General features: G+C 62.5%; 115 protein-coding genes and 1 pseudogene (2 of these 116 running past the window's edge). 62 read left to right on the forward strand and 54 right to left on the reverse strand.

The window, feature by feature from the left end; genetic code table 11:
- The 8 genes and pseudogenes from KI612_RS19975 to KI612_RS19060 all read left to right on the forward strand — a co-directional run.
- A pseudogene (locus KI612_RS19975) lies at positions 1–423 on the forward strand (TonB-dependent receptor) (its annotated part extends 21 nt beyond the left edge of the window); the annotation flags it as partial.
- Between the two features lie 126 nt (positions 424–549).
- Entirely contained in the window at positions 550–1,926 is a 1,377-nt protein-coding gene (locus KI612_RS19030; RefSeq protein WP_404818105.1) for a TonB-dependent receptor domain-containing protein, read from the forward strand.
- A gap of 10 nt (positions 1,927–1,936) precedes the next feature.
- Complete coding sequence (locus KI612_RS19035) at positions 1,937–2,914, forward strand: FecCD family ABC transporter permease (RefSeq protein WP_226441627.1); 978 nt, start codon at positions 1,937–1,939, stop codon at positions 2,912–2,914.
- Positions 2,911–3,684: an ABC transporter ATP-binding protein gene (locus KI612_RS19040; RefSeq protein ID WP_226441628.1), complete on the forward strand. Its 774-nt coding sequence runs from the start codon at positions 2,911–2,913 to the stop codon at positions 3,682–3,684. The genes KI612_RS19035 and KI612_RS19040 overlap by 4 nt, the downstream gene beginning before the upstream one ends.
- A 3-nt stretch (positions 3,685–3,687) precedes the next feature.
- Positions 3,688–4,275: a cob(I)yrinic acid a,c-diamide adenosyltransferase gene (cobO, locus tag KI612_RS19045; RefSeq protein WP_226441629.1), complete on the forward strand. Its 588-nt coding sequence runs from the start codon at positions 3,688–3,690 to the stop codon at positions 4,273–4,275.
- Positions 4,276–4,329: 54 nt separating this feature from the next.
- Complete coding sequence (locus tag KI612_RS19050; protein WP_226441630.1) at positions 4,330–5,613, forward strand: cobyrinate a,c-diamide synthase; 1,284 nt, start codon at positions 4,330–4,332, stop codon at positions 5,611–5,613.
- 105 nt (positions 5,614–5,718) lie between these two features.
- On the forward strand, positions 5,719–6,588 hold the full coding sequence (locus KI612_RS19055) for a Tim44 domain-containing protein (protein WP_226441631.1): 870 nt from the start codon (positions 5,719–5,721) through the stop codon (positions 6,586–6,588).
- Between the two features lie 66 nt (positions 6,589–6,654).
- On the forward strand, positions 6,655–6,936 hold the full coding sequence (locus KI612_RS19060; protein ID WP_226441632.1) for a hypothetical protein: 282 nt from the start codon (positions 6,655–6,657) through the stop codon (positions 6,934–6,936).
- On the opposite strand, the gene hybE is transcribed toward KI612_RS19060, so the two are convergent.
- Together hybE and KI612_RS19070 are read right to left on the reverse strand one after the other, a co-directional pair.
- Complete coding sequence (hybE, locus tag KI612_RS19065; protein ID WP_226441633.1) at positions 6,933–7,445, reverse strand: [NiFe]-hydrogenase assembly chaperone HybE; 513 nt, start codon at positions 7,443–7,445, stop codon at positions 6,933–6,935. The two genes, KI612_RS19060 and hybE, sit on opposite strands and share 4 nt — an antisense overlap.
- Before the next feature lie 59 nt (positions 7,446–7,504).
- On the reverse strand, positions 7,505–8,989 hold the full coding sequence (locus KI612_RS19070; RefSeq protein WP_226441634.1) for a protein adenylyltransferase SelO: 1,485 nt from the start codon (positions 8,987–8,989) through the stop codon (positions 7,505–7,507).
- 109 nt (positions 8,990–9,098) lie between these two features.
- Here KI612_RS19070 and KI612_RS19075 point away from each other — a divergent pair, with 109 nt between their 5' ends.
- Together KI612_RS19075 and KI612_RS19080 are read left to right on the forward strand one after the other, a co-directional pair.
- Positions 9,099–10,304: an EAL domain-containing protein gene (locus tag KI612_RS19075; protein WP_226441635.1), complete on the forward strand. Its 1,206-nt coding sequence runs from the start codon at positions 9,099–9,101 to the stop codon at positions 10,302–10,304.
- Positions 10,305–10,404: 100 nt separating this feature from the next.
- Positions 10,405–10,623, forward strand: a complete 219-nt coding sequence (locus KI612_RS19080) for a hypothetical protein (protein WP_226441636.1) — start codon at positions 10,405–10,407, stop codon at positions 10,621–10,623.
- Between the two features lie 28 nt (positions 10,624–10,651).
- On the opposite strand, the gene KI612_RS19085 is transcribed toward KI612_RS19080, so the two are convergent.
- The 13 genes from KI612_RS19085 to ybgC all read right to left on the reverse strand — a co-directional run bounded on the left by KI612_RS19085 (position 10,652) and on the right by ybgC (position 21,090).
- On the reverse strand, positions 10,652–11,758 hold the full coding sequence (locus KI612_RS19085; protein ID WP_226441637.1) for a YeeE/YedE family protein: 1,107 nt from the start codon (positions 11,756–11,758) through the stop codon (positions 10,652–10,654).
- Positions 11,759–11,760: 2 nt separating this feature from the next.
- Positions 11,761–12,435 carry a 7-cyano-7-deazaguanine synthase QueC gene (gene queC / locus KI612_RS19090; protein WP_226441638.1) on the reverse strand — a complete coding sequence of 225 codons (675 nt, stop codon included), beginning with the start codon at positions 12,433–12,435 and terminating at the stop codon, positions 11,761–11,763.
- Between the two features lie 92 nt (positions 12,436–12,527).
- Positions 12,528–13,955 (reverse strand): putative bifunctional diguanylate cyclase/phosphodiesterase, encoded by a 1,428-nt coding sequence (locus tag KI612_RS19095; RefSeq protein ID WP_226441639.1) that lies wholly within the window; start codon positions 13,953–13,955, stop codon positions 12,528–12,530.
- 51 nt (positions 13,956–14,006) lie between these two features.
- Positions 14,007–14,729, reverse strand: coding sequence for a PAS domain-containing protein (locus KI612_RS19100; RefSeq protein WP_226441640.1), 723 nt, complete (start codon positions 14,727–14,729; stop codon positions 14,007–14,009).
- Between the two features lie 230 nt (positions 14,730–14,959).
- Positions 14,960–15,322, reverse strand: coding sequence for a PilZ domain-containing protein (locus tag KI612_RS19105; RefSeq protein ID WP_226441641.1), 363 nt, complete (start codon positions 15,320–15,322; stop codon positions 14,960–14,962).
- A gap of 12 nt (positions 15,323–15,334) precedes the next feature.
- Positions 15,335–15,973: a 7-carboxy-7-deazaguanine synthase QueE gene (gene queE, locus KI612_RS19110; RefSeq protein WP_226441642.1), complete on the reverse strand. Its 639-nt coding sequence runs from the start codon at positions 15,971–15,973 to the stop codon at positions 15,335–15,337.
- 75 nt (positions 15,974–16,048) lie between these two features.
- Entirely contained in the window at positions 16,049–16,789 is a 741-nt protein-coding gene (ybgF, locus tag KI612_RS19115; RefSeq protein ID WP_226441643.1) for a tol-pal system protein YbgF, read from the reverse strand.
- Between the two features lie 2 nt (positions 16,790–16,791).
- The gene (gene pal / locus KI612_RS19120) at positions 16,792–17,343 is read right to left on the reverse strand and encodes a peptidoglycan-associated lipoprotein Pal (RefSeq protein ID WP_226441644.1); all 552 of its coding nucleotides are present in this window, start codon (positions 17,341–17,343) and stop codon (positions 16,792–16,794) included.
- A gap of 18 nt (positions 17,344–17,361) precedes the next feature.
- Positions 17,362–18,633 carry a Tol-Pal system beta propeller repeat protein TolB gene (gene tolB, locus KI612_RS19125; protein ID WP_226441645.1) on the reverse strand — a complete coding sequence of 424 codons (1,272 nt, stop codon included), beginning with the start codon at positions 18,631–18,633 and terminating at the stop codon, positions 17,362–17,364.
- 31 nt (positions 18,634–18,664) lie between these two features.
- Positions 18,665–19,477, reverse strand: coding sequence for an energy transducer TonB (locus KI612_RS19130; RefSeq protein WP_226441646.1), 813 nt, complete (start codon positions 19,475–19,477; stop codon positions 18,665–18,667).
- Between the two features lie 5 nt (positions 19,478–19,482).
- A complete protein-coding gene (locus KI612_RS19135) occupies positions 19,483–19,884 on the reverse strand; it encodes an ExbD/TolR family protein (RefSeq protein ID WP_226441647.1) in 402 nt (133 codons plus the stop codon).
- A 109-nt stretch (positions 19,885–19,993) separates the two neighbouring features.
- Complete coding sequence (tolQ, locus tag KI612_RS19140) at positions 19,994–20,671, reverse strand: protein TolQ (protein ID WP_226441648.1); 678 nt, start codon at positions 20,669–20,671, stop codon at positions 19,994–19,996.
- Positions 20,668–21,090, reverse strand: a complete 423-nt coding sequence (gene ybgC / locus KI612_RS19145) for a tol-pal system-associated acyl-CoA thioesterase (protein ID WP_226441649.1) — start codon at positions 21,088–21,090, stop codon at positions 20,668–20,670. The genes tolQ and ybgC overlap by 4 nt, the downstream gene beginning before the upstream one ends.
- A gap of 228 nt (positions 21,091–21,318) precedes the next feature.
- Here ybgC and KI612_RS19150 point away from each other — a divergent pair, with 228 nt between their 5' ends.
- The gene (locus KI612_RS19150) at positions 21,319–21,639 is read left to right on the forward strand and encodes a hypothetical protein (protein ID WP_226441650.1); all 321 of its coding nucleotides are present in this window, start codon (positions 21,319–21,321) and stop codon (positions 21,637–21,639) included.
- A gap of 69 nt (positions 21,640–21,708) precedes the next feature.
- Here the strand turns inward: KI612_RS19150 and ruvB are convergent, their stop codons facing one another.
- The 7 genes from ruvB to KI612_RS19185 all read right to left on the reverse strand — a co-directional run bounded on the left by ruvB (position 21,709) and on the right by KI612_RS19185 (position 27,342).
- Positions 21,709–22,767 (reverse strand): Holliday junction branch migration DNA helicase RuvB, encoded by a 1,059-nt coding sequence (gene ruvB / locus KI612_RS19155; RefSeq protein WP_226441651.1) that lies wholly within the window; start codon positions 22,765–22,767, stop codon positions 21,709–21,711.
- Positions 22,764–23,819: an AI-2E family transporter gene (locus tag KI612_RS19160; protein WP_226441652.1), complete on the reverse strand. Its 1,056-nt coding sequence runs from the start codon at positions 23,817–23,819 to the stop codon at positions 22,764–22,766. Before KI612_RS19160 ends, ruvB begins: the two co-directional genes overlap by 4 nt.
- A complete protein-coding gene (ruvA, locus tag KI612_RS19165) occupies positions 23,819–24,397 on the reverse strand; it encodes a Holliday junction branch migration protein RuvA (protein WP_226441653.1) in 579 nt (192 codons plus the stop codon). Before ruvA ends, KI612_RS19160 begins: the two co-directional genes overlap by 1 nt.
- Positions 24,398–24,446: 49 nt before the next feature.
- Positions 24,447–24,980, reverse strand: coding sequence for a crossover junction endodeoxyribonuclease RuvC (ruvC, locus tag KI612_RS19170; protein ID WP_226441654.1), 534 nt, complete (start codon positions 24,978–24,980; stop codon positions 24,447–24,449).
- Positions 24,981–25,238: 258 nt separating this feature from the next.
- Entirely contained in the window at positions 25,239–26,093 is an 855-nt protein-coding gene (locus KI612_RS19175) for a DMT family transporter (RefSeq protein ID WP_226441655.1), read from the reverse strand.
- A gap of 5 nt (positions 26,094–26,098) precedes the next feature.
- Entirely contained in the window at positions 26,099–26,605 is a 507-nt protein-coding gene (locus KI612_RS19180) for a 3'-5' exonuclease (protein WP_226441656.1), read from the reverse strand.
- Between the two features lie 11 nt (positions 26,606–26,616).
- On the reverse strand, positions 26,617–27,342 hold the full coding sequence (locus tag KI612_RS19185; protein WP_226441657.1) for a YebC/PmpR family DNA-binding transcriptional regulator: 726 nt from the start codon (positions 27,340–27,342) through the stop codon (positions 26,617–26,619).
- Positions 27,343–27,497: 155 nt separating this feature from the next.
- Between KI612_RS19185 and KI612_RS19190 the strand changes: the two genes are divergently transcribed.
- The 3 genes from KI612_RS19190 (at position 27,498) to KI612_RS19200 (ending at position 30,723) form a co-directional block, all read left to right on the forward strand.
- On the forward strand, positions 27,498–29,105 hold the full coding sequence (locus tag KI612_RS19190; RefSeq protein ID WP_226441658.1) for a helicase HerA-like domain-containing protein: 1,608 nt from the start codon (positions 27,498–27,500) through the stop codon (positions 29,103–29,105).
- Positions 29,106–29,227: 122 nt separating this feature from the next.
- Positions 29,228–30,037, forward strand: coding sequence for a peptidoglycan recognition protein family protein (locus KI612_RS19195; protein WP_226441659.1), 810 nt, complete (start codon positions 29,228–29,230; stop codon positions 30,035–30,037).
- Between the two features lie 119 nt (positions 30,038–30,156).
- Positions 30,157–30,723, forward strand: coding sequence for a Tll0287-like domain-containing protein (locus KI612_RS19200; RefSeq protein ID WP_226441660.1), 567 nt, complete (start codon positions 30,157–30,159; stop codon positions 30,721–30,723).
- Between the two features lie 10 nt (positions 30,724–30,733).
- Here the strand turns inward: KI612_RS19200 and KI612_RS19205 are convergent, their stop codons facing one another.
- Positions 30,734–31,108: a bacteriohemerythrin gene (locus KI612_RS19205; protein ID WP_404818067.1), complete on the reverse strand. Its 375-nt coding sequence runs from the start codon at positions 31,106–31,108 to the stop codon at positions 30,734–30,736.
- Between the two features lie 140 nt (positions 31,109–31,248).
- Positions 31,249–32,142: a LysR family transcriptional regulator gene (locus KI612_RS19210; protein WP_226441662.1), complete on the reverse strand. Its 894-nt coding sequence runs from the start codon at positions 32,140–32,142 to the stop codon at positions 31,249–31,251.
- Between the two features lie 100 nt (positions 32,143–32,242).
- Between KI612_RS19210 and KI612_RS19215 the strand changes: the two genes are divergently transcribed.
- The 6 genes from KI612_RS19215 to KI612_RS19240 are packed head-to-tail and all read left to right on the forward strand — an operon-like array spanning position 32,243 to position 38,322.
- Positions 32,243–33,142, forward strand: coding sequence for a DMT family transporter (locus KI612_RS19215; RefSeq protein ID WP_226441663.1), 900 nt, complete (start codon positions 32,243–32,245; stop codon positions 33,140–33,142).
- Positions 33,143–33,165: 23 nt separating this feature from the next.
- On the forward strand, positions 33,166–33,555 hold the full coding sequence (locus tag KI612_RS19220) for a PTS sugar transporter subunit IIA (protein WP_226441664.1): 390 nt from the start codon (positions 33,166–33,168) through the stop codon (positions 33,553–33,555).
- Between the two features lies 1 nt (position 33,556).
- Positions 33,557–33,826, forward strand: a complete 270-nt coding sequence (locus KI612_RS19225) for an HPr family phosphocarrier protein (RefSeq protein ID WP_226441665.1) — start codon at positions 33,557–33,559, stop codon at positions 33,824–33,826.
- A 6-nt stretch (positions 33,827–33,832) separates the two neighbouring features.
- A complete protein-coding gene (gene ptsP / locus KI612_RS19230) occupies positions 33,833–35,575 on the forward strand; it encodes a phosphoenolpyruvate--protein phosphotransferase (RefSeq protein ID WP_226441666.1) in 1,743 nt (580 codons plus the stop codon).
- Between the two features lie 9 nt (positions 35,576–35,584).
- Positions 35,585–36,412, forward strand: coding sequence for a phosphate/phosphite/phosphonate ABC transporter substrate-binding protein (locus KI612_RS19235; RefSeq protein WP_226441667.1), 828 nt, complete (start codon positions 35,585–35,587; stop codon positions 36,410–36,412).
- Positions 36,409–38,322, forward strand: coding sequence for an ATP-binding protein (locus KI612_RS19240; protein ID WP_226441668.1), 1,914 nt, complete (start codon positions 36,409–36,411; stop codon positions 38,320–38,322). The genes KI612_RS19235 and KI612_RS19240 overlap by 4 nt, the downstream gene beginning before the upstream one ends.
- Before the next feature lie 17 nt (positions 38,323–38,339).
- Here KI612_RS19240 and KI612_RS19245 read toward each other — a convergent pair whose 3' ends face one another.
- From KI612_RS19245 to KI612_RS19255, 3 genes are read right to left on the reverse strand one after another with little or no spacing between them, the layout of a single operon-like run.
- On the reverse strand, positions 38,340–38,750 hold the full coding sequence (locus tag KI612_RS19245; RefSeq protein ID WP_226441669.1) for an ExbD/TolR family protein: 411 nt from the start codon (positions 38,748–38,750) through the stop codon (positions 38,340–38,342).
- Positions 38,751–38,753: 3 nt separating this feature from the next.
- Positions 38,754–39,488, reverse strand: a complete 735-nt coding sequence (locus KI612_RS19250; RefSeq protein WP_226441670.1) for a MotA/TolQ/ExbB proton channel family protein — start codon at positions 39,486–39,488, stop codon at positions 38,754–38,756.
- A 13-nt stretch (positions 39,489–39,501) separates the two neighbouring features.
- Entirely contained in the window at positions 39,502–40,170 is a 669-nt protein-coding gene (locus KI612_RS19255) for an energy transducer TonB (protein WP_226441671.1), read from the reverse strand.
- A gap of 272 nt (positions 40,171–40,442) precedes the next feature.
- On the opposite strand from KI612_RS19255, the gene KI612_RS19260 reads away from it, so the two are divergent.
- A complete protein-coding gene (locus KI612_RS19260; protein WP_226441672.1) occupies positions 40,443–41,735 on the forward strand; it encodes an HD-GYP domain-containing protein in 1,293 nt (430 codons plus the stop codon).
- Between the two features lie 10 nt (positions 41,736–41,745).
- Here the strand turns inward: KI612_RS19260 and KI612_RS19265 are convergent, their stop codons facing one another.
- The gene (locus KI612_RS19265; protein WP_226441673.1) at positions 41,746–42,342 is read right to left on the reverse strand and encodes a riboflavin synthase; all 597 of its coding nucleotides are present in this window, start codon (positions 42,340–42,342) and stop codon (positions 41,746–41,748) included.
- Between the two features lie 125 nt (positions 42,343–42,467).
- On the opposite strand from KI612_RS19265, the gene KI612_RS19270 reads away from it, so the two are divergent.
- The 5 genes from KI612_RS19270 to KI612_RS19290 all read left to right on the forward strand — a co-directional run bounded on the left by KI612_RS19270 (position 42,468) and on the right by KI612_RS19290 (position 48,610).
- Complete coding sequence (locus KI612_RS19270) at positions 42,468–43,607, forward strand: ABC transporter substrate-binding protein (protein ID WP_226441674.1); 1,140 nt, start codon at positions 42,468–42,470, stop codon at positions 43,605–43,607.
- Between the two features lie 94 nt (positions 43,608–43,701).
- Positions 43,702–44,841, forward strand: a complete 1,140-nt coding sequence (locus tag KI612_RS19275; protein ID WP_226441675.1) for an ABC transporter substrate-binding protein — start codon at positions 43,702–43,704, stop codon at positions 44,839–44,841.
- A 97-nt stretch (positions 44,842–44,938) separates the two neighbouring features.
- Positions 44,939–45,979, forward strand: a complete 1,041-nt coding sequence (locus tag KI612_RS19280; protein ID WP_226441676.1) for a branched-chain amino acid ABC transporter permease — start codon at positions 44,939–44,941, stop codon at positions 45,977–45,979.
- 112 nt (positions 45,980–46,091) lie between these two features.
- Positions 46,092–47,849, forward strand: coding sequence for a branched-chain amino acid ABC transporter ATP-binding protein/permease (locus tag KI612_RS19285; protein WP_226444318.1), 1,758 nt, complete (start codon positions 46,092–46,094; stop codon positions 47,847–47,849).
- The gene (locus KI612_RS19290; protein WP_226441677.1) at positions 47,849–48,610 is read left to right on the forward strand and encodes an ABC transporter ATP-binding protein; all 762 of its coding nucleotides are present in this window, start codon (positions 47,849–47,851) and stop codon (positions 48,608–48,610) included. The genes KI612_RS19285 and KI612_RS19290 overlap by 1 nt, the downstream gene beginning before the upstream one ends.
- Before the next feature lie 56 nt (positions 48,611–48,666).
- Here KI612_RS19290 and KI612_RS19295 read toward each other — a convergent pair whose 3' ends face one another.
- Together KI612_RS19295 and KI612_RS19300 are read right to left on the reverse strand one after the other, a co-directional pair.
- A complete protein-coding gene (locus tag KI612_RS19295; RefSeq protein WP_226441678.1) occupies positions 48,667–50,904 on the reverse strand; it encodes a DUF6600 domain-containing protein in 2,238 nt (745 codons plus the stop codon).
- A gap of 115 nt (positions 50,905–51,019) precedes the next feature.
- The gene (locus KI612_RS19300) at positions 51,020–52,708 is read right to left on the reverse strand and encodes a tetratricopeptide repeat protein (RefSeq protein WP_226441679.1); all 1,689 of its coding nucleotides are present in this window, start codon (positions 52,706–52,708) and stop codon (positions 51,020–51,022) included.
- Positions 52,709–52,909: 201 nt separating this feature from the next.
- Here KI612_RS19300 and mnmG point away from each other — a divergent pair, with 201 nt between their 5' ends.
- From mnmG to KI612_RS19365, 13 genes are all read left to right on the forward strand, one after another.
- Positions 52,910–54,796 carry a tRNA uridine-5-carboxymethylaminomethyl(34) synthesis enzyme MnmG gene (gene mnmG / locus KI612_RS19305; RefSeq protein WP_226441680.1) on the forward strand — a complete coding sequence of 629 codons (1,887 nt, stop codon included), beginning with the start codon at positions 52,910–52,912 and terminating at the stop codon, positions 54,794–54,796.
- Positions 54,793–55,410, forward strand: a complete 618-nt coding sequence (rsmG, locus tag KI612_RS19310) for a 16S rRNA (guanine(527)-N(7))-methyltransferase RsmG (RefSeq protein WP_226441681.1) — start codon at positions 54,793–54,795, stop codon at positions 55,408–55,410. Before mnmG ends, rsmG begins: the two co-directional genes overlap by 4 nt.
- Positions 55,407–56,168 (forward strand): ParA family protein, encoded by a 762-nt coding sequence (locus KI612_RS19315; protein WP_226441682.1) that lies wholly within the window; start codon positions 55,407–55,409, stop codon positions 56,166–56,168. Before rsmG ends, KI612_RS19315 begins: the two co-directional genes overlap by 4 nt.
- Positions 56,165–57,016: a ParB/RepB/Spo0J family partition protein gene (locus KI612_RS19320; RefSeq protein WP_226441683.1), complete on the forward strand. Its 852-nt coding sequence runs from the start codon at positions 56,165–56,167 to the stop codon at positions 57,014–57,016. The genes KI612_RS19315 and KI612_RS19320 overlap by 4 nt, the downstream gene beginning before the upstream one ends.
- A 127-nt stretch (positions 57,017–57,143) precedes the next feature.
- On the forward strand, positions 57,144–57,485 hold the full coding sequence (locus KI612_RS19325) for an ATP synthase subunit I (RefSeq protein WP_226441684.1): 342 nt from the start codon (positions 57,144–57,146) through the stop codon (positions 57,483–57,485).
- A gap of 2 nt (positions 57,486–57,487) precedes the next feature.
- A complete protein-coding gene (gene atpB / locus KI612_RS19330) occupies positions 57,488–58,357 on the forward strand; it encodes a F0F1 ATP synthase subunit A (RefSeq protein ID WP_226441685.1) in 870 nt (289 codons plus the stop codon).
- A 51-nt stretch (positions 58,358–58,408) separates the two neighbouring features.
- Positions 58,409–58,657, forward strand: a complete 249-nt coding sequence (atpE, locus tag KI612_RS19335) for a F0F1 ATP synthase subunit C (RefSeq protein WP_027457100.1) — start codon at positions 58,409–58,411, stop codon at positions 58,655–58,657.
- Between the two features lie 39 nt (positions 58,658–58,696).
- Complete coding sequence (locus KI612_RS19340) at positions 58,697–59,167, forward strand: F0F1 ATP synthase subunit B (RefSeq protein ID WP_226441686.1); 471 nt, start codon at positions 58,697–58,699, stop codon at positions 59,165–59,167.
- 5 nt (positions 59,168–59,172) lie between these two features.
- Positions 59,173–59,706: a F0F1 ATP synthase subunit delta gene (locus KI612_RS19345; protein WP_226441687.1), complete on the forward strand. Its 534-nt coding sequence runs from the start codon at positions 59,173–59,175 to the stop codon at positions 59,704–59,706.
- 9 nt (positions 59,707–59,715) lie between these two features.
- Positions 59,716–61,254, forward strand: a complete 1,539-nt coding sequence (gene atpA, locus KI612_RS19350; RefSeq protein WP_226441688.1) for a F0F1 ATP synthase subunit alpha — start codon at positions 59,716–59,718, stop codon at positions 61,252–61,254.
- Positions 61,255–61,271: 17 nt separating this feature from the next.
- Positions 61,272–62,132: a F0F1 ATP synthase subunit gamma gene (atpG, locus tag KI612_RS19355; protein ID WP_226441689.1), complete on the forward strand. Its 861-nt coding sequence runs from the start codon at positions 61,272–61,274 to the stop codon at positions 62,130–62,132.
- A gap of 31 nt (positions 62,133–62,163) precedes the next feature.
- Entirely contained in the window at positions 62,164–63,567 is a 1,404-nt protein-coding gene (gene atpD, locus KI612_RS19360) for a F0F1 ATP synthase subunit beta (RefSeq protein WP_226441690.1), read from the forward strand.
- A 25-nt stretch (positions 63,568–63,592) separates the two neighbouring features.
- Positions 63,593–64,018: a F0F1 ATP synthase subunit epsilon gene (locus tag KI612_RS19365; protein ID WP_226441691.1), complete on the forward strand. Its 426-nt coding sequence runs from the start codon at positions 63,593–63,595 to the stop codon at positions 64,016–64,018.
- 71 nt (positions 64,019–64,089) lie between these two features.
- Here the strand turns inward: KI612_RS19365 and KI612_RS19370 are convergent, their stop codons facing one another.
- From KI612_RS19370 to KI612_RS19395, 6 genes are all read right to left on the reverse strand, one after another.
- On the reverse strand, positions 64,090–64,659 hold the full coding sequence (locus tag KI612_RS19370) for a ubiquinone biosynthesis accessory factor UbiJ (RefSeq protein ID WP_226441692.1): 570 nt from the start codon (positions 64,657–64,659) through the stop codon (positions 64,090–64,092).
- Between the two features lie 63 nt (positions 64,660–64,722).
- A complete protein-coding gene (ubiE, locus tag KI612_RS19375; protein ID WP_226441693.1) occupies positions 64,723–65,460 on the reverse strand; it encodes a bifunctional demethylmenaquinone methyltransferase/2-methoxy-6-polyprenyl-1,4-benzoquinol methylase UbiE in 738 nt (245 codons plus the stop codon).
- Positions 65,461–65,464: 4 nt separating this feature from the next.
- Positions 65,465–65,887 carry a gamma-butyrobetaine hydroxylase-like domain-containing protein gene (locus KI612_RS19380; RefSeq protein ID WP_226441694.1) on the reverse strand — a complete coding sequence of 141 codons (423 nt, stop codon included), beginning with the start codon at positions 65,885–65,887 and terminating at the stop codon, positions 65,465–65,467.
- Positions 65,888–65,946: 59 nt separating this feature from the next.
- A complete protein-coding gene (locus KI612_RS19385) occupies positions 65,947–67,554 on the reverse strand; it encodes a hypothetical protein (protein ID WP_226441695.1) in 1,608 nt (535 codons plus the stop codon).
- Between the two features lie 12 nt (positions 67,555–67,566).
- On the reverse strand, positions 67,567–68,001 hold the full coding sequence (locus KI612_RS19390) for an HIT family protein (protein WP_226441696.1): 435 nt from the start codon (positions 67,999–68,001) through the stop codon (positions 67,567–67,569).
- Between the two features lie 110 nt (positions 68,002–68,111).
- Positions 68,112–71,987, reverse strand: coding sequence for a DUF3683 domain-containing protein (locus KI612_RS19395; RefSeq protein ID WP_226441697.1), 3,876 nt, complete (start codon positions 71,985–71,987; stop codon positions 68,112–68,114).
- 140 nt (positions 71,988–72,127) lie between these two features.
- Between KI612_RS19395 and KI612_RS19400 the strand changes: the two genes are divergently transcribed.
- Positions 72,128–72,589, forward strand: coding sequence for a MazG nucleotide pyrophosphohydrolase domain-containing protein (locus KI612_RS19400; RefSeq protein ID WP_226441698.1), 462 nt, complete (start codon positions 72,128–72,130; stop codon positions 72,587–72,589).
- A gap of 5 nt (positions 72,590–72,594) precedes the next feature.
- Here KI612_RS19400 and KI612_RS19405 read toward each other — a convergent pair whose 3' ends face one another.
- Together KI612_RS19405 and KI612_RS19410 are read right to left on the reverse strand one after the other, a co-directional pair.
- The gene (locus KI612_RS19405; protein WP_226441699.1) at positions 72,595–73,020 is read right to left on the reverse strand and encodes a YqaA family protein; all 426 of its coding nucleotides are present in this window, start codon (positions 73,018–73,020) and stop codon (positions 72,595–72,597) included.
- A complete protein-coding gene (locus KI612_RS19410; RefSeq protein ID WP_226441700.1) occupies positions 73,017–75,032 on the reverse strand; it encodes a methyl-accepting chemotaxis protein in 2,016 nt (671 codons plus the stop codon). Before KI612_RS19410 ends, KI612_RS19405 begins: the two co-directional genes overlap by 4 nt.
- Positions 75,033–75,162: 130 nt before the next feature.
- On the opposite strand from KI612_RS19410, the gene ilvA reads away from it, so the two are divergent.
- The 6 genes from ilvA (at position 75,163) to KI612_RS19440 (ending at position 80,964) form a co-directional block, all read left to right on the forward strand.
- A complete protein-coding gene (gene ilvA, locus KI612_RS19415; RefSeq protein ID WP_226441701.1) occupies positions 75,163–76,701 on the forward strand; it encodes a threonine ammonia-lyase, biosynthetic in 1,539 nt (512 codons plus the stop codon).
- 109 nt (positions 76,702–76,810) lie between these two features.
- Positions 76,811–77,806 (forward strand): sulfate ABC transporter substrate-binding protein, encoded by a 996-nt coding sequence (locus KI612_RS19420; protein ID WP_226441702.1) that lies wholly within the window; start codon positions 76,811–76,813, stop codon positions 77,804–77,806.
- A gap of 14 nt (positions 77,807–77,820) precedes the next feature.
- Positions 77,821–78,627 (forward strand): EAL domain-containing protein, encoded by an 807-nt coding sequence (locus KI612_RS19425; RefSeq protein WP_226441703.1) that lies wholly within the window; start codon positions 77,821–77,823, stop codon positions 78,625–78,627.
- A complete protein-coding gene (gene cysK / locus KI612_RS19430) occupies positions 78,624–79,556 on the forward strand; it encodes a cysteine synthase A (RefSeq protein WP_226441704.1) in 933 nt (310 codons plus the stop codon). Before KI612_RS19425 ends, cysK begins: the two co-directional genes overlap by 4 nt.
- Positions 79,553–80,680: a MalY/PatB family protein gene (locus KI612_RS19435; RefSeq protein WP_226441705.1), complete on the forward strand. Its 1,128-nt coding sequence runs from the start codon at positions 79,553–79,555 to the stop codon at positions 80,678–80,680. Before cysK ends, KI612_RS19435 begins: the two co-directional genes overlap by 4 nt.
- Entirely contained in the window at positions 80,677–80,964 is a 288-nt protein-coding gene (locus tag KI612_RS19440; RefSeq protein ID WP_226441706.1) for a hypothetical protein, read from the forward strand. Before KI612_RS19435 ends, KI612_RS19440 begins: the two co-directional genes overlap by 4 nt.
- Here KI612_RS19440 and KI612_RS19445 read toward each other — a convergent pair.
- Positions 80,948–81,526 carry a 5-formyltetrahydrofolate cyclo-ligase gene (locus KI612_RS19445; RefSeq protein WP_226441707.1) on the reverse strand — a complete coding sequence of 193 codons (579 nt, stop codon included), beginning with the start codon at positions 81,524–81,526 and terminating at the stop codon, positions 80,948–80,950. The two genes, KI612_RS19440 and KI612_RS19445, sit on opposite strands and share 17 nt — an antisense overlap.
- A 21-nt stretch (positions 81,527–81,547) precedes the next feature.
- Between KI612_RS19445 and KI612_RS19450 the strand changes: the two genes are divergently transcribed.
- The 4 genes from KI612_RS19450 (at position 81,548) to KI612_RS19465 (ending at position 87,865) form a co-directional block, all read left to right on the forward strand.
- Entirely contained in the window at positions 81,548–83,479 is a 1,932-nt protein-coding gene (locus KI612_RS19450) for a lytic transglycosylase domain-containing protein (protein WP_226441708.1), read from the forward strand.
- Between the two features lie 36 nt (positions 83,480–83,515).
- Positions 83,516–85,579 carry a DUF1631 family protein gene (locus KI612_RS19455; protein WP_226441709.1) on the forward strand — a complete coding sequence of 688 codons (2,064 nt, stop codon included), beginning with the start codon at positions 83,516–83,518 and terminating at the stop codon, positions 85,577–85,579.
- Between the two features lie 81 nt (positions 85,580–85,660).
- Positions 85,661–86,623 carry a complex I NDUFA9 subunit family protein gene (locus KI612_RS19460; RefSeq protein WP_226441710.1) on the forward strand — a complete coding sequence of 321 codons (963 nt, stop codon included), beginning with the start codon at positions 85,661–85,663 and terminating at the stop codon, positions 86,621–86,623.
- A gap of 18 nt (positions 86,624–86,641) precedes the next feature.
- Entirely contained in the window at positions 86,642–87,865 is a 1,224-nt protein-coding gene (locus KI612_RS19465) for a multifunctional CCA addition/repair protein (RefSeq protein ID WP_226441711.1), read from the forward strand.
- On the opposite strand, the gene KI612_RS19980 is transcribed toward KI612_RS19465, so the two are convergent.
- On the reverse strand, positions 87,845–88,042 hold the full coding sequence (locus KI612_RS19980; protein ID WP_226441712.1) for a DUF2905 domain-containing protein: 198 nt from the start codon (positions 88,040–88,042) through the stop codon (positions 87,845–87,847). The genes KI612_RS19465 and KI612_RS19980 overlap by 21 nt on opposite strands.
- 75 nt (positions 88,043–88,117) lie before the next feature.
- On the opposite strand from KI612_RS19980, the gene KI612_RS19475 reads away from it, so the two are divergent.
- A complete protein-coding gene (locus KI612_RS19475) occupies positions 88,118–88,909 on the forward strand; it encodes an alpha/beta hydrolase (protein ID WP_226441713.1) in 792 nt (263 codons plus the stop codon).
- Here the strand turns inward: KI612_RS19475 and KI612_RS19480 are convergent.
- Positions 88,899–89,090, reverse strand: coding sequence for a YjfB family protein (locus tag KI612_RS19480; RefSeq protein ID WP_226441714.1), 192 nt, complete (start codon positions 89,088–89,090; stop codon positions 88,899–88,901). The genes KI612_RS19475 and KI612_RS19480 overlap by 11 nt on opposite strands.
- A gap of 103 nt (positions 89,091–89,193) precedes the next feature.
- Positions 89,194–90,363, reverse strand: a complete 1,170-nt coding sequence (locus tag KI612_RS19485) for a class I SAM-dependent methyltransferase (RefSeq protein ID WP_226441715.1) — start codon at positions 90,361–90,363, stop codon at positions 89,194–89,196.
- A 189-nt stretch (positions 90,364–90,552) separates the two neighbouring features.
- Between KI612_RS19485 and ttcA the strand changes: the two genes are divergently transcribed.
- Positions 90,553–91,416 (forward strand): tRNA 2-thiocytidine(32) synthetase TtcA, encoded by an 864-nt coding sequence (gene ttcA / locus KI612_RS19490; protein WP_226441716.1) that lies wholly within the window; start codon positions 90,553–90,555, stop codon positions 91,414–91,416.
- Between the two features lie 63 nt (positions 91,417–91,479).
- Positions 91,480–92,364, forward strand: coding sequence for an adenylate/guanylate cyclase domain-containing protein (locus KI612_RS19495; RefSeq protein ID WP_226441717.1), 885 nt, complete (start codon positions 91,480–91,482; stop codon positions 92,362–92,364).
- A gap of 51 nt (positions 92,365–92,415) precedes the next feature.
- Here KI612_RS19495 and KI612_RS19500 read toward each other — a convergent pair whose 3' ends face one another.
- Genes KI612_RS19500 through recA form a run of 8 tightly spaced genes read right to left on the reverse strand, consistent with a single transcriptional unit; the run spans position 92,416 to position 98,202 of the window.
- Positions 92,416–92,676, reverse strand: a complete 261-nt coding sequence (locus KI612_RS19500) for a hypothetical protein (protein WP_226441718.1) — start codon at positions 92,674–92,676, stop codon at positions 92,416–92,418.
- A 48-nt stretch (positions 92,677–92,724) separates the two neighbouring features.
- A complete protein-coding gene (gene hprK, locus KI612_RS19505) occupies positions 92,725–93,660 on the reverse strand; it encodes an HPr(Ser) kinase/phosphatase (RefSeq protein ID WP_226441719.1) in 936 nt (311 codons plus the stop codon).
- A 9-nt stretch (positions 93,661–93,669) separates the two neighbouring features.
- Positions 93,670–94,119, reverse strand: coding sequence for a PTS IIA-like nitrogen regulatory protein PtsN (gene ptsN, locus KI612_RS19510; protein WP_226441720.1), 450 nt, complete (start codon positions 94,117–94,119; stop codon positions 93,670–93,672).
- Positions 94,120–94,170: 51 nt separating this feature from the next.
- Positions 94,171–94,494: a ribosome hibernation-promoting factor, HPF/YfiA family gene (hpf, locus tag KI612_RS19515; RefSeq protein WP_226441721.1), complete on the reverse strand. Its 324-nt coding sequence runs from the start codon at positions 94,492–94,494 to the stop codon at positions 94,171–94,173.
- Positions 94,495–94,508: 14 nt separating this feature from the next.
- Positions 94,509–95,975: an RNA polymerase factor sigma-54 gene (locus tag KI612_RS19520; RefSeq protein WP_226441722.1), complete on the reverse strand. Its 1,467-nt coding sequence runs from the start codon at positions 95,973–95,975 to the stop codon at positions 94,509–94,511.
- 28 nt (positions 95,976–96,003) lie between these two features.
- The gene (gene lptB, locus KI612_RS19525) at positions 96,004–96,741 is read right to left on the reverse strand and encodes an LPS export ABC transporter ATP-binding protein (protein ID WP_226441723.1); all 738 of its coding nucleotides are present in this window, start codon (positions 96,739–96,741) and stop codon (positions 96,004–96,006) included.
- A complete protein-coding gene (gene recX, locus KI612_RS19530) occupies positions 96,738–97,181 on the reverse strand; it encodes a recombination regulator RecX (protein WP_226441724.1) in 444 nt (147 codons plus the stop codon). The genes lptB and recX overlap by 4 nt, the downstream gene beginning before the upstream one ends.
- Positions 97,174–98,202, reverse strand: coding sequence for a recombinase RecA (gene recA / locus KI612_RS19535; RefSeq protein ID WP_226441725.1), 1,029 nt, complete (start codon positions 98,200–98,202; stop codon positions 97,174–97,176). Before recA ends, recX begins: the two co-directional genes overlap by 8 nt.
- Positions 98,203–98,436: 234 nt before the next feature.
- Here recA and KI612_RS19540 point away from each other — a divergent pair, with 234 nt between their 5' ends.
- From KI612_RS19540 to KI612_RS19580, 9 genes are all read left to right on the forward strand, one after another.
- Positions 98,437–98,640 carry a hypothetical protein gene (locus KI612_RS19540; protein WP_226441726.1) on the forward strand — a complete coding sequence of 68 codons (204 nt, stop codon included), beginning with the start codon at positions 98,437–98,439 and terminating at the stop codon, positions 98,638–98,640.
- Positions 98,637–99,290, forward strand: a complete 654-nt coding sequence (locus KI612_RS19545) for an RluA family pseudouridine synthase (protein ID WP_226441727.1) — start codon at positions 98,637–98,639, stop codon at positions 99,288–99,290. Before KI612_RS19540 ends, KI612_RS19545 begins: the two co-directional genes overlap by 4 nt.
- Before the next feature lie 69 nt (positions 99,291–99,359).
- Positions 99,360–100,907 (forward strand): sodium:solute symporter family protein, encoded by a 1,548-nt coding sequence (locus KI612_RS19550; protein ID WP_226441728.1) that lies wholly within the window; start codon positions 99,360–99,362, stop codon positions 100,905–100,907.
- An 84-nt stretch (positions 100,908–100,991) separates the two neighbouring features.
- Positions 100,992–102,050 (forward strand): VanZ family protein, encoded by a 1,059-nt coding sequence (locus KI612_RS19555; protein ID WP_226441729.1) that lies wholly within the window; start codon positions 100,992–100,994, stop codon positions 102,048–102,050.
- Complete coding sequence (locus KI612_RS19560) at positions 101,999–104,704, forward strand: cation-translocating P-type ATPase (RefSeq protein WP_226441730.1); 2,706 nt, start codon at positions 101,999–102,001, stop codon at positions 104,702–104,704. Before KI612_RS19555 ends, KI612_RS19560 begins: the two co-directional genes overlap by 52 nt.
- A gap of 278 nt (positions 104,705–104,982) precedes the next feature.
- A complete protein-coding gene (locus KI612_RS19565) occupies positions 104,983–105,291 on the forward strand; it encodes a (2Fe-2S) ferredoxin domain-containing protein (protein ID WP_226441731.1) in 309 nt (102 codons plus the stop codon).
- Between the two features lie 2 nt (positions 105,292–105,293).
- Positions 105,294–105,932 carry an alpha/beta hydrolase gene (locus KI612_RS19570; protein WP_226441732.1) on the forward strand — a complete coding sequence of 213 codons (639 nt, stop codon included), beginning with the start codon at positions 105,294–105,296 and terminating at the stop codon, positions 105,930–105,932.
- The gene (locus KI612_RS19575) at positions 105,933–106,850 is read left to right on the forward strand and encodes an ATP-binding cassette domain-containing protein (protein WP_226441733.1); all 918 of its coding nucleotides are present in this window, start codon (positions 105,933–105,935) and stop codon (positions 106,848–106,850) included.
- A gap of 19 nt (positions 106,851–106,869) precedes the next feature.
- Positions 106,870–107,316, forward strand: a complete 447-nt coding sequence (locus KI612_RS19580; RefSeq protein ID WP_226441734.1) for an NUDIX hydrolase — start codon at positions 106,870–106,872, stop codon at positions 107,314–107,316.
- A 169-nt stretch (positions 107,317–107,485) separates the two neighbouring features.
- On the opposite strand, the gene KI612_RS19585 is transcribed toward KI612_RS19580, so the two are convergent.
- The 4 genes in view from KI612_RS19585 to KI612_RS19600 are tightly spaced (at most 17 nt apart) and all read right to left on the reverse strand, a layout consistent with a single transcriptional unit that may run on beyond the window.
- Entirely contained in the window at positions 107,486–109,042 is a 1,557-nt protein-coding gene (locus KI612_RS19585) for an AAA family ATPase (RefSeq protein ID WP_226441735.1), read from the reverse strand.
- Between the two features lie 2 nt (positions 109,043–109,044).
- Positions 109,045–109,629 carry a hypothetical protein gene (locus KI612_RS19590; RefSeq protein WP_226441736.1) on the reverse strand — a complete coding sequence of 195 codons (585 nt, stop codon included), beginning with the start codon at positions 109,627–109,629 and terminating at the stop codon, positions 109,045–109,047.
- Complete coding sequence (locus KI612_RS19595) at positions 109,584–109,775, reverse strand: hypothetical protein (protein WP_226441737.1); 192 nt, start codon at positions 109,773–109,775, stop codon at positions 109,584–109,586. The genes KI612_RS19590 and KI612_RS19595 overlap by 46 nt, the downstream gene beginning before the upstream one ends.
- Positions 109,776–109,792: 17 nt before the next feature.
- A protein-coding gene (locus KI612_RS19600) for a hypothetical protein (RefSeq protein WP_226441738.1) crosses the window boundary here: on the reverse strand, positions 109,793–111,202 show its 3' portion. It continues 315 nt past the right edge of the window; 1,410 of the gene's 1,725 nt are visible here — the last part of the coding sequence; its start codon lies beyond the right edge, outside the window; the stop codon is at positions 109,793–109,795.

Consider the following 111,202-nt stretch of genomic DNA (forward strand, 5'->3'; position numbering starts at 1 on the left):
TTGGCGGTGCTGCTGCCCGCTCTTTTTGCCATTCCTGCCGCTGCCCAGCAATTGGCACTCCTCGACGACGTGGTCGTCACCGCGAGCCGTTTCAGCGACTCCTCGCTAGCCACGGCATCGAACGTAACGACCATTACCCGCGAGGACATCCGCGACTCCGGCGCCCAGACGCTGCCCGATGTCCTGCGCTACAACGCCGGCCTGCAGGTCACACCGCTATACGGCTCAATTGGCGCCGACACTTCAATCGACATGCGTGGCTTTGGTGAAGGTGCCGCCCAGCGCACCCTGGTCCTGCTCAACGGCCTGCGCCTGAATCCGCTTGATACCTCAAACGTCGATTGGGGCCTCATTCCGCTCGACAGCGTCGAACGCATCGAAATTGTCAGCGGCAGCGCCGCCATCCTTTACGGCGACAACGCGGTCGGTGGCGTAATCAATATCATCACCGGCAAGCAGCGTGACGGCGCCAGCATTCAAGCCGGTCTCGGCAGCGACAATGGCCGCCAGCTATCGGCCAGTATCGCCAGACAAGTCGACAAATTCGACCTGGCCCTCGCCGTCAACCATCAGGCAACAGACGGCTGGCGGAAGAACAACAAGCAGGAACGCAACAATCTTTCTGGCCGCCTGGGCATGCGCTTCGACCGCGGTGAAGCTTTCGTCGATATTGGCTGGTCAGCACTGGATATCGGCCTGCCCGGCTCGTTGAGCAAGGCGCAATATGAAAATGATCCGCGCCAGGCAGCCACCAACGACAGCTACGCCGAACGTCGCACCGCCTTCGTCCGTCCCGGCATTACCTGGCGTCTCGCTGATAGCTTGAGCTTCGCCGCCGAACTCGGCTACACGGAGGTCGACAACACATCCTGGATTTCCGATTGGGGTTCCTTCGACCGCCGCAAGACCAACACTGTCTCGTTCACGCCGCGTCTGCAATGGGATCACGGTCTGGCCGGCCTGAACAGCAAGACCACCTTCGGCTTCGACTACTACGATGGCGAACTGACCTCTGACAAATCCGCCGGCGATCATGCTCCGATCACCAAGACGGTTACCATCAGCCAGACCAGCCAGGCCGTCTACCTGCAGAATCAGACGCGCCTTACCTCGGACCTGACCCTGACCGCCGGCAGTCGCTACCAGCAAGTAGAACAATCGGCCCGTGACACCACCGGCAAAAGCATCAGTAACGACCACAGCCGGGGCGTCGGCGAGGTCGGCCTGAGCTACAAACTGGCTCCCGGTTTCCGCCTGTTCACGCGCGCCGGTACCACCTTCCGCTTCGCCAATCTCGATGAACTCACCGTACTCGGACCGGCCGGCTTCGCGAGCAACCCGGTCCGTCCCGAACGCGGTACCTTCGTCGATCTCGGCGGGCAATGGACCGGTAACGGCTATTCACTCAAGGTCACGGCCTACAGCCTGAACATGACCGACGAGATCGCCTACAACGGTACCGAAAACGTCAACATGGCGAAAACCCGCCACCAGGGCGTCGACACATTCGCCAGCTACGAGATCAGCCCGCACTGGCAGATCAACGCCGGCCTCAACCTGCAAAAGGCTGAGTTCCGCGATGGTTCTAATGCCGGCAACAGAATCCCGCTGGTCCCGACCAACAAGTCGACCGCCGGTCTCACCTTCAAGCCGACCACCGACGTGAACCTCTCATTGTTTGCCACGCATGTCGGCGCCCGCCACTTTGGCAGCGATACCGGCAATGCTGGCGAGAAAATTGCTGCCTACACCACGGCCGATTTCGTCGCCACCTGGCACATTGCCAACTGGACGGTACGCGGTCGCGTCGCCAACCTGACCGACAAGAAATATGTCTCCACCGGCTTCTATGGTGGGATTTGGGGCAACACTTACTACCCAGGCGAAGGGCGAGCCGTCTTTGCCGACGTCCGCTACAGCTTCTGACACCTGAAACATGCCCACCCGCCGCCGCGCCTTCCTGATCCTCGCCAGCCTCGCCCTGTTGGCGGTGCTGAGTATCGGGCTGGCGTTGACGGTGGGCAGTCTGCGCATTCCGCCGGCTGACGTTTTCTCTGCCTTGCTCGGGCGCGAAGTGCCCGGCATCGATGTCGTGCTCGAACTGCGCCTGCCGCGCGCGCTGGCCGGATTTGCCTGCGGCGGGCTGCTCGCGCTGGCCGGGGCGCTGATGCAGGTGCTGTTGCGCAATCCGCTGGCCGATCCTTACGTGCTGGGGATTTCCGGCGGCGCCGGTTGCGGCGCGCTGTTTGCCATCCTGCTCGGCCTGCCGGCGCTCGGCATCGACGGGCTGGCTTTTGCCGGTGCGCTCGGCGCGATGTTCCTGGTTTTCGGGCTGGCGCACGGTGACGGCAGCTGGACGCAGACACGCCTCTTGCTGACCGGCGTCATCGTCGCCGCCGGCTGCGGTGCGCTGGTCGCGCTGATGCTCGCCATCGCCCCCGAAGATCGCCTGCGCGGCATGCTGTACTGGCTGATGGGCGATCTCGCCCAGGCGTCCGGGTGGCTGCCCGGCCTGATCGCACTGGTCGTCGGTCTGGCCCTGGCCATGCCCTTTGCCCGCGAACTCAACCTGCTGGCGCGTGGCATGCTGCAGGCGCAGGCGCTCGGCGTAGCGGTCAACCGTCTGCGCTATGCCATTTTCCTGCTCGCTTCGCTGGCTACCGCCGCTTCGGTGACCACGGCTGGCTCGATCGGTTTCGTCGGCCTGGTCGTGCCACATCTGGTGCGCCTGGCGACCGGCAACGACCAGCGCCTGCTGCTGCCGGCCTCGGTGCTGGCCGGCGGCGCGCTGCTGGTGCTGGCCGACACGCTGGCCCGGACGCTGATCGCACCGCAGCAGCTGCCGGTCGGCGTGCTCACCGCACTGATCGGCGTGCCGGTCTTCCTCATCCTGCTCTCGCGGCAACCGAAATGACCGGCCCCTTGCTCGAAGCCCGCCAACTGGCCGTCGAAATCGGCGGTCGGCGCGTCGTCGACCGTCTCGACCTGGTGCTGAACGGCGGCGAACGCCTGGCCATTCTCGGCCGCAACGGCGCCGGCAAGTCGACGCTGCTCGCGACGCTGGCCGGCCTGCGCCCGCCGGCCGCCGGCGCCGTGCTGCTTGGCAGCGAAGATGCCGCGCTGTTGCCGCCGCGCGATGCGGCGCTACGCCGCGCCTGGCTCGGCCAGTTCCATGCCGACCCGTTCGGCTCGACCGTACTCGAAACGGCGCTGACCGGCCGGCATCCGCATCTCGGTCGCTGGGACTGGGAAACGACGCGCGATGCCGATCTGGCACGCGGCGCACTGGCCGCAGTTGGTTTGCAAGGCATGGAAGAACGCCAGATCCACACGCTGTCCGGCGGCGAACGCCAGCGCCTGTCGATCGCCACGCTGCTCACCCAGGCGGCGCCGCTCTACCTGCTCGACGAACCGCTGTCGCACCTCGACCTCAATCACCAGATGGCCGCGCTCGAACTGTTTGCCGGTACCGCCTGCGACTGCGGCGCCGGCATCGTCATGGTTTTGCACGACCCGGCTCTGGCCCACCGTTTTTGCGACCGCGCGCTGCTCATCCACGGCGACGGCCGCTACGAACTCGGACCGGTCGACGCCATCCTGACTGCCAAAACGCTGTCCGGGCTCTACGGCTACACCCTGCGCCAGATCGACGACAACGGCCGGCGCTGCTTCATCCCGGAGTAAGACATGGTTACCCACGAACAACGCATGCAGAAGAAGAAGGCCGTGATCGACAACCAGATCGCAGCCGCCCAGGCCGAACGCGGCGTGCTGCTGATCAACACTGGCAACGGCAAGGGCAAGTCGAGCGCTGCTTTCGGCGTCGTCGCCCGCGCCCTCGGCCACGGTCTCAAGGTCGGCGTCGTGCAGTTCGTCAAGAGCCGCTCGGACACCGGCGAGGAAGCCTTCTTCCGCACCCAGCCCAACGTTACCTGGCATGTCGGCGGCGAAGGCTTCACCTGGGAAACCCAGGACAAGGAACGCGATGCCGCCGCCGCCCGGCACGCCTGGGCGATTGCCGGCGAACATCTGAGCAACCCGGAAATCGGCCTGGTCGTGCTCGACGAGATGACCTACGCCTTCAAGTACGGCTGGCTCGATCTCGATGCCGTCATCGCCAAGCTGCTCGCCCGGCCGCTCATGCAACACGTCATCGTCACCGGCCGCGGCGCCCCGGAAGCCCTGCGTGCCGCCGCCGACACGGTGAGCGACATCGGCAACGAGAAACACGCCTTCCAGGCCGGCATCAAGGCAATGCCGGGGCTGGAGTGGTGAGTCCCGGCCAGTTCCACACCTAGCCGCAAGCCCGTTTTACCTGCCGCAGCCGCCATGTCGCTCGCCTGTCCTGCCCTGCTCATCGCCGCCCCCGCCTCCGGCCAGGGCAAGACCACCGTCACCGCCGCGCTCGCCCGGCTGCATGCGCGGCAAGGCCGGCGCGTCACCGTGTTCAAGTGCGGCCCGGATTTTCTCGATCCGCAGATTCATGCCGTGGCCAGCGGTCGACCGTGCCAGAACCTCGATTTCGGCATGTGCGGCGAGGACGATGCGCGCTGGCGGCTGGCGCGCGCCGCGCGCGATTCCGACCTGATCCTCGTTGAAGGCGTCATGGGCCTGTTCGACGGAACACCGTCAGCTGCCGACATCGCCTGCCGCTTCGGCATCCCGGTCATGGCGATGATCGATGCCGGATCGATGGCCCAGACTTTCGGTGCCGTCGCGCACGGGCTGGCTAGCTACCGGCCCGGCCTGCCTTTTGCCGGCGTACTGGCCAACCGCGTCGGCAGCGAACGCCATGCCGGCATGCTCAAGGACAGCCTGCCACCCGGCATGGGCTGGTTCGGCGCGTTGTCGCGCAATGCCGCAGCAGCACTGCCCGAACGTCACCTCGGCCTGCTGCAGGCAGCCGAAATCGACGACCTGGAAAGCCGCCTCGACCAGCTCGCCGATGCGCTGGCCGCCACCGCAACAGTCAACCTGCCGCAGGGCATCGAATTCGCCGACTTTTCCGCACCCAGCGTCGCGCCGCTGCTCGCCGGCCGGCGCATCGCAATCGCCCGCGACGCCGCCTACGGCTTCATCTACCCGGCCAACCTGGAAATGCTGACGGCGCTCGGTGCCGAATTGCACTTCTTCTCGCCGATTGCCGGCGACACCTTGCCTCCGTGCGACGCCGTATGGCTGCCCGGCGGCTATCCCGAACTGCACGCCGCGGCGCTTTCAGCCAACGCGGCGCTGTGGACCGCCTTGCGCGCCCACGTCGCGGCCGGCAAACCACTGCTCGCCGAGTGCGGCGGCATGATGAGCCTGTTCGAGCAGGTCACCGACAAGGCCGGCACGACGCATGCCTTCGCCGGGCTGCTGCCCGGCATCTCGGTCATGCAGCCACGCCTGGCCGCCCTCGGCACCCAGTTCGCCGAGCTGCCGGAAGGGCGACTGGCCGGCCACACCTTCCATTATTCGAAGAGCGAAACACCACTGTCGCCGCTAGTGCACGCCAGCACGCCGGATGGCCGCAAGGGCGAGGCGATTTACCGGCTGGCGCGCCTGACCGCTTCCTACGTACATTTCTACTTTCCATCGAACCCGCTCGCCTGCGCTGCCCTGTTTGCCTGAAACTCTCCGTTTTTTACGAAGAGTTAATGCACTTAATCCATATTTTTCCGGAAACATAAGCCGGCTATGATCCGGCCCGTAGCACTCACCTCGATGGAGACAAAAATGAAATCATTTGCTTTGATGGCCGCGGCTCTGGTCCTCGGCTTTACGCTGACCACCGGTGACGCCGAAGCCGCCCGTCGCCTCGGTGGCGGCAGCTCTTCCGGCATGCAGCGCCAGGCCGTGACCCCGAACAAGGCGACCAACGCCGCCCCGACCCAGCAGCAGGCAGCACCGGCCGCCGCACCGCAAGCCCAGCCCAAGCGCTCGTGGATGGGTCCGCTCGCCGGCCTCGCCGCCGGTCTCGGCCTCGCCGCGCTGGCTTCGCACTTCGGCTTTGGCGAAGGCCTGGCCAACATGATGATGATCGGCCTGCTGGTCATGGGCGCCGTGATGCTGTTCGGCTTCCTGATGCGCAAGAAGGCGGCCAGTGCCCAGCCCGGCATGCAGTACGCCAATGCCAACGCCGGTTACGGCGGCAATGCGCCGCGCCAGCCGGACTTCATTCCGGCCGGCGGCTCTGCCGCTCCGGCTGCCAATGAGGCAAGCAACGGCAACATTCCGGCCGGCTTCGATGTCGATGGCTTCGTGCGCAACGCCAAGGTCAATTTCATCCGCCTGCAGGCCGCCAACGATGCCGGCAATCTCGACGACATCCGGGAATTCACGTCGCCCGAGATGTTTGCCGAGATCAAGCTGGGCATGGCCGACCGCGGTGCTGAAAAGCAGGAAACCGATGTCGTCCAGCTCAACGCCGAAGTCCTCGACGTTGCCGAAGAAGCCAGCCGTTACGTCGTCAGCGTGCGCTTCACCGGCCTGATCCGCGAGGAAAAGAACGCCGCACCGGAAGCCTTCGACGAAATGTGGCACATGACCAAGCCGCGCAGCGGCAATGGCGGCTGGGTGCTGGCCGGTATCCAGCAAGTCCAGTAAGACCGACGCAGCAGATGGCAGAAGGCCGGCGGAGCAATCCAGCCGGCCTTTTTTACGGAGGTGCACATGGCAGCCTCAATCATCGGCGAGTTCGTCGTGTCCGTGATCGGCGAAGTCCTCGTCCAGATTGTCTTTTACTACACCGGCAAGGCGGTCGTGCCGGTGATCAGCCTCGGTCGCTGGCTGACCGCCAGCCTGAGCGATACCGCGCCGCCCAGCCGGGCAAGCCGCCTGTCCTGGGTCGATGCCGCCGGGCGCCGGGTGGTCAGCCTGGACGGCCAGGCGCTGGCCGGCTTTCTCTTCTACATCGCCCTGATTCTGTTTCTGGTTCTCTATTACCAACTCTAACGCTTGCCGGCGAGACGGCGGAAAAAGCCGCGCCGGGAAGTGTCGGGCGCCGGTGCGGCGGGCGGGCTCGGCGGCACTGCCGATGGCATGCCGAAAATGAAGGCTTGCAGCGCGTCGACCGCTATCTGGCGGGCAGCGGCCATGTCCGGGACCAGACTCATCGGCGTGATCAGCGTACTGAACTGATAGGTACCGAGTTCCTCCTCGCGCGCCGCAACGAAGGGCAGCGTGCCGCCCGGCAGTTCGAGAAAGCGGCGCTGCCCGGCCGGAATCTCGCCCCACAGCGTGCCACCACCGGGCAACAGGTAAAGGCGCAGGAACCACGGCGTGATGACGACACCGAACCAGTCGCCGGCATGCCGGGCGAAGCCGAGGCTTTCGACATCCAGCGCCGGATTGATTTCCGCCATGTCCGGCTCGCCGCGCTGCCAGACGGTGCGGTAATGGGCGGCAAGCAGTGCCGCCGGACTCTCGGCATACGATACAACGGGGGAATCGGCCTGGTTCATCAGCGGCAAGCGACACGGATTAAAGCCGGCATTCTCCGCCGACTTGGCGACGCTGCCAATCAGCTCGAGCAGCTGACCGCGAGTCCGTTCGCCCAGTCCGGCGGCAAGGCAGCGTAAGCCTCGAACTCCGGCTGTTCGTCGTAAGGCCGGCGCAGGCAGGTGAGCAGGCGCTGCACTTCCGAAAAGTCGCCAGTCTTCGCTTTGCGGATCGCCACTTCGGCCAGCCAGTTGCGCAGCACGTACTTCGGACTGGCCGCCCGCATCGCCGCCTGCCGCTCGGCATCCGGCCACGGTGTCTGCGCCAGGCGAGCGCGCCACTCGGCGAGCCAGGTATCGCAAGCGCTGCGGTCGACGAACAGGTCGCGCAAGGGGGCGTCGGTTTTGGCCATATTTTCGCGGTCGACCGTTGCCGGCAATTTCGCCAGCGAACGGAAGAACAGCGTGAAGTCGGGACGGTGCTGCTGCAGGAAACCGAAGGTTTCGCCGATGAAGTCCTCGTCGTCGGGCAAACCGTCGCGCAGACCGAGCTTGGCGCGCATCAGTTGCTCGAACCTGCCTTCGAAGGCCGGGCCGTAATGCTCGTCGACCGCGGCCTTGCACTGCGCCGGCCGGCCGATCAGCGGCAGGAAGGCATCGGCCAGGCGATAGAGATTCCACTGCCCGATATGCGGCTGATTGCGGTAGGTATAGCGTCCCTGGTCATCGGAGTGATTGCAGATATGGCCGGGGTCGAAGGCTTCCATGAAACCGAACGGGCCGTAATCGAGGGTCAGGCCAAGAATCGACATGTTGTCGGTGTTCATCACGCCATGCATGAAGCCGACCGCCATCCAGTGCGCGATCATCTCGCCGGTACGGCGCGCCACGTCGGCGAGCAGCGCGGCGTAGGGGTAGTCCGCGTCACGGCACGCCGGGCGGAAGGTGTCGATCACGTAATCGGCCAGTTGCTTCAATTCAAGCTGCCGGTCACGTGAGGCCCAATGTTCGAAGGAGCCGAAACGCACGAAGCCGGGCGCGACGCGGGCGACCACAGCCGCTGTTTCGATCTGCTCGCGGCGCACCGCCTGGTCGCCGCCGACGATGCACAGGGCGCGCGTCGTCGGAATGCCAAGCCCGGCCATCGCTTCGGAACAGAGAAACTCGCGGATCGACGAGCGCAACACGGCGCGACCGTCGGCGCCACGCGAATAAGGCGTACGGCCCGCTCCCTTCAACTGGATTTCCCAGTGTCCATGCTCGTTGCGCAGGCCGCCAAGCAGATGCGCCCGGCCGTCGCCCAGCTGGCCCGCCCAGACGCCGAACTGGTGTCCGGAATAGACGGCGGCCAGCGGTTGACTGCCCGGCAGCAGACGATTTCCGGCGAAGATTTCGGCGAACTCCGGGCTGTTCAGCAGCTCCGCTTCCAGACCGACCAGCCCGGCCACTTCATCGCTGATCGCGACAACATGCGGGTTGCTCAGGGGCTGCGGCGCCAGACGGGTGTAGAAGGCCTCGGGCAGGGCGGCAAAACTGTTGTCGAAACGGGGCGAGGCAGGTGCGTTCATGGCGATCGGGACGGGTACGTTGGCGGGAGTATGTAGAGGTAGAGTACAAATTCGGCCCGGCGTTCCCGGCTGATGCATAATCGCAGCACGCAATCCGGCAAGGCAGCGCATGATGGACCAACTCCCCCGCGAACATTTTCCGGCCGCCTGTACCGTGTTCGGCATCGACGAACCGGGCGATTCGGCCTATGCCATCGAAAGCGGCAGCGTCGAAGTACTGGCGGCGCCCGATCAGCAGCGCGTTGCCATCCTTGGCGTCGGCGAACTGTTCGGCGAAGTCGCGCTGCTCGACCACCTGCCGCGTACCGCCACGGTCCGCACGCTGGAGCCGACCACCCTGGTCCGCATCGAACGCCAGCATGTCAATGAACTGCTCAAGCGCAGCGACCCGGTCATCCGTCACCTGCTCGAACTGCTGCTGCGGCGCTTCCGCAGCAAGAACAGCGAACACCCGGACGAAAGTTCGACGCCGGCCGGCAGCGATGACCGCACCTGCGCCCTGCGTACCCTGGCCCTGACCCGCGATCTGGCGCACGCCCTCGATTTCGACCAGCTCGAGCTGTATTACCAGCCGCTGATCAGCTTTTCGCGGCGCAATCTGGTCGGCTTCGAAGCCCTGGTCCGCTGGCGCCACCCGACGCTGGGCATGATCATGCCGCTCGAGTTCATCGGTCTGGCCGAACGCACCGGGCTGATCCACAAGCTGGGCGCCTGGGTATTGCAGCGCGCCGTCGCCGACTGGGCCGGCCTGCGCCAGCACTGCCAGCCCGACGGCGGCCTGCCGCCCTTTGTCAGCGTCAACCTGTCGGCCGATGAACTCGGCGACCTCGGCATCGTCGAGCGCATCCGTTCACTGCTCGCCAGCCATGCCATGCGGCCGCACGAACTGAAGATCGAGCTGACCGAAACCGTCATCATCGAAGATAGAAACACCATCAGCCAGGTGCTGGAGCAACTCTCGGCGCTCGGCATCGCGATCGCGCTCGACGACTTCGGCACCGGTTACGCCGGCCTGGAAACGCTGAAAAGCCTGCCCATTTCGTGCCTGAAGATCGACAAGAATTTTGTCCAGGAAATCGACAGTTCGCTGCGCAGCCATGAAATCGTGCTCACCGCCATCCAGCTTGCCGCCTCGCTCGGCATCAGCACCATCGCCGAAGGCATCGAGGATGAGGCGACCTTCCGCCGCCTCGACGCCATGGGCTGCGACGTTGCCCAGGGCTATTACTTCGCCCGGCCGATGCCGGCCGCGGCCGTCGCCGGCTGGCTGAAACAGTCGATTCACGAAGGAAAATGTGCCGCCGCGGCGGGTTGACCGCTGGCCGTCGATCAATGCCTTGCCGGCGGCCACAATGGCTGGCTACACTGGTCAGCTTCGTCCCGCCGACCAATCCCATTTTTCGAGTATCCCGAGCATGCGCCGCTATCCGTTTTCCTTCGTCGCCCTGAGCAGCCTCGGTCTGCTTTGCGCCATTCCCGGCCTGATCAGCCTGGCCGGCTTCGGCGCCAGCCTGCATCCGCTGCTTGAAGACCCGATGGCCGGGCTGGCCTTCGTCGTGTCCGCGGTCGCCCTGATCGGCTCCGGCGCCTTTCCGCTGGTTATCGAGAAACTGAAGGAAAACGAGGGCGCCTGAACGGTCGACCGCCGGGAAAAGGCAAAAACTACTGCGTGCAGCCGCCGGAAACGCCGAAGTATTCGATGCGTATGGTCAGCGCCGCACCGCCGACGATGGCCAGGAAGGTGACGATGGAACCGAGCGCCAGCGTCGAGATGCCGCTGATCCCCTGACCGACCGTACAGCCCAGCGCCGTGACGCCGCCAAAGCCCATCAGCGCGGCGCCGATCAGATGGCGGGCGATGTCATCGACACCGGCAAAACCTTCCCAGCGGAAACTGCGGGTCAGCAAGGCCCAGGCCGCCGAGCCGGCAACCACACCGAGCACGCTGGCAATCCCGAAACTCATCTTGCGGCTGGTGTCCGACCACAGCATCAGCAACTCAAGGAAATAAGCGCTCGGCGCGACGAAACTGAAGGCTTCCATGCGCCCGCTGTTGGTCGCCACGAAGCTTTCCTGCAAGGTTTCCGGATCTTCCGCCAGATAGCCGAGATGGCCACTGACATACCAGGCGGCAACGACCGCCAGGCCGACCCCGAAGCCGCCGAGCAGGTTGTCGAGCGTCCAGAAATCGCGCTTGAGCAGGCAAAAAGCGGTCAGGCCGCCACCGATGCCGAGCACGCCAAGGGCAAAAGCCGTCTGCGCCTCGACCCCGGCCGAGCGCAACAGGGCCGGCACATCCTGGCCGCCGGGCAGGACCAGCACCACCTTGTCGAGCACGCCGACACGGAAGACGCCGAGCACGCCGCGCATCGTCATGTAGGCGACCAGGCCGAGCACAATGAAGACGACCAGCGACTTGAGGTTGCCGCCGCCGATGCGGATCAGCGTCTTCGAACCGCAGCCGGAGGCCAGCACCATGCCGGCGCCGAAGCAGGCACCGCCGACCAGGCAGGACAGCCAGTTGAAACTGCTGCCACGGTAGATCGACTTGTCGAGATCGATCAGGCCGGCCGCATGCAGCGCGCCGGCACCGAGCACCGCAACGCCGATCGCCAGCAACCACATGCGCATGCGGCTCCAGTTGCCCATCACGAGGATGTCGGTCACTGCGCCCATGGTGCAGAACGAGGTCTTCTGGCCAAGTGCGCCCAAGCAGAAGGCCAGGGCAAAGGCGAGCCAGATGATGGCGGTGGCGGAAAGCGCTTCCATGTTCAGGCCGCGTAGTGCGTCGGATCGGCCACCCCGGCCGCGGCAAAGCCTTCGGCGCGCAGGCGGCAGGAATCGCATTCGCCGCAGGCGCGGCCGTCGGCATCGGCCTGGTAGCAGGAAACGGTGAGGCCGTAATCCACGCCGAGCGCCGTGCCGGTCTGGATGATCTGCGCCTTGGAGAGGTCGATCAGCGGCGCGTGGATGCTCAGCTTGACGCCCTCGACGCCGGCCTTGGTCGCCAGATTGGCCATTTTCTCGAAGGCGGCGATGTACTCGGGCCGGCAATCCGGGTAGCCGGAGTAGTCGACCGCATTGACGCCGACGAAGATGTCGCGGCTGCCGAGCACCTCGGCCCAGGCCAGGGCGAGCGAAAGCATGATGGTATTGCGCGCCGGCACATAGGTGACGGGAATGCCCGGCTGCACGCCGCCGGTCGGCACCGCGATGCTGGTATCGGTCAGGGCCGAACCACCGAACTGGGCAAGGCCGAAATTGATCACGCGATGCTCGACGGCACCGAGCGCCGCCGCCACCCGGCGCGCCGCATCGAGCTCGGCACTGTGGCGCTGGCCATAGTCGAAGGACAGGCAGTAGCAGTCGAAGCCCTGGCTTCTGGCCAGCGCAACACAGGTGGCGGAATCGAGTCCGCCGGAAAGAAGGACGACAGCAGGTTTCATGTTGAGGCAGAAAAAAACGGAACAGCCGCGATTGTGCCGGCATCCGGCCCATCCTGCAGCAGGATTTTGCCCTTCGGCTCATGCCGAAGCGGCTAGATCATCCAGTTATCGGAGGTTTCCAGCGGTTGACCGTAGCTGGGCAGGGCTTTTTCAAAATCGGCAAAAGCAATCGGTCGACCGAACAGATAGCCCTGGAAGCAGGTGCAACCATGTTCGACCAGATAGCGGTGCTGCGCCTCGGATTCGACGCCCTCAGCCACCACGTTGAGGCGCAGCGTGTTGCCCATGGCAATGATCGCCCGCACGATTGCCGCATCATCCGGATCGACGGCAATGTCGCGGATGAAGGAACGATCGACCTTGAGCTGTTCGAAGGGAAAACGCTTGAGATAGGAGAGCGAGGCGTAGCCGGTACCAAAATCATCCAGCGAAAAACGTACGCCAATCTCGCGCAGTACCTGCATTTTCGCGATAACGCCCTCGACATTGTCGAGGAGCAGGCTTTCGGTCAGTTCCAGCTTGAGCAACTTGGGTTTTACACCATGCCGGCTCAGCGCGGCCTGCACCTGATCGACGAAATCCGGCTGGCGGAATTGCCGGGCGCTGACGTTGACCGACAGATAAAGCCGCTCGGTTGCCGGATTGTCGGCCCAGCGCCGCAACCGGGCGCAGGCGGTATCGAGCACCCAGGTGCCGATCGGCACGATCAGGCCGGTTTCCTCGGCGAGCGGGATGAAATCGGCCGGGCCGATCATCGCACCGTCCGGCGGCTGCCAGCGCAACAGGATTTCTGCCCCGATCAGCTGGCGGGCGCTGTTGACCTGGGCCTGCACGTAGAGCACGAACTCATTACGACTGAGCGCCCGATGCAGGCGGGATTCGAGACTGGCCCGCGTATCGAGTGCGGTCTGCATGGCGCTGTCGAAAAAGCGCACGCTGTTGCGGCCGGCATCCTTGGCCTTGTAGAGCGCGATATCGGCCTGCTTGAGCAGGGCTTCGGTAGTCTTGTCATGGCCGCAGAACAGGCTGACGCCAATGCTCGCCGAGTGGAAGTGCTGGATATCGGGACTGACCAGGAAGGGCTCGTTGAGGCTGAGCCGGATTTTCTCGGCCACCGCTTCTGCCTGGATACCGGCCAGCGCCGCCTCGCTGCCCAGATCTTCAAGCATGACGATAAACTCGTCACCGCCCTGACGCGCCGCCGTATCGCCCTCGCGAATGCAGGCGCGCAGGCGACTGGCGACTTCAACCAGCAGACGGTCGCCGACATCATGACCGAGCGTGTCGTTGAGATTCTTGAAATGATCGAGATCGATGATCAGCAATGCACCGTATTGCTGGCTGCGCTTGCCGGCCACCCGCGCCAGGCCGAGCCGGTTGAGCAGCAGACGCCGATTGGGCAGGGCGGTCAACGGGTCGAAAAAGGCCAGATTGTGGATTTCCGACTCGGCCAGCTTGAGATCGGAAATATCCGAGAAGGTGCTGACATAGTGGGTCAGCACGCCGCGATCGTCGCGCACCTCGCTGATCGTCAGCCACTCGGGAAAAATGCCCCCGGATTTGCGCCGGTTCTAGACTTCCCCCTGCCAATGTCCATTGGCATTCAGGCTATCCCACATCTGGCGATAGAACACGGCATCGTGCCGCCCCGACTTCAGCATCGACGGCGTTTGCCCCATGCTTTCTTCGGCGGAATAACCGGTCAGGGTGGTAAAGGCGGCATTGACCCGCAGGATACGGCGCTCCGCATCCGTCACCATGATGGCCGCCTGCGATTTGAAAGCCAGGGCCGCGATCTGCATGTCCTGCTCAAGGCGGATACGCCAGGAAATGTCACTGGCGATGCCGAGATAGCCGATCAGTCCGCCCCCGGTATCCTTGAGGGCGCTGACTGTCAGCTCGACCGGAAACTGCGAACCGTCCTTGCGCACATACGTCCACTCGTCGTTTGCCGCCTGGTTGTCCGCCAGACGGGCGACGAAAACCCCGAAATCGGGCTGGACATCACGCGCCAGTTCAGCCGACAGCAGGCGGGCCCGCGACTCGATTTCCGCTTCAAGATGGAATATCGACGCCACCTGCTGGCCAACCACCTCGCTCCAGGCATAACCCAGCATGCGCTGGGCGGCCGGGTTGAAGTAAATGACCGTGCCGGCCGTATCGGTGGCAATGATGGCGCGCCCGGCATTTTCGAGGATGGCATGCTGGATTTCGCAGAGCTCCGGCAAGGTCTTGCCGGGCGCCACTTCGAGCTCGGTCAGGACACAGGCGGCAGGGGGAACGCGATCAGTCATCGTGGTCGGCAACAAGCGGCGGGCTGGTCATGAAACCAAGCGGCAAGGAGCCTGGATGGAAAACCGGCATGCTTGATTCACAGGACATTTTCCCCCATTTCCCGGCATCAGCCAGCGATCGCCAACGATCGTCCGTTTCAACCCCGGCGAAGATACTAGCCCAGCAATGACAATGCCGCAAGAATAGGTCAGACCAATCCTTGCGGCAGGCTTCAATCAAGGGAATCCGGTCAATTGTGGGTCAGCAGTCCGAGCTCGCGGTCGAGCAGGGTTTCATCGCCGAGATTGAGGGCAACCAGGCGGCGCAGATGGGTAATGCTGTCGAGATCAATCTCGCGACAGGACAAACCGAGCAGTTCGGCCTGACTATGCACGACCGTGCATTCCATGCGGATGACCGGACCGGCATCGTCGAGCTGGACCTTCAGCGTGCAGCGACTGCCGATCTGGGTGAACACCGCTGCATGCGGGCGCACCAGCGCCCCCTTGAGCGAGAGATCAAGCACCTCGACGGCCATTTCGCCGCTCGGCAAAAACAGGCTGGCTTCGGTCTGGAAGCGAATACGGGAAAACTGGCGGCGATTGCTGGTCATGGATCTCTCCCCTTACTTGCCTTTCATGTTACCCCAAAGCAGCTTGTGCAGTTGCAGCTGGAAACGCACATTGAGACCGTCTTCGAGAATCCATGCCGCCAGGTCGGCCGCTTCGATGCGCCCCTGGGCCGGCGAGAAAAGCACCGGACACAAGGTATCGAGCTGGTGTTCGCGCAAGGTGCTACGTGCCCATTCATAATCGGCCCGGCTGGCGATGACGATCTTGATCTCGTCCTTTTCATCGAGCAGGCCGAGATTTTCCCAGCGATTCTTCGCACTCTCGCCGGAGTCGGGCGCCTTCAAGTCCATTATTCGCGCCACGCGCGGGTCGACCGCTGCGATATCGAGCGCCCCGGAAGTTTCCAGGGATACGTCGTAACCGGCATCGCACAGCGCCGCCAGCAGCGGCAGACATTCCTTCTGCGCCAGCGGCTCGCCGCCGGTGACGCAAACCTGGCGAGCCGGGTATTTGGCGACTTCAGCCAGCACCGACTCGATGGTTGCCGGGGCACCGCCGGTAAAGCTGTATTCGGTATCGCACCAGACACAGCGCAAGGGGCAACCGGTCAGGCGCACGAATACGGTCGGCAGGCCGACGCGGGAAGCCTCGCCTTGCAGCGAGTAAAAGATTTCAGTGATTCTCAGGGCCACAGGTAACTCTCACGCGAGTCGGCCGTCATGGCCGCGCAACGGTAGCGCTCCCGCATCAGGCGGAAGCGCTGCCGCTCATTTTTTCTTCAGACGTTGCTGCGCCGATTCGGCAGCCGGGGTATTCGGATACTTGGCAATCACGGTTTCCAGCGAGCGTTTGACACCGGTCGGGTTGCCCAGTTCCTGCTGGCAGGTCGCAATTGCCAGCCAGGCATCCGGTGCCTTGGCACTGTCCGGATACTTGGTGGTGACAATGCTCTGTGCCTCGATCGCCCGCTTGCAGTCGCGTTGCGCGTACCAGGCATTGCCCAGCCAGTACTGGGCATTGGGTGCGAGCGAGCTGTCCGGGTATTTCTGCACGAAGGCAGCAAAGGCGACCGCAGCTTCCTTGTACTTGGCAGCCTTGAACTGATTCAGGGCGCCTTCGTAATCCTGGCTTTCCTTGACCGGATCGCCCTTGATTGCAGCGGCCGGCGTATTGGCCGGATCAGCCGTTGGCGCAGCGGCAACCGGTGTTTCGAACTTGCGCAGGCGCGAATCCAGATCGAGATAGAAATCCTGCGTCCGCTTGTCGCCGACTTCCTGCTTGTAGCCCAGGGTTTCCAGCAAACCGCGCAGACGGGCAATTTCATCCGCCTGGCGCTGGATCTGCGCCGACAACTCGAGCTGCGCCTTGGCCTGCTGGTCAAAGCGCGCCTCCGTCTTGATCCTGAAGTCAGTCAGTTGGCGACGCGCTTCCTCGTCATCAAAAATGCCGGCCTGGGCCTGTGTGGCACCCAGTGAGGCGATCAGGAGAACCAGACGGAGGCGACGCATGATCAGAACTCGCCGCGACCGTCGGCACCCTTGTAAAGGATGTCGGCACGACGGTTTTCGGCCCAGGCCGCTTCGTCATGACCATCGCTCTTCGGCTTTTCTTCGCCGAGGCTGACCGATTCAACCTGGTCTTCACGGGCGCCGAGCAGGGTCAGCGAACGACGCACGGCATCGGCGCGCTTCTGGCCCAGCGACAGGTTGTATTCACGGCTGCCGCGCTCGTCGGTATTGCCTTGCAGCAGGACCTTGAAGCCGCGATTGGCGACCAGGTACTTGGCGTGGGCGGCGACCAGATCCTTGTACTCGCCCTTGACTTCGTAGCTGTCCAGATCGAAGTAGATGCTGCGCTTGGCCAGCGCGCTTCTCGGATCGGTCAGCTCACGCGGCAGACCGTTGGCATCGACGCCACCGGCAATAACCGGGGCGACACCGGTGCTGGCACCCGAGCCGCCACGCGACTCGACCGGTGCACCGGAATTTTCATCAGGAATCGGGGTGGAACTGCAGCCAACGATCAGGGCGGAAAGCAGGGCGGGGATAAATAATTTTTTCACAACATTCTCCGGGAGGGATTATTGATAGAACGGGCCCCAGGCCGGTTCGCGCACATCACCTGCGGCGACCGAGAGGCGCTGTTTGATCCTGCCATCGCTGGACACAGCCGATAGTACGCCGCGCCCGCCGACTTCAGTGGCGATCAGGATCATGCGGCTGTTGGGGGCGAAACTTGGCGATTCGTCCTTGTGGGAATCCGTCAGCACCTGCACCTGGCGACTGGCCAGATCCATGACTGCCAACTGGAAGCGACCTTCGCGCCGGGCAATGAATGCCAGGCTCTTGCCATCCGGCGAAGGACGCGGAGAAACGTTGTAGCTGCCCTCGAAGGTGACGCGCTGGGCATCGCCGCCATTGGCGCCTATCCGGTAAATCTGCGGGCTGCCACCACGATCCGAGGTGAAATAAACGCTGCTGCCATCGGCTGAATAACGCGGCTCGGTATCGATGCCGCCCGACTGGGTCAGGCGCTGCACGCCGCTGCCGTCGGCATTGACCGCATAGAGCTGCGAATTGCCGTCCTTGGAGAGAACGACGGCGAGGCGGCGGCCATCCGGCGACCAGGCCGGCGCCGAATTGGAGCCCTTGAAATTCGCCACAATCTGGCGTTGACCGGAGGTGATCGAATGCACGTAGATCACCGGCTTCTTTTTCTCGAAGGACACATAGGCCAGCTTGCTGCCATCCGGCGACCAGGTCGGCGAAATGATCGGTTCGGTCGAGGTCAGCGCGGTGGCGGCGCCCTGGCCGTCAGCATCGGCGATCTGCAGCAGGAACTGGCCGCGCGCCTTGACGACATAGGCGATACGGGTCGAGAAGACACCCTTCTCACCGGTCAGCTTCTCGTAAATATAGTCGGCAATGCGATGCCCGGCGGCGCGCAATTGCTGGTTGCTGGTGACATAGACCGCGCCGCCCAGCGCCACGCCCTTTTGCGCGTCATAGATCCGGAAACGCGCCTCCATGCGGCCATCCGGGCTGCGCAGCAGGCTGCCGGCCGCGATGGCATCAGCCCCCTTGCCCTTCCAGTCGGCGAAGTTGATCGGCGAATTTTCATCGAGCGCGACCCCGGTCGTATCGACCAGCTTGAACAGGCCGCTGCGCTCGAGATCGGAACGCACGGTCGAGGTCACGATGCGCGATGCCGTCGCATCGCCGAGAAAATCGGCAATGGCGACCGGGATGCGATTGGCGCCGGCGCCGGTGATCTCGATCGAAAGCTGGGCCTGGGCCAGGGCACTCAGGCAGAGCGCAAACAGAACGAGGAAATATCGGGAGATTTTGTGCATGTCGTTCATTTTCAATAAGTTTCGCGCGATTTTACTCTTCAAACGGCTTGTATTTGATTTCGAGCGTGCGCTGGAAAAGCGAAGCATCATCCGGCTTGGGCAGGGGCGAAGATTTGCGGATGGCAGCTTCGATCGCCCGATCCAGCGCGGGATTACCACTGGATCGCTTTAGTTTGACGTCCAGAATTTCATGCGAGGGCAACTGACTGACCTCGAATACGGCTTCGGGATTGCCCTGTATTCCCGGTGGCAGCATGGAAAGATTGCTTTTGATTTTCACCCGGATCTTGTTCACGTAATCCGCCAGGCCGCGCTTGTTCGCCGACGCCCGCTGTTCGGCTTCGGCTGCCGCCGCATTCGCCATCTGCTGCGCCGAAGCGCTCGCCTTGGCGGTCGACGCCTTCAACTGGCTGGTTTCCCTGGCCAGCTCCTTGTCGAAATCGAATTTCGGCGCTTCCGGCTTTTTCGGCTCGGGCTTGGGGGGCTCGGGTTTCTTCGGTTCCGGCTTGGGCGGTTCGGGCTTAGGCTCGGGTTTCTTGGGTTCGGGCTTTTTCTTGTCTTCCTTGACCACGATATCCGGCTTTTTCAGCACGGGTTCGGGCTTAGGCTCGACCTTGGGCAAGGGCTTCGGTTCCGGCCGTACCTCCGGTTCGGGCGGCGGCGGAGGGGGCGGTTGCAACGCAGGGACCGGACGGGCCGACCACAGTTCGACTTCCATCACTTCCGGCGGACTGCGCTTCCACTGCACACCGAGGAAGAGCGCCGCGATCAGCCCGACGTGCACCACGAAGGTGAACGCCAATGCGTATTTCTTGCCGGGCTCTTCAGGGCGCTGGTCGATCATGAATGCTATTTGCTGCCGGTTTCCAGGCCAACCTTGGCGAAGCCCAGACGCTTGACCTCATCAAGCACTTCAATGACGTTCTTGAACTGGGTTTCCTTGTCGCCGGCGACCAGAACGGCAATTTCCTCATCACGGCCCTTGAGGGAGCTCAGCTGTTCCTTCATTTCCTTGACGCCCTTGACCTTGGTCGGACTGCCGTTGGCATCGAAAACGGAAAGACTGCCATCCGCCTGCACCTCAACCTTGACGTACTTGGCCGGCTTCTGCGAAGCCGCACCGGTCGTCGGCAGATCGACCGAACCGGTCGTCATCATCGGCGTCGTCACCATGAAGATAACGAGCAATACGAGCATCACGTCGATATACGGGACGACGTTGATTTCGGCTTTGAGTCGGCGCTGGCGCATCACAGCTCCCGTGAAAATGGATCACGCGCGGCGCTGGGCAGGCGGCGAGTGAGGCAGTGCTGCGGGCACGGCGAAGGAGCCAACGAAGTCAGCGCAAGCGTGGCCATTTTTAACGCATCTGCCGTTGCAGGATGTTGGAGAACTCTTCCATAAACGACTCGTAACGCACTGCGAGGCGGTCGATGTCGTGCGAGAAGCGGTTGTAGGCGAGCACCGCCGGAATCGCCGCGAACAGGCCGATGGCGGTGGCGACCAGCGCTTCGGCAATACCCGGCGCAACGGAAGACAGCGTCGCCTGACCAACATTGGAGAGGCCGCGGAAGGCATGCATGATGCCCCACACCGTACCGAACAGGCCGACATACGGCGATACCGAACCGACCGAAGCGAGGAAGGACAGGTGCGACTCGAGCGCATCCATCTCGCGCTGGAAGGTGGCGCGCATGGCGCGGCGCGAACCATCGACGATGTCCTTCGGGTCGAGGTTCTTCTGGCCCTTGAGCTTGGTGAATTCGCGGAAGCCGGCCTCGAAGATGCGCTCCATGGAACCGGCGTGGTGACGGTCGTTGACCGCGCTGTTGTAGAGATTGTTGAGATCGCCACCGGACCAGAAATCACGCTCGAAATCCTCGGTCTTGGCGCGCGCCTGGCGCACCGAGAACCACTTCATCGCGATGTAGTACCAGGACATGCAGGAGACGCCGGCAAGCAGCGCCATGACGACCTGCACCACCGCGCTGGCGTGCAGGATGAGCTGGAGGATGGAAAGGTCCTGGGTGACGTTCATTTAAGGGTTTCCAGTTTGCTGTGCAGGAATTCGGGAATCGCGGAGGGCGTCATCGTCGCCATGTTGACGCAGGCGATCTCGACCGAGCCGGTGACCAGTTCTTCATCGCCGCGCCGGACATGCTGGCGGAAGACGACGCGGACGCGGGTCAGCTTTTCGACTTCGAGGCCCACGGTCAATTCGTCGTCGAGGCGGGCCGGCTTGAGATATTCGCAGCTTGCCTTGCGGGCGACAAAGCCGATACCGGCATCGGCCGCCAGTTGCGACTGGTCGTGACCGGCAAAACGCATCCACTCGGTACGGCAGCGTTCGAAGAATTTCAGGTAATTGGCGTAATAGACGACCCCGCCGGCATCGGTATCCTCGTAATAGACGCGCACGGGGATCGAAAAGGCGTTGGGCTTGGGCTCGTATTTCATCGTGTGATTTTACCTTGCGCTGCAACAATAATATGTAACGGTGTGTTTCCTTGTTGATTTTCGCGTCGACCGCCGGCAGCAATGCCTGGAAACATCCCGGTCACACAGCGATACACCGCCTTACATTCGCACTGACATCCGGGGCGTAACCCGCGGCGTTATTCGGCACAAGGCGCTGCACTGTCGCAGCACCGGAAAACCAAACAACCCCGTTCAAGGAGATTCAAAATGATCAAGTCCATCATCACTCTTGCTGTTGCCGCTGGTTTCGCTTCTGCCGCTTTCGCCCAGGCACCGGCCGCCGCCCCCGCCGCTGCTCCGACTGCCAAGGTCGTCGCCCCGGCCGCCGCCGCAGTCGAAAAGAAGGTTGAAGCCCCGAAGGCTGCCGAAGCCGTCAAGACCGAAGTGAAGAGCGAAGTCGCCCCGGCTGCCGACAGCAAGCCGGCCAAGAAGGCCCACAAGATGAAGAAGGCCGTCAAGGCAGAAAAGGCTGAAGCCGCTGCTACGGTTGCTCCGGCTGCTGCCCCGGCTGCTGCCAGCGTCAAGTAAGCGCATCTCCCGAACAAAAAAGCCCCGGATGAAAATCCGGGGCTTTTTTGCGTCGACCGTATGGCGCCTCTATTCGTCGGCGAGCAGGTCGCGCACGACGGCGCTGTTCGGTTCGGCGAGACCGAGGTGGCGATAGATGGCCGGCGTTGCAATGCGACCGCGCAAAGTGCGTTGCAGGTAGCCCTGCTGGATCAGGTAAGGCTCGAGCACATCCTCGATGGTGTCGCGCGCCTCGCCGATCGCTGCCGCCAGATTGTCGACACCGACCGGACCGCCACCGAATTTCTCGATCACTGCCGAGAGCAGCTTGCGGTCCATGATGTCGAGCCCGGCCGGATCGACGTCGAGCATGTGCAGCGCGGCATCGGCCACCGGGCGGGTGATGTTGCCGTCGGCCTTGACCTCGGCGTAGTCACGCACGCGCCGCAGCAGACGGTTGGCAATGCGCGGCGTGCCGCGCGAGCGCTTGGCGATCTCCAGCGCGCCTTCCGGGTCGATCGGCGCATTGAGCAACGAGGCCGAACGACTGACGATGCTCTGCAATTCCTGCGCGTTGTAGAACTCGAGACGGGCGACGATACCGAAACGGTCGCGCAGCGGATTGGTCAGCATGCCGGCCCGGGTCGTCGCGCCGATCAGCGTGAACGGCGGCAGGTCGAGCTTGACCGAACGCGCCGCCGGACCTTCGCCGATCATGATGTCGATCTGGAAGTCTTCCAGCGCCGGGTAGAGGATTTCCTCGACGACGGGCGACAGGCGGTGGATTTCGTCGATGAACAGCACGTCGTGCGGCTCGAGATTGGTCAGGATTGCGGCCAGATCGCCGGCGCGTTCGAGCACCGGGCCCGAGGTCTGGCGCATGTTGACGCCCATTTCGTGGGCGACGATGTGGGCCAGCGTCGTCTTGCCGAGGCCGGGCGGGCCGAAGAGCAATACGTGATCGAGCGAGTCGCCGCGATTCTTGGCGGCCTGGATGAAGATTTCCAGCTGTTCGCGGATTTTCACCTGGCCGGTGTAATCGGCCAGGCGCTTCGGGCGCAGCGCCCGTTCGAGCGCTTCTTCCTGCGCCGATTTGCTCTGCGGCGCAATGATGCGCTCGACCGCCGCCAGTTTGTCGGTTTCGATCATGCGGGATCTTCCTCACGCGTCCAGCGGCCGAACAGCATGTGGCCGAGCGCCAGCAGGACAGGGCCGAGAAAAATGCCGATGAAGCCGAAAACCAGTACGCCACCGAGCACACCAAGACCGATCAGCAGAATGGAAATGCCGGCGCCGCGGGCGATCAGGACGGGCTTGACGAAATTGTCGATGCTGCTGATCACGAACAGACCATAAAGCACCATGAAAATCGCCCAGCCGGTCTGGTCCTGGGCGTACAGCCAGGCGGCAGCGCCCCCCCAGATCAGGGGAGGGCCGACCGGGATCATCGACAGGAAAAAAGTGGCGAAGCCGAGCAGCATCGCGGCCGGCACACCGGCAATCAGGAAACCGATTGTCGCCACCGCGCCCTGCGCCGCCGCCGTGCCGACAATGCCGAGCATGACGCCGATCACCGTGCCGCGCGTCTTTTCCAGCATTTCCTCGCCCAGTTCACCACCCAGCTTGTGAGCACCCACTTTCAGTGCATTGCTTACTTTGGCGCCATCGCGATAAAGGAAGAACACCACGAACAGAACCAGCGCCAGCTGCAACAGACCATTGGCGGCAATACCGCCGAGCGCCAGCGCAAACTGGCGGGCCGGCCCGCCCAGTTGCTTGACCAGCGCATTCAGCTCATCGCGATTGCTCGCGATGTTGTGCCAGAACGCCTGGATTTCGCCACCAAAGAACGGTAGACCGCTGAGCCAGGCCGGCGGGTCGAGCGGCATGCCCTGTTCGACATAGGGTTTGACCAGGGCGATCAGCTTGTCCACGCCGTGCGCCAGGCTGCCGGCCAGGAAAACCGTAGGCAGCAGCATGATCAGCACGAGGAGCAGGGTCATCAGCGTGGCGCCCAGGGTGTCGCGCCCGCCGAGGCGGGGCAGCAGCCTTTCCGAGTAGGCCGGCCAGGTGCAGATCCAGACCACGAAGGCGAACAGCACGGCACCGATCATCGGCCACAGCACAGCCAGGCAGCCGACAATGAGCAGCACGACCAGCGCGATTTGCGCCAGCTGCTTGGGATTGTCGCTATTGAACATCAGACCTTGGAGAGCAGCTTGAGGGCCTGGCGAATACCGTCCGAGGTCCCGATTTCGGCCGGCAGCAGCTTCATCGCCGAAGCCGCTTCCTTTTCGTTGTAGCCGAGCGCGAGCAGGGCGTTGGAAATGTCCTGTTTTGCATCGTCGACCGGTGAGCGGAGCGCGACGCCGGTGGTTTCGGCCAGTTTGCCCTTCAATTCGAGAAGCAGGCGCTCGGCCGTCTTCTTGCCGATGCCGGGAATCTTGATCAGGCGGCCGAGTTCCTGCTGCGCCACTGCCGCCGAAAGATCGCCGACCGACAGGCCGGAGAGCACCGACAGCGCGGTACGTGCGCCGATGCCGGAAACCTTGAGCAACTGGCGGAAGGCAAAGCGCTCGGCTTCAGTCAGGAAGCCGTAGAGATAATGCCCGTCCTCACGCACCGCGAAGTGGGTGAGCAGCGTCGCCTTCTCGCCGTTGGCCGGCAGGTTGTAGAAGGTGCTCATCGGCACATCGAGTTCGTAGCCGACGCCATTGACGTCGAGCACGATCTGCGGGGGATTTTTTTCGGCCAGGATGCCGGTCAGTCTGCCTATCATTGCGACGCGATCTCTTTCAGGACGAGGTACTGTAATTTCACACAGGTTCTCATCCTATCAGCCGGCCGCCGCGAACGCGATACCCGGCGGTCGCCAGCGCCCCCAATCCCTGCCCGCCATGCGCGTGGCAAATGGCGCAAGCCAGCGCATCGGCGGCATCGGCGCTGGGCGAACCGGGCAGCGACAAGAGGCGCACCACCATGTCCTGGACCTGCTCCTTGGCCGCCTTGCCATGGCCGACCACGGCCTGCTTGACCTGCAACGCGGTGTATTCGGCCACCGTCAGGTCGGCATGCACCAGCGCACTCAAGGCCGCACCGCGCGCCTGGCCGAGCAGCAAAGTTGACTGTGGATTGACGTTGACAAAGACCTTCTCGACCGCCGCCTGATTCGGCGCATAGGTCGCAATCACCTCGCTGATCCCGGCAAACAAGGTCTTGATGCGCTCCGGCAGCGACTGCTTGTCGTTCGACTTGATGCAGCCGCTGGCGACGTAGAGCAACTGGTTGCCATGCTTTTCGATGACACCAAAACCGGTCACCCGGAGGCCGGGGTCGATGCCGAGGATGCGTGGCACGCTCATGCCGTACTCCGGTAACGAGAAGGGTGACCGGTTTCAGCGCAGGCTAACCGGCGCCGCCGGTTAAGCGGGCATAGCCCGCGGCCGGAGCTAAAGCCAACCCGGAGGCCGGGGTCGATGCCGAGGATGCGGGGTGTTTCGCTCATGCGGCCTCCGGGTGACAGGTTTCAGCGCCGGCTAACCGACATTGCCGGTTAAGCGGGCAAGGCCCGCGGCCGCAGCTAAGGCCAACAAAGCGGAGGCCGAGAATGCGCGGCACGCTCATTTCGCCCGCGCCACCAGATAGACGCCGCTCACGGCCAGCAACATGCCGGCCGTAGCGGTCAACGTCAGGATTTCACCGAAAACCGCCCAGGCAATCAGCGCCGTGGTCGGCGGCGTCAGGTAGAACAGGCTGGCGACATTGACCGCGCTGCCGCTGCGGATCAGCAGGTTCAACAGGCCGATGGCGCCAATTGACAGGACCAGCACCAGCCAGCCCAGCGCAAAGACGAACTGGCCATTCCATTCGATCTGGAACTCGCCGGTCAGCGCGATGGCGAGGGCCGTCACCAGGGCAGTCGGCACGAACTGGATCACCGAGCCGGTGCGCAGGTCGAAGCGGGCGCAATAGCGTTTCTGGTAGAGCGTGCCGGCGGTGATGCCGAACAGCGCAATGACGGCCGGCAGCAGCATCGGGCCGAGCGCGGCAGCTTCGCCGAACTTGCCCGAGACGACCAGCCCGACGCCGACGAAACCGAGTGCCAGACCGGTCCACTGCCGACCACTGACTTTTTCGCCGAGCAGCCAGCCCGCACCGAAAGCCGTCAGCAGTGGCTGCATGCCGACCACCAGCGCCGTCACGCCGGCCGGCAAGCCGTGCTTGATGGCAATGAACACACCGCCCAGATAAACGGCATGCACCAATACACCGGAAACCCCGATATGCAGCCACTGCACCGGTTCCTTCGGCCATGGCGCCCGCGTCAGCAGGGCGATTGCCGTCATCAGCGTGATCACCAGCCCGTAACGCGCGAGCAGGAATGACAGGGGGTCGGCAAAAGGCAGTCCATACTTCGCACCAATGAAGCCGGTGCTCCACAGGAAAACAAAGAGGACGGGATAGAAGCGCTGCATGCCGCTCAAACTGCGGGGCTTACGGCACAACGCCGGCGCGTTTCGCGCAGCGTTTCAAACAGGGTGCGGGCATCGCCGCTGGCGCGGTGGCGGCGCAATTGCAGGCGTACTTCGACCAGTTGCCGGCTGGCATGCCAGTGACACTGCTCGCAATCGCCCAGCAACTCGCGCAGGTCCTTCAACTGGAACGAAGGCAGCAGATCGACCGCATCGAAAAGCAGGCTGAGCCAGACGTAGTCATAGGCCCAGGCATCGCAATAAATCACCTTGCCGCGCAATTGCCGGTTCAGGTCGAGACAGACATCAAGTGCCGCACGACCTTTTTCGACGAGCAAGGCGCGGGGAATGCCGTGCACCTGCTCGGCCGAGTCATCCCAGTGCGTCCAGGCGGCTTCCGGACGGATCAGCGTGCAATACGATACGCCGTCCGGTGTGTAGTAGCCGATCTCGATGGGATAGCTGCCGCGCCCGAAGCCCGAGGCCTCGATATCGATGATGATCGGCAGCTCCATCAAGTTGCCGATCAGTCTTCGATGACGGCGGTGGTGTAGATTTCCTGGACGTCGTCGAGGTTTTCCAGCGCGTCGAGCAGCTTCTGCATCTTCACACCTTCTTCGCCGGCAAAGACGTTCTCGCCTTCCGGCTTCATCGTCACCTCGCCGAACTCCGGCTTGAAACCGGCGGCTTCGAGCGCATCCTTGACCGCGATGTAGTCGTTCGGCGCAGTGATCACTTCGATCGAGCCGTCGTCGTTGGTCGCCACATCTTCGGCACCGGCTTCGATCGCCGCATCCATCAGCGCCGCTTCGTCGGTGCCCGGCGCGAACAGGATCTGGCCGCAATGCTTGAACTGGAAGGCCACGCAACCGTCGGAACCCATATTGCCACCGAACTTGGAGAAGGCGTGGCGCACTTCGGCCACCGTCCGCACCTTGTTGTCGGTCAGGCAGTCGACCATGATCGCCGCGCCGCCGATGCCGTAGCCTTCGTAGCGGATCTCGATGTATTCGACGCCTTCGAGTTCGCCCGTCCCCTTCTTGATCGCGGTATCGATCTTGTCCTTGGGCATGTTGACGCCCTTGGCCTTGTCGATCGCGACGCGCAGGCGCGGGTTGAAGTTGCTGTCGCCGCCGCCCATCTTGGCGGCCACGGTGATTTCCTTGGCAATCTTGGAGAAGGCGGCACCGCGCTTCTCGTCCTGGCGACCTTTACGGTGCTGGATATTGGCCCATTTACTATGACCTGCCATGCTTTTCTCACTGCAATAAACAAAGAAGGCGGCATTTTACCTGCAGCGGCGTTTCCCGTCAGAACAGCATGCAGGCCAGCGATTTACCTTCATTGACAATTGGCAGCGCCGGCATTGCTAGAATGCCGGGATACCTTCACGAGGAGTCTGTTGCCATGTCCGAGCCCCTGTACCTTGCCAAGTCCGAAGACGGCTATCCGGCGCTGCTGCCGCAGATGGCGAACCGGCACGGGCTGATCACCGGCGCCACCGGCACGGGCAAGACCGTCACCCTGCAGTCGATCGCCGAACGCCTGTCGTTTGCAGGCGTGCCGGTCTTCATGGCCGACGTCAAGGGCGACCTGTCAGGCATGGGAGTCGCCGGCACCCCATCCGAAAAGCTGCTCAAGCGCATCGCCGAACTCGGCCTCGAGGGTTTCGCGCCCTATGCCAACCCGGTCGCCTTCTGGGACGTTTTCGGCCAGGGCGGCATTCCGGTGCGCGCCACCATTTCCGACATGGGCCCGCTGCTGCTCGCCCGCCTGCTCAACCTCAACGACACGCAGACCGGCGTGCTGCAACTGGTCTTCAAGATCGCCGACGATCAGGGCCTGCTGCTGCTCGACCTCAAGGACCTGCGCGCCATGGTGCAGCACGTCGGCGACAATGCCAAGGAATTCACCACCGAATACGGCAATGTCTCGGCCGCCTCGATCGGCGCCATCCAGCGCGGCCTGCTGACGCTGGACGAGCAGGGCGGCGACCAGTTCTTCGGTGAGCCGATGCTCGACATCAAGGACCTGATGCAGGTCGACGCCAACGGCCGCGGCGTCATCAACGTGCTCGCCGCCGAAAAACTGGTGCAGTCGCCGGCGCTCTACTCCACCTTCCTGCTCTGGCTGCTCGCCGAACTCTTCGAGCAGTTGCCGGAAGCCGGCGACCTCGACAAGCCCAAGCTGGTCTTCTTCTTCGACGAGGCCCACCTGCTGTTCAGCGATGCGCCGCAGGCCTTGACCGACAAAGTCGAGCAGGTCGTCCGGCTGATCCGCTCCAAGGGCGTCGGCGTCTATTTCGTGACGCAGAACCCGCTCGACGTGCCGGAAAAGATCCTCGGCCAGCTCGGCAACCGCGTCCAGCACGCGCTGCGCGCCTTCACGCCGCGCGACCAGAAGGCCGTACAGGCGGCAGCGCAAACCATGCGCGCCAACCCGAAATTCGATGCCGCCACCGTCATCACCGAACTCGGCGTCGGCGAGGCGCTGGTTTCCTTCCTCGACGAGAAGGGCCGGCCGAGCATGGTCGAACGCAGCATCATCTTCCCGCCCGCCTCGCGCCTCGGCCCGCTCAGCGCCGATGAACGCCAGGCCATGATCCAGGCCTCGCCGCTGCTCGCCACCTACGGCCAGACGGTAGACCGCGAATCGGCCTACGAAATCCTGCGCGGCAAACCGGCCGCACAGCAGCCGGCCCCCGGCGCCATTCCGCCCCCGCCGACCGCCGCCCCCGACGTCAACGACTGGGGCAACCATGCCGGCCAGGCCCGCCCGACTGCCAGCCCGCAAGCACGGCAAAGCGCGCCGGCGCCGCAGGCCGGCGGCGGCATACTCGACAGCATCGGCGAAATGCTCGGCGGCAGCACCGGCCCGCGCGGCGGCAAGCGTGAAGGCATGATCGAGGCGGCTGCCAAGAGTGCCGCGCGCGGCATGGCCGGCACGGTCGGGCGCGAACTCGGCAAGCAGATCCTGCGCGGCGTGCTCGGCTCCATCCTGGGCGGTCGACGCTGAAAAAAGGGCGGTTTTCACCGCCCTTCTGTCTTGCGTAAAGCAAGCCGCCGGAATGACCTTGACATTGCCGGCGCGCCATCTACCTTGGGTTGAGGAGCACACTGACCCAAGGAGATGACATCATGGCATACGAAAATGTCGGTCTGGTCTGGACCCCTGATTCACTGGTCGAATATCTCGCAAGCATTGAGCCGCCCGCCTGGTGCCGGGCAATCACCCTGCATCACACCGGTGCCCCGTCGCTTGCCCAGCGACCACGCGGCTTTCTGCTGCAGCACATCCGCAACCTGCGCGACTTTTACCAGAACGAGAAACACTGGAGCGCCGGGCCGCACCTGTTCATCGACGATGACGAAATCTTCGGCATGTGCGACCTGCAGAAAAAGGGCGTGCATGCGGTCAGCTTCAACAGTTCGGCGCTCGGGATCGAAGTGCTCGGCGACTACGACACGGAAGACCCGCTGAGTGGCCGCGGCCTCGCCTGCTGGCAGACCGCGGCGGCGAGCTGCAGCGCCCTGAGCAGCTGGCTGGGACTCAAGGTCAACGCCGAGAGCATCCTGTTCCACCGCGACGACCCGACCACACGCAAATCCTGCCCGGGCAGCAAGGTGAAAAAGGACTGGTTCCTCAAACTGATCAAGACAAGCGGCGCCAACCCGATACCCACAGGTGAAACCGGCAAGCCGGATGTCGGCATGCCATGGGAGCAATGGACCTTCCGTGGCGAACGCTGGTGCGTGCCGGCCTACGCCTTCCTGCTGGCGCACGGCATGAAATCGAAAGACATCGTCGCCAGGCTCAAATCGGCCGGCGGCCTGTTCTTCTTCGCCAGCGAACAACTCGAAGGTGCCTTTTTTGCCGGCAAGGACAGCAACCTCAAGCCCAACCAATGCACCTGGGCACCGGCCCGCGAATTACTGGAACTGCTCTGAGCCGGCGTCGCGCAACCCGAGGCTGTGATGGCGCGGAATTTTCCGTGCCGTTTTCTTTTGCCGGCACGGCGGACAAACGCTTAATATAAGCATTCTCTAATTTTCAAACGGACTCCGCCATGAAAAAGCTTCTCCCGCTCAGCCTGCTGCTCGCCGCCTTGCCCGCCCTGGCCCAGGATATTGCCGCCCTGACCGCAGAAACGAAGAAGGCCGTGCTGCCGGTCGTGCCCAAGGTCGTCAACGCCATGCAGGAAGCAGTGGCCGACAAGGGCGTGGCCGGCGCGATTCCGGTTTGCAAGGAACAGGCGCCGGAACTGATCGCGCAAAAGCGCAAGGAAACCGGCTGGGACATCCGCCGCGTCAGCCTGAAGAGCCGCAATGCCGAACGCGGCACGCCCGATCTCTGGGAAGCCCGCGTCCTCGCCGATTTCAACATCCGCGCCGCACATGGCGAAAAGCCGGAGACCCTGGAAAAGAGCGAGATCGTCACGCTCGACGGCAAGCCCGTGCTGCGCTACATGAAGGCGCTGCCGACCGGTGATGTCTGCCTCAAGTGCCACGGCCCGGCCGAGAGCCTGGACGCAGGCCTCAAGGCTAAACTGGCGGAGAGCTACCCGCACGACCAGGCCACCGGCTATACCAAGGACCAGATCCGCGGCGCCCTGACCGTCAAGCGGCCGCTCTAGGCGAAGCGGCTCAGGAAACGCCGGCCGCCTTGAGGAAAGGCGCGTAGGCGCGGTCCACCTTGAGGATGTGGTGCAGCAACCACTCCTTGAGGAAGTCGAGGACCGGCAGGCCGACGCTTTCACCGCTCTCGAACTGCAGCAGCAACTGCATGGCGGTTGCCGTGAAGGCGTCGTGCTCGGCCTTGTGGGCGGGCGTTTCCGGATAACCCAGGCGCTCGAACAATTCTTCCTCGAGCACGAAGTGGTTCATCGTGTAATCGACCAGGCCCTCGAGAATCTCGCCGAGCACGCTGCGCTCGGGCTCCGCCTTGCTGATTTCGGCATGCAGGCGGTTGGTGGCATCGACCAGCCAGCGGTGCTGGTTGTCGATGGATGCGATGCCCATTGCAAGGGCATCCGTCCATGGCATGAAAGACATCTAATTCCTCCCAGAATCATGAAGCCGGCCCCTTTGTTTTTGTTGGCCGGCGGCAGCGATGTTGCGGCGGCAATGTTAAATGAATTCGCGCCTTTTCCGCAGCCCGCCTAGCCGGTAACGCCCTTGCCGGCGAGATGCTTGAACAGGGCGCTGGCCGCCGGGCTCAGCGCAGCGCGCGAACGCACGCACAGCTGCAGGTCGCGCGGCGCCCAGGCGTCGTTGATTTCGACGGTTTTTATCGCGTCGACCGCTACGCCGGGCGCTGCCGAGCGCGGCACCATGCCGATCCCGACACCGGCCGCAACCATGCGGCAGACGGCATTGAAACTGCGCACCTGGATGCGCACATCGAGATTGCCGCCGAGCTGGGCGGCGGCGTTCATCATGAAGGTGTGGATGGCGCTGCCGGCGTGCAGGCAGACAAAGGGCTCAGCGAGTACCTCGGCAAAATCGACGGCCGGGCGCGCTGCCAGCGGATGCGCTGCCGGCACCACGAGGACCAGGCGGTCGCGCCGGTAGGGCAGGGTTTCCAGTCCGGCCGGCTTGCCCGCCGCGGCCACCACGCCGATCTCGACCTGACCGGCCGCCACCGCCTGGATGATCGCCGGACTCGGCTGCTCTTCCAGGCTGACCCGGATGCGCGGCTGGTCGCGCAGGAAGTCGCCGAGATCCTCGGGCAGGAAGCAGTTGATCGCATTGGTGTTGGCGAACACCGTGACCTGGCTGTTGAGGCCGCTGGCGTAGGGCGCCAGATCGGCATGCATCTGTTCGAGCTGGGCGAAAACCTGGCGCGCGTGGCGCAACAGCGACTCGCCGGCCGGCGTCGGTGCCAGGCCGCGCGCATGCCGGCTGAACAGCGGCACACCGAGCGCCGCTTCGAGCTGGGTCAGGCGATGGCTGGCCGAGGAGGGCGCGAGATGCACGCGCGCCGCACCGCGCGTCAGGCTGCCGCTGTCGGCGATCGCGGCCACCAGGCGCAGATCGGGCAGGTCGTAATACATGGTTTCGTCTCCAGCGAATGCTCGCTTTGGATATTAGCAATTGCCAAGCGTCTGTGCGGCGTATTCAATGGCTACCTGCCCGCCCCCGACGAGAATGACTTTGCCAAAAACGAACGCCCAGCCCAGCCATGCCGCCCTTGGTGCGGGCCTCGCCCTGCTCGCCGCTTTCGGTTTCTCGATGAAGGCGATCTTCGTCAAGCTGGCCTATCCCTACGGCGTCGATGCCATCACCCTGCTCGCCCTGCGCATGGGTTTCGCGCTGCCGGTCTTCCTCTGGGTCGGCCTGGCCGGGCAGAAGGCCGGCCCCAGCCTCAGCCGCGGCGACTGGGGCAAGCTCTTCCTGCTCGGCTGCTGCGGCTATTACGGCGCCAGCATTCTCGATTTCTGGGGGCTGTCCTACATCTCGGCCGGGCTTGAGCGCCTGATCCTGTTCACCTACCCGACGCTGACCATCCTGATCGGCGTGCTCTTCCAGGGCAAACCATTCTCGCGCCGCGAGGGCGTTGCCGTCGTGCTCTGCTATTGCGGCATCGGCTTTGCGTTCATGCACGATCTCGGCCTGAACGAGGCGCGCGATGTCTGGATCGGCGGCGCGCTGGTCTTCGGCTCCAGCGTCTCCTACGCCCTCTATCTGTCGGGCAGCGGGCCGATGATCGCCCGCCTCGGTGCGATGCGCTTCTCGGCCCTGGCAATGTTGATGTCGTCGGCCGTCACCTTGCTGCATTTTGCCCTTGTCCAGCCGTTGACCGCCTTCATCCAGCCTTGGCCGGTCTATGGCTGGGGCCTGGCGATGGCGGTGTTCGCCACCATCGTGCCGGTCTTTGCCCAGTCGGCGGCAATCCGCCGGATCGGTGCCGGGCGCGCTTCGCTGTTCGGCATGGTCGGGCCGCTGCTCACTATCGCCTTCGGCTGGCTGCTTCTCGACGAGCACATTTCGCTTGCCCAGATGGCCGGTGCCGCCCTTGTCGTGGTCGGTATCCTGATCGTCAGCCGGCGCTGAAAAAGGGCGGTAGAATCCGACGCATGATCGGAATTCTACTCATCACCCATGGCAGCTATGGCGAGGCACTCGTCCAGAACGCCTGCCACGTCCTCAACAAGCGCCCGGTCCAGCTCAACCAGCTCGGCGTTGCCGCCCAGGACGACCCGCTCGACCTCCTGCCGCTGGCCCGCCAGATGCTGCAACTGGTCGACAACGGCAAGGGCGTACTGGTACTCACCGACATCTTTGGCGCCAGCCCGGCCAATCTCGCCCTCAAGCTGCTCGAACCGGGTCGCATCGAAGGTATTGCCGGCGTCAATCTGCCGATGCTGCTGCGCGCCCTGACCTACCGCGACAAGGGCATGGAAACCCTGCTGACGCGCGCCACCAGCGGCGGCCGCGACGGCGTCATCAACATGCAGGAATACTGAAATGCAGACCACGGAAACCGAAATCATCAACAAGCTGGGTTTGCACGCCCGCGCCTCCGCCAAGCTGACCCAGCTCGCCGGCAAATATCAATGCGAAGTCTGGATGAGCAAGGGCAGCCGCCGCATCAACGCCAAGAGCATCATGGGCGTCATGATGCTGGCCGCCGGCAAGGGCTCGAAAGTGACGCTGGAAACCGATGGCGCCGACGAGACCGAAGCCATGGCCGCGCTGCTCGCGCTGATTGCCGACTACTTCGGCGAAGGGGAGTAAAGCGCCATGAGCTTTACCCTGCACGGTCTCGGTGTTTCAGGCGGCATTGCCATCGGACGGGCGATGCTGATGTCGCACGCAACGCTGGAGGTATCGCACCTGACCATCGCACCGCGCATGGTCGACAAGGAAATTGCCCGCTTCGAAGCCGCCGTCGCACTGGTCAAGAGCGAACTGCTGACCATGAAGGAAACCACCGAGCACGCCCCGGCCGAGCTCGCCGCCTTCATCGACATCCACACCATGTTCCTGGAGGACCCGGAGCTGGTCGACAAGCCGTGCGAGATCATCCGCGAGCGGCGCTGCAATGCCGAATGGGCACTGGTGCAGCAGATGGAGCATCTGGTCGGACAGTTCGAGCAGTTTGACGACCCCTACCTGCGCGAGCGCAAGTTCGACGTCGTCCAGGTCGTCGAGCGCGTCATCAAGGAACTGCTCGGCCGCCCCGGCAAGGCGGTGCTCAAGCCGGCCAAGGGGATCAAGGAAGAAAGCCGCATCGTCGTCGCGCACGATCTGTCGCCGGCCGATGTCATCACCTTCAAGGATCACCGTTTCGCCTCCTTCATCACCGATGTCGGCGGCGCCACCTCGCATACCGCCATCCTCGCCCGCAGCCTGGCGATCCCGTCGGTGGTCGGCATGGAGAACGCCCGTTCGCTGATCCGCGACGGCGAACAGATCATTGTCGATGGCACGCGCGGCGTCGTCATCGTCAATCCGGACCCGCGCGTCCTTGAAGAATACCTGCTGCGCAAGAACCAGATCGAGCTCGAACGCTCCAAGCTCAAGCGTCTGATCACCGCCAAATCGCAGACCCTCGACGGCGTGGACGTGCAACTGTTTGCCAACATCGAACTGCCGGGCGACGTGCCGATTTCGCTCGCTGCCGGCGCCGAGGGCATCGGCCTGTTCCGTACCGAATTCCTCTTCCTCGACCGTGGCGACATGCCGGACGAGCAGGAACAGTTCGAGGCCTACAAGAAGGTGGTCAAGGGCATGGCCGGCCGGCCGGTCACCATCCGCACCTTCGACCTCGGCAACGACAAGGACATCCGTCCCGACAACAACGCCAACGACCGCGTGCACACCAACCCGGCCCTCGGCCGGCGCGCCATCCGCTTGTCGCTGGCCGAGCCGCGCATGTTCCAGACGCAGCTGCGGGCCATCCTGCGCGCCTCGAAATACGGCCCGATCAAGCTGCTCATCCCGATGCTGGCGCACGCTCACGAGATCGACCAGACGCTGGCCGCGCTCGAACAGGCCAAATCCAGCCTGCGCGGCGAGAAAATCAGCTTCGACGAGAACATCCAGGTCGGCGGCATGATCGAGATTCCGGCTGCAGCACTGGCCGTCGGGCTCTTCCTGCGCCGCCTCGACTTCCTGTCGATCGGCACCAACGACCTGATCCAGTACACCCTGGCCATCGACCGTTCCGACGAACAGGTCGCCAGCCTCTACGACCCGCTGCACCCGGCGGTGCTGATGTTGATCGCGCATACGCTGGCGAGCGCCGAAAAGGTCGGCATCCCGGTCTCGGTCTGCGGCGAAATGGCCGGCGATACCGCGCTGACCCGCCTGCTGCTCGGCATGGGCCTGCGCATTTTCTCGATGCATCCGTCGCAGATCCTGCAGGTCAAGAGTCACGTCCTCAAATCCGAAATCAACGAGCTCACCCCCGCTGTTCGCCGCATGCTCCGCCTCGACGAGCCGGCCAAGCTGCGCGAAGCGCTCGAAAAGCTCAACAGCTGAGGCATCGCCATGCTTGCCAGAAAAATATTCGGGCTGCTGCTTCTGTCGGCCAGCCTTTTTGCCTCCATCGCCCACGCCCAGGGCAGCAGCTTCAAGATCGGTATCGCCCCGCACACCAGCGCCCGCGTCATTCTCGAAATGTACCAGCCGCTGCGCCTGCATCTCGAGCGCACCCTGGGTCAGCCGGTCGACATCCAGACCGCCCCCGATTTCACTGAGTTCGGCCGCCGGGCACTGAATCAGGAATACGATCTGGCAATCACCACCGGGCACCAGGCCCGCCTCTTCCAGACCGATGCCGGCTATCTGCCGCTGCTCACCTACAAGGCCGAGTTCAAGGCCGTCGCCCTGGTCACGAAGGACAGCAAGTACCGCAAGCCGGGCGACCTCAATGGCGCGACTGTGCTCGCCCTGTCGCCGTCGTCGCTGGTTTCGATGTGGGGCGTGCGCTGGCTGAAAAGCAACAATATCAAGGAGTTGACCGTACGCTACGTATCGGCGGCCGACAGCGTCAGCCGCCAGGTACTGGCCGGCGACGCCGCGCTGGCCTTCACCTCGCTGGCCAACTTCCAGAAACTCCCGGCCGAGCAACAGGATGCCCTGCGCATCGTGGCGGAGAGCGAAGCCATGGCTGGCCGCATCTATTTGCTCAACAAGCGCCAGAGCAGTCAGCAGGCCAGGATAGATGCCGCGTTGTGGTCATTTGCCGGCTCGGAAGAGGGCCGGAAATATCTTGAGCAGAACAAGCTCGAAGGCTATCGCAAGCTGCGGCCGAAGGAACTCGAAGCGATGGAACCCTACGCGGCGGAAACCCGGCAGATTCTCAAGGGCAAATGATGCATTTCCTCCCCCTGCGCACCGTCCGGGGAAAACTGCTGCTGCTGGCCATTGCCGTCGAAGCGCTGATGCTGACGCTGCTCGTCGCCAACAGCCTGCGCCTGCTCACTGACAACATGGGCACCCAGGCCAGGATACATGCCGAACAGATTGCGCCGGTGCTGATTGCCGCCATCGTCGCGCCACTCGCCCAGCGCGATTACGCCACCGTGCAGGCCGTGCTCGACGAGAGTTCGGCCGTCGATGGCATCGACTACCTTGCGGTCACCGATATCAGCGGCAAACGCCTGGCCAGCAGCGGCTGGCCGGCCGATCAGGAACTGCCGCTGCCGGACAAGGAATTCCATCTCTTCGACAATGAAAAGGCGTCGCCACGCTATGACGTGATGATTCCGGTCGACGCCTATGGCCAGAAACTCGCCATCCTGCATTTCGGCCTCAGTCTCAAGCAGATCATCCAGGCACATGGCCAGCTGTTCAAGCAGGGGGTCGGCATCGCCCTGCTTGAAATCATTCTCTCGGCCGGCCTGATGGCCTTGCTCGGTTATTTCCTGACCCGCCACCTGAGTGCCCTGACCGTCGCCAGCCGGGCGGTCGCCGCCGGCAACCTGACGCCACCGCCGGTACCGGAAGGCGATGACGAGGTCGGGCATCTGGGTGCCACCTTCAATGCAATGTCGCGCGCCATCGCCGAACGGATTCGCGAGCTGACCGAAGCGCGCGACGAGGAAAAGCGCCTGGCCCAGGCCGCCGAGGCCGGCGCCCGGGAAAAGACCGCCTTCCTGGCCACCGTCAGCCACGAAATCCGCACGCCGATGAACGGCATTCTCGGCATGACCGATTTGGCCCTGTCTACCGAGTTGACCGCCGAGCAGCGCGAATACCTGACCTGGGTCAAGCTCTCCGGCGAAAGCCTGATGCGCGTGCTCAACGACATCCTCGACTTCTCCAAGATCGATGCCGGCCAGCTCAGCCTGGAAAAAGTCCCGCTCAATCTGCCCGCAATGCTCGACAGCATGGTCGGCATCTACTCGGCCCAGGCCAGCGAAAAAGGCCTGACCCTGAGCTGGCAGGCTGCCCCTGACTTGCCCGCCCAGATCGTCAGCGACCCGGTCCGCCTGCGCCAGATTCTCAGCAATCTCGTCGCCAACGCGCTCAAATTCACCGAGCACGGCAGTGTCAGCATCCGGGTCAGCGCCGAGCCGCTGGCAACGGTCGACGCCCTGAAACTGCACTTTTCCGTCGTCGATACCGGGATCGGCATCCCGTCCGACAAACTGGAAATGATCTTTGCCCCGTTTTCCCAGGCGGAGAGCTCAACCACGCGCAAGTACGGCGGCACCGGCCTCGGCCTGGCAATTGTCAGCCGTCTGGTCAAGTTGCTCGGCGGCGAGATCAATGTCGTCAGCCAGCCCGGCCAGGGCAGCACTTTCAGCTTCTCGATCAACTGCCGGATGAGCGAAACACCACACGCCAGGGCCAGTGCCCCGGCCAGCACGCCGGTCCCGGACAACAGCCTGGCCGGCAAGAAAATCCTGCTCGTCGAAGACACACCGGTCAACCAGATTCTCGGCCGGAAATTGCTCGCCAAGTTCGGCTGTGAGGTTACCCTTGCCGAAGACGGGCTGCAGGCGCTGGCCGCCTGCGCCACCGCGGATTTCGACCTGGCCCTGATGGACATGCAGATGCCCAATATGGACGGCCTCGAAGCAACCCGCCAGCTACGTGCGCGCGAACGCGAATCCGGCCGGCCACGCCTGCCGATCATTGCACTCACCGCCAATGCCATGAGTGCCGACCGCGACAACTGCCTGGCGGCCGGCATGGACGATTTCATCGCCAAGCCCTTCCGCGCCGACAGCATGCTGGAAGTCATCCGCCGCCATTGCTTGCCGGAAAACCCGGCATAAGCAGGGATCGCCAGCGGTCAACGTGCCGGATCGGTCAGAAATGCAATCTTGACGATGTGGGCACGCTGCGCCGCGGCCATCACGTCGGCCACCTTTTCGTAGCGCACGCCGCGATCGGCGCGCAGGTGCAGCTCGGGCTGGCGCGCGCTGGCTTCGGCAAAGCGCGCATCGAGATCGGCCCGCGCGATGGCGGCGCCGTCCCAGAAGATATTGCCGTCGGCGTCGATCGCCAGCTGGATGACGACTGGCTTGTCTTCGAGCTTGGTCGCGCTGACCTGTGGCAGGTCGATCGGCACCGCCTGGTGGAAGAGCGGTGCGGTGATGATGAAGATGACGAGCAGGACGAGCATCACGTCGACCAGCGGCGTCGTGTTGATCTCGGCCATCGGCTGGCCGCTGCTGCTCTCGTCGAAACTGCCGAAAGCCATGGCTCAGCCCTGCCGGTTGCCGCGCGCGGCGTCGAGACTGACCAGATTGGCATTGCCGCCAACGCGCACGCCGGTGGTCAGGTAGGCATGCAGGTCGTGCGCGAAACCGTCGAGCTGCACGGCGACCAGGCGATTGGCGCGGGTAAAGGCATTGTAGGCAAGCACCGCCGGAATCGCGACGAAGAGGCCAGCCGCGGTCATGATCAGCGCCTCGCCGACCGGCCCGGCGACCTTGTCGAGTACCACCTGCGTCGCGCCGGAGAGGCTGACCAGAGCGTGGTAGATGCCCCACACCGTGCCGAACAGGCCGATGAAGGGCGCGGTTGATCCGACCGAGGCGAGGAAGGTCAGGCCGCGCTCGTTGCGGGCCTGGGTATTGACGATGTGCGAGCGCATCGCGCGCGTCACGAACTCGCTGGCATTGACGCCGGCACCGATGCCGCGCGCCGCATTCTGCTGGTGCGCCTGGGCGGCATGTGCGCCAGTCAGCGCCAGACCGGAAAACACGCCGGAGACATCGTCGCGACGCAAGCCTTCGAGTGCCTCGGGCAGGGAATCGGCATTCCAGAACCCGGTCAGCGCCCGCTCCTGTAGACGCGAGGCGCGCCACAAGGAGAGCAGCTTGCTGACAATCACCGACCAGGAAGCCAGCGAGAGCAGGGCGAGAATGACTGCCGTGGTGTGGGTGACCAGATCGCCTTGACCCCAGAAGTGGGCCAGGCCCATTTGCGATTCCATATTTGTCCTTTCCTTATTCGAGCGCGAAGGTGACCGGCACGATCACCGAGGATTCAACCGCTTCATCGCCGCGCCGGGCCGGCACGAAGCGCCAGCGCGTCACGGCATCCAGGGCCGCCGTATCGAGACGGCTGAAACCGCTGGAACGTGAGACTGCCACCTCCAGCGCCGCGCCCTGCGGGCTGACCCGGACCTTCAACAAAACCTTGCCCTCTTCGCCATTGCGCCGCGAAATCGCCGGGTATGCCGGCTTCGGGTTATGCAGGTAATCGGCATCGAAACGGGCCGCGACGACGGCGACCGGCGCCGGCGGTGCAATCGCCGGCGGGGCGGGCGGGGCCGGTGGCTGCGGCGCGACAACAAAGGTCGCCGGCGCTGCCATCGGCGTTTCGACAGCAAGGACCGGCGCCGCCTGCACCGGCTTGTGTACCTGCGGCACCGCCTTCGGTGGCGGCGGCAAGGGCCGGGCCGGCAGATCCGGCTTGCGCTCCTCAAGCATGGGCAGCAGGCGGACGCTGATGCTGGTCGGCAGTTCGACCAGTTCGTTCTTCACCGAAACATAAAGCGCCGCGTAGAGCAGCAGCAGATGCAGCGCCAGCACGACCAGCCCGTTGATCAGGCGCTCGCCGAGCGTCGCCTTGACTTCGGAACGATCCAGCGGGGGCAGCGAAACGGCAGTCACAGTAGAGGGCAATCGGTGAAATGGACAAAACCCGCGAAAAACAGGGGTTTGGGGTGCGCGAATTCTAAGGCTTGGGGCAGGAGATGCAAGTGTGGCAAATTGTCGCAGAAAGTGGCGCCATCAAGCTGATTTGCCCTTAATCAATTGTCTTGGCTTTGCGCACCCACCGGCTCATACTTCCCGGATATCGACCGACTGGCAATAGCGGCCGAAAACCGCGAATCGGCGGCCGTTACGACCGATGTGAGCGCGGAGATCCGAAGAGAAAAGACATGCAGAACACGCCGCATTACATCGAAAAAATTGTCGCCCTGTCGCAAAGACACCCGGTCGTCACGGTGCGCCCGGTGCACGCCGAGAATGGCATCAAGCTGATCAACTCCGGCGTACACATTTCAGACTCCTTGTACGACAAGCTGGTCAATCACAAACTGCTGCTCCCTCTTGATGAATGCCTGTCGGTCGACAACGCGGTCAGTGCCGATTCCATCGCCGAGACGATTGCAAACCTGATCGATGAAACGGCCTTCGGCGAACTACTCTGCAGCAGCAGCGAAAAGACAAAGCTGGTCGATATTTTTGCCCGTCTGCCGATCAATCCCGTGCTCGCCTTCAAGTTGACCGTCGCCAGGGAAGAAGCCCCGAAAATCTATCGGCACAGCCTCGAGGTGGCACTCTGTGCCGCCGTGCTCGCCATGCATACACACGCGCCACAGCATGAAATCACCAATGCGGCAGCAAGCGGACTCTTTCACGACATCGGCCTGCTTCACATCAATTCGGAGTTTCTCGATGCGGAGCATTCCCTCACCGACCAGGAACGGCATCACATCTATGCTCACCCGGTGCTCGCCCATCTGGTGCTCGAGCGTTTTCCGGAGTGGGCGCAGGAAGTCGGCCGGGCCGTGCTCGAACATCATGAGCGGCTTGACGCCAGCGGTTACCCGCGTGGCCTTGACGCCTGCGAAATCAGCACGCTCGGCCAACTACTGGCAGTAGCCGAGCTTGCCGCGACCTTGATCTCGGGCAAGAGCGGCACACCGGCGCCGGAAGACATCCGCGTCATCCTGCGCCTGAACCAGGGCAAGCTCAACCATCAGTTCGCCAATGTCCTGATTGCCCGCTTCCTGCCGGAAAGCACTGCCCGGCAGCCGCAAACCTATGGCCAGACCCTGTCCAGCCTGGTCGAGATATCGACCAGCATCCAGGACTGGCAGTCGATTGCCCGCCTCCATGGCGAGCATGAAATCGTCATGCTGATCAGTCAGCGCATCGAACGCCTGGAAAGAGATCTGGCCGACTTGGGCGTCGACCTGCAATTCTGGGGAATGATCGATACCGGCCTGCATGAGGACGGCTCCTCCCTGCACGAACTGGCCATGGCTGCCCAGGAGGGACGCTGGCAGTTGCGCGCCATTGCCCAGGAAATTCACCGCCTGTGGACGACGCTGTCGCCCATTCACCCGCTGGCCCGCGAAAGTATCTGGGCCTGGTCGCAGCGCGCCGACCGTCCGCCCCAGGCAACACTCGAAGCCCGGGCAAAACAGGCCCAGGCCACCGGTTGACCGCTGGCGCTCAGTCCGCCTTGTCGGCGCTGAGCAGACGCTCGCAGTAGCGGGCGAGCAGGTCGATCTCGAGATTGACCCGGCTGCCGGCCTGCAGGTATTGCAGCGTGGTGTTTTCCAGCGTGTGCGGGATCAGGTTGATGGTGAAATCGGTGCCATTCACGTCATTGGTGGTCAGGCTGGTGCCGTTGACGGTGATCGAACCCTTGCGCGCGATGAACTTCGCGATGTCCTTCGGGGCGCGGATTTCGAGCAGGCGGTTGTCGCCGACCGGATCGAAGCGCAGCACTTCGCCGACGCCATCGACGTGGCCGGAAACCAGGTGACCGCCGATGACGTCGTTCAAACGCAGGGCTTTTTCCAGGTTGACCGGACCGGGCGCATCCAGACCGACGGTGCAGGACAAGGTTTCGGGCGAGACATCGACCATGAATTGACTGCCTTCGCGGGCAACCACGGTCAGGCAGACGCCGTTGTGGGCGATCGAGTCGCCGAGCTGAACTTCGCCGATATCGAGCTTGCCGGCGTCGACGGTCAGGCGGTAGCCGACTTCGCGCGGCGTCAGATGGGTGATGCGGCCAACCGCCGCGATGATTCCAGAGAACATGGCAGAACCTGTTGTGCAGAAAACGCTGACTTTAGCATGAGGCATGGCCTGGACGACTTGCGGGAAAAGCCGGCAGGGCATACTGTTTTCACCTTTGCAGAATCAATTCACTATAGGGAGACAAAATGAAGCAAAAATTGCTCGCCACGCTGCTCGCCGCATTCGCCGCCAACGCCCTGGCCGACATCAATGTCGGCGTGACCCTGTCGGCCACCGGGCCGGCCGCTTCGCTCGGCATTCCGGAAAAGAACACCATCGAGCTGCTGCCGAAAACCATCGCCGGTCAGAAGGTCAACTACATCGTGCTCGACGATGCTTCCGATACGACCACGGCGGTCAAAAACACGAAAAAGCTGATCAGCGAGAGCCGGGTCGATATCGTGATCGGTTCGACGACGACGCCCAATGCGCTGGCCATGATCGACGTCGCCGCCGAAAACGAGACGCCGATGATCGCGCTCGCCGCCTCGGCACGCATCGTCGAACCGATGGACGACAAGCGGCGCTGGGTGTTCAAGACGCCACAGAACGATGCACAGATGTCCACCGCGATCATCGAGCACATGACCAGCAACAACGCGAAGAGCGTCGCCTACATCGGCTTTTCCGACGCCTACGGCGAAGGCTGGTGGAACGAATTCTCCAAGCTGGCCGAAGTGCGCAAGCTCAAGCTGGTCGGCAACGAGCGCTTCAACCGCACCGACACCAGCGTCACCGGCCAGGTCCTCAAGCTGCTTGCCGCCAAGCCGGACGCCATCCTGATCGGCGGCGCCGGCACGCCGGCCGCGCTGCCGCAGAAGTCGCTCAAGGAAAAGGGATTCAAGGGCCTGATCTACCAGACGCACGGCGTCGCCAACAACGACTTCCTGCGCGTCTGCGGCAAGGATTGCGAAGGCACCGTGCTGCCGACCGGCCCGGTGCTGGTTGCGGCGCAACTGCCGGCCGACAACCCGGTCAAGAAAGCCGCCAGCGAATATGTCAGCAAGTACGAAGCCGTGCATGGCAAGGGCAGTATCAGCGCCTTCGGCGGCTATGCCTGGGATGCCGGCCTGCTGCTCGGCAATGCCATTCCCGCGGCACTGAAAAAGGCCCAGCCGGGCAGCCGCGAGTTCCGCCTGGCGCTGCGCGATGCGCTGGAAGCAACGAAGAACCTGCCGGCTGCGCACGGCGTCTTCAACATGAGTCCGACCGATCACCTCGGCTTTGACCAGCGCGCCCGCGTCATGGTCAACATCCAGGACGGCGCCTGGAAGCTGGCTAAATAGCAACGACTATCTCCGCCAAGGCGCGGCCGGGCAGGAGTCCGGCCGCTACCGTGTTAAAATTTCGTCTTTTCGACATCCGTCCATGGAGCAAATCATGTCCAAAAAGCTGGCTCTGGCTGTTCTCGCTGCATTCTCTGCCGCCGCCTTCGCTGACATCAATGTCGGCGTTTCCGTTTCAGCCACCGGCCCGGCTGCCTCGCTCGGCATCCCGGAAAAGAACACGATTGCCCTGCTGCCGGCCAGCATCGGCGGCCAGAAGGTGAATTACATCGTCCTCGACGATGCCACCGACCCGACCGCTGCCGCCAAGAACATCAAGAAGCTGATCAGCGAAAACAAGGTCGATGTCGTGATTGGGTCGAGCACGACGCCGAACTCGCTGGCCATGATGGACGTAGCGGTCGACAACGAAACGCCGATGATTTCCATGGCCGGCTCGGCGATCGTCGTCGAACCCATGGACGCCAAGCGCCACTGGGTCTTCAAGACGGCCCAGAACGACGCACACATGGCGACCGCCATCGTCCAGCACATGACCGACAAGGGCGTACAAAATGTTGCCTTCATCGGCTTTGCCGATGCCTACGGCGAAGGCTGGTACAAGGAATTCGCCAAGATCGCCGAAGCGCGCAAGCTGAAGATCGTCGCCAGCGAACGCTACCAGCGCAACGACACCTCGGTGACCGGCCAGATCCTCAAGATCATGGCTGCCAAGCCGGATGCCATCATGGTCGGCGGCGCCGGCACGCCGGCCGTGCTGCCGCAGAAGGCGCTCAAGGAAAAGGGCTACAAGGGCCTGATCTATCAAACGCACGGCGTCGCCAACAACGACTTCCTGCGCGTCGGCGGCAAGGACGTCGAAGGCGCCTTCCTGCCGGTCGGCCCGATGGTCATCGCCAACCAGCTGCCGAACGACAATCCGGTCAAGAAGTCGGCCCTGGAATACGTGAACAAGTACGAAGCCGCCTACGGCAAGGGCAGCGTCAGCTCCTTCGGCGGTCACGCCTGGGACGCCGGCGTGCTGCTCGGCAGCGCCATTCCGGTCGCCCTCAAGAAGGCCAAGCCGGGTAGCGTCGAGTTCCGCCGCGCCCTGCGCGATGCCATCGAAGGCACCAAGAACCTGCCGGCCGCACACGGCATCTTCAACCTGACGCCCAACGACCACCAGGGATATGACCAGCGCGCCCGCGTCATGGCCACCATCGAAAACAACGCCTGGAAACTGGTCAAATAATCTAGCCGCTCCACGCTGGCCCAATCCCGCCGCCGGCCGTGATCCCACGGCCGGCGGTGCATTTTTGCCGGCGCCGGCAAGCAGCCATCGGTAAGCCATGGACCTTCAAATCCTTCTTCTTCTCGGCCAGGACGGCATCACCAACGGGGCCATCTACGCCCTGCTGGCGCTTGCGCTGGTGCTGGTCTTCGCGGTCACCCGCGTCATTTTCATCCCGCAGGGCGAATTCGTCGCCTACGGCGCCCTGACCCTTGCCTCGCTGCAGGCTGGCAAGGTGCCGGGCACGATCTGGCTGCTGGTCGGGCTGGGCGCGACCATCGCCGTGCTCGACGGCTTTCAGCTGCTGCGCGAAAAACGCTACGCCAAGCTGCCGCCGCTGCTCATCTTCAATGTCGGCCTGCCGCTGCTCGCTGCTGCCGGCTTGTTCGCCATCCCGCCGACCGAGCTGCCGCTCTGGCTGCAGGTGGTGATTGCCATGCTGCTCGTCGTGCCGCTCGGCCCGATGATCTACCGCCTTGCCTTCCAGCCGCTGGCGAACGCCTCGGTACTCGTGCTGCTGATCGTCTCGGTCGCCGTGCACGTCGCGCTGATCGGCCTCGGCCTGCTCTTCTTCGGCGCCGAAGGCTCGCGCACGCCGCCCTTCACCGAAATCAGCTTCGAGCTGGCCGGCGCGCCGCTGCAAGGACAGACCGTGCTCGTCGTCGTCGCCTCGGCGGCACTGATCATCGGCCTCTATTTCTTCTTCGAGCGCACCATCTACGGCAAGGCGCTGCGCGCCACCGCGATGAACCGCACCGGCGCCCGCCTGATGGGCATCCCGCCCGCCCTCGCCGGCAAGCTCTGCCTGACGCTGGCGGCCGCGATCGGTGCCTTCTCCGGCATCCTGATTGCGCCGATCACCACCATCTACTACGACTCCGGCTTCCTGATCGGCCTGAAAGGCTTCGTCGGCGCCATCATCGGCGGCCTCGCCTCCTATCCGGTCGCCGCGCTCGGCGCCATCCTGGTCGGCCTGCTCGAATCCTATTCGTCGTTCTACGCCAGCGCCTTCAAGGAAGTCATCGTGTTCACGCTGATCATCCCGGTGCTGCTGTGGCGCTCGCTGACCTCCAAGCATGTCGAGGAGGAGGAAGAGTGATGCGCCACCGAGCAGGGGCCCCGCTTGGCGGGGATGCGAGTACGGCGCACCGCGCTTGTCGCCGACAGACAGAATTTTCAATCATGCACAACCTTTCGGAGGCGACCGAGTGATGCGCCACCTCCCGCTCGCCATTTTCATCGTCCTGCTCGGCATTGCGCCGCAGGTCCTGCCCGAATTCCACGTCACGCTGCTCAACTACATCGGCCTCTACGCCGTCGTCGTCGTCGGCCTCGTGCTGCTGACCGGGGTCGGTGGTCTGACCTCGTTCGGCCAGGCGGCCTTCGTCGGGCTCGGCGCCTACACCACTGCCTACCTGACCACGAGCTACGGCTTCTCGCCGTGGGCGACCTTGTTCATCGGTCTTGTCCTGACCGGCAGCGTCGCCTTCCTGCTCGGTTTCATCACCCTGCGCATGGGCGGCCATTACCTGCCGCTCGGCACCATTGCCTGGGGCATCAGCCTGTATTTCCTGTTCGGCAATCTCGAATTGCTCGGCGGCCATACCGGCATCACCGGCATCCCGGCCGTTTCGCTGTTCGGCTGGGACATGAAGTCGGGGCGTGAATTTTTCTACCTGATCTGGCTGGTCGTGCTGCTTGCCATCCTGGCCGTGCGCAACCTGCTCGATTCGCGCCAGGGTCGTGCCATTCGCGCCCTCAAGGGCGGCAGCGTGATGGCCGAGGCGATGGGCGTCAATACGCCGCACACCAAGATCGTCATCTTCCTGATCGCGGCGCTGCTCGCCAGCATCTCGGGCTGGCTGTACGCGCACCTGCAGCGCTTCGTCAATCCGACGCCGTTCGCCATCGCGCAGGGCATCGAATACCTGTTCATGGGCGTCGTCGGCGGCATCGGCCACGTCTGGGGCGCCGTGCTCGGTGCCGGCCTGATCACCATCCTCAAGCAGTGGCTGCAGGACTGGCTGCCGCAGATTCTCGGCCAGAGCGGCAATTTCGAGATCATCGTGTTCGGCATCGCCATGGTGCTGATCCTGCAGAAAGCGCGCGACGGCCTGTGGCCGGTCATCCTGCGCCGCCTGCCGGCTCGTTCGCTGCAACGTGCCGTGCCGCAGGCGGAAATGCTGCCCAAACGCGCGGCTAACGCCGCCGGCACCGTGTTGCTGACGGCCGAGGAAGTCACCAAGCGTTTCGGCGGCCTGGTCGCCAACAACAACATGTCGCTGTCGGTACAAGCGGGCGAAGTGATGGCGCTGATCGGCCCGAACGGCGCCGGCAAGAGCACGATGTTCAACTGCATCTCGGCGGTCAGCCCCGCCACTTCCGGCAAAATCGCCTTTCTCGGCGAGTCGACCGGCAAGCTGCTGGCACGCGACATCGCCCGCCGCGGCATGAGCCGCACCTTCCAGCACGTCCGCCTGCTCGGCAACATGAGCGTGCTCGAAAACGTCGCGATCGGCGCCCATCTGCGCGGCAGCAAGGGCGTGCTGGCCGCGGCACTGCGCCTCGACCGTGCCGAAGAGCAAGGCCTGCTCGCCGAAGCCGCCCGCCAGATCGAGCGGGTCGGTCTCAAGGACCACATGTTCGATGCGGCCGGCAGCCTGGCACTCGGCCAGCAGCGCATCGTCGAAATCGCCCGCGCGCTCGCCTCCGATCCCTGCCTGCTGCTCCTCGACGAACCGGCCGCCGGCCTGCGTTACCAGGAAAAGGTCGCGCTCGGCGAACTGCTCAAGAAACTGCGTGCCGAAGGCATGGGCATCCTGCTCGTCGAACACGACATGGATTTCGTCATGGGCCTGGCCGATCGCGTCGTGGTCATGGAATTCGGCGAGAAGATCGCCGAGGGCAAACCGGAAGAGGTCCAGCGCGACCCGAAGGTGCTCGAAGCCTATCTCGGCGGAGTCGAATGATGAGCAAGCACGCACACCTGCACGACCACGAGGTCATCCTCGACGTCAAGAACCTGCGCGTCGCCTACGGCAAGGTCGAGGCGCTGCACGAAGTGAACCTGACCATCCGGCGCGGCGAAATCGTCACCGTGATCGGCCCGAACGGCGCCGGCAAGACCACCTTGCTCGCCTCGCTGATGGGCCTCTTGCCGGCCGACGGCGAGATCGTCTACATGGGCCATGCCCAGGGCCGCGAACGCGAAGTCGAAACCCTGGTCCGCCAGGGCATGACGCTGGTTCCGGAAAAGCGCGAGCTGTTCGCCGAAATGAGCGTCGAAGACAACCTGCTGCTCGGCGCCTTCGACCGCTACCGCACCGGCCACCGCGACCAGATGGAAACCATGGACGAGGTCTTCGAGCTCTTCCCGCGTCTCGAAGAACGCCGCGCCCAACTGGCCGGCACGTTGTCCGGCGGCGAACGCCAGATGCTGGCGATGGGCCGCGCCCTGATGGCCAAGCCCAAGCTCTTGATGCTCGACGAGCCCAGCCTCGGCCTGGCACCGCTGATCATCAAGGAAATCTTCCGCATCATCGCCGAACTGAAACAGACCGGCGTCGCCATCCTGCTCGTCGAGCAGAACGCGCGCGCCGCGCTGCAGATCGCCGATTACGGCTACGTGCTGGAAACCGGCGAAGTCTCGCTGTCCGGCCCGAGCGCCGAACTGGCCGCCGACCCGCGCGTCATCGAGGCCTATCTCGGCCTCGGTCACAAGCAAAAGTAAAAACGGCTTTTTTTACCGGTCGACCGCTGCGGCCGACCGGTTTTCATTTTCAGCAATCAACGCTCGTCGCGCTCGCGCCGACGTTCGCCACGCTTGTCGCCCTGCGGCGCTTCGCGAGCCGGGGCGGGCGCGGCCTGCGGCATTTCGCGCTGACGCGGCATGTCGACCGGACGTTGCATCTCGCGTTCCTGTCGCGAAAAATCCGGGCGCTGGATTTCGCGCTGGCGAACTTGCGGCTCGACAGCAGCAGGCTGGAATGCCGGCGCCTCGCGCACCACGGGCGGCCGCCACTCTTCGCGAACGACGGGCATTTCCTGGGTTCTCGGTAGGTCGACCGGACGGGCGACTTCGCGCTCCCGACGTGTGAAACCCGGACGCCGGCTGTCACCATCCTGGCGCGGCATATCGCCGCCCGCAGATGGTTGCGACGGGTTTTCACGCAGCACAGCCGGACGCCGCTCTTCACGCATCGCCGGCATTTCCGGTGTTTTTTGGGCGTCGACCGGACGGACCACTTCACGCTCCTGACGCGTGAAGCCCGGACGCCGGCCGTCACCATCCTGGCGCGGCATATCGCCGCCCGCAGACGGTAGCGACGGGTTTTCACGCAACACAGCCGGACGCCGTTCTTCACGCACCGCCGGCATTTCCGGTGTTTTTGGCGCGTCGACCGGACGGGCGATTTCGCGCTCCGGACGCGTGAAGCCCGGACGCCGGCCGTCCCGTTCCTGGCGCGGTGCATCGACAGCGGGCAAGGTTTGCGGCGACAGCGAATTTTCACGCACAACGGGGGGACGCCGCCCATCCTCGCTACGTTCGGGCAAACGACCGGGCATCACGTCACGTCGGCGACCATCGGCATCGCCCGCCGGCATGCCATCACGACTGCGCGGCTCACCCTGCAGCACAGGCTGACGCGCCACATCATCGCGCCGGAACGGCCGGCCTTCAGCAGACGGCATGCCTGCGTCGCGGCGGCTCTCATCACGCAACTGGCGCCCACCGGCCGGCGGCCGCAACACGTTGTCGGGCGCGGCGCGAACCTGCGGCGCCCGCTCCAGATCACGCCGCTCGTGCCGCCCCATGTCGCCGGCGTTGATCGGCCGTCCTTCGCGCAGGAAGGCCGAAGGCACGACCGTCACTGCTTGCGGCAGGGCGCGATGGACATAGGATTGCGGCGGACCATGGCGCATTGCCCGGTCAACCAGGCCCATGTCGCGGATATGCGCATGGTTGACCCGATGCACATAGGCCGAACTGGCATGAAAACCGGGCACATAGACTTCGCGCGGCGCGAGCGGGAACCAGCCGACCGCCGGCGCCGCACCAAAACTGAAACTGGCGCTCCAGCCCGGATTGCCGATCCAGGCCACCAGGGCCGGCGCATAGACCGGACGGGCAACATACGTTCCCGGCGCCCAACCCCAGCGCCCGCGCACCTGCACCCAGCGGCCGTAATGGAAGGGGGCAAACCCCCAGGGGGCCTGATCGACCCAGGTCCAGCCCCAGGGCGCAACCCAGACCCAGCGCCCGACCCGGTAGGGCGCCCAGTCGTCGGCGACGGCGCGCGGATACCAGACGGCACCGTATTCGGTCTGGGCTTGCCAGTCGCCGTAAGCGTCCAGATCCTGGTAACCGGTCATCGCCGGTGAAACATGGCGCCGTGACTGGCTGGCGAGGGCGGCATTCTCGCGCTCGGCAACCCAGTAATCGAAGGCGTCGCGGTCGTAATCGGCCGCGCTGCGAAGCGGTTCGCCGGCGTAGAGGCTGGCCTTCTGGCCCGCCCGCACCGGCGTGTTGCGCTCGCCGTCATTGAACATCGCCTGTCCGGCCTGGGCGGTCAACTCGGTGTGATCGGAGAAAACGTCGATGCGAAAACGCCCCGGCGTCGCAAAGCGGATACGGCCTTCCGGCGTCTGCACCGTCACGTCGTTGCTCTGCTCGGGGTCGAGAATGCTCACCGCCAGCGTGCCGCGCAGCAGCTGCAGCCTGACTTCGCGATCATCGAGCACCGGAAAGGCGAGGCTGGTACCGCCGGCCAGACGAAAAGCCGTGGAGCCGACCCAGACCTCGGCACGGCCGCGGCGTTCACTCTCGAGTAGCGCACCGCTGCTGATCGGCCAGTTGATGCTGGCCGGCCCGCCTTCGTCGTCACGGTCAACCCGGAAATTGACGCCATTTTCAACCAGCGCCAGACGCCCGACCCGGGCCGGTGGATCGGCCTGCGCCGTCGCTGAGGCCAGCACGGCAAACAGGATCAGGAACAGACGCAAGTAAAGAGGCAGGCGGCGCATAGCAAACTCCGGACATTCAGGCGGTGAGATGAACGAATAACGCCCGAGCCCCCCGGTCGATGGACGCCCGCCGCAGAATAAATGGTTTCAGGATGTTGCTGCGGGCAAACGCCGTTCAGGCCGCGTCGACTTCGATGCCGTATTTGTTGGCAACCGTGACATAGAGTTCGCGCGCCGAGGCCACCTTGGGGCTCTTGCGATCCTTGCGCTGGGCGCGTTGCAGATAATCCTGCGCGCGAGCCGCCAGTTCGCTGTCCCAACCCTTTTTGTCGAGCAGGGTGAAAATCGCCTTCGCGGCATTGACCAGGAACTGCAGGTTGGGCACCTGTTCGGCCGCCTGGATCAGCAACTCGACGGCACCTTCCAGATCGCCATTGCGCGCCGCCATGACGCCCTTGTTGTTGAGTTCGATGATCTGTTTGCCGACCTGATCGAGCAAGGCCTTGCCCGCATCCGGCTGCCCGGTCTTTTCGAACACGCTGGTGATGTGTCCGATCAGATGCGGGTCCTCATGATTTTCGGCGGCGACCTGACGCATGATTTTCTGTGCCGCCTCCTGCTTGCCGGTGGCGTAGCAGGCATGCGCCAGATCGACGGCCAGACGCTGCGAAACATGCTTGCCCTTGGCGCTGGCCTCGGCAACCACCTCCTGCTGCAAGGCAATGGCCTGCTCGACCAGGCCCTGCGCCTTGTCCGGCGAGCCTTCCATGTCGAGGCAAAGGCTCTCGGTGACCAGTGCCGCCAGTTCGGCCTGCTTGTCGCCGCGCCATTCGCGCTTCATGTCGGCAGTGATCTTGCGTGAAGCAGCGACATCGCCTTTTTCAACAAGTACCCGCGACAGGTTGGCGAAGTCGTCCACCGTGCGCAGGCTGGAGCCACGACTGCGATCGATCACCTTGCCATAGGCCTTTTCGGCCCCCAGCAGATCCTTGTTGCGCGCCGCCGTATCGCCAACCAGCCGCTGCCGGATGGTGTTGTGCGGCGAGGCATCGGCCGCCCGCTGCAACACTTGCTGGGCGTCGACCAGACGGCCCTTGGCCTCATGCACGGAAGCCAGGAAATCGTAGGCGGAGAGGAACTCCGGTGCCTCTTCCAGCACCTGCTCGGCCAGTTCGCCCGCCTCGTCAAGCGCCCCGCGATCACGCAAGGCGGTGGCCAGACCCATCTTGGCCCAAGGCACGACACGGCCTTCGAGCACGCGGCGGAACACTTCTTCGGCTTCCGCCGTCTTGCCCAGGGTATGCAGCAATTCGCCCTTGAAACGCAGCGCGTCGTACATGTAGGCCGGTTGCTGCTGGATCACCCGGTCACAGGCGGCAATCGCCTCCTGCAGGGCACCGCGCTCGATCTGCTCGTAAATCCGGCGCAGCACGTGTTTCTTGAATATCGCCTTGACCAGGCGGGCCTGCAACTGGTCGGCAGTAAACGGCTTGATCAGGTAATCATCCGGCGCCAGTTCGGCCATCGACACGACATTGGTGTAACCGCGTTCGCTGGTGATGATCAGATAGACCGTGCCGAGCGGAATCAGGTGGGCATGCCGCAGTTCTTCAAGCAACTGCTGACCATCGCGGCCGTCATCGAGAACGAAGTCGGACAACACGATATCGAAACGGTTGGCCTTGACCTGGCGAATCACCTCGGCCGAATTGCCGGCGCCGTGAACGGCAGTCACCCCGAGCGCAGCCAGCATCAGGCGCAGCGATTCGCGCGCCGGCGGGTGCCGGTCGACGATCAAAACCCGCTTTTTTGTCAGTGACTGCTGCAAAACCAGCAGCATCTCGTCGTTATCGAGAGCGCTCATGCTATTTGCTTGCCTAGTGCGAATCTTGGCAAGTTACTTGAGTTCGGCAGGCAGGGCAAGGCATGCGGGGCATGCGACCGCAAATCCATCGCGGACAAACAGATCGGCAGCGCGGCGAAGCTGGGCGGCGAAAACTTCGATTTTTCAGCGACCTGACGTAAAATCCGGCTCCCGATACTGCACCGCAGCAAGGCTATTCCCATGCTCTATCCCACCCGTTTTGATGTCATCGTTGTCGGCGGCGGTCATGCCGGCACCGAGGCTGCGCTGGCCGCGGCGCGGATGGGGGCAAACACGCTCTTGCTGACCCACAATCTCGACACGCTCGGCGCGATGAGCTGCAACCCGTCGATCGGCGGCATCGGCAAGGGTCATCTGGTGCGCGAGGTCGATGCGCTGGGCGGCGCGATGGCGGCAGCCACCGACGAAGCCGGCATCCAGTTCCGCATTTTGAACGCATCGAAAGGCCCGGCCGTACGCGCCACCCGCGCCCAGGCCGACCGCGTGCTGTACAAGCAGGCAATCCGTTCGCGCCTGGAAAACCAGCCCAACCTGACCATTTTCGCCGAAGCCTGCGACGACCTGATCGTCGAAGGCGACAAGGTCTGCGGCGCCGTCACCCAGCTTGGCATCCGCTTTTTGGCCGATTCCGTGGTGTTGACCGCTGGCACCTTCCTCAACGGCAAGATCCACGTCGGCCTGGAAAACTACACCGGCGGCCGCATGGGCGATCCACCCTCGGTGTCGCTGGCGGCCCGCCTCAAGGAACTCAATCTGCCGCAAGGCCGCCTGAAGACCGGCACGCCGCCGCGTCTCGACGGCAAGACCATCGATTTCTCGGTGATGGAAGAGCAGCACTCGGACGATCCGCTGCCGGTCTTTTCCTTCCTCGGCAACGCCGCCCGGCATCCGCGCCAGCTGCCGTGCTGGATCACCGAAACCAACGAGCGCACGCACGACATCATCCGCAGCGGCCTCGACCGTTCGCCGATGTACACCGGCGTCATCGAAGGCGTCGGCCCGCGCTACTGCCCGTCGATCGAAGACAAGATCCACCGCTTCGCCGACAAGAACCAGCACAATGTCTTCCTCGAACCGGAAGGCCTGACGACGCACGAGATCTACCCGAACGGCGTCTCCACCAGCCTGCCTTTCGACATCCAGCTGGCGCTGGTGCGCTCGATCCGCGGCATGGAAAACTGCCACATCCTGCGCCCCGGCTACGCCATCGAATACGATTTCTACGATCCACGCGGCCTCAAGGACACGCTGGAGAGCAAGGCAATCAACGGCCTGTTCTTCGCCGGCCAGATCAACGGCACGACCGGCTATGAAGAGGCTGCCGCACAAGGCCTGCTCGCCGGGGTCAACGCCGTGCGCTACCTGCGCAGCGAAGAAGGCTGGTGTCCGAAACGCAACGAGGCCTATCTCGGCGTGCTGGTCGACGACCTGATCACGCGCGGCGTTTCCGACCCCTACCGGATGTTCACCAGCCGCGCCGAATACCGCCTCAGCCTGCGCGAGGACAACGCCGACCTGCGCCTGACCGAACAGGGCCGGACCCTCGGCCTGATCGACGATAGCCGCTGGGCTGCCTTCTGCCAGAAACGCGACGCCATCGCCGCCGAGCAGGAGCGCCTGAAGGCGACCTGGGTCAATCCGAAAATCCTGCCGGCCGAGGATGCACTGCGCGTGCTCGGCAAGGCCATCGAGCATGAATACAACCTGTTCGAACTGCTGCGCCGCCCGGAAATCTCCTATTCCTCGCTACTGACGCTGCCCGGCGCAGGTGAAGCGCTGAGCGACCCGGCGGTCGTCGAACAGCTGGAAATCTCCGCCAAGTACCAGGGCTACATCGACCGCCAGGCCGAGGAAGTCGCCAAGTCGAGTTCCTACGAAAACACGGTGCTGCCGGTCGATCTCGATTACGGCAAGGTCGCTGGCCTGTCCAATGAAGTGAAACAGAAGCTGGCCCTGCACAAGCCACAAACGATCGGCCAGGCTTCGCGCATCCAGGGCATCACGCCGGCGGCGATTTCGCTGCTGCTGATCCACCTCAAGCGCTTCAATCTGAGCCAGGCCGCATGAGCGCCATCACCCTTGCCGCCGGCCTCGCCGAACTCGGCATCGACTTGCCGGCAGAGGCGCAGCGCAAGCTGCTCGCCTTCCGCGACCTGCTGCTGAAATGGAACAAGACCTACAACCTGACCGCGCTGCGCGATCCAGCCCAGGCCGTTTCGCATCACCTGCTCGATTCGCTGGCCATCCTGCCGCAGGTCGGCCCCGGCGCGCTGCTCGATGTCGGCAGCGGCGGCGGCCTGCCCGGCATCCCGCTGGCAATCGCCCGCCCCGAACTGTCGGTCAGCATGGTCGATACCGTGCAGAAGAAGGCAACTTTCCTGCAACAGGCGGCGATCGAACTCGGCCTGAAGAATATTCGGGCACATCACGCGCGGGTCGAGGAAATGCAGGGACAATACGCGCAGATCAGTTCGCGCGCCTTTGCCGAGATCGGCCTCTTCATCAGCCTGACCCGCCACCTGCTGGCGCCGGGCGGGCGCTGGCTGGCCATGAAAGGCGTCCGTCCGGATGCTGAACTTGAATCCCTGCCGGTCGACATCGTTGTGGAAGCCATTATTCCTCTCCACGTGCCAGGGCTGGATGCCGAACGCCATTTGATCATTCTGAAAGCCGGGTCATGAAAGTACTCGCCATAACCAACCAGAAGGGCGGCGTCGGCAAGACGACCACCGCCGTCAATCTGGCTGCCTCGCTCGGCGCCGAAGGCCAGCGCGTGCTGCTGATCGACATGGACCCGCAGGGCAACGCCACGACCGGCGCCGGCATCACCAAGAAGGAAGCCCTGCCCACGGTCTACCAGTTGCTGATCGGTGCCGCGACGCTGAGCGAGGTCTGCATCAAGACCGAATTCAACTTCGACATCCTGCCGGCCAACCGCGAACTGGCCGGTGCCGAAGTCGAGCTGATCGAACTCGAACAGCGCGAGTATCGCCTCAAGAACGCCCTGCAGGCCGGCCACGCCACCTACGACTTCATCCTGATCGACTGCCCGCCGGCACTCAACATGCTGACGGTCAACGGCCTGGTCGCCTCGGATTCCGTGCTGATCCCGATGCAGTGCGAGTACTACGCACTGGAAGGTCTTTCCGACCTCGTCGAAACCCTGCGCAAGGTGCGCCATCATCTCAATTCGCGCCTCGAGATCGAGGGCTTGCTGCGCACCATGTATAACCCGCAAAGCACGCTGACGCAGCAAGTCTCGGCCGAACTGGAAAGCCATTTTGGCGACAAGGTCTACAAGACCATCGTGCCACGCAACGTCCGCCTCGCCGAGGCACCGTCCTACGGCAAGCCGGTTATTGCCTTTGACAAAAACTCCAGGGGTGCGCTGGCCTATAGCGCGCTCGCCAAAGAAATTCTCGAGAGGGTCGCCCCATGATCAAGATGAAAGGACTCGGCCGCGGCCTGGATGCCCTGCTTTCCGGCAGCGACAAACCGCAGGGCGACGAACAGCGCAATCTGCCGGTCGAGCGCCTGCGCCCCGGCAAATACCAGCCGCGCACCCACATGGACCAGGAGTCGCTCGCCGAACTGGCCGCCTCGATCAAGACCCAGGGCGTCATGCAACCCATCCTGGTGCGAGCCGTCGACAGCACGCCCGGCGCCGAGCGTTACGAAATCGTTGCCGGCGAACGCCGCTGGCGCGCCTCGCAACTGGCCGGCCTGAACGAAGTCCCGGTCCTCGTGCGCAGCATTCCCGATGAACAGGCGCTGGCCATGGCGCTGATCGAGAACATCCAGCGCGAAAATCTCAATCCGCTCGAGGAGGCCCAGGGCCTGCAACGCCTGATCGACGAGTTCGGCCTGACCCATCAGCAGGCTGCCGATGCGGTTGGCCGCTCGCGACCGGCTGCATCGAATTTGCTGCGTCTGCTGCAGTTGACCGGCGCCGCCCAGGAATTGCTGATGACCGGCAAGCTCGACATGGGGCATGCCCGCGCCCTGTTGCCACTGCCCGCCGCCCAGCAGGTCGCCGTTGCCCAGCGCATCGTGCAGAAGGGCTTGTCGGTGCGGGAGGCCGAACGCCTCGTCCAGCAGATCCTGACGCCACCCGAAAAAGCGGCCGAACGCCCGGTTGACCGCGACCTGCTGCGCCTGCAGGAAGAGCTTTCCGATGTCATGGGCGCCAATGTCGCGATTCGCAGCAACAAGAAGGGCGCCGGCAAGATCACCATCGAGTTCGGCGACCTCGATCAACTCGACGGCATCCTCGGCAAACTCCGCTAAACCCCGGTAAACCGCGCCAGTCAACGAAATCCTACGGGAAAACCCCTAATTTTCATTGACGTAGAAATGCCCAGTCTTGTATCATTTAGGTCTGTGTGGCACGTCCGGTCAACGATTGCAAGGCACCATGTACAAGGCGATTTATCTCCAATTTGGTGCGGCAGTGATAACAGCAATCGGGGCAGGATTGATCGTGGGAACGCGGGGGCTTGTTTCGGTGGGATTGGCGGCGATCGCCTGCATACTTCCCAACCTTTTCTTTGCCGTCCGGCTGACGATGTTGAGCAACCGCCCCGGCAATATCTACGCGGCGAACTTCTTCATCGGTGAGTTCCTCAAGATCGGCGCCACCATTGGATTACTGGCAATCGCCATCAAGGGGTATCCCGAGATGCACTGGCCCAGCTTGTTGATCGGCTTCGCGATTGTTTTGCATGCAGGTTTTATAGCGTTCTGGAAGAAACCCTGATTATGTCTACAGCAGGCCACGAAGAAGCAGCAGCAAACGCGCCGACCGCCGGCGAATACATCGTTCACCACCTGACGCAATGGAATACCACCGGTCATGCGCAGAAGGATGTGATCGATTTCAGCGTTCTCAATCTCGACACCATGATCTTTTCCGTCCTGATGGGCGTACTGGGTCTGTTCGTCATGTGGCGCGTCGCCAAGAGCGTCACCTCTGGCGTTCCGGGTCGCATGCAGGCCGCCGTCGAGATCGTCCTCGAAATGGTCAACGACCAGGCCAAGGGCATCGTCCATAGTGCCGAATCCCGCAAGTTCGTCGGCCCGCTGGCCCTGACCGTGTTCATCTGGATCTTCCTGATGAACTCCATGGACTTCCTGCCGGTCGATCTGTTGCCGACCCTCTGGCAGACCATCACCGGTGATCACCACGCTTATCTGCGTGTTGTCCCGACCGCCGACCTGAACGGCACGCTGGGCATGTCGGCCGGCGTCCTGCTGGTCTGTGTTTACTACAACATCAAGATCAAGGGTATCGGTGGCTGGATCCACGAACTCTTCACCGCACCGTTCGGCAGCCATCCGCTGCTCTATCCGGTCAATTTCGCCATGCAGATGATCGAATTCCTCGCCAAGACCGTTTCCCACGGCATGCGACTGTTCGGCAACATGTATGCAGGCGAACTGGTATTCATGCTGATCGCACTGATGGGTGCAGCCTGGACTGCAAGCGCCACCGGCGTTTCCCTGTTCCTCGGCCACATCGTCGCCGGTTCGATCTGGGCAATCTTCCACATCCTGATTGTTGCCCTGCAAGCTTTCATCTTCATGATGCTGACGCTGGTCTATGTCGGCCAGGCTCACGAAGCGCACTGATTTCGTTGTAACTTTGTAGTCTTTTATTTTTTAACTTAGCAAGGAGTTGTCATGGAACACGTTCTCGGTTTTGTTGCTCTGGCTGCCGGCCTGATCATTGGTCTGGGTGCTATCGGTGCCTGTATCGGTATCGGCCTGATGGGCGGCAAGTACATTGAAGCCTCTGCCCGCCAGCCTGAGCTGATGAACGCTCTGCAAACCAAGATGTTCCTGCTGGCCGGTCTGATCGACGCCGCATTCCTGATTGGCGTTGGTATCGCCATGATGTTCGCCTTCGCCAATCCGTTCAAGCTGGTTTAATCGGTCCTCAACCGATCAACTCTTTAGAGGACTAATACCGTGAATCTGAACGCAACGTTGTTTGCACAGCTCGTTGTGTTCTTCATTCTGGCGTGGTTCACGATGCAATTCGTGTGGCCCCCCATTGTGAAGGCGCTCGACGAGCGTGCGAAGAAGATCGCGGATGGACTGGCTGCCGCTGAACGCGGCAAGCATGATCTCGAACTGGCTACCAAGCGCTCCACGGATGCTCTCCGTGAAGGCAAGGAAAAGGCCGCCGAACTGATCGCCAACGCTGAAAAGCGTGCCGCTCAGGTTATCGACGAAGCAAAGGTAACGGCCAAGGCCGAAGCTGACCGCATCGTCGCAGGCGCCAAGGCAGAAATCGACCAGGAAGCTGTACGCGCCAAGGAACAATTGCGCGAACAAGTCTCTTCCCTGGTGGTTGCCGGTGCAGAACAAATTCTGCGTCGCGAGATCAATGCCCAGGCTCATGCCGATATTCTGGCCACGATCAAACAGGATCTGTAAAGCTTATGGCTGAATCTGTCACCATCGCTCGCCCCTACGCTGACGCTGCATTTCGCATCGCTCAGGAAACCGGGGCGCAGGGCATCTGGTCTGCACGCCTCCAGCGTCTGGCCCTTATCGCCCAGGACGGGGACATGGCTTCGGTCATGGGCAATCCCCGGCTCTCCGCCGAGCAGGTTGCCGATCTGTTGATTTCGCTGTCTGAAGACAGCGACGTAACCCTTGGCAGCTTTATTCGTACCCTCGCAGAAAACCGGCGTCTCGCACTCCTGCCGGAGATTTCCCGGCTTTTCGAACTGGCCAAGAGCCAGGAAGAAGGGGTCAAGGAGGCGGTGGTGCATTCCGCATTTCCCATTGACGACAGCCAAGTCGCCGCTCTGCTGCAACAGCTCGAGCCCCGCTTTGGTACCCGCCTGACTGCTCGTGTCGTAATCGACCCGAGCCTGATCGGTGGGGTGAAAATTGCCGTCGGTGACCAGGTGCTGGATGCTTCAGTCCGCGGCAAACTCGACTCGATGGCCGTGGCGCTGAACAACTAGGAGAATTTCATGCAGTTGAATCCTTCCGAAATTTCTGAACTGATCAAGAGCAAAATCCAGAACCTGCAGGGCGCATCGGAAGTGCGCACGCAGGGCACCGTGGTTTCCGTCACCGACGGTATCGTGCGCGTGCATGGTTTGCAAGACGTCATGCAAGGCGAAATGCTGGAATTCCCCGGCAACACCTTCGGCATGGCACTCAACCTCGAGCGCGACTCCGTCGGCGCCGTTATTCTTGGCGAATACGAGCACATCTCCGAAGGCGACGTCGTCAAGACGACCGGTCGCATTCTGGAAGTGCCGGTTGGTCCGGAACTGCTCGGCCGCGTGGTCAACACCCTTGGTCAGCCGATCGACGGCAAGGGCCCGATCAACGCCAAGCTGACCGACAAGCTGGAAAAGGTTGCTCCGGGCGTTATTTGGCGGAAGTCCGTTTCCCAGCCGGTGCAAACCGGTCTGAAGTGTGTGGACTCCATGGTTCCGGTTGGTCGTGGTCAGCGCGAACTGATCATTGGCGACCGTCAAACCGGCAAGACCGCCGTTGCAGTCGACGCGATCATCAACCAGAAGGGCAAGAACCTCTTCTGCGTTTATGTTGCTATCGGCCAGAAGGCTTCCACCATCGCCAACGTCGTGCGCAAGCTCGAAGAACACGGCGCTATGGAATACACCATCGTCGTTGCTGCTTCCGCCTCCGAATCCGCTGCTCTGCAATACCTGGCTCCCTATGCCGGCTGCACGATGGGCGAGTATTTCCGCGACCGTGGTCAAGACGCACTGATCATTTATGACGATTTGACCAAGCAAGCCTGGGGCTACCGTCAGGTTTCCCTGCTGCTGCGCCGTCCGCCGGGCCGCGAAGCCTATCCGGGCGACGTGTTCTATCTCCACTCCCGTCTGCTGGAACGCGCCGCTCGCGTTTCCGAAGCCTGGGTCGAGAAGTTCACCAATGGCGAAGTCACGGGCAAGAGCGGTTCGCTGACCGCACTGCCGGTTATCGAAACCCAGGCAGGTGACGTTTCTGCTTTCGTTCCGACCAACGTGATCTCGATTACCGATGGCCAGATCTTCCTGGAAACTGACCTTTTCAACGCCGGTATCCGTCCTGCTATCAATGCCGGTATCTCCGTGTCCCGCGTCGGTGGCGCTGCCCAAACCAAGCTGATCAAGAAGCTCGGTGGCGGTGTCCGTCTGGCTCTGGCCCAGTACCGCGAACTCGCTGCGTTCGCCCAGTTTGCTTCTGATCTCGACGAAGCAACCCGCAAGCAGCTGGAGCGTGGTCGCCTGGTGACCGAGCTGATGAAGCAGGCCCAGTACTCGCCGATGAACATCTCCGACATGGCCGTCACGCTGTACGCAGCTGACAAGGGTTATTTCGACGATGTCGAAGTCAAGCGTGCCCTGGAATGCGAAAAGGCCATGATCAGCTACCTGAAGGCCAACTGCGCCGATGTCATGAACACCATGGAATCGACTGCAGACCTCAGTGGCGACACCGAAAAGGCACTTGCCGCCGGCATCGCTGCTTTCAAGAGCAGCTGGGCCTGATCGGCTAGGAGAATCGCATGGCTAGCGGCAAGGAAATTCGCAACAAGATCAAGAGCGTCGAAAACACGCGCAAGATCACCAAGGCCATGGAAATGGTGGCCGCATCCAAAATGCGCAAAGCGCAGGAACGGATGCGTGCTGCCCGTCCTTATGGCGAGAAAATCCGGCGCGTTGCAGGCAATCTGTCGCACGCCCTGACCGAGTACAAGCATCCCTTCCTGAACAAGCGCGAACAAGCCAATGCCGGCATCGTTCTCGTGACGTCGGACAAGGGTCTGTGCGGCGGTTTGAACTCCAACCTCTTGCGCCTTGCGGTGATCAAGATGAAGGAATTCGATGCTCAGGGCACGAAATTTCAGGCGACCTGCATCGGCAACAAGGGTCTCGGCTTCATGCAGCGTGCTGGTGCAAAGATCGTTTCGCACGTGACAGCTCTTGGCGATACGCCGCATCTGGAAAAGCTGATCGGGCCGGTCAAGGTTCAACTTGATGCCTACATGAACGGTGAGATTGATGCGCTTTACATCGGCTATACCCGTTTCATCAACACGATGAAGCAGGAGCCGGTTTTCGAACAAGTTCTCCCGCTGACTGGCGAAGCTGTTGGCTCGTCCAAGTCGAACTGGGACTACGTGTACGAACCGGAAGCCAAGGCGGTCATCGACGATCTTTTGATCCGTTACGTCGAAGCAATGATTTATCAGGCTGTGGCCGAAAACATGGCCTCCGAGCAGTCCGCCCGGATGGTTGCCATGAAGTCTGCTTCCGACAACGCCAAGACCGTCATCGGTGACTTGAAGCTGGTTTACAACAAGGCCCGTCAGGCTGCGATTACCAAGGAACTCTCGGAAATCGTCAGCGGCGCCGCCGCGGTGTGACGCGTAGATTTTAATTTTTGGGGATTTGAATATGAGTCAAGGTTCAATCGTTCAGTGCATCGGCGCCGTTGTGGACATCCACTTCCCGCGCGAAGCAATGCCGAAGGTCTACGACGCCCTCAAGCTCGATGCTTCTGAAGCAAACGGCATGGCGGAAGAAGGCCTGACCTTCGAAGTTCAGCAACAGCTGGGCGACGGCGTGGTTCGCACCATTGCCATGGGTTCATCCGACGGCCTGCGCCGCGGCATGAAGGTTAACAACACCGGTGCAGGCATCTCCGTGCCGGTCGGCATGGGCACGCTGGGTCGCATCATGGACGTCCTCGGCCGTCCGATCGACGAAGCCGGTCCGATCGACAGCAACGAACTGCGCGAAATCCACGCAGCCGCACCGAAGTTCGACGAACTGTCGTCTTCCGTCGATCTGCTGGAAACCGGCATCAAGGTTATCGACCTGATCTGCCCGTTCGCCAAGGGCGGCAAGGTTGGCCTGTTCGGTGGCGCCGGCGTCGGCAAGACCGTTAACATGATGGAACTGATCAACAACATCGCCAAGCAACACGCCGGTCTCTCGGTGTTTGCCGGTGTTGGTGAGCGTACCCGTGAAGGTAACGACTTCTATCACGAAATGAAGGACTCCAACGTTCTCGACAAGGTCGCGATGGTGTTCGGTCAGATGAACGAGCCGCCGGGCAACCGTCTGCGCGTTGCGCTGACCGGTCTGACCATGGCCGAACGTTTCCGTGATGATGGTCGTGACATTCTGTTCTTCGTCGACAACATCTATCGCTACACGCTGGCCGGTACCGAAGTTTCCGCACTGCTCGGCCGTATGCCTTCCGCCGTGGGCTATCAGCCGACGCTGGCTGAAGAAATGGGCCGTCTGCAAGAGCGTATCACCTCGACCAAGGTTGGCTCGATCACCTCCATCCAGGCCGTTTACGTGCCTGCCGATGACTTGACCGACCCGTCGCCTGCAACCACCTTCCTGCACTTGGACTCCACGGTCGTGCTGTCGCGTGACATCGCTTCGCTGGGTATCTACCCGGCTGTCGATCCGCTCGACTCCACCTCCCGCCAGCTCGATCCGCAAGTCGTTGGTGAAGAGCACTACTCGGTTGCCCGTGCCGTGCAGATGAATCTGCAACGCTACAAGGAACTGCGTGACATCATCGCGATTCTGGGTATGGACGAACTGTCTCCTGAAGACAAGCTCGCCGTTTCCCGCGCTCGCAAGATCCAGCGTTTCCTGTCGCAGCCGTTCCACGTTGCTGAAGTCTTCACCGGCTCGCCGGGCAAGTTCGTTTCCCTCAAGGACACGATCAAGGGCTTCAAGGGCATTTGTGCCGGCGAATACGATCACCTGCCGGAACAAGCGTTCTACATGGTCGGCGGTATCGAGGAAGTCATCGAGAAGGCCAAGACGCTGCAGTGATGCGGCGTCGGCATAGGAGCCAGTAATGGTAATGACTGTTCATTGTGATGTCGTCAGCGCCGAGGAGTCCATCTTCTCCGGCCTGGTGGAAATGGCGGTGTTTCCCGGTGAAGCCGGGGAACTCGGCATTCTGCCGCACCATACGCCCTTGCTCACCCGCATCAAGCCCGGCACCATTCGTCTGAAGGTGCCGGATCAGAGCGATTTCGAGCTGGTCTATGTGTCTGGTGGAATGCTGGAAGTTCAGCCCGACATGATTACCGTGTTGGCAGATACCGCCATCCGGGCTCATGACCTGGACGAAGCCAAGGCTCTGGAAGCCAAGAAGCGTGCCGAAGAAGCGCTTGCCAACCGGCAAGCCGAAATCGACTACGCCTCTGCCGAAGCGGAGCTGGCTCAGGCCATCGCCCAGCTTCAGGCCATTCAGCGTCTGCGCAAGTCGGTACACTGATTCCGGTTATCCGGATGACAAAAAAGGGCAGCTCAGGCTGCCCTTTTTCATTTCCGGCTATCGCTCGGCAATCAGAGACGATTCAGGCGTTTTTCCAGACGTGCCAGATCGTCACGCAAGACATCAACCTCGCGACCGAATGCTTCCAGTTCGCGGCGCGGCATGATCCAGTCGGAATCTTCGCTGGCATACTCGGCCAGATTGGTGAACAAGCGCGCGAACGACTCCCGGGCTTGCCTGCCCAGGGTATGGCGCACCATTTCAAGCCGGTGAGCCGGTATATCGCCGACATAATTTGCCAGATCGGCTTCGACATCCCAGCGCAGATTACGAAACACAAAGGCCAGGGTTTCAGCGAAATCAGCAGAACCGGAAAGTTTGGCCGCCTGGAAAACGCTCTTCCGGTCAGTCAGGAAACGAATCGGCGTATCAATCGGCAGACTGATGGTCACGGCGGGCGATTGCTCCGCCGAACCAGGCTGGAAAAGACCATCACTATCGACCAGCAGATGCAGATCCAGCGGCCCGGCCTGGATCAGCGCATGACGGCCGGCGCAGGAACGCAGGCGCTCCTGCGCCCAGGGTTCGGCGAGAATCAGGTGATTCAGGGCAGCAGGAACAAGGCGGTGGAATGCGTTCATCTCAATTCACCAGACGCGTAGCGGTCGACACCTGAAAACAGGCGATTTCCAGCCTCACTCACCTCAGAACTTGAAGCCGCGATGCAGAGCGACAACACCGAGCGCCATGTTGAAATATTCGACCTTCTCGAAGCCGACCTTTTCCATCATTTCTTTCAGCTCTTCCTGGCCAGGATGCATGCGGATCGATTCTGACAGGTAGCGATAGCTGTCGGAATCATTGGTGACCAGCTGACCAACGCGCGGGATCACCTGGAAAGAGTAGAAGTCATAAACCGGCGCCAGCGGCTTCCAGATTTTCGAGAACTCGAGGACCAGCAGACGGCCGCCCGGGCGCAAGACACGATACATCTCGGCCAGCGCCGCATCCTTGTGGGTCATGTTGCGCAGGCCGAAAGCAACCGTCACACAATCAAACCAGTCGTCGGGGAAGGGCAGCTTTTCGGCATCACATTGCGCAGCGGGCACCATGTAACCCTTGTCGAGCAGGCGATCGCGACCGCGCGCCAACATGGCGTTGTTGATGTCGGTCAGCCAGACCTGGCCGCTCTTGCCGACGCGCTTGGCGAAAGCCAGCGAGAGATCGCCGGTACCGCCCGCCACATCAAGAACACGCGAACCTTCGCGCACACCGCTGCGCTGGATGGTGAAAGCCTTCCACAGACGATGCATGCCGCCCGACATCAGATCGTTCATCAAGTCGTAACGACTGGCAACCGAATCGAATACCTCGGCGACACGCCGGGCCTTTTCCTGCTCGGCTACGGTTTCGTAGCCAAAATGTGTAGTGTCTTTAGTCATGATTTCAGTGATGGTGACCGCAAGATCCTCCGGCCGCCGGGCGCGAGGTCGTATCGACATCGCGGGACAGGCCTTGCGCTTCAATTTGTTTCAGATATTCCGCCCAGAGTTCGGCCTGGTGCTTGCCCAGGTTGTAGAGCAGGTCCCAGGAATAGAGTCCGCTGTCGTGACCGTCGGAAAAGACCAGACGCAGGGCATAGGTACCCACTGGCTCGATGCGCTCGATATCGACATTGCGCTTGCCGGTCTGCAGGGTTTCCTGGCCCGGACCGTGACCGCGTGCCTCGGCCGATGGGGTATAGACGCGCAGGTATTCAAAATCGAGTGTGAAACTTTCACCGTCCGCGTAGGCGATCTCCAGCCGACGTGATTTCTGGTGCAGCTTGATTTCGCTTGGAATCGGTGTGTCCCGATCAATGCCAGCCATAGTGATCTCCGGAGTGAGGGCGATAGTTTAGCGCACTCGTTCTCCACCGGCGGCATGTATCAAAGGGAGTCGTAACTGATCCGGTCGAAATCAATACCCCGCTGCAGGATGTGCTTGAGACGCAACTGCCAGATCTCGTCGCCGGAAAAAACTTCGAGCACACGGCTTGCCTGGTAAACCCCGGCGGGCAAAACGATCGATGCCTCTTCATGGACCACAGGCACCGCAGGCAGCAAAAAGGCGCGCATGAACTTATGGTTTGCGGAATTGCCTTCACCGGCATAGCGGACGGCACAACCACTCGGCATGCCGGGCAAAATGGCGACACCAACAACCAGCCCGCCATTTTCTTCCTGCATCAGCCAGGTTGCGTAGACCAGCAGGAAATGCTCGCCATCATGTGGCCGGACCACCATCAACTGGTTATGCGCCAGTTTCTGCCCGGCACAGGTTCTCGCCAGACGAAAACCATTCGCCGAATGATTGATCACCGACCACTCGTCAACCGGAAAACTGATGTGCGGCTTGATGCTCAATGCCACTCCCGGTTCGGCCCGGTCGCGGAAGGTAAACAGCTGATCGAACTCGTCGCGCGAATAGGCTTTGGCGGAATCAGGCTGCTCGAATTCCTGCCCGGTCACGCAGAAATGCATGGCATCAAAGCCGGTCGCCACATGCGCGATCCCCTCGGTATCGAAGCGCCGGAATTTGCGTGGCGAAGCCGACTGCGTCCAGGGCCGGGAGAGATGTTCGAGCAACTGGATGACATGCCCCGAGGTTTCCTCGCCCAGACCAAGCTGGGAGGGCGTCATGCGCTGCCGCAACTGGCTGATCATGTGATTGATCTGCAGGCCGAGACGCGCCGTATCGAGCCGGCGAGCATCATCGCCCGGACCGTCAGCGACAGCACCCGGGTGCAGCGGGACATCCTTCATCAGTTCGACCACGTAAGGAGGAACTTCCAGATCGTTTTCAAGCGGGTGGATAGACACCAGCGGCGCCCACATGCCAGCCCAGCGCCGGATCAGATTCAGATTGCGCACGCTGTTGCTGTACGGACTGGCAATCTCGATCAGCAACAAGGTCGTGTAGGCTGCTGCGCAATGCGTCGCCTGCAAGGTGTTTTCCAGGGCATCCTCGACCGGTGTGTAGGCAACGCCCCACTCCTCGGCAGTTTCGTAATAGCCATGCAACTCCATCCAGATGCCGGCCGGCAATTCGCGGCGCGCCCGGTAGTGCTCGAGGATGACCATACCCGTGTAATACAGGCAGCGATGCAGGATGGCCGCCATCAGGGCGGAATATTGCGGATTCTCGGCATCAGGTTCCTCGATCCGGGCACACAGCGCATAAGCCTTGCCCATGCGACGCCAGGCGGCGACAACCTGCTGAAAACAGTTCTCTTCCTCATCGGCAAGGGGAAGTGCCTTGTTGTGATAACGCCGCGCCATTTCCTCTTCGACGAAACACATCGGTACCCGCGCCTGTTCAAGCAGCGCCAGCAGCACACCGGGATCAGGCGGAGTCACCAGCAGGGTATCGAGGAAACGGATCAGCTGCAGTTCGGCCTGCGCCGGATTGGCCAGCGGCAATTGCGCGATGAAGTCCATCCCGCTTTGCAGATCCGGAATCAACAGTTCGGAGGGATTGTTGTTATTCGTGCTCATGATGGATCCAGTCTATTGTCCGACAGTTCCAAGCGCCAGGGTCAGGGCAGCGACCAGACTGGCATTAGCGACTTCCGGTATCCCGGGGATAGCATCGCGATGTACCGCTCCCCAGATCGGCTCGGGAAAATGGCGATCATCCTGCCAACGCGGAATGACGTGCCAGTGCACATGCGGCACCATGTTGCCGAAGCTGGCGAGATTGATCTTGTCCGGTTTGAACAGGTCCCGGACCACGCTCTCGACGGCGAAAACGACGTCCATCAACTGCCGACGCTGGCCGGCGTCAAGATCGGTCATTTCACGGACATGCGCATTCAGGATGACACGGCAAAAGCCCGGGTAGTGAGGATCTGCAACCCTGACCACGCGGCAAAGCGACGATTGCCAGAGCACCTCTCCGCCAGTCGTCGCACACAATTCACACACCTTGCCACTGTTATCCACGTTCGCATCCCCCTTTATGGAGAAAGCATTACACCGGAAACAGAATACTGCAAGCCGCTACCGGACGGATTGCCAAGATTTACCGGTAGACGGCCAGAAAAAGCAAAAAATCAGAGCAATACGCGCTCGATCCCGCCATTGTTCGCACGGTCGACGTATTGCACCATCCAGTTTTCACCGAGCAGGTGCTTGGCCATTTCGACGACGATGTAATCCGCCTTGGTGCCGGCATCGTCATCGTAACGCGACAGGCCCTGCAGACAGGCCGGGCAGGAAGTCAGGATCTTGACGTCGCCGGTAAAGCCGTCAGCGCGCAAGGCTGTCGCTCCCTTCTCGATTTCTTCCTGCTTGCGGAATTTGACCTGGGTCGCGATATCCGGACGCGAATAGGCGAAGGAGCCGGCGTCGCCGCAGCAGCGGTCGGTCAGCGGTACTTCCTGGCCCATCAGCGCCTTGGTCACGGCGAGCGGCGCATAGACCTTCATCGGCGTGTGGCAGGGATCGTGGTACATGTAGCGCGTGCCTTCGACACCTTCCAGCTTGACGCCCTTTTCCATCAGGTACTCGTGGATGTCGAGCAGGCGGCAGCCCGGGAAGATCTTCTCGAACTGGTATTTCTGCAACTGATCCATGCAGGTGCCGCAGGAGACGATCACCGTCTTGATGTCGAGATAGTTCAGCGTGTTGGCGACACGGTGGAAGAGCACGCGGTTGTCGGTGGTGATCTTCTGGCCCTTGTCCTCGTCACCCGACGAGGTCTGCGGATAGCCGCAGCACAGGTAACCCGGCGGCAGCACCGTGGTCGCGCCGATTTCGTAGAGCATGGCCTGGGTGGCCAGACCGACCTGCGAGAAAAGGCGCTCGGAGCCGCAACCGGGGAAGTAGAAGACGGCATCCGAGTCCTCGGTCGTCTTCTGCGGATTGCGGATGACCGGGATGACTTCGGCGTCCTCGATGTCGAGCAGGGCGCGCGAGGTGCGCTTGGGCAGGTTGCCCGGCATCGGCCGGTTGAGGAAGTGGATGACCTGCGTCTTGACGCTGGGCGCACCCAGCGTGGCCGGCGGATGGGCGCGGCTATCCTGGATCAGGCCGAGCGCCTTGGCCGCCTTGTGGGCGAGGCGCTGTGCCTTGAAGCCGAAGTCCATCATGACGCCGCGCATCAGCTTGATGGTCGCCGGATCCTTCAGGTTCAGGTAGGTCATCGCCGCCACGGTACCGGGGCTGAAGCGCTTCTTGTCCTGCTTGCGCAGGAAATTACGCATGGCGACGGAAACATCGCCAAAATCGATGTCGACCGGACAGGGTTTGACGCAGCGATGGCAGACCGTGCAATGGTCGGCGACATCGTTGAATTCGTCAAAATGCTTGAGCGAAATGCCGCGCCGGGTCTGCTCCTCGTAGAGGAAGGCCTCGACCAGCAGCGAAGTTGCCAGGATCTTGTTGCGCGGGCTGTAGAGCAGGTTGGCACGCGGTACATGCGTCGAGCAGACCGGCTTGCACTTGCCGCAGCGCAGGCAGTCCTTGACCATATCGGAGATCTTGCCGATCTCGGACTGCTCCATGATCAGCGATTCGGTGCCGAGCAGCGAGAACGACGGCGTGTAGGCATTGCCCATGTCGCCGCCGGGCATCAGCTTGCCCTTGTTGAAATGGTTGTGCGGATCGACCTTCTGCTTGTAGGCGCGGAAGGGTGCGATTTCGGCGTCGGTCAGGAATTCGAGCTTGGTGATGCCGATGCCGTGCTCGCCGGAAATCACGCCGTCCAGCGAACGTGCCAGGTGCATGATGCGCTCGACCGCCTTGTTGGCCGTCTGAAGCATCTCGTAATTGTCCGAATTGACCGGGATGTTGGTGTGCACGTTGCCGTCGCCGGCATGCATGTGCAGCGCAACGAAGACGCGGGCGCGCAGGGTTTCCTTGTGGATCGCCTCGATGCGCTCGATGATCGGGCGGTAGACACTGCCGTCGAAGATCTTGGAGAGCCGCGAATGCAGTTCCTGCTTCCACGAGACGCGTACCGAGTAATCCTGCAGGCGGTGGAACAAGCGCGGATTTTCCGCCCGGTTGCTCAGTTCACCGGCCTGCACGCCATAGGACAGGAAGCGCGATTCGGCTTCGGCGAGCGGCAGGTCGAGATTGTCGAGCAACCATTCCCAGCGCAGACGCACCGCCTCGACATAGTCCAGGGCCGCCTGGCGGCGATCGCCGATCAGCACGTCGGTATCAAGCGTCGTGTCACCGCGGTGCAGCGGCAGTTCGCCCTTGAGGAATTCGGACAGCGCGTCGCACAGGGCGAGCTTGTTCTGTGTCGACAGCTCGATGTTGATGCGCTCGATACCGTCGCAGTAATCGCCCATGCGCGGCAACGGAATGACGACGTCTTCATTGACCTTGAAGGCGTTGGTATGGCGCGAAATCGCGGCAGTACGCGAACGGTCGAGCCAGAATTTCTTGCGCGTTTCGGCGTTGACCGCAATGAAGCCTTCGGCGCCGCGCACGTTGCACATGCGGACAACTTCGGAAGCTGCCGCCATCACGGCATTTTCGTCGTGCCCGACGAGATCGCCGAGCAGCACCATCTTGGGCCGCCCGTGACGCTTGGCCTTGGTCGCGTAGCCGACCGCCTTGACGTAGCGCTCGTCGAGATGCTCCAGGCCGGCCAACTGCACGCCGGCGGCGAGACCGGCACCGCCCGGCTTGAAGTAATCGGTGATCTCAACGATGGCCGGCACCGCTTCGCGCACCTGGCCGAAGAATTCGAGGCAGACGGTGCGCGTCACCGGCGGCATCTTGTGCAGCACCCAGCGCGCCGCGACGATGATGCCGTCGGTACCTTCCTTCTGCACGCCCGGCACGCCACCGAGGAACTTGTCGGTGACGTCCTTGCCCAGCCCGACCTTGCGGCAGGCGGCGCCTGGCATGGTCAGGACTTCCTCGCCGAGCAGCTTCTTGCCGCTCGGGTCGAAGCGCTTCAGGCGGAATTCGACATTTTCCTGCTCGTGGATCTTGCCGTAGTTGTGATTGACGCGCTCGACTTCCAGCCAGTTGCCGTCCGGATCGACCATCTTCCACCAGGCCAGGTTGTCGAGCGCGGTGCCCCACAGCACGGCCTTCTTGCCGCCGGCATTCATGGCGATGTTGCCGCCGATGCAGGACGCGGAAGCCGAGGTCGGGTCGACCGCGAAGACGCGGCCGGCCAGCGAGGCGGCTTCGGCGACGCGATCGGTGACCACGCCGGCGCCGGTGCGGATCGTCGCGTACGGCGTTTCATGGCCGGCCAGCACCAGTTCCTCGACCGGACCGATGTCGATCAGCTTTTCGGTATTGATCACCGCCGAATAAGGCGTCAGCGGCACGGCGCCACCGGTGTAGCCGGTACCGCCGCCCCGCGGAATGATGGTCAGGCCGGCTTCGATACAGCCGCGCACGAGATGGCCGATTTCCTCTTCGGTATCCGGGTAGAGGACGACGAAGGGGTATTCGACGCGCCAGTCGGTCGCATCGGTAACGTGCGAAACGCGGGCCAAACCGTCGAAGGCAATGTTGTCCTTGCGCGTGTGCTTGCCGAGATACTTCAGTACCTTGCGACGCAGGTCCAGGGTCTCGCCAAAGCGGGTCTCGAAACGGTTAACGGCTTCGTGCGCCGCCTCGACCAGGCGCTTGACCCGGGCTGCGCGTACGCTGTCTTCCTGGGCACTTTCGGCGCGCCGCTTTTCGACTTCGCTCAGCCGATGACGCAAGGCGCTGACCAGCGCATCGCGCCGCTCGCGATTATCGAGCAGATCGTCTTCCAGATACGGGTTGCGCTGGACAACCCAGATATCGCCGAGCACTTCGTAGAGCATGCGCGCCGAACGACCGGTGACGCGCTCGCTGCGCAGTTCGTCGAGCACCGCCCAGTTGTCGGCACCGAGCAGGCGGATGACGATCTCGCGATCGGAAAACGAAGTGTAGTTGTAGGGGATTTCGCGCAGGCGGGCAGTCATGGAAGCAGCCGGGGGTCCGTCAAAAGGTGGATTTTAGCGTATTGCAGCGCAAGACGCGGGTTCAGTCGACCACGACATCGGCCCGGGGTTCAGTCCGTTTGCGCAGCTTGCCGGCCCGCTTTGCCCGCAGCGACGCGAAAATGCCGCTCCGCATCGCGTCGACCGGCGACACGACAACATGTCTCGGGCAAAATCGCGACAGCCCCCCGAAAATCGACCTGGTTGCTATGGAAAACTTCGAAAGATTGCTGGCTATCGTCAGACGCAAAGCCGTGTATGACCGGAACAATCCCTGGTACAAGGACCCGGAAAGCTATCTGCACGGCCTCAAGGACGAGGTTGACGAGGTCATCGAGGAAATTCCCCGGCAGCGTGGCGCCTATCTGGAAGACGAACTGGGCGACCTGCTCTGGAACAGCCTGAATGCCGTGATCGCGCTGGAAAAGGCGCGCGGCATCACGCTTGAGTCGGTCCTCGCCAGGGCCTGCCGCAAGTTCGAAAGCCGTCTTTCCGGCATCGAGGCCGGACGTTCCTGGCAGGAGATCAAGGAAGAACAGAAGCAGGCGCTGGCGCGCGAACACGCCGCTGGCGCCAACCGCTGAAAGCCTCAGTGCGGCAAGGCCGTCTGCGCCACCAGCCAGTAACGGACAAACTTGCCAACGGCCATGAACAGGCAGCAGGGCAACCAGTGCAGACGCAGCCAGCCGGCGGCAACGCAAAAGGCATCGCCAACCAGCGGCAGCCAGGACAACAAAAGGACGGAACTGCCCCAACGCTGGAACGCCGCCAGATAAGGCAGACGCTCAAGTTTTTGCCAGCGCGGCAAATAGCGCCCGGCCCACCACGACAGCATGCCGCCCAGCGTGTTGCCAGCGGTCGACATGCCCAGCGCGGCAAAAACCAGGCTTGGCTCCTGGCGCAGGAAGGCGTACAGGGCCAGCTCGGAGCCACCCGGCAACAACGTCGCCGCCAACAGGCTGTAGAGGCCGAGGCCCCACAGCCCGTAAGCGGGATCGAACTCGGGCAGGGTCAAGTGCGGAAACTGGCCGCGCTTTGCTCCAGCGAGCGCGCCACGTTTTCCAGCGCGCGCACTTCGCCGAGCAGACTGCCCGCCTGCAGACTGTTCGAGTCGGCAGCCTGGGCAATGCGCTCGACGGCCTGGGCGATGGCGTGACTGGTCGTGCCCTGCTCGTTCGCGGCACTGGCGATTTCCGAAGACGCCTCGACCGAGCGGCGGCCGGACTCGGCAATTGCCTCCAGTGCGGTTTCCGCCTCGGCGGCCAAGCGCGACGCCTCCCTGGCCTGACCGGCAATCTGCTTGGCGTTCTCGGCGGCGCTGGCGGTGCCGGACGAGGTCGAGGAAACAGTCTGGGTGATCTGCGCCGTGAACTGGGCGGATTTTTCCGCCAGCTTGCGCACTTCGTCAGCCACCACGGCAAAGCCGCGTCCGGCTTCGCCAGCGCGGGCGGCTTCAATCGCGGCATTGAGGGCGAGCAGGTTGGTCTGGTCGGCCAGCTCGGAAATCGACCCGGCCATGCCGGCAATTTCCCGGGCATTGCTAGCCAGCTGCGCCATCAGGGCTTCGGCACTGGCCGTTTCTTCGGCAATCTTGCGCATTTCGCTGCTGACCGCGGTCGCTGCCGCCATGCCTTGCCGTGCCAGCGCCAGTGTTTCGTTCGCCGCCTTTTCGGAATGCAGGGTCTGGTCGGCCGTATGGGTGATGCTCACCGACAATTGCTCGACGGCCGCCGCCAGCTCGCTGGCGGAAGCGGACTGCTCTTCGGCCGCAGCCGCCACGGACTGGGCTGCCCGCTCCAGCGATTCGGCCGAAGCAAAGGCGGTGGTCGACGAGCGGGCAATGTTGCGCACCAGACCGCCGATATTTTCCCGGGCGGTATTCGCTTCGCTGGCAATCACCCCGATTTCGCAATGGGCCGGCGGAATCGCCTGCGAAAAATCGCCCGCCCCCATCCGGCGTACCCCCTCGGCCACCGGCATCACTCCGGCCAGGCCGCGGTTGGCGGCAACCCAGGCGGCCAGGGCACAAAGCAGCGCACCGAGCAGACAGGCAATACTCAACTGCCAGCGCATCGCGGCAGCATTCTTGTTGTATTCGTCGATCCAGGTACCCCCTGCCACCGTCCAGCCCCAGGCCGGCGAACGCTTGAAGACGACGATCTTCTCCCGCTCGCTGCCCTTCTCGTCGGTATAGGGATAGACAATCGTACCCTCTGCCTTGGCCGACATTTCGGTGGCCAGCATCAGCATCGGGCCTTTCACTTCCTTCGTGTTCTTGCCCTCAAGCTTGGGATGCAGCGTGAAATAGCTGTCTTCGACGTTCGCTTCAACCTTGATCGCGTAGGGATAACCGGTATCGCCGAACTTCATGCCTTTCAGGGTTTCGTTCAGGCGTGCCATGTCGTCGCTGACATTCGAACGCACCGACCAGGCACCGACCACCTTGCCCTGGCTGTTCTTGATCGGCAGGAAGGCACTGACGTAAAACTTGCCACTGCGCTGGACGACGCCCGACCATTCGTTGCCCTCAAGCACCGTCTTCGTTTCCGGGGCATTGGCGGCAATCGGCTTGCCGACCATGCTCTTGCCGTCCTTGTCCTTGAGCAAGGTCGCCGCGCGCACCATCTCACCCTTGTCGTTGAACAACAGCAAGGCCGGCTCGGCGATCAGGAGTTCCTTCCAGCGCAGCATCAGTTTTTCGTTGCCATTGACCACTTCGCCGCCCGCCCGATAGACGGGCAGGCCGAAAGCATCCTTCTCGCCAGTCGCGTCCGCTGACTTCAGCGTATCGCCCAGCATCATCTTGAGGACACCCATGCGCTTGCGGCCAGCCGCTTCGTGCGTCTTGGCAGTCAGTTCGAGCAGGTCGACGACGGCCGAAACCTGACCGCGCGCCGCCTCTTCTGCACTCAGGCGCTCCGCGCGTGAAAACGTGAACAGCGAAAAAATTGCCACGATCGCAAATGCCAGGCCGCAAACGCCCGCCACAGTGATCGCAACTCGGGTAGCCAGCTTCCCGGTGCGCATGCAGATTCTCCTGATTATTTTTTAATAAGCCGGCAATTCTGGGCCCCCGCATATCGCCTTGCAATGCCCCGGAGAGACAAACACTGCTTGAAGCTGCTAGATTTCGTCTTTTGCCCGGCAGGAAAACACCATGCACGCAGTACCCGACTATCTGGAAAAAGTTCTCAACGCACAGGTTTACGACGTTGCGATTGAAACGCCGCTCGAACTGGCGACGAACCTTTCCATCCGCGTCGGCAACAAGATCCTGCTCAAGCGCGAAGACATGCAGCCGGTGTTTTCCTTCAAGCTGCGCGGCGCTTACAACAAGATCGCCAGCCTCTCGGCCGAGAAGATGAAGCGCGGCGTGATCTGCGCCTCGGCCGGCAACCATGCCCAGGGCGTGGCGCTGTCGGCAGCGAAACTCGGCTGCCGCGCCGTCATCGTGATGCCGACCTCGACGCCGGCGATCAAGGTCGACGCGGTACGCGCGCGCGGCGGCGAAGTCGTGCTGCATGGCGATTCCTTCGACGATTCCTACGCGCATGCGCTGGAACTGGAAAAATCCGAGAAGCTGACCTTCGTACACCCTTTTGACGATCCCGAAGTGATCGCCGGCCAGGGCACGGTGGCCATGGAAATCCTGCGCCAGCACTCGCGCCACAACGGGCCGATCCATGCCGTGTTCTGCGCCATCGGCGGCGGCGGCCTGGCGGCCGGCGTGGCCGCCTACATCAAGCGCCTGCGCCCGGAAATCAAGGTGATCGGGGTCGAGACCTTCGACGCCGATGCGATGAAGCAGTCGATCGCCGCCGGCAAGCGCGTCCGCCTTGAACAGGTCGGCCTGTTTTCCGACGGCACGGCGGTCAAATACGTCGGCGAGGAAACCTTCCGCCTGTGCAAGGAATACCTCGACGACATCATCCTGGTCGATACCGACGCGATCTGCGCCGCGATCAAGGACGTCTTCGAAGACACCCGTTCCATCGTCGAACCGGCCGGGGCACTCGCCGTTGCCGGCGCCAAGGAATACGCCCGCCAGCACAAGCTCAAGGACAAGAATCTGGTCGCCGTGACCTCCGGCGCCAACATGAATTTCGACCGCCTGCGCTTCGTTGCCGAACGCGCCGAGGTCGGCGAACGCCGCGAAGCCGTGCTCGCCGTGACGCTGCCCGAGAAACCGGGCGCCTACAAGAAGTTCCTCGGCCTGATCGGCAAGCGCAACGTCACCGAGTTCAACTACCGCTACCACACGGCCAGCGAGGCGCACGTTTTTGTCGGTATCCAGGTGGTCGACCGCCACGAATCGGGAAAACTGGTCGAACAGCTGGTCAAGCACGGCTACCCGGCGCTCGACCTGACCGACGACGAAATGGCGAAGAATCACATTCGCCACATGGTCGGCGGGCATGCGCCGCAGGTCTGTGAAAAAGGCATGCAGGAACTGGTTTACCGCTTCGAATTCCCGGAAAAGCCGGGCGCCCTGATGAATTTCCTGACCCAGATGAGCGCCGGCTGGAACATCAGCCTGTTCCATTACCGCAACCACGGCGCCGACTACGGCCGCGTCCTCGTCGGCATGCAGGTGCCGGCGGCCGAGATGGACGAGTTCCGGAATTTCCTCAAGAACCTGGGTTACGCCCACTGGGATGAAAGCCGCAACCCGGCCTACAAGCTTTTTCTTGGCTAATTCTTTTTGCTTATAATTTTGTGAAAATTCATTCTTTCACAGAATAATGCATCCTACCTAAACTCCAGTCATCGGAATTCAATTCCACTTCAAATGACTGGAGTTTTTGATGCGCAAATTTGCCCTTTCCGCGGCGTTGACCGCTACGCTGGCCATCGGTAGCGCCTTTGCCCAGACCTCGCTGCTTAACGTCTCCTACGACCCGACGCGCGAGCTGTACAAGGATTTCAACGCTGCCTTCAGCAAGCACTGGCAGGGCAAGACCGGTCAGCAGGTCAATGTCCGCCAGTCGCACGGCGGCTCCGGCAAGCAGGCGATGGCGGTGCGCGACGGCCTCGACGCCGATGTCGTCACGCTGGCCCTGGCCTACGACATCGACGCCCTGGTCGAGCGCAAGCTGATCCCGGCCGACTGGCAGAAACGTTTCCCGAACAATTCCTCGCCCTATACCTCGACCATCGTTTTCCTCGTGCGCAAGAGCAACCCGAAGAACATCCGCGACTGGGGCGATCTCGCCAAGCCCGGAGTCGGCGTCATCACGCCAAATCCGAAGACCTCCGGCGGCGCACGCTGGAACTACCTTGCGGCCTGGGCCTGGGCCCTGAAGCAGCCGGGCGGCAACGAGCAGAAAGCCGGCGAATTCCTCACCGCCGTGTTCAGGAATGTGCCGGTGCTCGACTCCGGCGCGCGCGGCTCGACGACCACCTTCGTCGAGCGCGGCCTCGGCGACGTGCTGATTGCCTGGGAAAACGAGGCGCAGCTGGCGGTCAACGAGATCGGCCGCGACAAATTCGAGATCGTCGCCCCCAGCCTGTCCATCCTCGCCGAACCGCCGGTCGCCGTCGTCGACAAGGTTGCCGAAAAGCACGGCACGCGCCTCACCGCGCAGGCTTACCTCGACTACCTCTATTCCGAGGAAGGCCAGAACATCGCCGCCAAACACTATTACCGGCCGCGTGACGCCAAGGTCGCTGCCAAATACGCGGCGCAGTTCCCGAAACTCAAGCTGGTCACCATCGACGACACCTTCGGCGGCTGGCAGAAGGCGCAGAAGGCGCACTTCGCGGACGGCGGCAGCTTCGACCGCATTTACCTGAAAAAATAGGAAGGGAGCGCCGCATGCCACTCAGCGAGCTGATCCGCTATTTCAATGCCGCCGACAGTGCCGGGCAGAGTACGCTTTACCCGGAGGGCAAGCGGGTCGCCGCCTGGCATGACGGCTTGCATCTCGCCTCGCGCTTTCAACCCATCGTCGATCTGGCGCAGGAACGCATCGTCGGCCATCAGGCGACACTCGCCGTGCGCAGCGAGGATGGCACGCCGCTCAGCGCCGAAGCGGCCTACGAGCGCTGCAACAGCCCCGAGTCCATCGTCCATTTCGACCGCCTGTGCCGCACCCTGCATGCCCTCAATTTTCTCGCGCAGCAGCGTTATGCGGGCGGCTACCTGCAGGTCGCCATCCACCCGCGCCACCTGCTCGCCGTGCAAAACCAGCATGGCCTGGTGTACGAAGCCATCCTCAAGCGCTGCGGCCTGGCACCGGAAGACATCGTGCTCGACATCGACGCCGGCGCGACAAGTGGCGACAATCGACTGGATACGGCACTCGCCAACTACCGCCGGCGGGGCTACCGGCTGGCGCTGCACCAGGCAAAGACGTTTGACGACGACTTGCTGCAGCGCTTGCAGCCGGCCATCGTGCGGCTCAGTGAAATTCGCCCGCCCGACACGGTCGACCGCCTGGAACCGCTCTATTTCGAGCTTTCCGGCATCGACAATGCCGATGATCTGGCGGCCGCCCGTGCCCTCGGCATCCATCTCGGACTGGGCCGCCTGTTCGGCGAACCGGCCGCTGATTGCCGGCCCACCCACAACGAACGCAGAGTCGCCTACAATTCGCCAACCCCAACAGGAGACCTGCCATGAAAATCGCCAACAACGTGACCGAGCTGGTCGGCAACACGCCGCTGGTCCGTCTCAACCGCGTCAGCGCCGGCTGTGGCGCGACGATCGCCGCCAAGCTCGAATTCTTCAATCCCGGCCATAGCGTCAAGGATCGCATCGCGGTCGCCATGCTCGACGCCGCCATCGCCGCCGGCAAGATCGGTCCCGACACCGTCGTCCTCGAGCCGACCTCTGGCAACACCGGCATTGGCCTGGCCATGGTCTGCGCCGCGCGCGGCATCAAGGCTGCCTTCGTCATGCCGGAAACGATGAGCCGCGAACGCAAGTTGCTGTTGAAGGCCTACGGCGCCGAACTGATCCTGACGCCGGGCCCGGATGGCATGGGCGGCGCAATCGCCAAGGCGACGGCACTGGCTGCAGCCGACGCCAAGTATTTCATCCCGCAACAATTTGAAAATCCGGCCAATCCGGAAGTTCACCGCCACACGACAGCCGAGGAAATCTGGCGCGACACCGACGGCCAGGTCGATATCTTCGTCTCCGGCGTCGGCACCGGCGGCACCGTGACCGGCGTCGGCGAAGTGCTCAAGGCAAAGAAGCCGGGCGTCAAGATCGTCGCCGTCGAACCCGATGCCTCGCCGGTACTTTCCGGTGGCGCCAAGGGCCCGCATCCGATCCAGGGCATCGGCGCCGGCTTCGTGCCGGGCGTGCTCAATACCGGCGTGTACGACGAGGTCATCCGCGTCAAGAACGAGGATGCCTTCACCACGGCGCGCCAGATGGCGACCGAAGAAGGCCTGTTGGTCGGCATTTCTTCCGGTGCCGCGACCTGGGCCGCGCTCGAACTGGCGAAGCGCCCGGAAAACGCCGGCAAGCTGATCGTCGTGATCATTCCCTCGTTCGGCGAACGCTACCTGTCGACCGCGCTCTACCAGCACCTCGACGTTTGAGCATCTTCGACAAACCACTCGACCGGCGTGCTTCCGACTCCATCAAATGGAGCAAGTACGCCGGACGCGATGTCCTGCCGCTGTGGGTGGCGGACATGGACTTCGCCGCGCCGCCGGCCGTCCTCGAGCGCCTGCAGCAACGCCTGAGCCACGGTGTCTTCGGCTATGGCGGCGCCTGGCCAGCGCTGACCGAGGCCGTACTCGCGCATCTTGAGGACGAGTATCAGTGGCGAGTCGAGCCGGAATGGCTGGTCTGGCTGCCCGGTCTGGTCACGGGTTTGAACGTCGCCTGCCGCGCGGTGGACGGCGACGTGCTGACGGCGACGCCGATCTATCCGCCTTTCCTGTCGGCACCGCATTTCTCCGGCCGCGCCCTGCACCGGGTCGAACTGGCTTGCCAGGACGGCCATTGGCAGTGGGACAAAAATGCCCTTTCTGCCGCGTCGACCGCCAGCCGGCTGTTCCTGCTCTGCCATCCGCACAACCCGGTCGGGCGCTGCTGGAGTCGTGACGAATTGCTTGAGCTCGCTGCCTTTGCCGCCGCGCGCGACCTGATCGTCTGCTCCGACGAGATCCACTGTGGCCTGATCCTCGACGCCGACAAGCGCCACATCCCGTTCGCCAGCCTGTCGCCGGATGCGGCGCAGCGCAGCATCACGCTGATGGCGCCGTCGAAGACCTTCAACATCCCCGGCCTCGGCTGCGCCTTCGCGGTGATTCCCGACGCCGGCCTGCGCCGGCGCTTCGAACGCGCCATGAACGGCATCGTGCCGCACGTAAATGTGCTCGGCCTCGCCGCCTGCGAGGCTGCTTATCGCGACTGCAGCGACTGGCACCGCGAACTGATCGCTTACCTGGCTGGCAACCGCGACCACGTGGAGGCAGCGGTCAACGCACTGCCCGGGGCAAAAATGAGCCATGTCGAAGCGACCTACCTGGCCTGGATCGATGTCCGCGAACTCAGGCTGGCCAAGCCGGCCGCCCATTTCGAAGCACACGGCCTCGGCCTCTCGGACGGTGCCGACTTCGGCGCGCCGGGCTGGCTGCGCCTCAATTTCGGCTGTACCCGGGCGACGCTGGATGCAGCGCTCTGCCGTTTCAGCAAAGCCTGCCAACACACATGAATCCCTACCTGCTCGCCGTTCTCGCCCTGCTTCTCGCCGCCATCGCCCAGACCAGCGCTGCCTGGATCGCCGCCGAATCGTTTTGGCGCAAAGGGCAGGGCAGCAACTCGCGCCGTTCCTGGCTGGCGCTGACCCTTGCCGCCGGGCTGCTCGCCCTGCACTCCGGCTACACGCTCGAACTGGCCCTGCGTACCGGCCTTTACGATCTGCGCCAGGCCATTCTGGCGGCCCTGATCGGCCTGCTCTTTGCGCTCGGTATCTACGGCCTCAGGCGGCAGGCCTGAAGGCGCCCGCCTCGGTAACGATCCAGTCCAGCTGCTGATCGTGGCTTTCCGGCCGGATGCTGTCCAGGCGATTGATCTCGAAACCGACACCGACCGCGAGCGGGCGTGGCTCCAGCGCCGCCAGGGTGCGATCGAAATAACCACCGCCGTAACCCAGGCGATAGCCGGCTGCATCGAAACCGTTCAGGGGCAACAGGATCAGGTCTGGCACCAGAAACTCTCCGGCAACCGGCGTCGGAATGCCGTAACGGTCGGCGACCAGCTCGGCGCCCGGCTGCCAGTGACGAAAGGCGAGCGGCGCATCTGCGGCGACCACCACCGGCAATGCCGCCAGGGCACCCTGTGCCCCCCAGGCATCGACCAGCGCCCGCACATCCGGCTCATGCTTGATCGGCCAGCAGAAGGCGAGCACGCGCGGACATGGCAGGCAGTCCAGCAGATGCGCCACGATGGCCGCCGACAGCGCTGCATGCTGCACTTCACCGAGCGCCGCCCGACGTGCCACCATCTCGCGCCGCATTGCCCGTCGCCAGGCCGTGTTATCCTCAATCAGCTCATTCATTAGTCAAATGTCAAATCCAGCATGAAGTTTCACGTACTCGTATTAAGTCTAGCGGTTTCACTCCCGCTTGTAGCACAGGAAAGCAACGACTTTGCCTTTCTCGCCGCCCGTGACGCCTTCCGCAGCGGCGACCGCAACAAGCTGGAGCGGGCCGGCAGCCAGCTCGGCAACCATGAACTGGCCGCCTACGTCGAAAACTACCGGCTGCGCATGTGGATGGACCAGGGCGACGCCGTCGGCATGCGCGCCTTCCTTGAGCGCAACGACAAGACTTATGTCGCCGAAAAACTGCGCGCCGACTGGATCCGCTGGCTGGGCAAACGCGCCAACTGGAACGACGTGGATAGCGAATACCCCCGGCTGATCGCCCCCGAGCCGGATGTCACCTGCTACAGCCAGCAGGCCCGCCTCGCCCGCAACGACCGGAGCGTCTTCGACGAAGTAGAAAAACTCTGGCTGACCCAGATCGAACCCCCCGAGCCCTGCCGGCCAGTGCTCGATGCGCTGGTCTCGAGCCAGCGCATGAACAGCGACGATGTCTGGGCGCGCGCCCGCCGCCAGCTGGAAGCAAACCGGCCAGTCTGGACCAAGACCACCCTGAACTACCTGCCGGACAGCCAGTTGCCCGACAGCAAGGCGCTGGATGCCGCCATTGCCAATCCGATGGGCTATCTCGTCCGCCAGCCGGGCAACTGGTATGCCAGCCGGGGCGGACGCGAACTGGCCATTTTTGCCATTCAGCGTATCGCCACCAACGATCCGCACGTCGCCGCCGACGAACTCGACAAGCTGAAGAGCCGCCTGCAGGATGGTGAAAAGCAGTGGGCCTGGGGCCAGATCGGCTTGCAAGCGGCCAAGAAGCACATGCCGGAAGCGGTCGCATGGTACGAGAATGCCGGCAAGATCGCCCTGTCCGACGACGCCTACCAGTGGAAGGTGCGCGCCGCCTTGCGCGCCAGGGAATGGGGCATCGTCCACAACACCATACTCGCCATGCCGGCCGCGCTCGCGGCCCAGCCCGAATGGATCTACTGGCTGGGCCGCGCCCAAAAGGCGGGCGGCCGCACCACCGATGCCAATGCCCTGTTCGAGAAAATCGCCGGCCAGGCCAGTTTCTACGGCAATCTGGCCGACGAGGAACTCGGCCGCGCCATCACGCCGCCGCCCAAGGCCAAGGCACCGACGGCAGAAGAACAGAAGGCTGCCCGCGACAACCCGGCAATCCGTCGCGCCATGGCTTTTTTCCGGCTCGACATGCGCACCGAGGCCGTCCGCGAATGGAACTGGTCACTGCGCGGCATGGAAGACCGCGAACTGCTCGCCGCCGCCGACCTCGCCCGGCGCAACCAGATCTGGGACCGCGCCATCAACACCGCCGACCGGACCAAAAACGAACACGATTACACGCTGCGCTTTCTCGCCCCCTACGGCGAGCAGGTCCGCCCGGCCGCCCAGAACCAGTCGCTCGACGACGCCTGGGTCTATGGCCTGATGCGCCAGGAAAGCCGCTTCATCACCAGTGCCAAGTCGAGCGTCGGTGCATCCGGCCTGATGCAGCTGATGCCGGCCACCGCCAAATGGGTCGCCAAGAAGATCGGCCTGCGCGACTTCAGCCAGAGCCAGGTGCACGATGCCCAGACCAACGTCCTGCTCGGTACCAGCTACATGCGCCTGGTCATGGAAAATCTCGACAACCATCCGGTGCTCGCCTCGGCCGCCTATAACGCCGGTCCCGGCCGGGCCAAGAAATGGCGTGCCGATCAGGCGCTGGAAGGTGCGATTTACGCCGAGTCGATTCCCTTCAGCGAAACCCGTGACTACGTCAAGAAGGTCATGAGCAATGCCGTCTATTACTCGATATTGTTCAACGGCAAGCCGGACTCACTGAAGGCCAGGCTGGGCATCGTCGGTCCGCGCAGCAACGACACCCCCAAAAATGCCGATTTGCCCTAAAGTGCACCTTTATTTCGTCCAGCATGCGACCGCCCCATGGGTGACCTGACCACGACAATTGCCACGCCCCAGGCATCGGGTGATGCCTTTCATGTCCTGCGCGACTGTCGTGCGCTGTATCTGACGCTGCTCGAACAAGCGCTGCTCGAGGTCGACAACCTGCCGCCCAACGCCGTCAAGGCCTTTCTGCAGGCGGTCGGCACCTATTACGACGAGATGACGGCAACGCGCCGGCGCAACGGTTTCGAGGTCGCCAAAGGTCTGACCTCGTCACGCATCACCCTGGTGGATGAAAGTGATCTCGAACTGGAAATCCGCCTGGGCGATTTTTCCGCCCATCTGATGGAAAGTACGGGCGGCGACCTGTGGCGGGTCTATCTGCGCTTCATGACCCTGCTCAATCGGCCGGATCTGAGTACGGCCGACAACCCGGTCGGACCACGCGGCATTTCCCAGGGCATTGTCGAACTGTGTGCGCGCATGGGCGAAGATCAGGAAAAGACCCTGGCCCGTGTCGACCGGCTGGAAAATGGCTTTACCCGGTCGTTGACCGGTCTGTATGCCGCGCTCAACGATTTTCTCGCTGAACGCCACGTCGCGCCGGCGCAGCCCGCCATTGTGACCAGCCCGGAAGCCACTACCCCGACGCCAGGCAGCCTGGCCGGCAGCGCCCCGACTCCGGCCACCAACCTGCAAAGCCGCCTGCTCGGCCCGGCCACGGCGACACCGGAGAAACTCGCACCGGCGGCATTTGAAGCATTATTTGCCCGCCTCGATGACCTGGCCCGTTCGGGAAAACTGACCCTGCCACCGGTACATTCATCAACCGCGACCAGCCCGTCGCTGGAAATGCTCATTCCCGGCCTGTTTGACACGGCCGACAGTGCATCGGCCCAGCCGGCTTCGCTCAGCTCAAGTGAGCTGGGCATTCCGGGCGGCACGACCGCTGCCGCCAGCATCGACAGCATTGCGCTGATTTTCCGGGCCATTCTCGAGATGCCGGAACTACCGGAGGCGATCAAGACCATCCTGTTCAGCCTGCAGATTCCGCTCCTCAAACTGGCGCTGCTTGACAGCCGGTTTTTCACGGCCAAAGCGCATCCCGGCCATCTGCTGGTTGACCGGATCGCCCGTGCCGCCCTTGGCCTGCCCTCCGACACCCCCTCGGGAAACCCGCTCTGTGCGAGCATCGACAATATCGCGGCGGGAATACGCAACAAGTCCGCCAGTGACATCAAGGTTTTCGAAAAGGCGATTGGCGAGCTGAACACGCTGATTACCGAGCGCGACAGTCAGGTCAGCCGTTCGGCCGCCGCGTATTTCCCCCTGCTGCACCAGGTCGACCGGCGCAAGCATGCCCAGCAACGTTGCCGCGACGTCATCGAGCAGCAACTCTCGCCGAACGTGCCGGCCGTGATCGCGACATTTTTGCGTACGCACTGGCAAAAAGTGCTGCTGGTCAGCTGGATGGAAAATGGCGAGCAAAGCACGCTGTGGCAGGACAACACCGCCCTGGTCAAGGATCTGCTGTGGAGCATCGAGCCCAAGACCGAGATCGACGACCGCAAACACCTTGCCAAGATGCTGCCCGCGGTCGTCCGGCGCCTGAATGCCGGCATGGCCCGTATCGGTCTGGATGAAGCCAGCCAGAGCAGCTTCCTTGATGCCTGTTTCGCACTGCAGACAACCGCCATGCGTGGCGCCACGGCGCCCGAGGCTGCCAGCCCGACTACCTACGCCATCGCCGCGGCGAAGAGCCTGGCGATCAGCGAATTGAGCACCGACAAGCTGTTGCTGAAAATATACGATCTGGGCACCGATGCAACGCTGCCCGGCCACAGCACGGCATTGCCCCCACCGGTCGGTACCTGGCTGCGCCTGACGGAGATCGACGAACAACCGCTCTGCGGTCTGCTCTGCCAGATCAGCCCGGACAGCGGCCTGCTGCTGATCGCCAATCCGGACTGGGATTTTGCCCTGGCCATGCACCCTGATGTGCTTGAGCAAAAGCTCAAGGCAGGCACGGCCCACAACTGCATGCATGATTCGCTGTTCGACAAGGCTGCCGAACAGGCACTGCATTCGCCGGCCGCTCTTTGAAAAAAGCCGTGGCCCAAGCGTCTGCCACGGCCAAATTGCCTTAAAATTCAAGTTTTTCGCATTCTGTTTCCGGGGTTCCACATGGACATCAAAAAGGTCTTGCTGCTGGGGGGTAGCGGTTTTCTCGGCACCTACATTGCCAATCGCCTCTCGCAACGCGGCATCGAAGTCACCATTCCGACCCGCCGTCGCGAACGGACCAAGGCGCTGATCATTCAGCCCAATATCGACATGCCGGAAGTCAATATCCACTGCGAAAAAACCCTGGCATCCCTGATGCAGGGCAAGGATGCGGTGATCAACCTGGTCGGCATCCTGCATAGCCGCGATGTCCAGTTCCCGTACAGCAAGGATTTCGGTAATGCGCACGTCGAACTGCCGAAGAAGATCATTGCCGCCTGCAAGGCAAGCGGCGTGCGTCGTCTGGTACATATGAGCGCACTCAAGGCCGATCCGAAGGCTCCGTCGGAATATCTCGCCTCGAAGGGCGACGGCGAAGCCGTCGTGCTCGGCGCAAAGAATGATCTGGACGTCACCGTGTTCCGGCCGTCGGTGATTTTCGGCCTGGGCGACTCTTTCCTGTCCACCTTTGCCAGCGTCCTGAAAAAGGCGCCGATCTTCCCGCTCGGTTTCGGACATGCCCGCTTCCAGCCGGTCTGGGCTGCCGATGTGGCCGATGCCTTCGTCGACAGTCTGGGCAACGAAGCCACCTTTGGTCAGGCCTACGATCTGGTCGGCCCCAAGGTTTATACCCTGCGCGAACTGGTCGACTACACCGCCGAACTGACCCGCAGCACGGCAAGAATCATCGCCTTGTCCGAGAGCTGGGCCTACCTGCAGGCCGGCCTGATGTGGCTGGCCCCGCAGCCGCTGCTTTCGCCGGACAACCTGCGCTCGATGCAGGTCGACAGCGTTTGCGACAGCAGTTGCAATCCGCCGGCCGACTGGAAGCCGACGGCACTCGAAGCCATTGCACCGACCTACATCGCGCAGAACACGCCGAAGGGCAAGCTCGACAGCTTCCGCTTCCGCGCCGGGCGTTAAATCCAGCCCGCTTCGCCCGTGCAGATCTACATCGTCGGCGGCGCTGTCCGCGACGAATTGCTCGGCCGGACCAATGCCGACCGCGACTATGTCGTGGTCGGCGCTTCACCGGAAATCATGCTGGCGCGCGGCTTTCGGCCGGTCGGCAAGGACTTCCCGGTGTTTCTGCATCCGCAGACCCAGGACGAATATGCGCTGGCCCGTACCGAAAGGAAAAGCGGGCACGGCTACCATGGCTTCAGCTTTCACGCGGCGCCGGATGTCACGCTGGAACAAGACCTCGCCCGCCGCGACCTGACCATCAATGCGATGGCGAAGGGCGACGACGGCACGCTGGTTGATCCGTTTGGCGGTCAACGGGATCTGCAGGGCAAAATCCTCCGCCACGTCGGCCCGGCTTTTGCCGAAGACCCGGTCCGCATCCTGCGCATTGCCCGCTTTGCCGCACGTTTTCACGAGTTTTCGGTCGCCCCGGAAACCCTGAGCCTGATGCGCAGCATGGTAAGCAGCGGCGAAGTCGATCACCTGGTTGCCGAACGCGTCTGGCAGGAACTCGCCAAGGGCCTGATGGAAGACCATCCGGCGCGCATGTTCATGGTTCTGCGCGACTGCGGCGCACTGGCCAGGCTGTTGCCGGAGCTTGATGCATTGTTCGGGGTGCCGCAGCGCGCCGATTACCACCCGGAAATCGATACCGGCATCCACACCATGATGGTGCTGGAACAGGCTGCCCGCCACCGTTTTCCGTTACCGGTCCGCTTTGCCGGTCTGACCCACGATCTCGGCAAGGCGACCACGCCGGCCGACATCCTGCCCCGCCACATCGGGCATGAAGCGCGCAGCGTCGATCTCAGTGAACAACTGTGTGCCCGCCTCAAGGTTCCCAACGATTGCCGCGACCTGGCGCTGCTGATGGCCAGACATCACGGCAATATTCATCGGGCTGCCGAGCTGAAACCGGCTACCATGGTTTCATTGCTGGAAAAGACCGACGCCCTGCGCCGGCCGGAACGCTTCCGGCAACTGCTCGACACCTGCCTTTGCGACTTTACCGGCCGCCTCGGCTGGGAAGATCGCCCTTACGACAGTCCCGCCCGCCTGCTTTCCGCCCTCACAGCGGTCAACCGCGTCGAAGCGGGCAAAATTGCCGCCGCCTGTGCCGACAAGTCGAGCATTCCGGAACGAATCCAGCAGGCGCGCATTGCTGCCGTCAAAGAGCAGCTAAATGACTTTCGCAATTAACCAGAGCAAAGCCGAAAAAATTATCGTCGTGGCCAGTGGAAACATGTAGCGACGACCGCGCCACCGGAAGCTGAAGTCGCCGGGCAACTGACCGAACCGGATGAAACGCGCGAGATGGGGAGTGATGATCCCGAGCAAAAAAATCGCGACGACCAGCGTCAGTATCCACTTCAACATTGAGCCTTGCACCGCAGGGTGAAAATCGCATTTAAACACGCTTCAACCCCACAGATTGCCATGCTAAAAACTCAAATGATTGAAGGGCTGGAAGTTTTCTCCTGCCTGCCCGCAAAAAAAACGAATCGCCCGCCCGTACTCTTCGTTCATGGCGCCTTTGCCGGCGGCTGGATGTGGACCGAAACCTTCATGCCTTTCCTCGCCAAGGCCGGCTATCCCTGCTACGCGCTGTCGCTGCGTGGCCATGGCGGCAGCAACGGGATCGACCAGATCGACTGGCACTCGATCAACGACTTCGTCGCCGACGTCAATACCGTGGTCAATTGGCTGGGCACGCCGCCGGTTCTGGTCGGTCATTCGATGGGCGGCTTCGTCGTCCAGAAGTATCTCGAACACCATCAGGTACCTGGCGCAGCGCTGGTCTGTTCGGTGCCGCCGCAAGGCCTGATCGCCGCCCAGTTCCACCTGATGTTCCAGAAGCCGCAGCTGTTCATGGACATCAACAGCATCATGAGCGGCAATTACCCGGATACGGAAATTCTCAAGGAAGCGCTGTTTGCCGGCGAAATCGACCCGACCATGCTGGCTGCCTGGCTGGATCGCATGCAACCCGAGTCGCACCGGGCGCTGTGGGACATGTCGATGTTCAACCTGCCCAACCTGCACGCCATGCATCGCCCGCCGATGCTGATCCTGGGCGCCGAACTCGACGTGCTGGTGCCGGCCTTCCTGGTACAGGCAACGGCGCACACCTATGGCTTACCGGTGCATATTTTCCGCAATATGGGTCACGCCGTGACCCACGAAAAAGAATGGCCGCTGGTTGCGGCCATGTTGCGCGACTGGCTGAACGACATCACGCCTTGACGTCGATGCTGTTGCCCAGGTTAGGCGGGTTGTTCGGCATCTGCGGCACCGCCTGCAGCAATTGCATGGCGTTTTGCGCCTGAATATCCATTGCCTTCTTGAGCACCAGCGTGCTGACAGCATCACCCGTCTGGGCTTGCGACAGCGCACTACTCAGGGTTCCTACGGAGGAGACATCCATGTTTCTTCCTTCCCGACGATCCGGATCAGGTCTTCAGTTTAGCTGTCTATTCGGGGAAAGCAACAAAAAATACAAAACCGCGAATATTGCTCAGCAAATCCGGCTACAAACGCCGGCTCTGGTCACCGCTGACAAAGCCGCAGAGTGGTTCCGGCGAATGCTCGTCCAGACCACGCCCGATCGCGATGACCTTGAACAGTTCACCCATCTCATGCGGCATCAGCAACTTGTTCACCGCACTCGCGGCGCGAATGTAGTCCGGCGTGGCGGCGGGCAGGGCCGCCAGACGATCGAGAATGCCGCAATTGAGCAGAAACTGTCCCTGGCTGGTGTAACCGAGCAGCTCCAGTCCGTTGCCATGCGCCGCGGCAATAATGGCCGTGAAATCGACGTGTACCGTTACGTCCTGCAGCCCCGGCAAGTAGAACGGATCCGGGTGCGCAAAATGGCGGTAGTGACACATCAGCGTGCCGCGCGCCCGTTGCTGGTGATAGAACTCGCGGCGCGGAAAGCCATAGTCGATCAGCAGCAGGGCGCCGCGTTGCAGGCGATGCCCCCATTCCGCCGCCCAGGCCCGACAGGCGAGACTGATTTCACTCTCGAATCCGGGCGGCAACTGGCACTGTTCGCCAATCTCGCGGGCGGCGGCAAGCAATTCACCGGTTGCCGGTCGTTCTTCCCAGACGAACTCACCATTGGCCGCCAGAGCCACGCCACGCGCAAAAATGCCGTTTTCGCGCCAGGCCACGAGATCGGCCGGCATGGCATCAAGCAACTCATTGGCAACCACCACCCCGGAAAAATCTTCCGGCAGGGCATCGAGCCAGCGCACACGTTCCAGCAGATGTGGCGCCTCGGCCGCCAGGGTCGCCTGCTGGCGCTGACGCAGGTCCGCCGACAGGTCGAGAATGCAATAACTGGCCGGCAAGGCTTCCAGACACTCCAGTTCAAGCAGCAGATCGGCAGCCAGGCGACCGGTGCCGGCCCCGACCTCAAGAACGACAGGCGCCGATTGCGCCATGATCTGGGCAACCTGGCGGGCCAGGGCCTGCCCGAACAAGCCGGTCATGCCGGGCGCCGTGATGAAATCCCCGGCCGCGCCGAATTTGTGCGCACCTGCCGTGTAATAGCCAAGGCCCGGCGCATAAAGCAGTGCTTCCATGAAGCCGGCGAAGGACAGCCAGCCGCCGGCAGCAGCGATCTGCTGCTGGATCGCGCGGGTCAGTTTTTCGCTGTGTGCTTGTGCGTCGGAAGACGGGAGAGGCAGGTCCATGGCTACTCCGAAAAACGCGGATTTTATCCGGCAAAGCGGGCCGCTTCCGAATTCCGGCACTTTATTTTCGTCGACCGACTGACCACCGGATAGCGCGCCAAACCACCACAACAGGAAATTGCCGCCCTTCTCGGGGTAAACTCCGCCTTTCGCTGCAAATTCAGCAGCATCCGCCTGCCAAAGATCATCATGACCCAATCGAACACCCTGCTCAAACTGCGCAAATACCTGGAAAGCCGGACCGGCAAGGCTATCGGCGACTACAACATGATCGAGGACGGCGACACCATCCTGGTCTGCGTCTCCGGCGGCAAGGATTCCTATACCCTGCTCGCCATGCTGATGGCCATGCAGCAGCGCGCTCCCATCAAATTCCGGCTGATCGCGATGAATCTCGATCAGAAACAGCCAGGCTTTCCCGCCGACATCCTGCCGCGCTATTTCGAATCGCTCGGCATCGAGCACCGCATCGTCGAGGCTGACACCTACTCGATCGTCAAGGACAAGATCCCGGAAGGCAAGACGACCTGCTCGCTGTGCTCGCGCCTGCGCCGCGGCATCATCTACAAGACCGCCAAGGAGCTCGGCGCCAACAAGATCGCCCTCGGTCACCACCGCGACGACATGGTGCACACGCTGTTCCTCAACCTGCTCTTTGGCGGCAAGATGAAGGCAATGCCGCCCAAGCTGGTAACCGACGACCACGCCCACGTCGTCATCCGGCCGCTCGCCTATTGTTCCGAGAACGACATTGCCAAGTTCGCGCGCGGCATGGAGTTTCCTATCATCCCGTGCAATCTGTGCGGTTCGCAGGAAAACCTGCAGCGCCAGAAAATCCGCGAGATGATGCAGGACTGGGACAAGCGCTTCCCGGGCCGTACCGAATCGGTGATGACAGCACTGCAGAACGTTGTGCCCTCGCATCTCGCCGACAACAATCTGTTCGACTTCCGGGGGCTGACCCTGGACACGGCAGTGGAGGAGGGTGATATCGTCTTCGACAGCCCGGAAATGCCGATCAGCGGCAGCATTCCTATCCAGATTGGCGCATAGCGCCGGGATTGCAACAATCCGTTTATAATCGCGTTTTCAACATCTTGCGGCAGCGAGCAGTCCATGAGCATTCAGCAACGCAAATTGATTGTCATGTTTGCCGACGTATCGGGCAGCGCTCGCCTGTTTGAACGTCTGGGTGACACGGAAGCCATGCACGCCGTGGAACGTTGCCTCAAGCGTATGAACCGCTCGATCGAAAGCTGCCGCGGCCGCATCGTCCAGGTGGTCGGCGATGAAGTACTGGCTGCCTTCGAATCGGCAGAGGATGCCTGCCAGGCCTCGATCGACATGCAACAGCGCATTGCCGATCTGCCACCGGTTTCCGGCCTGAAGCTGACTATCCGCATCGGTCTGCACGCCGGGCTGGTCAATGAAACTGATGGCGAATTGAGTGGCGAGGTAATCACCACCGCGGCTCGCGTGGTCGGCCTGGCGCGACGTGACCAGATCCTTGGCAGTACCGCACTGATTACCGAACTCGGCCCGATCGGTGCACTCAACACCCGCCCGATGCCGAGTCTGGGCACCATTCAGGAGAATGGCGAGCAACTCGACATTTTTCAGATCGATTGGTCCGCAAACGTGGTGCCCGGCCAGTTCAGTTCGCTCAGCGTCATGCCGGTCGACCGTCTCTGCGTCCGCTATCATGGCCAAGCCCATCTGCTCGATGACAAGGTGCGGGTTCTTACCTTGGGGCGCGATCCCGGCAGCAAGCTGTACATCTCGGATCGCAAGGCCTCGCGGGCGCACGCCCGCATCGAAAAACGCAACAATGGTTACTATCTGGTCGATACCAGTACCAACGGTACCTTTGTCAATTTTGCCGGCCAGCAGGAAGTGCTGGTTCGCCAGCACGAGATCCTGATGCAGGGCAGCGGCATTATCTGCTTTGGCGCCTCGATCAAGGACCCCAAGGCGGACCAGGCAACTTTCGAACACCTGTAAACGAAAACAGGCCATCTTTCGATGGCCTGCTCTGGCAGCCTGGAACGGCTATTATTTGGCGCCAGCCTGGGCGTCAGCCACACATTTCTTCACAAAACTGTTACGCGCGGCACCGGCCAGTTTCTTTTCCTTGGCAGTCGATTCGCAGGCGGTAACTTCCGGCCCCTTGGCGTCGGCTTGGCACTTCTTCATAAAGCTGTTCTTGGCAGCACCAGCCAGTTTCTTTTCCGCGGCGCGGGCAGCGCAATCATCTGCAGCGTAAACAGAAGAAGCGGCCATCACGAGAGCAAGCAGGCTAAGCAATTTTTTCATTAACGACTCCTGAATCAGTAGGGAAAAGGCTCGCAGACTATCGGCGATTCAGGCGTCATCGTCAAGCATGATGCGCTGCTGACGATCCATGAAATCCTGCATGCTGTCGATACCGCGCAATTGCAGGATGGTATTGCGCACAGCAGCTTCAAGGAGGACCGCCAGATTGCGTCCGGCCGCGACCGGGATCAGCACCTTGCGTACCGCAACACCAAGCACTTCCTGGGTCTGGGCATCGAGCGGCAAGCGCGGCGCATCGCTGCCAGCCAGTGCCTTTTGCAGATGGACAATCAGTTTCAGCTTCATTTTCCGGCGCGATGCGGTTTCGCCGAAAATGGTCCGGATATTGAGCAAGCCAAGGCCGCGCACCTCGAGAAAGTCACGCAGCATGCCCGGACAGCGCCCTTCGATGGTGGTCGGTGCGATACGCGCCATTTCGACCACATCGTCAGCAACCAGACCGTGGCCGCGGGAAATCAGCTCAAGGGCCAGCTCGGATTTGCCGACTCCGGAATCACCGGTAATCAGGACGCCCATGCCCAGCACATCCATGAAGACACCGTGCAGATTGACGGTATCCGCCAGTCGAGCCGAGAGGTAGATGCGCAGCAAGTCGATGACCGCCGAGCACGGCTTGGGTGACAGGATCAAGGGGGTATTGTACTGACGGCAAGCTTCCGCCAGCATCGGCGGCGGCGTCAGACCATCGGCAACGATGACGGCCGGCGACTGCGCCTCCAGCAAATCCTGGAACATCTGGCCGAAACGGCGCTCGCCGATGCGCATGGCCCAGTCATACTCGGCCTGGCCCATGACCTGCAGGCGCTCCGGGTGGATGACATTGATATGGCCGACAACATCGGCACCATAGTTGTTTGCCGCCTTCAGCTCGATCATGCAATCGCTTTGCTGGCCGGCTACCCAGTTGAGCAACAGCTTGTCGCGGTTGTCCTCATAGAGCTGGACCAGGCTGATGTGGCGCACGGCTGAACGTCAGGACTGGAAAAGGGTCACGATCGCGGCCGCATCCGGTGCCGCCAGCAGGGCTTCACGGAAGGTGCGATCGGAAAAACGCTGGGCGAGTTCGGAAAGAATCTGCAAATGCTGCTCGGTTGCCTGTTCGGGAACCAGCAGGACGAAGAGCAGATTGACGGGCCGGCCATCCGGGGAATCGAAGGGCACCGGAGTCGTCAGGCGCATGAAAGCGCCGGAAGCCTGTTTGAGACCCTTGATACGGCCATGCGGAATGGCAATGCCCTGACCGAGGCCGGTCGAGCCGAGTTTTTCACGGGCGAACAGACTGTCGAAAATAACCGAGCGAGCGAGTCCGAGATGACTCTCGAAAAGCATGCCGGCCTGTTCGAACACCCGTTTTTTGCTGCTGGCATCAAGGTCGAGAAGAACCTGCGAAGCCGGCAGAATATTCGTTAGGGGGTTGTTCATAGGGGATTTGAAAACCAGGGCCGCAGCACAAGTGCCGCGGCCGGTCGGCTATTAGTCAGCCATGTGGTGTACAGGCTTGTCACCGCGATGGTGATCCTGGACCTTTTGCTTGTACTTCTGAACCTGACGGTCCAGCTTGTCAAACAGCGCATCGATGGCGGCGTAGAGGTCATCGCCGTTCTCTTCAACGTGAATGTCCTTGCCCGGCACATGCAACGTCACTTCAGCCTTCTGCTTGAGCTTCTCTACGGACAGAACCACGTTAACACCGGTGACTTTGTCAAAATGGCGAACGACGGGATCGAGCTTGTTCTCGACGTATTCGCGCAATGCCGGGGTTACTTCGATGTGGTGACCAGCGATCTGCAGATTCATTTTTTCTCCTCTCTCTACAGGGTCTTGCGTAAATTGACCGGCGGGATGTTGAGTGACTCGCGATATTTGGCTACCGTGCGTCGGGCTACAACAATTCCCTGCTGGCCTAGTATTTCGGATAATTGACTATCCGACAAGGGCTTCTTGCCATCCTCGGCACTGATCAATTGCTTGATCAGGGCGCGAATGGCGGTGGCAGAACAGGCACCACCGGTATCGGTGGACACATGACTGCCGAAAAAGTATTTCAATTCAAAGATGCCGCGCGGCGTCGCCATGTATTTCTGGCTGGTGACGCGCGAGACGGTCGACTCGTGCAAACCGAGAATATCGGCGATTTCGCGCAGGACCAACGGCCGCATGGCGACTTCACCATGTTCGAAAAACTGGCGCTGACGATCGACAATGGCCTGCGTCACGCGGTGGATGGTCTCGAAACGCTGCTGCACGTTCTTGATCAGCCAGCGTGCTTCCTGCAACTGGCCGGTCAGGTTGCCATTGCCGCGCCGCTGTCTCGACAGAATCTCGGCATACAGACGGTTGATGCGCAGGCGCGGGTAGGCATCCGGATTGATGTAGGCGGTCCATTTGCCCTTGAGCTTCCTGACCATTACGTCCGGCGTGATGTAGCGCGCCTCGGTCTGCGAGAAACGCGCCCCCGGCCGCGGATTGAGGCTGACGATCAGGGATTGTGCCGCCTTCAGTTCATCGTCGTCACAGGCGGTCAACCGGCGAATTTTGGCAAAATCGCGCGCCGCGAGCAGTTCCAGATGCTTCTCGACGATCGCCAGGGCAAGCGCCTGTACTTCGTCGGCCGGCATCGCTTTCAATTGCAGCGCCAGGCATTCGCTGGGGCTGCGCGCGCCGATCCCGGTCGGATCGAAATGCTGGATGTGGTGCAGGGCGATTTCCAGCTCTTCGAGCTCGATCTCGTATTCCGGCGGCAGGGTTTCCCACAGCTCCTCAAGCGTGGCCGAGAGATAGCCGTCATCGTCCAGCGCTTCGATCAGGAAACGGACCAGGCTGCGATCGCGTTCGCTGAGCTGGGTCATGCCCAGCTGCCAGCCGAGATGTTCGCGCAGGCTGGTGGCGGCCGAATGGATGTCGCGTGAATCGCTGTCGTCGTCTTCATCACGCCCGGCACCGGTAAAGGTCCCGGCATCGGAAGCCCAGCGATCATCATCGACTTCGGAAGGTGCGCTCGGCACTTCCTGCTCGCGTTCCTCGCGCGGATCACGTTCGCGCTCTTCAGTCGGTTCGCTGCGCGTCGTTTCGTTGGCCGGTGAATCGAATTGCTGCGCCGCCCCAAAGGATTCCGTACCGGCCTCGTCCTCGCGCTCCAGCATCGGATTTTCCAGCAGGTAACGCTCGATTTCCTGCTGCATCTCGACCGTCGACAACTGCAATAGCTTGATCGACTGCTGCAACTGAGGCGTCAGTGCCAGATGCTGGGATAGTTTTAGTTGGAGAGCTGGCTTCATCGGTTCGGGTTGGGGTGCAGCCTAACGGTCAGAGCTTGAAATGCTCGCCGAGATAAACCTTGCGGACGCTTTCATTATCAACGATTTCGTCCGGCCGTCCAGACGCGAGAACGCGTCCGGCGTTAATAATATAGGCGTGATCGCAGATACCGAGCGTTTCGCGCACATTATGGTCGGTAATCAGGACACCGATGCCGCGCTCCTTGAGGAAGCGGATGATCTTCTGGATCTCCAGTACAGCAATCGGATCGACACCGGCAAACGGCTCGTCGAGCAGGATGAAGCGCGGGTTGGTGGCCAGGGCGCGGGCGATTTCGACGCGGCGGCGCTCACCACCGGAGAGGGCGGCCGCATTGACGTGCCGGACATGCCCGATGTGCAGTTCGCTGAGCAGGCCTTCGAGGCGGTCGTCGAGTTCCTGCGCCGGCAGCTTGAGCAGCTCGAGCACGGCACGGATGTTCTCTTCGACATTGAGCTTGCGGAAGACCGAGGCTTCCTGCGGCAGGTAGGACAGGCCGAGGCGGGCCCGGCTGTGCATCGGCAGGTGGGTGAGGCGGACATCGTCGATATAGACCTCGCCGCCATCAGCCGCGACCAAGCCGACAATCATGTAGAAACAGGTGGTCTTGCCGGCCCCGTTCGGGCCGAGCAGGCCGACGACCTCGCCGCTTTTGACATCAAAGGAAACATCCTCGACCACCGTCCGCGACTTGTAGCGCTTCTTGAGGTTGTGGGCACTCAGGGTGGACACTTTGACATCGCTCATTCATCGGCTCCGCGCATGACACGGCGAATCGCGTCGCCGGAAAAACCGCGATATTGCAAAAAACGCATCTGTTTGGCCCGCTCGGCTGCCGATTGCGGCAACTCGCGGAATTTTCTCGCCCATACCGCCTTGCAACGCTCGGCTTCATCGCCGGCCTCGGGCAAGGCATCGGCAATGTCGTCATCACCGATGCCGCATTGCCGCAGTTCCTGCTTCAGCCGCGCATTGCCGTAGCGCCCGGCACGGGCGACGACGCGCTGACTGGCGTAACGCGAATCGGACAGCAGGCGCTCGGCCTGCAGGCGTTCGAGCACGGCTTCGAGCTGTTCTTCCGACTCCGCCTGCGCGGCGAGCTTGGCCTTCAACTCCGCCCGGCTGTGATCGCGCCGGGTGAGGAGTCGAAGCGCGGCAACCCGCAGCGCAGCAGAGGGATCAGCCATCAACCTTGGCTGCCTTGACCGGCTTGATGACATTGGTGCTGGCCGCTTCGCGGATGCCCGCCTCGATCTCGGCAGCGATTTCCGGGTTGGCCTTGAGGAATTCGCGGGAATTGTCCTTGCCCTGACCGATCTTTTCGCCCTTGTAGGAATACCAGGCGCCGGATTTCTCGACCAGCTTGTGGGCAACCCCGAGTTCGACGATTTCGCCGTGGCGGGAAATGCCTTCGCCGTACAGGATGTCGAAAATGGCTTCGCGGAAGGGCGGCGACACCTTGTTCTTGACGACCTTGACCTTGGTTTCGCTGCCGATGACCTCGTCGCCCTTCTTGATCGAGCCGATGCGGCGGATGTCGAGGCGCACGGAAGCGTAGAACTTGAGCGCATTGCCGCCGGTCGTCGTTTCCGGCGAACCGAACATGACGCCGATCTTCATGCGGATCTGGTTGATGAAGATGACCAAGGTGTTGGTCTTCTTGATGTTGGCGGTCAGCTTGCGCAGTGCCTGGCTCATCAGGCGGGCGTGCAGGCCGACCATCTGGTCGCCCATTTCGCCTTCGATTTCGGCACGCGGCGTCAGCGCCGCGACCGAGTCGATGACGATGATGTCGACCGAGCCGGAACGGACCAGCATGTCGGAAATTTCGAGGGCCTGTTCGCCGGTATCCGGCTGCGAGATCAGCAGGTCACCGACATTGACGCCGAGCTTCTGGGCATATTGCGGATCGAGCGCGTGTTCGGCATCGATGAAGGCGGCAACGCCGCCCAGCTTCTGCATTTCGGCAATGACCTGCAGACAGAGCGTGGTCTTGCCCGAGGATTCCGGACCGTAGATTTCGACAACGCGGCCGCGCGGCAGACCGCCGACGCCCAACGCGATATCCAAGCCGAGCGAACCGGTAGAAACCACCTGGATGCCTTCGTCGATCTCGGCATCGCCCATCTTCATGATGGAGCCTTTGCCGAACTGCTTTTCAATCTGTTGCAGCGCTGCGCTGAGCGCCTTTGCCTTGTTGTCGTCCATGGGGGTACCTCGAAAATTTGAGCGGATTATGGCACAGGGGCCGAAGATGGAATAGAAATTGCTGCATCAGCAGAAAGGTCAGTTCAAGACAAACAAATATCCTTTTGCTGCATTACCCGGAGAAAGCGACAGAACACGCGGTATATTCTCGCTGGCTGATTTGGCGCCCATCGGATACTGGGTATAAATACAGTACATTTACAGTAAGCTATTGGCAAGCAAATTATTCGCCCGATGCAATTCAAACGACTTATCGCACTGCTCATGCTGGCCATGACATTCACCGCCGTCGGCAAACCCGCCGCCTGGTACTGGTGGGCCAGCCGCATCGACGGCCAGCGCATCTGCGCCCAGACGGCGCCGGCAAAAGGCTGGCTGCGGGACAGCGGGCCGTTCGCCGACAGTCGCTGCAGCGACGTCCCGCCCCGCCAGCCATGAGCGCCTATTACCCACCGGTAGACACCGGTCTGACCCCGCTTTTCGTCGATGACACGCTGCTCATCGTCGACAAGCCGGCCGGCCTGCTCTCAGTGCCAGGCCGCGGCGAGGACAAGGCGGATTGCCTGGCCAGCCGCATCCAGGCGCAATTTGCCGATGCGCTGATCGTGCACCGCCTGGACATGTCGACTTCCGGCCTGCTCGTGCTGGCGCGCGGCGAAGAAATGCACCGGCTGCTCTCGAAGCTGTTCCGCGACCGCCTGGTGGACAAGCGCTATGTCGCCGTCGTCGACGGCCTGCTCAAGGCAGAGCAGGGCGAGGTCGAACTGCCGCTCATCTGCGACTGGCCGAACCGGCCGCGCCAGAAGGTCGATTTCGATATCGGCAAACCTTCGCTGACCCGCTTCCGCCGCCTCGAACTTGACCCGGTCAACAACCTAACGCGCGTCGAACTCGAACCCTTTACCGGCCGCTCGCACCAGTTGCGCGTACACATGGCCGAACTCGGCCATCCGATTCTCGGCGACGACCTTTACGCCGGCGCCGCCGAGGGCAAGGCGGATCGCCTGTTGCTGCACGCCATGGATTTGGCCTTTTCCCACCCGTTGACCGGTGAGGCACTACGTTTCCACTGCCCGCCGCCGTTCTGATCCGGGCTGGGCGCAATCACCTTATAATTTCCGCGTTTTCAACCTCTTGGCCTCGTTGACCGTACGCTCATGCTGATCTGGTTCGTCGTTCTCTACCTGCTCGTTTCCATCGGCATCGGCCTCTTTGCGGCAACCCGCGTCCATAGTGCCAAGGACTTCGCCGTCGCCGGCCGCCATCTGCCGCTGCCGGTCGTCACCGCGACCGTATTCGCCACCTGGTTCGGCGCCGAAGCGGTGTTCGGCGTCTCCGCCACCTTCGTCAAGGATGGCCTCTCCGGCGTCGTCGCCGACCCCTTCGGCTCCTCGATGTGCCTGATCATTGCCGGCGTCTTCTTCTCGCGCAAACTCTACAAGCTCAACATCCTGACCCTCGGCGACTATTTCCGCCTGCGCTACAACCGCACGGTCGAGGTGCTGACCACGCTCTGCATCGTCGCCTCCTACCTCGGCTGGGTCTCGGCCCAGATCAAGGCGCTCGGCCTCGTCTTCAATGTCGTGACCGACGGCTATCTCAGCCAGCCGGCCGGCATGATCCTCGGCGCCGCCATCGTGCTGACCTACACCACCTTCGGCGGCATGCTCTCGGTCGCCATCCTCGATTTCGTGCAGATGGGCGTCATCATGGGCGGCATGCTGTTCATCGCCTGGCTGGTGTCCGGCCTGACCGGCGGCGTCGACACGGTGATCCAGCATGCGGCCGAGGCCGGCAAACTCGATTTCTTCCCGCCGCCCGATCCCTGGCTGTGGCTGTCCTTTCTTGGCGCCTGGATCACCATGATGCTCGGCTCGATTCCGCAGCAGGACGTCTTCCAGCGCATCACCTCGGCGAAAACCCAGAGGATCGCGCTGTGGGGTTCCATCCTCGGCGCCTCGATCTATTTCTGCTTCACCTTCGTGCCAATGTTCATCGCCTACTCGGCGACGCTGATCGACCCGACGCTGTTCAACGGCCTGCTGCAGACCGACTCGCAACTCGTGTTGCCGACGCTGGTCCTGCAGCACACGCCGGTCTTCGCCCAGGCCATCTTTTTCGGTGCCGTACTCTCGGCGATCATGAGCTGTTCGTCGGCCACCCTGCTCGCGCCCGCCGTCGCCTTCTCGGAAAACATCGTCCGCGATTTCTTCCCGCACATGGGCGACCACCAGTTCCTGCGCGTCATGCGCGGCGCGATCGTTGTTTTCGCCGGCATCGTGCTCGCCTTTGCGCTGTACTCGAACGCCAGCATCTTCAAGATGGTCGAGAACGCCTACAAGGTGACGCTGGCCGGGGCTTTCGTGCCGCTTTTCTTCGGTGCCTTCTGGAAGAGGGCGACGACGCAGGGCGCACTCGCCGCGATTTTCGGCGGTCTGGCCTCGTGGCTGCTGGTCGAGGCGCTGGTCGGCAGCAGCCCGTCGAGCGGTGACTACGCCTACGCGCTGGCCAACGTCGGCCAACTCGTGCCGCCGCAGCTGATCGGCCTCGGCGTCAGCATCCTGGGCATGATTGCCGGCTCATTATTGCCGCAATGGATCGGTCGACCGACGCCGAAGGCCGATATTCATGCCGAACTGCATCACCGCGCCGCCGCCGAAACGCATCACACCAACGATCATCCGCACCCGCACAAAACACCCTGACAATGTTACGGAAAGGCGTTCGCGCCGACACCTTTGTGTCCAAACAGGCTGACGCGCTGCCGGATACGCCCTAAAATCCGCAGCATGACTCAGCACGGCCGTGGCCCCATCCTGCTCGCCCGCTACCTGGCCCTGGCCTGGTGCGGGCTGGTCATCTATGGCAGCCTGCATCCGTTCGCCGGCTGGCGCGACACCGGCATCTCGCCCTTCGCCTTTCTCGAAGGCGGCTGGCCGCGTTACTGGACCGTCTTCGACCTCGCCGTCAATGTCGCCGTCTATATCCCGCTCGGCTTCCTGCTGACCCTGGCGCTTGACCGCATTCCCGGCCGTTACAGCGCGCCGGTGCTCGCCGTGCTGCTCGCCGCCGGCGTCAGTTTCAGCCTGGAAAGCCTGCAGACCTGGCTGCCCTCGCGTGTTCCGTCCAACCTCGATCTCGCCTGCAACAGCCTGGGCGGACTGCTCGGCGCAATCTGGGCGCAGTACGTCGGGCCACGCATCTTCGCCCGCATCACCGCGCTCGAACACCGCCTGATCGCGCCGGTCCCGCATGCCGAACTCGGCCTGACCCTGCTCGGTCTCTGGCTGCTCGTGCCGCTCTCGCCGGAAACCCTGCTCTTCGGCGCCGGCGACCTGCGCCAGACGCTCGGTCTGGCCGGGGCCGTTCCCTTCGCTGCCGACAGCTTTGCGCTGATCGAAGCCAGCATCACCGCCCTCAACGCGATTGCTGTCGGCCTCATCCTCCGCCTGCTCACCGCCCGCCTGCTCTGGGCCTACATCGTCGTACCGCTGTTCCTGATCCTCGGCCTGGTCGTCCGCACGCTGGCCTCGACAATCCTGATCAATCCGGGTGAAGCGCTGGCCTGGCTGACCCCCGGCGCCCAGATGGGTCTGCTCGTCGCCCTGCTCTTTCTTGCCGTCAGCCTGGCCCTGCCGGCCACCCTGCGCTTAATGCTCGCCGCATTGGCCCTGATGTCTGCTACCGTACTGGTCAACCTCGCCCCGCCCAACCCGTATTCAATGGCTGCACTGGCCACCTGGCGGCAGGGACACTTCCTGAATTTCAATGGTCTGACCCGACTGGTGGCTACCCTATGGCCCTTCCTGACCCTGCCGTTTCTGCTCCTGACGACACGTCGACCGTAAGCTGGCATGCCGAGACGGCCGCGGCCGTCGCCCACCACCTTGAAGTCGACACCGCTGCCGGCCTGAGCGACGAAGAAGCCGCCCGCCGGCTGCTCGAACATGGCCCCAACCAGCTCACCGCCGTGCCCGGCCGCCCGGCCTGGAAGCGCTTTGCCGACCAGTTGATCCAGCCACTGGTCCTCGTCCTGATCGGCGCCGGGGTCGTCACCGCCGGGCTCGGCGAAATGGTGGACTCAAGCGTCATTTTCGCCGTCGTGCTGCTCAACGCGGGCATCGGCTACTGGCAGGAAGCCAAGGCCGAAGGTGCGCTGGCAGCGCTCGCCAGAAGCGTCGCGACGCCGGTCACGGTACGCCGCGGCGGGCACCGCCAGCAGATGGATGCCAGCCAGCTGGTACCCGGCGATGTCGTGCTGCTCGCCGCCGGCGACCGCGTGCCGGCCGACCTGCGCCTCTTCCTCGAACACGAACTGCACACCGACGAATCGATGCTGACCGGCGAATCCCTGCCGGTTGGCAAACACACCGCCGTGCTGCCCGCCGACACGCTGCTCGCCGAACGCCTGAACATGGCCTATGCCGGCGCCACTGTCGTGGCCGGACAGGGCAGCGGCCTGGTCATCGCCACCGGCGATGCCACCGAAACCGGGCGTATCGCCGACCTGATCGCCGGCGCCCCGGAACTGGCGACGCCGCTGACCCGCAAGATGGCGACCTTCTCCAACTGGCTACTCTGGGCGATTGGCGGCCTCGCCCTGCTGACCGCCGGCGTCGGCCTGCTGCGCGGCGAGTCGGCCTTCGAGATGTTCATGGCGGCCGTTGCCCTTGCCGTCGGCGCCATTCCGGAAGGCCTGCCGGCCGCCGTCACCGTCACGCTGGCCATCGGCGTCGCCCGCATGGCCAAGCGCCGCGCCATCATCCGGCGTCTGGCCGCGGTCGAAACCCTGGGCAGCACGACGGTCATCTGTTCCGACAAGACCGGCACGCTGACCGAAAATGCGATGACCGTGCATGCGCTGCTCTGCGCCGGCCGGCACTACGCAGTCAGCGGCCACGGCTACAACCCGGCCGGCGACATCCGCCTCGATGAACAGCCCGCCAGCATCGCCGGCGCCCTGCGCGAAACCCTGGTTGGCGGCGCCCTGTGCAACGATGCCAGTCTGGCGCGCAGCGGCCAGCACTGGAAAATCACCGGCGACCCGACCGAAGCCGCGCTGCTCGTCGCGGCGCGCAAGGGCACGCTCGAAGAACACACGCTGCAGGCGCTGTTGCCGCGCCAGGACGTCCTGCCCTTCGATGCCACCCGCCAGTACATGGCGACGGCACATGCCGGCGATGCCGGCCAGATCATCTACATCAAGGGCGCGCTGGAAAAACTGCTGCCGCGCTGCGTCGACCGTCTGGACGAGCACGGCCAGACGGCGCCGCTGGTCGCCGCCGAAATTGAAGCTGCGGCCCGTAGCCTGGCCGAACAGGGGATGCGCGTGCTGCTCCTGGCCCGCCGCCTCGACCCAACGGGCACGGCGCTGAGCGATGAGCGCCTGCACGACCTGACCCTGCTCGGTCTGGTCGGCATGATTGACCCGCCGCGCAAGGCGGCGATTTCGGCCATCCGCAACTGTCACTCGGCCGGCATCCGGGTCAAGATGATCACCGGTGACCATGCCGTCACGGCGCTCGCCATCGCCGCGCAGATCGGCATCGACGCCAAGCAGGCGCTGACCGGGCGCGAACTGGCCGAACTCGACGAAGCGGCACTCGCCGTCGCCGCCCACGAAACCGACGTCTTCGCCCGCGTCGAACCGGAACAGAAGCTGCGCCTGGTCCGCGCCCTGCAGTCGCGCGGCGAAGTCGTGGCGATGACCGGCGACGGCGTCAACGACGCGCCGGCCCTGAAGCAGGCCAATATCGGCATCGCCATGGGCCTGGGCGGCACCGAAGTCGCCAAGGAAGCGGCGGCGATGGTGCTCACCGACGACAATTTCGCCAGCATCGAGGCGGCGGTCGAGGAAGGGCGCGGCGTCTGGGACAACCTCGTCAAGTTCATCACCTGGACCTTGCCGACCAATTTCGGCGAAGGCCTGGTCATCGTTGCTGCCATCCTCTTCGGCTCCACCCTGCCGATCACGCCGCTGCAGATCCTCTGGATCAACATGAGCACCGCCGTCCTGCTCGGCCTGCCGCTCGCCTTCGAGCCGATCGAGCGCGGCATCATGCGCCGCGCGCCGCGCCGCCTGGAAACGCCGGTCCTCGATGCCGCCCTGATCCGCCGCATCGTGCTCGTCTCCTGCCTGCTGCTCGCCGGTTCCTTCGGACTTTTCCTGCGCGAACTGGAGCAGGGTCACTCGCTGCCCGAAGCGCGCACCGTAGCGGTCAACCTCTTCGTAATGGTCGAAATGCTTTACCTCTTCAACTGCCGCTCGCTGACCCGCAGTTTCTGGAGCCTCGGCCTCTTTTCCAACCTCTGGGTGTGGGGCGGCATCGGCAGCATGGCGCTGCTGCAATTGCTGCTGACCTACTGGCCGCCGCTCAACCGCGTTTTCCAGACGGCGCCGATCGGCTGGCAGGCGTGGGGCGAAATATTTGCCGTCGCCATCGCCAGTTCCCTGCTCATCGGTCTGGAAAAATACTGGAGCCACGGCCGGCATTCGCCGTGAAACCGGGCGGCTATAATCCTTGGAACCTCTGTTGACCGCTTATCCATCTCAGGCGAGCCACATGGGCGCTGACTTTTATGCCTCCGAGGAGATTCACCCAGCGGCTGAGAGCGCTACGCGGCCGCTGGCACGTCTGGTCGGGCGCCCGGCTTTGTCGCTCCTTCTCGCAGGCATGAGCCTGCCGCGGCGTCGCTTCGCGCCGGACATCCCGCCCAAACGCACCAACAGCCTCGTCCAGCGGAGGTTTCAAGGATAATATTTGGCCCCAAGGAGAAAACATGAGCTATTTCGAACACCACGTCTTCATCTGCACCAACCAGCGCGACGCCGGCGAACAGTGCTGCAACAGCATTGGCGGCTCGGAAATGTTCACCTACGCCAAGGACCGCATCGGCCAGCTGAAAAAGAACGGCCCGGGCAATATCCGCATCAACAAGGCCGGCTGCCTCGGGCGCTGCGACCAGGGTCCGGTCATGGTCGTCTATCCGCAGGAAACCTGGTATTCCTTCATCGACCAAAGCGATGTCGATGAAATCATCGACGAACACCTGCTGCATGGCCGCATCGTCGAACGCCTGAAGATCTGAGCATGAAAGCCCCGGAAGAAAAAATCCTCGTCGCCGGCCCGGTCGGCAATATCGACACCATCATGGAACGGCCGGATGCCCCGAAGGGCATCGCGCTGATCGCCCATCCACACCCGATGGGCGGCGGCGCCAATACCAACAAGGTCGCCTACACGCTGGCCCGCACCTTCGTCAGCCTTGGCTATGCCGCCTTCCGCCCGAATTTCCGCGGCGTTGGTGGCACGGAAGGCGAGCACGATGAAGGCATCGGCGAAACCGACGACCTGCTCGCCGTGCTCGAAGAAGCCAAGCGCCGCTGCGGCGACCTGCCGGTTGCCCTGGCCGGCTTTTCCTTCGGCGCCTACTGCCAGACCCGCGTCGCCAAGCGCCTCGCCGAAGCCGGCCACCCGGCGCAGCGTCTGGTCCTGGTCGGCACCGCCGCCGGCCATGTCGAGAACAGCCGCCAGTACGACACCGAAGCCGTGCCGCACGACACCATCGTCATCCATGGTGCCGACGACACGCTGGTACCGCCGGCCAACGTCTTCGCCTGGGCCCTGCCGCTCGACCTGCCGGTAGTCATGGTGCCCGGTGCCGACCACTTCTTCCACCGTCGCCTGCACCTGATCCGCGACATCATCACGCGCGCCTGGCGGCACTAAGTGACGGCACTCAGCGTCTCCAATCTGCGCAAGGTCTACGCCGGCACGGAAGTCGTCGCCGGCCTCTCCTTCGCCGTCGAACCCGGCATCTGTTTCGGCCTGCTCGGCCCGAACGGTGCCGGCAAGACGACGACACTTCGCCTCTGCCTCGGCCTGACCGGCCCGGACAGCGGCGAAATCAGCCTGAACGGCTGCGCCATTCCGGCCGATGCGCAGCAGGCGAGAGCCCGCGTTGGCGTCGTGCCGCAGTTCGACAATCTCGATCCGGACTTCACGGCCAGCGAAAACCTGCTCGTCTTCGGCCGCTATTTCGGCCTCAAGGACGCCGAGGTCAAGGCGCGCATCCCGCAACTGCTCGAATTCGCCGGCCTCTCCGGCAAGGCCGACGCCCGCATCGCAACGCTCTCCGGCGGCATGAAGCGGCGCCTGACGCTGGCCCGCGCCCTGGTCAACGACCCCGACATCGTCTTTCTCGACGAACCGACCACCGGCCTCGACCCACAGGCCAGACACCTGATCTGGGATCGCCTGAAACAGCTCAAGTCGGCCGGCAAGACGCTGATCCTGACCACCCACTTCATGGACGAGGCCGAACGCCTGTGCGACCGGCTGATGGTCATCGACCACGGCCGCAAGATCACCGAAGGCAGCCCGCGCCAGCTCATCGCCGAGCACATCGAACCGCAGGTCATCGAAGTTTATGACGAAGCCGGCGGCAATCTGGGCGCCTTCGTCGAAACCAACCGGCAGCTCGCCGAACGCGTCGAAACCAGCGGTGAAACCGCCTTCTTCTATTGCCGCGAACCGCGCGAACTGCTCGCCCGACTGGCTACCGCCGACAGCCTGCGCTACCTGCACCGCGCCTCCAACCTCGAAGAGGTCTTCATCAAGCTGACCGGCCGGGAATTGCGCGATTGAAGCAACAGGGGAAGCGATCATGAAGCTCAACAAGCAGGCCGGCGTCTGGGCCATCATCTATTGCCCATCGGCCGGCACCTTCCTGTTCGGCAGGCGTTCCGAGACGGTCAACAAACCCGGTGTCTGGAATTTCTTCGGCGGCCATGTCGATCCCGGAGAAACGCCACAGCAGGCCTTGCTGCGCGAACTCTCGGAAGAAGCCGGCATCGAGCGCAAGGGCGATGATCTGGTGCACTTCGGCGGCGTCAGCGATAGCGAAATCCAGGGCCTGGGCTACGTCGAGGCCTTGCGCGAACTGCATTACTACCTGCTGCTCGCCGACAGCGAATTCGAACCCCGACTCAACCACGAACATTCCGAATTCCGCTGGCTGAAACCGCACAACCTGCCGCACAACCTGAATCGCCCCTCGGCCATCGCCATCAACATCGGCCTGATCCAGAAAGCGCTGCAGCTGGCGGCTTAGCCCCGGCCAGGCCGGGGATTGCCGCAAATCAGTCCTTGCGACGCAGCAAGACGAGCAGGATACCCAGCCCGAGCAGCACGCTCAGGCCGATGAGCGGTGCCCCGCATAAGCCGTGATCCGTTCCTCAGAACTCGCTAGTGGTCGCGCTTATTGGTCGATTCTGCCGTACCTATGCAAGCACAGTGCGTCGTGGGCGAACTTGGATCTCCGTGCCTCCGATTGGTATCCCGGATGCCGGGACGGCTCGTTCGCGACCCCAGGCTCGGATATTCTCAATTTGTTCCGGGCTGGTTTTTGACAGAGGAACAACATTTTGGAAACTACGGCGGAACAAGTCAGAAGTTACGGCATTGTCACCATGCAGATATGCTTCCTTTACCACTTCGCGGACTGCGGACTCCAGATCAGAGCCGGCGAAGCCGTCTGATGCTTCCACGAGCTCCTGCATCAAGGCACTTGGTAATTCCTGTTTTAGGCCACGCATTGCGTAAATGTTAATGATTTCCTTGCGTTCCTCTGGGGTAGGGAGATCGACGAAGAACAATTCATCAAAGCGGCCTCGGCGTAGCAGTTCGGGAGGTAGTTTTGAAACATCGTTTGCCGTTGCTACCACGAACACACGGGCACGCGCTTCTTGAAGCCAATATAAGAATTGTCCAACAAGGCGTGTTGAAGTGCCGCCGTCATTAGCACCTTGAGTCGCACCCGCCAGACCTTTTTCAATTTCGTCAATCCAGAGTACGCAGGGGGAAACATGATCTGCTGTAGACAGAGCATCTTTCAGTCGTCCTTCGCTTTGCCCCAGATATTGCCCGTGGATTGTTGAAAGATCCAAGCGGTAAAGTGGAAGGCTCCAGTTGTGAGCAATCGCCTTGGCGGAAAGGGATTTCCCGCAGCCAGGGACGCCAACGAGTAAAACACCTCGCGGCGGACGTATTCCTCGTTCTCTCAAGTCAGCTGTAAGCAGGGGGCGTTCGCGGTCCAGCCAAGATTTCAGACCACCCAATCCTCCCACATTCAGCTCAGCTCCTCGCACTTGAACCCGTTCGATGCCCGATATGTCGGCAAAAATACGGTCCTTGGCGTGCATCAATTCGACTAGGTCGGCTTTCTTGATTCCACCAGTGGCCAGTAAGGTGGCGATGATGTTTTCGGCTTCGATTCGAGAGATGCCGGTGAGGATAGCTGCTGCTTGTTTTTCATCGGACTCGTCCCATTCGATGGGCAGTTGGCTGCGGTAGGCTTCTATCTGTTCATGGATAATCTCACGCATTTCGTCTTCAGTTGGTGACGAAAGGGTAAGCGACATACCGAGCCGCTGCAATTGCCCCCAAACGGGTTTAGTCGTTACGACGATGACTACTCCGCCATGTTCTGCTGCAAGCATGACTGTATCCTGCAACTGTCTGGCAAACGGCGTGTCATCCTCAATATCAGCGACCTCCGTCAATATGAAAGACAGGTTTTGACGTTGAGATATCTGTTGACTCGCGAAATCAATCGCACCAACGACTGAGCGGTCCTCGTTTGCCGAACGGTTGGTAAGCAGTTCTTTTGTTCCTTGCGAGAGCGTGTGAACAAAAATTGGCGCATTGCTCAGGCTAGCAGCGACTTCTCGAAATATTTCCAGAACGCGCGAGCGTTCCGCACTGCGGATAGAAATGAAAGGCACCCGAGCCTTAAGGTAAAGCGTCAAATTGGTTTTGAATTCTCTGGTATCACTCATGATCAGGCCAATATCGTTCGTTTTCTTGCGGTTGTGGGCATATTTTCAACCACGTAATTTGATGCGGGCATCGGCAGCGACGACGCACAGGCGGCGGAGGCGTCATAGCCAAGTAGGCTGTTATGCCGAATCAGGCTTGTAAGTTTGCCGCTGCGATCACGCTTTGCGCTATCTTCCAGTGAACTATGAGCGCGCTCTGCATAACGTTTCAGTTCACCGGACAAATGTTCTCTGAGCATTTGCGGGAAAGCCGGAATGATTGCTACCCGATAGAGCAACGCGAGATTACGCCGTGTGTCCAATAATGCCCGGACCAGAGTAATTTCATCCGCGCCTAGGTTAAGGTCACGTGCCATGCGGTTAGCGCAGCGTTGCAATCTCGTACTGAAAACTTCGCTAATTCGCTCTGAAAAGAGATTTGCCACGCCACTGCTCCAAGCTAGTTCGCCTTGAGTCATTGCGCGAATTACCTCTTCATCATTCGCGCCATTTTCCAAGGCTTCGAGGCAGGCACTCCAATCGGCATAGCTACAGGGAGCCTTCATTTCACCCTGCGGATAAATGGCACAGCAGGCAATAAATCCCATTCTGGGAATACCCCCGCAAGTGTGTCGCGGAACTGTTCGTTTTCGACAGGAAGAGTCTGCGCCGGCTCTGCGTGTGTTTTCAGCCCGGATTGTTCAGCAACAGATGCAGACTCAAGGGCGGTTTGATGAATTATTTCTCTGGTCATGTCAGGCTCCTGGGCTCTCAGCAACTGCTCGCCGTTGAGATCACTTGGCGAACATTATCATGGGGGGATAGAAGGTGCTGTTCGGCACTGATCGTTTCGAGAAATTGACTGACCAATGCTGATACAGCATCCCTTTTGGAAAAATCACGTCGCCATTCAACCGCTTCTGCAACAGTGGCTTTCAGCGCTTGCAATGACTGCTCTGTCAATCGTGCAAAATCCTCGGTGATTTTTTTCCTGACTTTCTCGATTTTCGATCTGGCGGTGAAGAACCAAATAAGACATCCCGCCCCGAGCGCCAAGAACAAAAATTGCCCCGGAAAACCCATTGCCAAAAAGCCAATACCGAAGGCAAGACCAGCCCAGTGCTGAAAGCGCAACCTTGCATCGGCAAGTTCCGTTTCTTTACGGCGCTCTATGTGACTTGCCAAAGAAGTTGCGAGCTCTTTCTCGTTTTCGCCATTCTGGGTTGATCCTTGCCAATCCTCGATGGTGATTTCAATCTGGTTGGGCACAGATGCTCTAATGCTTGCCGAAAGGTCCTGATGTGCATCTTTGATCCACTCTTTCGACAAGGCGGTGGCAAAACGCTGGGTGGCTTTCGAGGCGTGGGATACTTCCGGGTGCATCGAGGTGTTGGTCAGCAATTGTGTGAAGCTGACGTGTTCGTCCAGTGCTTTGCTTTCCAGATCGAATCGGTTGCGTGCTTGCGGCTTATCACCGCCTTCGTCGATGATGAGCTGGCAAAACCTGTCGTCTCGACGCAGTGGTAACTCTTCGTCGTCAAAGTTTTTAACGAGTTTGTCCAATAGATCGTCTACCGCCGCTTGCAGGTTGGGCGATACAGGAATAGGGCCATCAAAAGTTGCCTTGAAATGATTCAGGACAACGGCCTGCATGGTTGCGCCGTTCAGGACCTGATTCAATAGGGGCCACGTCGGGCTGTATTGCGGCAAATGTTTGTAGCGGGTGGCGTTATCGGTTGTCGGAATCTTGGAACGCAGTCCGTCGTTCCATTGCTTTCGCTGCTCCTCAACAAAACCAACACGCTGTGATAATTCGGCAATCCATGTCTCGAAACGTTTGGCGCAAAGTCCGCGGATTTCGGTGCCGAACACACCACTGGCCAAGGCATCAATGAGGACTACAGACTGTCGGTCCAGCTTCAGAGGATCCTGTATTCCAAAATAACGATCCAGCCATACCCGGCAACCATTGGCACGGCTGGAGCGGCGAGTGATCAAGGCAAAAAACAGCGATGTCTTTTCGTCATCCCTGCGGATGGCTTCCGCCAAAGCTTTTTCTGCCAAGGGTTTGTTGTCGCCCAGCCATGCCGCCAAAGCAACGAGGGCCGGGGCAAGCCAGTAACGCGGCGCAGACAGCATGAGATTTTCGGTTGCGGCGTTGATGGTTTCCTGGCGAACGAC

Source organism: Quatrionicoccus australiensis (genome assembly GCF_020510525.1).
Classification (GTDB): domain Bacteria; phylum Pseudomonadota; class Gammaproteobacteria; order Burkholderiales; family Rhodocyclaceae; genus Azonexus; species Azonexus australiensis_B.

Excerpts from the sequence above, each read along its gene's own strand:
- KI612_RS19580 (WP_226441734.1), top strand. The coding sequence starts at position 106,870 with ATGAAGCTCAACAAGCAGGCCGGCGTCTGGGCCATCATCTATTGCCCA.
- KI612_RS19225 (WP_226441665.1), top strand. The coding sequence starts at position 33,557 with ATGCAGACCACGGAAACCGAAATCATCAACAAGCTGGGTTTGCACGCC.
- KI612_RS19980 (WP_226441712.1), bottom strand. The coding sequence starts at position 88,042 with ATGTTGAAGTGGATACTGACGCTGGTCGTCGCGATTTTTTTGCTCGGG.
- KI612_RS19565 (WP_226441731.1), top strand. The coding sequence starts at position 104,983 with ATGAGCTATTTCGAACACCACGTCTTCATCTGCACCAACCAGCGCGAC.
- KI612_RS19480 (WP_226441714.1), bottom strand. The coding sequence starts at position 89,090 with ATGGATGTCTCCTCCGTAGGAACCCTGAGTAGTGCGCTGTCGCAAGCC.
- cysK (WP_226441704.1), top strand. The coding sequence starts at position 78,624 with ATGAAAATCGCCAACAACGTGACCGAGCTGGTCGGCAACACGCCGCTG.
- KI612_RS19060 (WP_226441632.1), top strand. The coding sequence starts at position 6,655 with ATGGCAGCCTCAATCATCGGCGAGTTCGTCGTGTCCGTGATCGGCGAA.
- KI612_RS19570 (WP_226441732.1), top strand. The coding sequence starts at position 105,294 with ATGAAAGCCCCGGAAGAAAAAATCCTCGTCGCCGGCCCGGTCGGCAAT.
- KI612_RS19545 (WP_226441727.1), top strand. The coding sequence starts at position 98,637 with ATGAGCGCCTATTACCCACCGGTAGACACCGGTCTGACCCCGCTTTTC.
- KI612_RS19085 (WP_226441637.1), bottom strand. The coding sequence starts at position 11,758 with ATGGAAGCGCTTTCCGCCACCGCCATCATCTGGCTCGCCTTTGCCCTG.
- KI612_RS19370 (WP_226441692.1), bottom strand. The coding sequence starts at position 64,659 with ATGAACGCATTCCACCGCCTTGTTCCTGCTGCCCTGAATCACCTGATT.
- atpD (WP_226441690.1), top strand. The coding sequence starts at position 62,164 with ATGAGTCAAGGTTCAATCGTTCAGTGCATCGGCGCCGTTGTGGACATC.
- KI612_RS19195 (WP_226441659.1), top strand. The coding sequence starts at position 29,228 with ATGGCATACGAAAATGTCGGTCTGGTCTGGACCCCTGATTCACTGGTC.
- KI612_RS19380 (WP_226441694.1), bottom strand. The coding sequence starts at position 65,887 with ATGGCTGGCATTGATCGGGACACACCGATTCCAAGCGAAATCAAGCTG.
- KI612_RS19260 (WP_226441672.1), top strand. The coding sequence starts at position 40,443 with ATGCAGAACACGCCGCATTACATCGAAAAAATTGTCGCCCTGTCGCAA.
- ruvA (WP_226441653.1), bottom strand. The coding sequence starts at position 24,397 with ATGATAGGCAGACTGACCGGCATCCTGGCCGAAAAAAATCCCCCGCAG.
- lptB (WP_226441723.1), bottom strand. The coding sequence starts at position 96,741 with ATGAGCGATGTCAAAGTGTCCACCCTGAGTGCCCACAACCTCAAGAAG.
- ybgC (WP_226441649.1), bottom strand. The coding sequence starts at position 21,090 with ATGAAATACGAGCCCAAGCCCAACGCCTTTTCGATCCCCGTGCGCGTC.
- atpG (WP_226441689.1), top strand. The coding sequence starts at position 61,272 with ATGGCTAGCGGCAAGGAAATTCGCAACAAGATCAAGAGCGTCGAAAAC.
- KI612_RS19560 (WP_226441730.1), top strand. The coding sequence starts at position 101,999 with ATGGCCCTTCCTGACCCTGCCGTTTCTGCTCCTGACGACACGTCGACC.
- KI612_RS19325 (WP_226441684.1), top strand. The coding sequence starts at position 57,144 with ATGTACAAGGCGATTTATCTCCAATTTGGTGCGGCAGTGATAACAGCA.
- KI612_RS19070 (WP_226441634.1), bottom strand. The coding sequence starts at position 8,989 with ATGAACGCACCTGCCTCGCCCCGTTTCGACAACAGTTTTGCCGCCCTG.
- KI612_RS19280 (WP_226441676.1), top strand. The coding sequence starts at position 44,939 with ATGGACCTTCAAATCCTTCTTCTTCTCGGCCAGGACGGCATCACCAAC.
- KI612_RS19555 (WP_226441729.1), top strand. The coding sequence starts at position 100,992 with ATGACTCAGCACGGCCGTGGCCCCATCCTGCTCGCCCGCTACCTGGCC.
- KI612_RS19130 (WP_226441646.1), bottom strand. The coding sequence starts at position 19,477 with ATGATCGACCAGCGCCCTGAAGAGCCCGGCAAGAAATACGCATTGGCG.
- KI612_RS19160 (WP_226441652.1), bottom strand. The coding sequence starts at position 23,819 with ATGTTCAATAGCGACAATCCCAAGCAGCTGGCGCAAATCGCGCTGGTC.
- KI612_RS19240 (WP_226441668.1), top strand. The coding sequence starts at position 36,409 with ATGATGCATTTCCTCCCCCTGCGCACCGTCCGGGGAAAACTGCTGCTG.
- KI612_RS19105 (WP_226441641.1), bottom strand. The coding sequence starts at position 15,322 with ATGACCAGCAATCGCCGCCAGTTTTCCCGTATTCGCTTCCAGACCGAA.
- ybgF (WP_226441643.1), bottom strand. The coding sequence starts at position 16,789 with ATGCGTCGCCTCCGTCTGGTTCTCCTGATCGCCTCACTGGGTGCCACA.
- KI612_RS19320 (WP_226441683.1), top strand. The coding sequence starts at position 56,165 with ATGATCAAGATGAAAGGACTCGGCCGCGGCCTGGATGCCCTGCTTTCC.
- ubiE (WP_226441693.1), bottom strand. The coding sequence starts at position 65,460 with ATGACTAAAGACACTACACATTTTGGCTACGAAACCGTAGCCGAGCAG.
- KI612_RS19270 (WP_226441674.1), top strand. The coding sequence starts at position 42,468 with ATGAAGCAAAAATTGCTCGCCACGCTGCTCGCCGCATTCGCCGCCAAC.
- KI612_RS19345 (WP_226441687.1), top strand. The coding sequence starts at position 59,173 with ATGGCTGAATCTGTCACCATCGCTCGCCCCTACGCTGACGCTGCATTT.
- KI612_RS19055 (WP_226441631.1), top strand. The coding sequence starts at position 5,719 with ATGAAATCATTTGCTTTGATGGCCGCGGCTCTGGTCCTCGGCTTTACG.
- KI612_RS19300 (WP_226441679.1), bottom strand. The coding sequence starts at position 52,708 with ATGAGCGCTCTCGATAACGACGAGATGCTGCTGGTTTTGCAGCAGTCA.
- KI612_RS19185 (WP_226441657.1), bottom strand. The coding sequence starts at position 27,342 with ATGGCAGGTCATAGTAAATGGGCCAATATCCAGCACCGTAAAGGTCGC.
- rsmG (WP_226441681.1), top strand. The coding sequence starts at position 54,793 with ATGAGCGCCATCACCCTTGCCGCCGGCCTCGCCGAACTCGGCATCGAC.
- KI612_RS19500 (WP_226441718.1), bottom strand. The coding sequence starts at position 92,676 with ATGAAAAAATTGCTTAGCCTGCTTGCTCTCGTGATGGCCGCTTCTTCT.
- KI612_RS19450 (WP_226441708.1), top strand. The coding sequence starts at position 81,548 with ATGAAGTTTCACGTACTCGTATTAAGTCTAGCGGTTTCACTCCCGCTT.
- KI612_RS19080 (WP_226441636.1), top strand. The coding sequence starts at position 10,405 with ATGCGCCGCTATCCGTTTTCCTTCGTCGCCCTGAGCAGCCTCGGTCTG.
- cobO (WP_226441629.1), top strand. The coding sequence starts at position 3,688 with ATGGTTACCCACGAACAACGCATGCAGAAGAAGAAGGCCGTGATCGAC.
- KI612_RS19385 (WP_226441695.1), bottom strand. The coding sequence starts at position 67,554 with ATGAGCACGAATAACAACAATCCCTCCGAACTGTTGATTCCGGATCTG.
- KI612_RS19265 (WP_226441673.1), bottom strand. The coding sequence starts at position 42,342 with ATGTTCTCTGGAATCATCGCGGCGGTTGGCCGCATCACCCATCTGACG.
- KI612_RS19220 (WP_226441664.1), top strand. The coding sequence starts at position 33,166 with ATGATCGGAATTCTACTCATCACCCATGGCAGCTATGGCGAGGCACTC.
- recX (WP_226441724.1), bottom strand. The coding sequence starts at position 97,181 with ATGGCTGATCCCTCTGCTGCGCTGCGGGTTGCCGCGCTTCGACTCCTC.
- KI612_RS19445 (WP_226441707.1), bottom strand. The coding sequence starts at position 81,526 with ATGAATGAGCTGATTGAGGATAACACGGCCTGGCGACGGGCAATGCGG.
- KI612_RS19460 (WP_226441710.1), top strand. The coding sequence starts at position 85,661 with ATGGACATCAAAAAGGTCTTGCTGCTGGGGGGTAGCGGTTTTCTCGGC.
- KI612_RS19100 (WP_226441640.1), bottom strand. The coding sequence starts at position 14,729 with ATGACTGATCGCGTTCCCCCTGCCGCCTGTGTCCTGACCGAGCTCGAA.
- KI612_RS19050 (WP_226441630.1), top strand. The coding sequence starts at position 4,330 with ATGTCGCTCGCCTGTCCTGCCCTGCTCATCGCCGCCCCCGCCTCCGGC.
- KI612_RS19075 (WP_226441635.1), top strand. The coding sequence starts at position 9,099 with ATGATGGACCAACTCCCCCGCGAACATTTTCCGGCCGCCTGTACCGTG.
- KI612_RS19425 (WP_226441703.1), top strand. The coding sequence starts at position 77,821 with ATGCCACTCAGCGAGCTGATCCGCTATTTCAATGCCGCCGACAGTGCC.
- KI612_RS19475 (WP_226441713.1), top strand. The coding sequence starts at position 88,118 with ATGATTGAAGGGCTGGAAGTTTTCTCCTGCCTGCCCGCAAAAAAAACG.
- tolQ (WP_226441648.1), bottom strand. The coding sequence starts at position 20,671 with ATGAACGTCACCCAGGACCTTTCCATCCTCCAGCTCATCCTGCACGCC.
- KI612_RS19190 (WP_226441658.1), top strand. The coding sequence starts at position 27,498 with ATGTCCGAGCCCCTGTACCTTGCCAAGTCCGAAGACGGCTATCCGGCG.
- KI612_RS19540 (WP_226441726.1), top strand. The coding sequence starts at position 98,437 with ATGCAATTCAAACGACTTATCGCACTGCTCATGCTGGCCATGACATTC.
- KI612_RS19135 (WP_226441647.1), bottom strand. The coding sequence starts at position 19,884 with ATGCGCCAGCGCCGACTCAAAGCCGAAATCAACGTCGTCCCGTATATC.
- ilvA (WP_226441701.1), top strand. The coding sequence starts at position 75,163 with ATGCACGCAGTACCCGACTATCTGGAAAAAGTTCTCAACGCACAGGTT.
- ptsN (WP_226441720.1), bottom strand. The coding sequence starts at position 94,119 with ATGAACAACCCCCTAACGAATATTCTGCCGGCTTCGCAGGTTCTTCTC.
- hybE (WP_226441633.1), bottom strand. The coding sequence starts at position 7,445 with ATGAACCAGGCCGATTCCCCCGTTGTATCGTATGCCGAGAGTCCGGCG.
- ttcA (WP_226441716.1), top strand. The coding sequence starts at position 90,553 with ATGACCCAATCGAACACCCTGCTCAAACTGCGCAAATACCTGGAAAGC.
- KI612_RS19205 (WP_404818067.1), bottom strand. The coding sequence starts at position 31,108 with ATGGGCATCGCATCCATCGACAACCAGCACCGCTGGCTGGTCGATGCC.
- queC (WP_226441638.1), bottom strand. The coding sequence starts at position 12,435 with ATGAAACCTGCTGTCGTCCTTCTTTCCGGCGGACTCGATTCCGCCACC.
- ruvB (WP_226441651.1), bottom strand. The coding sequence starts at position 22,767 with ATGATCGAAACCGACAAACTGGCGGCGGTCGAGCGCATCATTGCGCCG.
- KI612_RS19520 (WP_226441722.1), bottom strand. The coding sequence starts at position 95,975 with ATGAAGCCAGCTCTCCAACTAAAACTATCCCAGCATCTGGCACTGACG.
- KI612_RS19395 (WP_226441697.1), bottom strand. The coding sequence starts at position 71,987 with ATGACTGCCCGCCTGCGCGAAATCCCCTACAACTACACTTCGTTTTCC.
- KI612_RS19315 (WP_226441682.1), top strand. The coding sequence starts at position 55,407 with ATGAAAGTACTCGCCATAACCAACCAGAAGGGCGGCGTCGGCAAGACG.
- atpE (WP_027457100.1), top strand. The coding sequence starts at position 58,409 with ATGGAACACGTTCTCGGTTTTGTTGCTCTGGCTGCCGGCCTGATCATT.
- KI612_RS19290 (WP_226441677.1), top strand. The coding sequence starts at position 47,849 with ATGAGCAAGCACGCACACCTGCACGACCACGAGGTCATCCTCGACGTC.
- KI612_RS19590 (WP_226441736.1), bottom strand. The coding sequence starts at position 109,629 with ATGGGATTTATTGCCTGCTGTGCCATTTATCCGCAGGGTGAAATGAAG.
- KI612_RS19040 (WP_226441628.1), top strand. The coding sequence starts at position 2,911 with ATGACCGGCCCCTTGCTCGAAGCCCGCCAACTGGCCGTCGAAATCGGC.
- KI612_RS19410 (WP_226441700.1), bottom strand. The coding sequence starts at position 75,032 with ATGCGCACCGGGAAGCTGGCTACCCGAGTTGCGATCACTGTGGCGGGC.
- KI612_RS19440 (WP_226441706.1), top strand. The coding sequence starts at position 80,677 with ATGAATCCCTACCTGCTCGCCGTTCTCGCCCTGCTTCTCGCCGCCATC.
- KI612_RS19585 (WP_226441735.1), bottom strand. The coding sequence starts at position 109,042 with ATGAGTGATACCAGAGAATTCAAAACCAATTTGACGCTTTACCTTAAG.
- KI612_RS19200 (WP_226441660.1), top strand. The coding sequence starts at position 30,157 with ATGAAAAAGCTTCTCCCGCTCAGCCTGCTGCTCGCCGCCTTGCCCGCC.
- KI612_RS19150 (WP_226441650.1), top strand. The coding sequence starts at position 21,319 with ATGATCAAGTCCATCATCACTCTTGCTGTTGCCGCTGGTTTCGCTTCT.
- atpB (WP_226441685.1), top strand. The coding sequence starts at position 57,488 with ATGTCTACAGCAGGCCACGAAGAAGCAGCAGCAAACGCGCCGACCGCC.
- KI612_RS19495 (WP_226441717.1), top strand. The coding sequence starts at position 91,480 with ATGAGCATTCAGCAACGCAAATTGATTGTCATGTTTGCCGACGTATCG.
- KI612_RS19485 (WP_226441715.1), bottom strand. The coding sequence starts at position 90,363 with ATGGACCTGCCTCTCCCGTCTTCCGACGCACAAGCACACAGCGAAAAA.
- ruvC (WP_226441654.1), bottom strand. The coding sequence starts at position 24,980 with ATGAGCGTGCCACGCATCCTCGGCATCGACCCCGGCCTCCGGGTGACC.
- KI612_RS19245 (WP_226441669.1), bottom strand. The coding sequence starts at position 38,750 with ATGGCTTTCGGCAGTTTCGACGAGAGCAGCAGCGGCCAGCCGATGGCC.
- recA (WP_226441725.1), bottom strand. The coding sequence starts at position 98,202 with ATGGACGACAACAAGGCAAAGGCGCTCAGCGCAGCGCTGCAACAGATT.
- tolB (WP_226441645.1), bottom strand. The coding sequence starts at position 18,633 with ATGCACAAAATCTCCCGATATTTCCTCGTTCTGTTTGCGCTCTGCCTG.
- KI612_RS19400 (WP_226441698.1), top strand. The coding sequence starts at position 72,128 with ATGCCGCTCCGCATCGCGTCGACCGGCGACACGACAACATGTCTCGGG.
- KI612_RS19250 (WP_226441670.1), bottom strand. The coding sequence starts at position 39,488 with ATGGAATCGCAAATGGGCCTGGCCCACTTCTGGGGTCAAGGCGATCTG.
- KI612_RS19180 (WP_226441656.1), bottom strand. The coding sequence starts at position 26,605 with ATGGAGCTGCCGATCATCATCGATATCGAGGCCTCGGGCTTCGGGCGC.
- KI612_RS19035 (WP_226441627.1), top strand. The coding sequence starts at position 1,937 with ATGCCCACCCGCCGCCGCGCCTTCCTGATCCTCGCCAGCCTCGCCCTG.
- KI612_RS19550 (WP_226441728.1), top strand. The coding sequence starts at position 99,360 with ATGCTGATCTGGTTCGTCGTTCTCTACCTGCTCGTTTCCATCGGCATC.
- KI612_RS19595 (WP_226441737.1), bottom strand. The coding sequence starts at position 109,775 with ATGACCAGAGAAATAATTCATCAAACCGCCCTTGAGTCTGCATCTGTT.
- atpA (WP_226441688.1), top strand. The coding sequence starts at position 59,716 with ATGCAGTTGAATCCTTCCGAAATTTCTGAACTGATCAAGAGCAAAATC.
- KI612_RS19175 (WP_226441655.1), bottom strand. The coding sequence starts at position 26,093 with ATGCAGCGCTTCTATCCCGTCCTCTTTGTTTTCCTGTGGAGCACCGGC.
- hpf (WP_226441721.1), bottom strand. The coding sequence starts at position 94,494 with ATGAATCTGCAGATCGCTGGTCACCACATCGAAGTAACCCCGGCATTG.
- KI612_RS19235 (WP_226441667.1), top strand. The coding sequence starts at position 35,585 with ATGCTTGCCAGAAAAATATTCGGGCTGCTGCTTCTGTCGGCCAGCCTT.
- KI612_RS19210 (WP_226441662.1), bottom strand. The coding sequence starts at position 32,142 with ATGTATTACGACCTGCCCGATCTGCGCCTGGTGGCCGCGATCGCCGAC.
- mnmG (WP_226441680.1), top strand. The coding sequence starts at position 52,910 with ATGCTCTATCCCACCCGTTTTGATGTCATCGTTGTCGGCGGCGGTCAT.
- KI612_RS19275 (WP_226441675.1), top strand. The coding sequence starts at position 43,702 with ATGTCCAAAAAGCTGGCTCTGGCTGTTCTCGCTGCATTCTCTGCCGCC.
- KI612_RS19420 (WP_226441702.1), top strand. The coding sequence starts at position 76,811 with ATGCGCAAATTTGCCCTTTCCGCGGCGTTGACCGCTACGCTGGCCATC.
- KI612_RS19285 (WP_226444318.1), top strand. The coding sequence starts at position 46,092 with ATGCGCCACCTCCCGCTCGCCATTTTCATCGTCCTGCTCGGCATTGCG.
- ptsP (WP_226441666.1), top strand. The coding sequence starts at position 33,833 with ATGAGCTTTACCCTGCACGGTCTCGGTGTTTCAGGCGGCATTGCCATC.
- KI612_RS19365 (WP_226441691.1), top strand. The coding sequence starts at position 63,593 with ATGGTAATGACTGTTCATTGTGATGTCGTCAGCGCCGAGGAGTCCATC.
- KI612_RS19295 (WP_226441678.1), bottom strand. The coding sequence starts at position 50,904 with ATGCGCCGCCTGCCTCTTTACTTGCGTCTGTTCCTGATCCTGTTTGCC.
- KI612_RS19455 (WP_226441709.1), top strand. The coding sequence starts at position 83,516 with ATGGGTGACCTGACCACGACAATTGCCACGCCCCAGGCATCGGGTGAT.